The organism is Microcoleus sp. Pol7_B2 (assembly GCF_036701035.1).
Classification (GTDB): Bacteria; Cyanobacteriota; Cyanobacteriia; order Cyanobacteriales; family Microcoleaceae; genus Microcoleus.
The window spans coordinates 1-103421 of the sequence record NZ_JAUBQB010000001.1; the positions used below are offsets into that span (position 1 = coordinate 1).

Consider the following 103421-nt stretch of genomic DNA (forward strand, 5'->3'; position numbering starts at 1 on the left):
TTGGTTAATCCACAGCACTTTAAAAACTGGTTTACAAGCTGCTGCTACTGTACTTCATAAACCTGGAATCGGCTGTATTTGCAGCACAAAGGCGAGCCAATGTCAATACGCTGGCTGCTGTGGCCGCCGTTAAAAATTAAATTTTTTTGAACTTGTTTAAGATTAGCAATTAACCGGGATTTCCCCTCTCGACAATGTGTTTGAGAGCGTTTAATCACTCTCTTCCAAAAAGGTTTGTACTCGACCGTTCGGTCGCAAAACAACTCGAATTTTCGGGTTTTTGCCATTAGAAACGGCAGAAACAAACGGCTCGCCGGCTAATGGCATATTAATTTGCTCGATATAATCTGCTGCTGCTTTTCCCATCGGCACAATACTTTGAACTGACCCATTTTCATCGATCAGCACGCTGTATTCCAAAGTTTGTTCCATTCCTTCTGGAGGCTTCCAGCGTTCCTCAAAGTAAGTTCTAGCTTCTGAAACTTGAGGAATTGTATCAAATAAAGTGCGGTTTTTTTGACTCGCTGCCGCCTGGTTGTTGTCCTCGGGCTCGGCTGGGGGTTGAGCATCCTCAAGAGGTGGGAGTTCGGTACTGGCGGGGGGGACAATCGGCTCGATGGGGCGGGGGGATGGCTGCGGCGGGGGAACGGGAAATCTGGAAGCAGACAGGGAGGGCGGCAGGGGGGGCGGTACGGCGGGAGCTAGTCTCGGCGGTAGGGGGGGCAGCACGTAGGGTACTGGTGCGGGTGCTTGGGGGGCGGAAATGGGCGGTTCTTCGGGGGCGGGAATTGTGATTGTTTGCCCTTGAGGGAAAGCTGGGGCGCTCTGTGGGGCGCTGGCTGCGCTGCCGTTGGGGGGAAATAGCAGGGGTGGCTGCTGGATGGGGCTGGGTCTGTTGCTGGGGGTATTCGGGGCGAGGGCGATGGGGGGTAAGCTGGGGCTGGGGGAGGCGGCGGTGTTGATGGGCGGGGGCGGCAGGGGCGGTAAACCGGGTGTGGCTGAGGGTTTTGGTGCTGGGGGTGTCGGTACGGCGGGAACTGGACTGGGGGAGACGCCGGCAGCTAACTGGGGATTTCCTGGAGCGGTGCTCAATTGTGGATTGGCGGGGGCGGGGGCGGGGGCTGAGGCGGTTTGCGGAGAGGTGGCGGCCCGATCGAGCATTTTGATAATTCCTGTCGTCAGACCCGCGCTGGCGACCATCATTGCTGCCACCTTAAGCCAGGGTGAGGACAGCGGCCCTCGGGGTTCGCGGTTGAGGTTGGGAAGCGCCATCACTTCGGCGGCGCAGTCATCTAGTGCTGTGGCCAAGTCAAACAGTTGCAGGGTGCTCAAGGGAACTACTGGCCCGGATTCTGCGGCGCTCAAAGAGCCTAAAAACAAGTTGTGGGCGAGCAAGCCGCGGGGTTCTAAGCGGGGGGGAACCGGAAGGTAGGAAGGGTTCGGGGCGGAGCTTGGGATAGAGTAGGGGTTGGAAGTTGCTAGTTCGGAAGTGTTGACGGCTCGATCGAATAGGACGGCGTTAGGCGCGGCTTGTGGCGAGTCTGGCTCTGCTGCGGTACGAGCGGTTTGAGAGTTAAGGTTGCTTTCCCAATCGCGGGATTCGCCGAGGAAGTTTTGGACGTAGGTGCTAACAGCTTCGTGGAGGGTTTCGAGTTGAATTCGATCGCCCCTGAGGGTAACGTGTTCGGTATCTGGCAGCCTGGGGTCGTCGAGTCGCAGCTCGAAACTTAAAGATTTAAACACCGGTTGGCCCGCCCAGCGAGATAGAGGCGAACTTTTGGCTGTAATTTCCAGCGTGCAAGTGGGGGGCGTGTACCGTTTGAGAACCATAGCAGAAAGTCTGTTGACTGTTGACAGTTGACCGTTGACTGTTGGCTGTTGACTGTTGGCTGTTGGCTGTTGTTTAATTTTTAGCGCGATCTAGAAGAGCCAGCCAGAGGCGGCGGTGGCCGCCGGGACTGCTGTAAAACAGCAAATCGATCAGGAGTTTGAGGGCTAAATCAGTTAGTTCTCGCGCCGATAAATTTTCTGCATCTTCCATGCGCGAGCCATAAGTGTTGCTGAACCTGTCAATATAATCTCCCAGCAAAGCGATGGTGTGAGGTTCGCGGTTTTGCTCTGCCATTTGTTCCAGCAAAGCAACAGCGCGGCGGATTAAAGCTTGGTGCTGTTTTGCCAAATGACAGCTTATCAAAACGAGCGATCGAGCTTCCTCCACATCGAGTTTTTTGCGCCCTCCGTGGCCTTTCCGCAGCGGGTTAGATTGGCGCAGCCGCCACAAAGCTACCCGATCGGCTACCATTGGCTCTAAATTCAGTTCGGCTGCTACCTTGAGCATCGCCTCTGAGCCAATTTCTGCCAGTGCTTCTAGGGCTAACAGCACTAAATCCAGTTGGGCTTTAATGTTGTCCAACTGGGTAGGTTCTGGTGCTTTTTGGGTCAATTCTTCCCAGTTGGGAGATTGGCCAGTTTCGTTTGTGGGAGCGGAGGACTTTACGGTCGAGCGCATGGCTTCAGCACGGGAAATTAAGACTGGTTGAGGCAGGAGATCAAACAGTATGCAGTGATTAAAGCTTAGCGGCCTGTGGGCAACAGCACATCTGTTTATTTGTCTCCATAGCTCGTTGCTTTGATTCCGGCAATCCTAACTGCTGGACGGAGTTGCGGGTTAAAAGTTGCGGTTTCAAGTTCGATCGATCGCAATCCGCAAAACCCATAGATTTTCACCCCTAACCATCCTACGCCACACAGTGACCGAAATCAAATCAGTGCTTTGAAACTATTGGGACTTATATCAATGCAAAGATCCTAGCGCTCTCGAATGCTACTTATAGTCTGTCGCTACTTATAGTCTGTCAGATTATAGTTGTCATTGCTTCATCTGGCGCGATCTATGGATATTACGGAGCAATTTGGTAAAAAAGTTAGACATTTCAGAAAGCTCAGAAATCTTTCCCAAGATCAGCTTGCAGAACTATCTGCATTACATCGCACCTATATTGGTTCAGTTGAACGAGGTGAAAGGAATATAACGCTACTTAATGCAAGCAAAATAGCCAAGGCATTATCCGTTAGTCTAGCCGATCTGGTAGTTGATGATGACTGAAAGAAGACTAGAGCAAATTTTAGCAAGATACCAAAACTCATTTACCAAAAAAATTTATGCAGAAGAGAATGAAGAACACGATATTTTAATGGATGTGTTTGGTATTTCTCCAATTATAAAAAAAGAAAATAGGCAATATTGGGGACGTGAGTTAGGTATGTGTTGGCAATTGTTAGTTACTGAAACGTGTAAAACATATTGCAGTAGCTTTCAGCCAGCATTTAAAGTTGGAAGCGATGAGCCGTGCGATCTGATTGTTGATGGGTACGCAATAGATACAAAATATCGTATTGGCTCAGGAGACTCTGGAACACTGAAAAAGTTCAAATCTTATGGCCCACTACTTCGTACTTATAATTACGAACCTGTATTCTTAATTCTTAGACAAGATAATTTGCCCGCAGCTATTACAGCGTGCCAAGTAGGGACTTGGAAAGTTTACACTGGGGACGATTCGTTTCAGTTCATAAAAACAATAAGCGGGTTTGATTTAAAGTCATTTCTTATTGAAAAAGTGGGAGAATTCCCTGTATACCGCTGAAACTATCAAGGCGCTTGTTGATAATCTCTATGTAGTCAGGTACTATTTCAATGCCAACATACCTAATGCCAAATTCTTGCGCCGCCAGCAATGTGGTTCCCGATCCTGCGAAAGGATCGATTAGAATAGAATTTTCCAAACGCGGTACAAATATTTCGACCAGCTTTCTCATGAGAGCGATTGGTTTAACGGTGCAATGGACGTTAAACTCCTCGGTTTTCTCACGCTGTATACCTTCTAAAATATTTGACTGAAAACCACCAAACTGATCTTTAGTATAAAATACACCAGTACCATACTCCTGTAAAGTTTCCAAGTAATTATTTACCAGTGGTTTTTGAAGTACGCAGATTGCTTCCCATTCATTCCTCAGACAACTGTGCCAACCATCCCATTTTTCAGGATTTTCATATCCTTTCTTCTCTAACTGTTGTTTAATATTGACACCTTTAGGGATACCACTCGATCTTTTATAAACAAGAATATCTCTCGCATAGAAACCAGCACTTTCAAGTGCAACTTGTACGTGAGCAACAGTCCGCGTGCTGTTGAAAACTAAAACTGTCGCACCCGGTTTGCAGATCCGAAAAAGCTGCTCGCCCCACTCAAAGCACCACTTTTCATAATCCAGAGTGTTGTTACGATTCCTTTGATACCATTTTTCGTTTCTGACTCCACCTGCTAAACCACTGCCATAGGGAATGTTTTTAACCAGGGTTTTATTTCCCTTGCTATTGACTCTTTCCATACGCCTTTGAATTTCTGAGTCATCCCATCTATGACCAATAAATTCATAATTATAAGGTGGGTCAGTGATACAGGCAGAAATATAATTTTCTGGCAAGGTCTTCATCACTTCACGACAGTCGCCAACCAAAACTTCATTTGAGGGAGTTTTTTTCATTAATCAGGCAGTTACTAAAGTGGGAAATCAACTCTTAATTATGCCACATTTGCAGTATAGTATCCATTCCGGTTGTATCACTACGATCTGTTCGTTGCAACTTGTTTTTCTGCCGAAAAATATATATAGCAATCCTAAAGGACTCGTAAATTTTTTACCCCACCCCAACCCTCCCCGAACCCGCGGTTCGGGAGTAAGAAAATTACAAATGATTTAGGATTGCTATAATTACGAGTCAACCGGAAATGCGTAACTCCTGACTATTTCAAATAAACCACCGTCACACCTGCACCTCCTTCTTTTTGACTGGCGAGTTCAAAGCGGGAAACCTGGGGGTGATTGGCGAGGAACTCGTGAACGCCGCGCCGCAACTGTCCCGTACCTTTACCGTGAATTATCCACAGCACTCCGTATTCCACGGCTTTGGAAAGAGCTCTGTCTATTTCGATTTCTGCGTCTGAGACTCTCGCACCCCGTAGGTCGATCGAATTATTAGCAGTGCGAATGGCGATTTCGGGATTGGGTTTTGCAGGTTCCGCCGCTGCTTGCTTAGCTTTAGCCGTAGCGAGTGCTTGTGCTTGGGCGGCCGCCTTGGCTAATTGAGCTTTAGTTTCCGGTTTTTGACCGTCGAGGGATTCAATTTCTCCTAGTTTGACAGTCATTTTCATAATCCCAAACCGAACGCTCAACTCTTCGTTAGCATCGGGGCCGCTGAGGACTTCGGCGGTTTGGCCCAAGCTGGGAATGCGGATGCGATCGCCCACTTTCGGCATAAAACTCGGTTTGGGTTTAGCCGGTTGTTGGCGAGAAGGCAGGTGTTTTTCAGAAATTTGATTTAAGGTTTCTGTAGCTTGTTGGGCATTTTGAGCCGTCTGGTTGCCCGACTGCAAGCGACGAATGATTTGAGCAATTTCTGATTTTGCCGACCCTATCGCCTCATTTACTGCCACTTCCTGAGCTATTTTTAGTTCTCGCTCCCGCTCTTGCAAAGCGGCTGCTTTTTGAGAAACTTCTCTGTGCAGTTTTTCGGTTTGGTGTAGCAGTTGAGTTGCTTCTCTGGCCTTGGTTTCCTGTTTCCGGCGCTGTGCTTCGAGTCCAGCAATCACTTGATTGACATCTTGAGAGGCTCCCCCGACATAGGTTTGAGCTTCTTCGACTATGGATGCTAGCAAACCGAGTCTTTGGGCAATGGTGAGGGCGTTGGAACGTCCGGGAATTCCCCACAGCAAGCGATAGGTTGGCTGCATGGAATTGTCGTCAAATTCTACTGAGGCATTTTCAAAGCGGGAGTCTTGATATTTGAGGGCTTTGAGTTCGCCAAAGTGGGTAGTTGCAACTGTTAATAGGGAATGTTGGGCGAGGTATTTCAACAGGGCGATCGCCAATGCACTGCCTTCTGAGGGGTCTGTACCCGCTCCTACTTCGTCTAACAAAACTAAAGATTTGGGAATTGGTAATTGGGAATTGGTAATTGGGATTTGGGGTTGGGGAATTTGTAATTTAGGTTTGAGAATTAGCCGAGCAGAAACAGTGTTCTGTGTATCTGTGGCTTCTTGGTCTTGCTGTTGGGAATTAGTAATTGGAAGGTTTGAATTTTCTTCCCCTTGGGCCTGCGATTTATTGTGTAAAACTTCTAAAATGCGGCTGATGCGGCGGATATGGCCGGAGAAAGTAGACAAACTTTGCTGTAAAGATTGTTCGTCACCAATATCGGCCAAAATATTGTCGAACCAAGGCAATTCTACGGGTTCGCGGGCGGCAACAAACATTCCGGCTTTCGCCATTAAAGCTGCCAATCCCAAGGTTTTGAGAGTGACAGTTTTGCCGCCAGTGTTGGGGCCTGTGATGGCGACGACGCGGATGTGCGGCGCGATCGTTAAATCGACCGGCACGACTGGAAAGCCTTGCTCGTGATGTTGCTGCCAAACTAATAAAGGATGGCGCAACTGGCGCAGGGTAATTTGCGATCGCAGGTTGCGAATTAATAATTGACTGTTTTCTGAGTTTTCCTCATCTTCTTTTTCCTCATCTTCTGTTTCGGGATTTTTTGGTGCTAATTCGGGTTCTCCCAATTCGATAAATTTCGGCGGATTTGCTTGCAACCAAAAACTATAACGCGCTTTAGCGACCGCTAAATCTAAAGTTGTAACTACCACCACCAATCTGTCTAAATCGGGTTTTACTGCTGCGACTTGCTCCGTGAGGGCGCGGCGGACTGCTTCTTCTTCGGCTTGTTCTTGCCTGAGCAACTGCCGCATTTGGTTGTTAAGATTGACTGTGCTGTGGGGTTCTACGTACAGTGTCGCGCCGCTGGCCGAGGAGTCGTGAACGATGCCCGGTATGGCATCTTTTTGGGGAGCTTTGACTGGAATGACAAAGCGTCCGCTTCTTTGGGTAATTAGCTGTTCTTGTACGGCGTTGGATTGGCGCTGCAAAATCCCCTGCAATATTTGATAAATGCGATCGCGCAACTGTCGCATTTGAACTCTAATTCCTGCTAATTTAGGAGTGGCTCTGTCTGCTACTTGAGCGCGATCGTCTATACAGCGGTGGATTTCTTGCTCTAGTTCGGGATAAGTCCGCAATTGGGATGCCAGTTCTTGGAGCGTCGGCACATCTGCCTGAGAGTCAATTATCCGGCGCAATTGCCTTGCTCCGGCGAGGGTAGTAGCAATTGCCAGCAATTCTTCGCCGCTGAGCAAACCTTGCAGTTCGGCTCGCTGCAGCGAAGTGCCGATGTCTTGGATTCCTTCAAAACTCAAAGCACCGCCAGCGCGGCTCTCTAACTGATAAGCTTCCTGAGTTTGGGCTAGGAGTTCTGCTGTCTGAGCTTGACTTGCCGGGATTGGGAGGTCAAGGGCGGCGGCGACGCCGAGTTTGGTGGCCGCGAAGGTAGCCAAGTGCTGACACAGGCGCGGCCATTCTAATAGTTCTAGTGTTTCGGCTTGAATCAAAGTTGAGGTGGTGTTGGTAATTGGCATTCTCAGGCGCTGACCGAGAAGGTGAATTTGACGATACTATTAATTGATTTTAAAGTTTTTTATTGTTTCCTGGCGCAACTTGAGAAAGTATCTGCGATCGCCCTCAGCAGTCTTTCGGCAGAAAGCTCTGATGTACCATTAATTACGAAGGAGAAAATTTGCATTTTTGCATTGCCCGTCTAAAATTATACCTTCTAGTGATACCAGTCCCCAAAAAATATGCAACTGTAGGCAAGCTCCCAACTATTATTATACAGTAAGTCATTCCCCATTTTTTACTCTAAAATATAAAATCTAAAATGGTATGGGCTATTTTTGGTTTTGAGGGAGCGGGCATCGGTTGTTTTTTGATGTAATTGAACTATTTTGGAATTTTAAATCTGTCAGCGCAATTCTGGCGGTTGTATCCTAAAAAGTAATTTGTGGAGTTGGTAGAAGTATGGCAAAGATTCTGGCGATCGTCGCGGATACTGTGAGTTTTCAAGTGGTGCAAGAGTTACTCGGCCAAGAGGGACATCAGGTGAGAGTCGTTTCCGACGATCAAGAGGGTTTAGACTTGGCGAGGGAATTGTCCCCCGATGCGATAATTTGCGACGGCACTTCGCCTCAAATCAACTTTTTGGAGGTGTGCCGACTGGTGAAAGCCGATTCCCTACGGGATAGCTTCGCTTCACGAGAATTGGCGGCAACCTATTTTATTCTGCTGACAACACCCGAGCAATTTGATGAAGTTCAAGAATTGGATGTGCCCTTTGACGATTTTCTGTTTAAACCGATAGTTAAGCAGGAATTATTGGCGCGGGTGCGCTCGTCTAAGCGATCGCGCGAGTTGAGGGCGCAGTTGGATCTCACCCAGCAAGAATTGCAACTGTCGCGCGATCGAATGCTGCAAACAGAAAAAATGTCAAGTTTAGGCGAATTGGTATCAGGTATCGCCCACGAAATTAACAACCCAATTACTTTTATTTACAGCAATCTAACTCACGTCCAAAGCTACGCTACCGATTTAATTGACCTGCTGCGATTGTATCAAAAAGAGCTAGTCGCTCCAGGAGCGGAAATTATGCAAAAACAACAAGATATGGATGTGGAATTCGTACTCGACGATTTATTAAAAATTGTGAGTTCCATGCGTACCGGGAGCGATCGCATCCGCCAAATAATTTTGTCGCTACAGGATTTTTCCCGCAGCGATCGATCGGGCTGGCAGTTATTTGATGTTTCCGACGGTTTAGAAAATACTCTGTTGTTGTTGCAGCACCGCTTGCCGGCTCGCGAGGGAAGGCGAGACATCAAGGTGATGAAACACTTCGGCAATTTGCCACAGATTGAGTGTTACGCAGGGCTACTCAATCAAGCTTTTCTGAATATCATCAATCATGCGATCGATGGTTTGGAAGAGTCGGCTCAAGAGTTAGAGGAGTTGGAATCCATCAAATTTAAGCCTGTCATTTTGATTACCACTCAGGTGGTCGATGCTCAACGAATTTCTATTGAGATTGCTGATAACGACATCGCACATAGCAAAGATACCACAGCCCAAATTTCTGAGCCATTTTTGGGAGCAAAACCTGCGGAACAACCCATATCATCGGGACTTGCTCTCAGCTATCGGATAATTGTAGAGCAGCACAAAGGAGAGTTCAAGTGTTTTTCCGAACCGGGTAAAGGCACTAAAATTCAGATAGAGATTCCGCTGCGTCACAGTTAATTAACAGTATTTACCGTTGGTGGGGGCGGGTTTTTGAGATTGTTTGTTTTAGCCTGAGATGATGGTGAATCCGCCCCTACAATGACTGCATTTTTTTTTAAAGGTAAAATTTTGTAGAGGGCTTGGCAGAAGTTATCGAAAAGAGACTTGAGTTGATATTCAAGAGATTTGAAGGAGAGAGGAAGAGAATAGAAATATGAATAATTCCATGGAGAGGGGCAACCACGGGAGATTGCCCCTACAAAACACGGTTATCTAGATGTTGTGTGTCTAGGAGTGGAATAACTAAAGGGAGACTTGCGCGCCTTGAGTATCGAGGCCGATCGCCCTTACATCTGCCTTTACCTCAAATTCCACCCAAGCAGTCGCCATTTCCCTCACAACCGCATCAGCATTAGTAGCATCCGTTAAAGCCAAAAGCGTTGGGCCGGCACCGCTAATTACCATTCCACAAGCCCCTGCATTCACGGCGGCTTGTTGCACCGCTTCATATCCCTTAATAAGAGATTGCCGGTAAGGCTGGTGAATTTTGTCTTGGAGGGCGCAGCGCAGCCAGTTTTCATTCCCAGTTTCCAAAGCCCGCACTAGGAAACCGAGGTGTGCAGCATTAAAAATCGCGTCAGCCTTACTGTAATCTGCTGGCAAAACTTTGCGGGCTTCGGCTGTAGACAGTTCAAAATCGGGGATGGCTACCACGGCCACAATATTTGGATGCCAGGGAATATCGCAAATCTCCCAAGCACCCCCCTTAGTCAAGGGGGGTTGGGGGGGTGGATTGCTAGCAGCGAGGCGACAACCTCCGAGTAAAGCGGGGACAACGTTGTCGGGATGGCCTTCAAGTTCGATCGCCAATTGCATCACTTCCACTTGACTCAAAGGCGCACCGGCTAACTCATTTGCACCGACTAATCCACCGACAATAGCTGTGGCGGAACTCCCCAAACCTCTAGCCAGCGGCACTTGCATATCTATATGTATCGCTACAGGGGGCGGCGATTGGTTGAGGCGATCGTATAACTTGAGAAAAGCTTGATAAGCGAGATTGCTGTCGTCTGTCTTGACTTTGGCGGCTTCTTGGCCCCTAACAGTAATTTTTAGTTTCTCTGTTGCTGATGGTTCGAGTCGGGAGAATTGGAAGCGGTTGTAGAGGCTTAAAGCGGCGCCGATGCAGTCAAAGCCGGGGCCTAGGTTGGCGGTTGTGGCGGGTACGGTGACGGTGACGGTGGAAGTTTCGGGCATTTTTTGAATGGTGGATTTGGAATGTTTAACCGCAGATGAATGCGGATGAACACAGATGGTTTTTTGGTGTTTGTGCAATCGACTATTTTAACTGATTCCTAGAACATCTTCGTAAATTTGTGCGATCGGGCATTGAAAGTCTACGCTAGCCAAGCGAACTTCTTCGCCCTCCGCGTAAGGGTAAAGTTCCCAGCGCCCTTCTGCATTGCGCTGGTAAGATTCTACACTGATTCTTTCTTGGTTAATCAGTACGTATTCTTGTAAAGTTTCTAAGGTGCGGTAGTCGGCAAATTTATTTCCGCGATCGAATGCTGCTGTTGTTGGAGATAAAACTTCTACGATTAAGCGCGGGTAGCGTTTGAAATATTCCAGGCTTCTATCTCTTTCATCGCAAGTCACCATGATGTCTGGATAGTAAAACACGTCTGCTTGCTCAATTCTGGCTTTCATATTTCCTATGTAAATTCGGCATCCTCTACCCCGAACGTGGTTTCTAAGCAGTGCAAATAAGTTGCCTGCAATTGTCTCGTGAGCATCACTTGCTCCTGCCATTGCATAAATTTCGCCTTGTTTGTATTCGTGTTTGATCGGGCTGATCTTTTCGCCTTCTAAATAGTCTTCTGGGGATGCGTAGTTGTGACTTTTGTTGGCAATCATAGTTGGTATTTGTAAAAGACTAACCCTATTATATTTTTTTCCCAAACCATTTATTATTGCAGCATTTCAATGTGCTTGATGGCATCTTGATAATCGTTGGTATTGCCATCTTTTTGATAGAGCTCCGCTGCTTTTTGATAATCGGCGATCGCCCCCGGTTTGTCTTCTAAGAATTCGCGGGCTCTGGCGCGGTTGTAGTAGGCATCGCCGTAGTTGGGGTTAATTTCAATTGCGCGATCGAAATCTGCTTTAGCTGCTGGATAGTCTTTGAGATTGCGGCCGTGGATGATGCCGCGTTTGTTGTAGGCTTTGGCGTAGTTGGGGTTGAGGCGGATGGCTTCGGTGTAATCGGCGATCGCCCCTTGAATATCTCCTGCTTCTGATTTGGCTAAAGCGCTGTTAAATAAGTCTTCAGCAGTATTTTGAACGATGAGTATTGGTGAGGGTTGGGTACAAATGGCAGGGGATATGCCGCCCAAAACGGTAACAAATCCCAAAAGGGCGATCGTCCGGTAAAAGTGTTTCATAAATCTAAGCAAAAATTCGAGCGACAGAGCAACTAAAACCAGGTAACAAAGGCGAGGTCAATTCATCAGCGCTCAACAGCGTAGCAATGAGCCTTAAACTTGCTTGTTCCCTGCGATAAACTTCTATTTGCTGCAACCGCCAATTCACAATCCAGTATTCCTGTACTCCTCGTACCGAATAGAGTCGGAGTTTCAAATCTCTATCCCGTCTTTCATTGTCTGCACCGGGGGACAATACTTCAACAATTAACTCGGGTGCGGCGGTTAAATGGCCGGCTTCGTCTAGCAAGATAGCCAAGCGTTCATTGCTCGCCCAAACTACATCAGGAATAACGTTATCAGCATCCGTGAAAATGATACCCGGATTGATTCCTGCTCGTCCTAAATTAGTCTCTCGCGACCAAGTATTAAGTTCTTGGTAGAGGTTGCCTATAGCCTGTTGATGACCCCAATGCGGTGCTCTAGTCACAAATAACTCCCCATCAATAATTTCGTAACGATGGCCGTTATCGGGCAATAGTTCTAAATCGGCGGTAGTCCAGCGTACTTTATCAGATATTGTCTGGTTCATACAAGCACTCTTGATAGGTGATAGAAACATTCTAAACGATCGAGCTTCTACACGATCCACAGCTTGAAACAATCGGGCTACACTGACTTTCGCTTTCTGCAGGCGAGACTCACAATATTGAAACCCGCCTGGGTGCGGGTTTCGTTTTTGTAGAGGCGATTTCGCATCGCCGAATTGTCCGATCGCCCAATTTAAAATTATTTAAAATTTCAAATCGCGCGATTACTTCAAAATAGTTTTAGAAGCAATCCGAGTTTTCTTGCGATCGGCTTCACTCAATTGTTCACCAGATTGCAAGCGAGTAGCAGAGGTTTGCAGCACAGTGGCGGCACTTTTATCGCCCATTTGCAAAGCAGTTTTAGCAGCAGTTTGCAGCATTGTCGCCGCGCCGGCGCGATCGCCCTGTTGCAATCTAGTTTCTGCGAGTTGAGTTTGGCGGTATTTAGCCAAAGCTAAAATGTGCTGCTGCACAGTCGGGTTAAGTGCCGGCTGATAAACTTTCAAGACATTAGCAGAAACTGCAACGGGATCGGAAAGCAAACTTTGACCGACAGTCGGATCGTCGTAGCGAATTTGCAATTGCCCGATCGCCTGTGTACCTTCGGGCAACTGTCCAATATAAATATTAGCCAAAACTACTCGCTCTATATCCTTCATTAAATCTCCTAGGCGCACCATAAAGCGATCGCCCTCTTGCTGTACTGGCAATTCGATCGTATCCGGGGCAACTTGGGCGATCGGTTTGAGTTCGGCTAACCGTACTTTTGGCATCAGTGAAAATAGCAAATAAGCATTAGTCAAACCTACACCTTGAATGCGAGTAAATAGTTTGCTAAACTCGTCAACCGCATCTTCGGGACGCTGAATGTGAGCCAGAGCACCGCCGCCAGCGTCAGCAATCTTTTCCAAAATATCCTGGTTCCAGTTATCGCCAAATCCCAGAGAATTTAAAGTCATGTTGTAGTCGGCAGCCAATTTAGCCAACTTCAAACAGCGGCTGTCGTCGCCGTGTTCGTTTTCGCCGTCAGTCAGCAGAAACGCCTGAGATATAGCTTCTTTTTTGCCTTTGCCCAACTCTTCAATACCTAACTTAATGCCCTCATCAATTGCTGTGCCGCCGGCCGAGCGCAATTGCTCAATTTGCCGTTTAATGCTGCTGGGATCTCCCACAATTTGATTGGGAACGAGGACTTTGGCTTTGTGGTCGAAAGCCACCGCGCAAAAGCGATCCCCGGGCTTCAACCTGTCGAGCAACCGTCCGGCGGCTTGTTTGACGGTTTCCAAGGGGCGTCCGCCCATCGAACCGCTGTGGTCGAGAATCAGGCACAGGTTTAAGGGTACGCTGGAGTCGATCGAGCTTGCCGTCGCAGACACCGAAATCGCTAGCTGGCGCTGCGTTGAGGGCGCAGCAGCGTCAAGGTTAGGGTCGTTTAAAACCGGGAGCAAACTAACTTTCATGCGGGATACCTAAAGATTGCGTTAGTATTTCTTTAAGAATAGCTCCATCAGTTCAGGCAACATTTCGGTTATATGAACACACCAATTAAAGCTGTGCAATCGCCATACTACGGGGAAGGGAACTCTCGGACGCCACCTCCCGATTTGCCATCCCTGTTGCTGAAGGAGCGGATCGTTTATCTGGGGATGCCTCTGGTGCCTGCGGTAACAGAACTGATTATCGCTGAACTGTTGTTCTTGCAGTACGAAGACCCGGATAAGCCGATCAAAATCTACATCAACTCGACCGGCACTTCTGGTTACAGTGGCGAACCCGTCGGCTTTGAAACAGAAGCCTTCGCTATCTGCGATACGATCAGGTACATTAAGCCGCCTGTGCACACTATTTGCCTCGGTTCGGCAATGGGGATGTCTGCGATGCTTTTAGCGGCTGGTACAAAAGGCTTTCGGGCGAGTTTGCCGCACGCCTCGATTGTGTTGCACCAACCCAAGGCTTACACGCGGGGTCAAGCAAGCGACATTCAAATTCGGGCTAAGGAAGTGCTGGCAAATAAAGCGACGATGCTTGAGATTTTTGCAAGCTGTACTGGCCAACCGATCGAAAAGATTACTAAAGATATGGATCGGTTGCTGTACATGACGCCCCAGGAAGCTAAAGAATACGGTTTGATCGATCGCGTTCTTGAAAGTTCGGAAGAATTGCCGAAACCGCTGCCTGCAGGAGTCATCTAATTCGGTTATTGCTTATTAGTTATTAGTTATTAGTTATTGGTTATGGTTTAGTGGTCATTATAGCCAAAAACTAAAAAACCTGAAATAACAAGTAACAAATAACTAATAAACCACAACCAATAGCCCGCTCACCAATTACCAACTAAACGGAGTTCCGAATTATGCCTATAGGTGTGCCAAAAGTTCCCTACAAAATGCCGGGTGGTTATGATACTCAGTGGATTAATATCTACGATCGCCTCTACCGGGAACGGATTATTTTCTTGGGCAGGGACGTTGACGATGAAATTGCTAATCAAATCATCGCTGTGATGCTCTATCTCGATTCGGAAGATTCAGGTAAGGATATTATTTTGTACATCAATTCCCCAGGTGGGATGGTGTCGGCAGGCATGGCTATTTTTGATACCATGCAGCACATTAAATCGGACGTGGTGACGATTTGTGTGGGCTTGGCTGCTTCGATGGGTTCTTTCCTGTTAGCTGCCGGTGCGAAGGGGAAACGGTTAGCTTTGCCTCACTCGCGAATCATGATTCACCAGCCTTCTGGGGGGACGCGGGGACAAGCAACGGATATTCAGATTGAGGCGAAAGAGATTCTGCGGTTGCGCCACGAACTCAATAATATCTATGCTAAGAATACTGGCAAGCCGATCGAGAAAATCGAGAAGGACATGGATCGCGACTATTTCATGTCCGCTGAGGAAGCCAAGGAATACGGCTTGATTGACAGAGTGATCGAAGAGCGTCCGTAATTTGTTTGTTCGCTTCAGTAGTGCGGGCAACCCTCGCACTACAATCTAGTTCGCAGTAAATTGTGGCAGAATCTTTACATTTAAGGATTCTGCCATATTTAATGGTATTATCAACGCTCATTCATGCTAGATGGATATTGCAGATTATTACCGACAGTTAGGACTCAGGTCTGGTGCGAGTTTATCGCAAGTTAAGGCCTCTTATCGGCAGTTAGCCAGACAGTATCACCCCGATGTGAATCCGGGAAACGAACAGGCTAAGAATAAGTTTATTGCTATTACTGAGGCTTATAAGTTCTTGGTTAATGTTGCCCCCCACCATGTTGCGGGGTCGAAAGTTGCCAATTCAACTGTGCCGCCTACTTCGACACCGCCGGATCGGGGGGTTAAAGCTCAACCGCAGGCAGTTAAAGTGACTCGAAAAGAGGCCGGGGTTCAATCTAATGCGGATCTGTCGGCGGTGGAACAAAAGTTAAAGCAAGATGCTTATTTTGAGCTGCAGCAGTTGCTGAAATATCAGAGGTTCCCGCGGGCGATCGCCTTGATTGAGGGTTTGGCGCAGCGGGTTCCCGAAGATTTGGAGGTGCGTCAGTGGCAGGCGATCGCCTATCAGCGCTGGGGACGGCATTTGATCGGAGAAAAGCAGGTTGATAAGGCGAGAATTTATTTGAAAAAGGCTGTGAAAACTGACCCTCACAATCGGGCTTTGTGGGCGGAAGTTGAGCGGGATTTTCGCCGGCTGGAAGAGATTTATTGAAGCGATGTTGCGTCCCCCTTTTTCAGGGGGTCTGCGTCGTGAATTTTTAATTTTTCTAATTTTTCTAAAATAACTTGGGTATTTTCAGGTCGATTTTCTGGTAGCGGTTCGATCAATTCGTCGATCGAGTCTAGGAGTAACGGGTCAATATCTACAGCCTGGTTCCTCCAATTAATTTTACCAGTTTTTTCATTAACGGGAAAGTGACTTGGCTGTATGCCTGTTAATAAATGTACAAAAGTACGCCCTAGGGCAAAAAAGTCCGATCGCACGCCTGCTTTACCTAGAATTTGTTCCGGTGCGGCGTATCCGGCAGAACCTATGGGTGCGGTATCTATATCTGCTTCTGTGGCGGCGCCGAAGTCAATTAATCTCAATTTCCCATTGGCTTCAACCATCAGGTTGGATGGCTTAATATCCCGATGTACTACACGATATTTGTGGATTTCCTGCAAAATATGAAGCATTTGTTGCAGCCAATCTAGAGCGAGCTGTTGAGAAACGTACTGTTTTTTAGTTAATAATTCTGTCAAGTTTTCGCCGCTAAATTTTTCCATCACCAAACAAGACAATTTCTGGAAGTTATGGGGGAGTTTAATTGGGAAATAACCGTCAGGCTCGACTTGTGGAACTGTGCCATTTCCGGCCAGCCAAATCAAAACTCGCGCTTCTTGCTTGAACAACCGAACTAAATCGGGATTGTGGGTGTGTTTCAAGACTTTTAAAATTTTGACAGTTCCCCATTCGTTTTCCCCGGTTCCCAAATCTTCAACTTCAAAGATGTCTGTGGGGCGTGCGGGATTGGGCGATCGCACTGATTTAAGGATACGATAGCGATCGCCAATTAACAAATCTGTGCCACAAGCCTGACATTTTTGAGCAGCAGCAGGATTTTCGCGTTGTTCGCATTGAGGATTGATGCAATAAATCATCTGTCTTGATACGTCCAGGACTGACGGATTTAACGAATTGAATCAATTATTAGCATAAAACCCAGCAGTTCTGACCTTACTACTGGGTTTATATTTACCGCCCATTTGGGCACGCTATCACATTTAAGTCAAGGATTTAAGATTAATAGCATCGCGCTCTACCGATTGAGCTACCCCCCTGCGTTTGGTAGAGGGGGCTGGATATGAGCCAGCAACCTCGATGATGTGATTTTCCTGACATTCGTTTTAGCGATCGGCGGTGAATGCTGAGTTTAGAGTAATAGCTTGCTGTTGAATTTGTACGCAATGCTGCCTCTGCCAATTGGGCTACCCCCCTATTTTGGGTAGAAGGGACAGGAGTCGAACCTGCACTATCACATTTGTACGGTTTAAGTTGAAGTTTGAGTTTGAACTTGTACTCTGTTTATATCTTAAACCATAACTATCAAAAAAACCAGCACTTAGCGAAAAATAAACTGAAAAATTCGCTCTCCCACTCTCTGTTCCTCCACTTCAGAATTGTTAGCTTCTTCGCGGGCGAACATAACAGCTTGCTGCAAGATTTCCACCCTTTGCAGCAACTCATTTATCCGCCGCGCTGGTAAAGCACCCGAAAACTTGACAGTCCGCCAATAGCCGATCGTAATATCTTCGTAATAAACATCGACTTGAGCCGGATGGTGTTCGGTAGCTTCAGCTTTAACGTGATTGCGCGGAGTTTTAAAAGTCTTGAGAGTTTGCACCGGTTCTGTTGCCCAACAGTCTGCCGAAGCATCGAAGTTCCACGTCTCGGAAGCATCTAAGACTGGAAGTTTTTTGATAAATGCTTGCAAATCTGCTAACTGCTTTTCAATGAATAGCAAATAGCTGACGGGAACTTGGCTCAAAAGCACGTTTCCGTCTACAGTTACGTCAGCACGAGCCCGACAATTTGTCCAATCTTTGGTTGCGGTTACGTCGAAGAGTTTGGTCAAAACTTCAGTCGTTTTGCGGATAATCTCTTCTGCTTTGACTTCAACTTTTTTGGACTCTGGCGGCAGTTGTTCGCCTTCTTCGTCTTTGGGGCGGTAAGTACGGGAGATTCCAGAAAGCACAGCGGGCTTCTGGAGTGCTTTTTGAGCTTCTGCGAGTTCTTGGACGGATCGGCTTTTGATGCCTTTTTCGATCGCAATAATCTGATTTAAGCGTGCCATTGTTCGATTTTATTGACGCTGAACTCATATCAAGCCGGGTTGATACTGATCATCAAATTGTTTGTCCTGTGGCTTTTGGAGCTTTGATAACTCTCCCTCCTCAGTACAAACCTCACGATCGTTCTTTAACCAAACTTGCTCATTATTATGTAATATGACACACTTCACAATAAATTACAAGCTTTCTTTTCTAGGCGCGGTGCCAAGAGATCCCGCCACTACCGTGCCCAGCAATTTATCCCTCAAAAACTCGGCAAAATCTCTAGCGTCGCTGCGGATCAAGTGAACGCCGTCATTGGTACGCCATTCTCGCTCTTTCGGGGGTGGCAGCCACTCAAAACGATCGGATGGAAACAGCTTTTTAGCCAATTCTTGGACTTGTTTTCTCCTGATTGCAGCGTTAACTCGTGACTCTTGCGGTATGTCAAATAAAACTACTTTCGCCCCGCTATTTTTTTTGATTTCTGCGATTTGACTTTTAATAAACTCAGCTTCTTTTTTTATAGCTTCTGCATCTTTTTCAGACAAAGGTTGACTTTGAATATCAACTATCGTTTGGATAGTTTTTTGCGATAAGTCGGGAGTAAGATATCGACCTTCTAATCTGTCTAGAGCCTCTCGCGTCACTTTGTGATTCGGCTTCGATCGACTTTTGAAAAAATCCACAAAAATGCTAATCGGACGGTATTCCTCTCTCATCATCGGTAGATACTGGCGTAACCAATAAAAAAGAGGATGATACAAAGAATCCATTAATTCTGTATCTATTTTGCGAACAATTGTATCGTTAATTTCTACCAAAACAATAGGAGGCTTGCTTTTACTTCTTTTAACTATTTCTAAACCTGTTTGGCTCGCTCCTCCCCCCAAAGCTATGCTCTTTACGCCCTCTCCAATGTCTTTAATATTAAGGTTGGCAGCTAGAGAACTACCTACCATTACCATTTTTAGATCGGAATTATTCTGATATACATACCTTTGAGTTTTAACAATATTATTTTGAAGCAGGCTAACTCCGTCGGAAGCAGGCAAAACTCCGCCGGTGACGAGCACTTGATAAAAGCTCATTATAAACAGAAAAATTAGTATCGGCCGTAAAATCGGTCGCAACTGGAATTTGACAAACATAGAACACCTTCTAGAATTGGAAATAAATAAATTGTTTCGAGCTGCCACTGTTGAGGAATATCATTGCTAGCATAATTCCTAAAGCTAAATCTTGATAAAGGCTCCAGACTTTTTGACCGTTTTTATTTGAATCCTGTTTCATCCGATTTTGCCAAGTGGGAAAATGGGGAATGTGATAAATCACTACTGGTAGCGAAAAAATTAGCGTCGGAATAATGTGACTCCAACCGGGCTTGACTTTATAGTTGCGAACTAAAGTAACTGCGAAGTCAACCGCTTCTTCAAATCGAGGCAGTTTGAAAAGCAGCCATCCCACGGAAACAAAAGAGAAAATTCCTAAAACGCTAAGGCTGTCCAATAATAATTGCTGCCAGATGGGTTTGGTTTTTACTTGATTTGATTCTTGTAATTTGTTTTTGGATTTGTCGAACCCAAAAAAGCGTTCTACTGCTAAACCTAATCCGTGATAAATTCCCCAAACTGCATAACTCCAAGCAGCCCCATGCCATAATCCTCCTAAAGTCATTACTATCATTAAGTTAACATAAGTTCTGATTTTTCCTTTGCGGTTTCCGCCGAGGGGAAAGTATAGGTAATCTCGGAGCCAAGTTGAGAGGGAAATGTGCCACCTTCTCCAGAATTCGGAGAGGGAACGCGAGATGTAGGGAAAGTCGAAATTGTCGGGAATTTTGTAACCCAAAGCACCCGCAAAACCGATCGCAATTAAGGAGTAACCGGCAAAATCGGCGAAAATTTGTATTGAGTAGCCAAACAGCAGTGTCAGGTTGGTAATAGTTCCAAATCCTCGGTAGTAGGGAAAGCTAATCCAGAAGGTATAGTCTTTTAAGTTGTCGGCGATGACCATTTTTAGGAAGTAGCCGACAACGAGCGAGCGAAAAATGAAATTCCAAGGAATATCTTTAAAATATTTAGGAGCAATCTGGGGATAAAATGTCTGAGATTTTAAAATCGGGCCTGACAGCAAATTGGGAAAAAAGCCAATAAAAAATGAAGTATTTAGCAGGTGTTGGCTAAAGTTGGGCGAGACGTAAGTGTTGGCTGCGGTTTCGCTTTTATTTTTTTGAGTCAGTACGTCTACGATTAAACTTATGCCTTCAAATGTGTAGAAAGAAATGCCGATAGGCAGAGGTAATTTTAAGAATAAATAAGCAATGCTGCCTTCGGAGCGAGCAATATTAAAAACCTCGGCAACAAAGTTAGTTAGCAAACCGGCGTATTTAAACAAGCTCAAAATTAATACATTGAGAACGACTCCCGATAAAGCCCAAAAAAATCGCTGTTTCTTGTCAGAATTTCGGGCAACTTGAAAGCTGACTGTAGCGTTGATAATAATGGAGAGTAGCAGGATCAGCAATAGTGCGGGGGCGCTCCAACTGTAAAAAATAAAGCTGGCAATGATCAGGATGGGAACCTGCACTTTTTGCAACGGAGGGAAATAATATATGGCGAAAACAATCGCAAAAAATACTAAAAATTCAATACTGTTAAATAACATAATTTATGATTTCGCTCTTTTACGTAGCCTGTGACCCACTATATCAAGCGCCTGGGACTAATGGCAAGAGTGACCCAGAACCCGATCGCGATCGCGCATCCTACCAAAGTGTAGCAAATATCACTGTTTGTTAGCGCTGCGACTACCTCTTGAGATAGATGCGGAAATCCCTCCCAGGGTGCGTTGTCATATCGGGAAACATTTCTTAACATATAGATAACAAAGGGAATCCGAGGAGACACCAAAAATCCTTAAGCCCTTGGGGTGCCCCGGTTAATCAGACTTTTCGCAAACAAGGGCTAAATCAATGAACAAGCAGCAAAACTCCGAAGTTTCAGCATTTTTGCCCATGCTCCAAAAAGGCATTTGGCTGTTTGGGATTCTCTCTTGGATATTCGGGCTGACAGATAGAACTATTGCACTATTATCTGACGGATATTTGTCGGCGATCGATATTGTCCAGCTATTTACAGCATCATTTTTCTTCATTAGCTGGCTGTTTTTAAGCCCGTTTTTGGGTCTTAACTCCCAGAGTCAGCCGAAGGAAGAAGCATCTCCCTAGTTTTTAAGTTGTAATGTTAGTTTCTCGATCGCTCTTTGTTTCTTCTGGGGCAAAGCGGGCCGGCCAAATGCGATCGCAAAAAAACAAAGTTCCCGCCGTCACGCACAGCGGAATCGCCAACAGATTCAACAGCGGAATGCTCACCAAACCCAAACAAACCAAACCAAAACTCCCGCTGGCCGGCAAACTAGCCCAAATGATCTCCAACTTCTCCTGAAAAGGTCGCCTCCGCCTCTCCAAAGGTGCATCTAAAAAGTCCAAACAGACAATAGTCGCGCCCAAAGCTACGCCACCCAAGCTGCTAAGAATAGAGCCGATGCCAGGGATAAAATGCAGCAGCAGCAGGGGTATGCCGAGGCTAAACAAAATTTGTAGTTTTCGCAGTTCAAAGGCGATCGCCCTTTGAATATCCCCAAAACTACTCGCCAAACTCATTGGTGCTTCTGCGGGCAATTGACCGTTCCGCAGGAGTTCCAATTGTTCGGAAAGTTTGCCGTACCAGGGCGAACCTAAAATCACGCCAAACTGCACTAACAAAAATCCAATTATCAGCAAAAGTCCTGACACTAGGATTACGCGCAGCAGCCAGCCAAAAGCGACTGTTAACCCGCCGAGAAAGCTCAGCCAAGTGGGAAAACTAGCAATTAGAGCATTAAATCGGACGGATAAATCGGCAACTAAAACGTCTATCCCTGCCAAACTGGGAAATAGCAAGCTTAAATAAAGAGCAATACCAATTATAAAATTTAGCACCACGGGAACTAATACATAAGTCCACAGCTTGGGAGTTTGCAAAATCAGCGTGAAAGCTCGCAAAGGATAGGTGAAACCTGCCAGGAGTCGAATTGGTGCGGTAATGGCGGCGTGGGCGGGGTTTGAATTTAGCTGTTTTGACATATTTTCTGCTTTTGAGGACTCGACTCTATTTTCTATTATCCACTTTCCATTATTATTGCTGATGAGGATTTATCGCAGGTAGCCCAACAGTGAAGCTTTTTATTTACCATACCCCGGAACTTACGCCAGCCGACAAAATGCCGGCTTGCGCGATCGCAGTTGATGTGCTGCGGGCGACTACGACAATGGCAACGGCCCTGAATAATGGGGCGGAAGCTGTCCAGGTTTTCAGCGACTTAGAGAAGCTAATGGCCGAGAGCGAAAACTGGCCTGCAGATAAGCGGATTCGCGCTGGAGAGCGCGGCGGCGGCAAAGTTGACGGATTTGACATGGGGAATTCTCCACTGGACTGCACGCCAGAAAAGGTGACTGGGAAGCGAATTTTTATCAGCACAACTAACGGTACTCGCGCTCTGGAACGAGTGCAAGCGGCTGCAACTGTGTTAACGGCGGCTTTGATTAACCGCAAATCTGTGGTGCAGTTTTTGTTAAATAAACAGCCGGAAACTATTTGGATTGTGGGTTCTGGTTGGGAAGGCAGTTATTCGTTGGAAGATACGGTTTGTGCTGGTGCGATCGCCCAAAGTCTCCTAGCAGAAAGCGGTATTCCTGCGAGCGATTTTGCTGGTAACGATGAAGTATTTGGGGCTATTGCTCTTTATTTGCACTGGCAAGATCGGTTACACGAATTGTTGGAAAGGGCCAGCCACGGTCAGCGCCTCCTCGGTTTAGGTGTTATTGAAGATTTAAAATATTGCGCGCAAACGGATACTTTAGATGTGCTGCCTGTGCAGCGAGAACCGGGAGTGTTGGTTAAGTCGGATTTTAAAATCCCTCAAGCTAATTTCTGGGTTCCATCATCCGAAAAAACGGCGAATTGAAATTTTCTGCAAATGCAGTATTAGTAAGGTGCGCCTAGGCGCACCCTACGAAAATTAGTAGGTAGTTAATGAACAATATTTTTTTAAAGCAAGTAGAATTAAACATACTTGGTAGGGACAAAACATTGTTTTGTTCCTAGTCTATTGCAGGCAATTGAGAATTGCTGTCTTCACCGCCGAAGCGCTGAATTAAACACTCGGCAATTCTGGCTGCTGCACCGGGTTCTCCCATGCGCCGCCAGCCATTTTCAGCGATTAGCTGCAACCTATCGGGGTCGCGGAGCAAAGACTGGACGGCGCCGGCAACTTCAGCGGGATGTTTGACTAAAATTAATGACGGGCCTAACAGGCGACTTTGAGCTTCTGCAAAAGCGAAAGTAAATTGCGGGCCGCTTCCGGGAATGGCGATCGCCGGTTTTCCTAAACCTACAAATTGTTCTGTAGCCGTTCCTGCCATTGCTATTGCTAAATCTGCTTCGTACAAACAATCGTTAAAACTTTGCTGAGTCAAAATCATCGTGGCGTTTCTCTGCACAAATGTCAGGGGCAATAGTAAATTAGGAGATTCTTGCTGAATTTCTTGAGCGCTAGAAACAGGAGGTCGCAAAATACTTCCTTCACGCCGCTGCGTTCTAATTTCGCCGTCTTGTCGCCAGCCGAAAAATTCTAAACTAGGTCGCAAAGCTTCTAAGTTTAACTCTGGAGAAATGGCTCCGAAAAATAACAATTTGCGATCAGCAAACAGCGACAAAATTCCGGCTACAGCCTCTACTATTAGCAGCCAATTAGCATAGGCTTCCGGCGCTCTAGAACCGGGGAGTAAGGTGATGATGAGCGATCGCTCAATTTCCCGAAACTCTGCATCAGGGCCGTAAAAACCGGCTGGGTTTTCCGGTTCGAGTCCGTCCATCATCGGATTTCCGAGATTGTAAGCGGGAATTCCCAGTTTTTGTAAAGTCTCGGCGGTCAGCGCGTCCCTGGCAAAAACGGCTCTACAGCGCGATCGAGTCATCAACCAGCGCTCCCAAGGCAAATAAACCGATCGCGACCAACTCCACCCACTAAAGACCCTGGATTTGCGACCCAGAGGCCCGTCCTCGTCCCGCAAATAATACTCGGACTTAGCAGTACCGACAAAGGCATAGGGCGCGCCGCTGAGCCAAGCAAACAGCAGCGGTACAATATCACCGCAGGCTAAAATAACGCCGTCTTGATTCCCAGACTGTTGTTGGGTCCGCACCCAAGCGCGGATGGCTTTAAACTGAGCGATGGTCAACTGAAGCAGGCCGCCTTTGACATCGCGCAAAAATTCCCTCCCGTCCATGTAAATAAAGCCGCCCGAAGGCATCCGCTGCACCGGGCCGATGATGCGGGCGTTTTCTAGTTGAGCGAAAGCTTGCCCTTCACCCACTAGCGGAAACACGGCTAATTCTGGCGGATGCGGGTGCTGTTGCAGTTCCTGCAAGATGCGAAGGGCGATCGCGTCTTCTCCGTGGCCGTTACTGAGGCAAAGTAATTTCAATCCCAACTCTCTCAAAAACTCTATTGTCAAAAAATAGCCTGCAAACCCTGGGACTTCAGTCTAGGGATGGAAAGCAACTTTCCACTTTAGTTTACCAGAAAATTGTTGTTTGAAATAGTACAAAACACGGTAAGAGCGAACCCTATCCGGCGCCTATCAAAATCTCTGCTGTACCCAAAAAAATCTGGCATTTAACAGCAGTTGATCGGACTCTGCGAGGGCAACTTCTGAAGCTGGAAAACAACTTGTTTAATCTTGGGAGTTACGGTTGCATGCACTGACAATTGCGCGATCGACAATTGCCAGATATCCGGCTAAATAACGCGGCGGTAAGTTGCTGCACATCTAAATTATCTGTATGCAGCCAATCTCTCAATCCTGAAAGTCATACTATTTTCCCTCGATATATTGCTTTAAAGTATTCCGAATTTGTTTGAGCTGAAATCCCTTAGCAAGTTGGCGCAGCTTCGAGACAAACGGCACTAAGTTAGGCTCTAAACTCTCCAGCTTAGAACTCTCCTCAAAAAATTCTTCAATGTCGCCCATAGCTGCGAGTCTCAAAAGTTTTGCTACTGACTCAGAAGCCGCAGGTAACAGAGAAGAATAAGCAGGAAAATCAGAGGCGGGTGACAAACTGGGAGTTTTGCGCTTTTTGTTTTCCGAAGATTCCCCATAAATCCATTCTAGTCCCAAATGCACGCGCAACTGTTCCAAAAAGTGATTTGCTTCGATCGGTTTGGGAAGAAAATCATCGTACCCTGCGAGGATGCTATCTTGCTGCGTAGCCTCGAAAACGCTAGCTGACATAGCGATTAACACGACATCTTTTACTGGCAACTCCCGCAGTTTTTTTGCAGTTTCTAAGCCATCCATTACAGGCATCCGCAAGTCCATTAAAATCACATCCGGTTGAAATTCAACAGTTTTGCAGAGGCATTCTTGCCCGTTTTGGGCCTCTGCAACCTCAAATCCCAAACGCAGCAGCAGCCTGCACAACAAATCGCGATCCAGTTGATTGTCATCCACGATTAGCACTTTCCGCTTGTTGCCAACAAAACCGACAAGCCAGCGTTTTTCCTGCAAAGGAGACACTTCCAAGTACCGTTTAGCTGCTGGCACTTCTAAATCTACCCAAAAAGTGCTGCCTTTTCCCAAAGTGCTGTGGACTCGAATTTCGGTACCCATTAGTTTCGCTAATTTCTGGCTAATCGAGAGTCCGAGACCTGTACCTTCAACAAACGTATTGCCTCCAACTTGGTGGAAAGGCAAAAATATTTCTTCTAACTTGCTTCTCTCTATTCCCGTACCGGTATCCTCAACTTGAAAGCGGATTTTTAAAGCGTGTTTGGCTGCGATCGGATTGTGGGCGAAGCGCATATAATTTTGTTTCAGTTCCGAACTCAAAGTCGAGAACTCATAATTTTCTCCTTGGCCTCGACTCCAGGCCCCTGTGCCGACATAGCCGACTTTGAAAGTCACACCGCCACTGTTAGTAAATTTCACGGCATTGCTGAGTAAATTTATGAGAATTTGGCGCAATCTTTTTGGATCGACACGAACGCAGCTAGGTAGGGGAGAGACTTGTTCGTAATGGAATAAAATTTCTTTTTGAGATGCCCGCATCTGAAAGAGATCAGCAATGTTTTTCGTGAAATTTAGAAAGTTTAACTCTTCCGGGTAGAGTTCCATTTTTCTAGCTTCAATTTTGGAAAGATCTAAAACATCGTCGATTAACATCAGCAGGTGTTGACCGCACTGTTGAATATTGCTGAGACTTTCTTGGTGATCTGAGTTTAAGTCTTTGTCGGTTTTGAGGATTTGAGCGTAACCTAAAACGCCGTTTAAAGGCGTGCGTAGTTCGTGGCTCATATTGGCAAGAAATTCGCTTTTGGCGCGGTTAGCACTTTCTGCTGCTAATGCAGCTTGTTGGAGGGCAGATTCTGCCAGTTTGCGATCGACAATTTCCGTTTGTGCTTGTTGAAATAGCGTCGATTGCTGGATCGCGATCGCCAATTGCACGCACAATTGCCGGAGGGATTCTATTTCTGAGGAATCCCAGGGACGGGGGCCGCTGCAATCCTGGGCGATCAGCAGTCCCCAGAGCTGATTGTCTGCAGTCGGTTGGGTCGGTGAAATGCTTTCTCGTGCTTTTAAAATCGGCACTATTAAGTTAGCTTTTACTTCAAATCCTTCGAGAAATTTCATGTGGCATTCCGTCAAATTTTCCCGGTAAATATCTTCCATAGATCTAATACCGCCTTGCTGATAAATATCAACAAATTTTTCTCTAAAACAGCCATCAATATTGTTAAAATTTAGCAGCGAAATTCTATCTTTTGCCACGGATTCCACAACAACAAAGCCGCTCCAGTCGGGATTAAAACGGTAAATAACTGTGCGGTCTGTTTGCAAAAATTGCCGCACTTGTTCGACAGCAGTTGTCAGGACTTCTTCTAAATTTAGGGAGGAGCGAATGCGATCGAGCATGGCCACTACCAGCCGTTCTCGCCTTAATTGCTGCTCCAGTGCCATCTCCGCTTGTTTACGTTCGGTGATGTCGGTAATTACTCCCACTAACCCGATTAAATGACCAGTTTCATCTTTAATGCCGTCGGCGCGAAATAAAGTTGTTACCAGTTCGTTGTTTTTAGTGTTGATTTTGAGTTCGCCTTGCCAAGATTTGCCTTTACGGATCGTTTTAAACATTTCTAGCAGCACTTTAGTTTGGGAGTAAATTGCTGTTAATCCGCCTGCTGTGTTTAGTTCTTCTGCTGTGTAGCCGTACTGTTGAACAAAGGCTTGATTGTGGTAGAGCGATCGCCCTGTCAAGTCAGCAATGCCGATCGCATCGCTGGTGCTTTCCACCGCTTGAGTAACTCGCAGCAAATCTAGTTCTGCTTGTTTGCGATCGCTAATATCAGTAATAGTGCCGATATAGCCTTTAATTTCCTGCTTGTCTCCGATTTCTGCAATTGCCTGACCGATCACCCAGATTACCCGACCATCTGGACGCTGAAAGCGGTATTCTGATTTAAAAGGAATTTTCTCAATAATTGCTCGATGCCATTCATTTTTTACCCGAGCAACATCGTCGGGATGTATGGCATTCATCCAGCCAATTTCTGCTGCTAATTCTGCATTTAATCCCGTAATTTCGCTCCACCGTTGATTCACATAAAGGCAATTTCCCAAGGTGTCGGTATGGAATATGCAAACTGGCGATGCTTCTGCTAAAGTTTGGTAGCGTCGCTGACTCGATCGTAGGGCTGATTCTACCTGTTTTCTATTAGTTATATCGCGGACTATAGAAATGATTTCGCCACCGACAAGCATTGTCAGCGACAATTCTTGAGGGAACTTAGTACCGTCCCGGCGCTGACCGGTAGCTTCTATATTGCAGTACCCTTTTTGCAAGAGCATCGGCATTATTTGTAATTCAAAAAATATATTTTCTGCTTTGCTGTAGAGCATTTTCCATTTCTTCCCATACAGTTCGCTAGGGCTAGCCAAGCCGTACATCTTGAGATAAGCGTCGTTGGAATAAATACATTCTTTATTATTATTAAAAATGGCGATGCCATCATAAGCAGCGGCCATTGCTACTGCTTGTCGCTGGAGTTGGGACTCTGCTTGTTTACGAGAGGTAATGTCGTGACCGACTGAGTAGATTAAACCTTCTTCGCTAAATGGCGATGCCGTCCACAGGAAGTATTTGTAAGAACCGTCTTTGCAGATGTAGCGGTTTTCAAAGGAGATACTGGACGTACCGGCGATTAGTTTTGCTCCTTCGGCTGCGGTGGCTTTTCGATCGTCTGGATGAACAAATTCGATCATTGGCTTGGCAAACAATTCACTAATACTGTAGCCTAAAGCTGTTGACCAAGCTGGGTTTAAACGTTTAAAATGACCGTCAAAACCTACAATACAAAGCAAGTCTAAGGAGATGGTAAAAAAACGATCGCGCTCTGTTTGTGCCTGCTTTAATTCAGTGATATCCATCACTAAACCATCCCAGAGAATATCGCCTTCGCTGCCAGATTTGCTCTCAGTAGTGAGCCTTTCTGGTCTCGCCGCTCCTTGCAGCCACTTAACTTTTCCAGATGGTAAAGTCTGCCGCCACTGCTGCTGCCAAGGTTCCAGCGTTGTGGCTGAAATGGCGATCGAGGTTTTTAAATCTAAGAGATCGTCTGGGTGAATTCCCTTGGAAATCAGTTCCGCATTTTGCTCTATTGCTTCTGCCTCTAATTCGTAGAGTTGGCGGCTGCCTGAAGAGATGTAGGGGAAAGACAATTTTCCCGTTGCTGACATTCGTAATTGATAAATTATTCCCGGCAGGTTAGCTACCAATTTTTGAAAGCGAGCTTCGCTTTGTTCCAGGGCTTTTTGTTGCTGTCTGTATTCGGTAAAATCTCTAATTGTACCCACTATTACTTTAGTGCCGTCTGCTATTTGGAAGACGCTTTTTTTGGTAGAAATTATGTGTTCTCTCCCTGCTGAGTCTGTGAATTTTTCTTCGGTTTCCAAGCAGATCCCCGTTGTCAATACTTCTTCATCTTTAGTCCAAAAAACAGCAGCTTCTGATTGGGGGAAAAAGTCATAATCTGATTTGCCGATCAATTCTTGCCGCGATTTGCCGACCAACTGACAAAAAGCATCATTTAATATCATCCAGCGGTGTTGCTCGTCTTTGACAAAAATTGGGTCTGGCGTAGAATTTATGGTGTGGTTTAAAAATTCTTCTGACGCTTTCAATTTTGCTTCGTAGCGGTAGCGATCGCTCACGTCCAACACTACTTCGATTATCCGGTCTATAGACCCGTCCAGGCGGCGGAGGCAACGAAGGGAAACTCGCGTGTGAACTATTTCGCCATTTTTTCTGAGCCACCTTTTGTCTAAGATGTAACCGTCGAGCCTACCTGCTAACATCTGAGAAAATTTTTCACAATTACCCTCCAAATCCTCTGAATGAGTCAACTCTAGCCAATTCTTTTGCACGAGTTCGTAGCGCTCATAGCCCAGCAAATTGCACAGGGCATCGTTAACTTCTATCCAGTGGCAATTTAAAGGAATTTCGCTGTCAATAATTGGAGCGATGATTGCAATGCCGATCAGGGAATTTTCCACCACCGAGCGATATTTTTCTTCACTTTTTCGCAAAGCATCTTGACTGTTCTGGCGTTCTATGGCGTAACGGAGCGATCTAATTAACAGTTCGCTGTCGATTTTTCTTTTTACCAAGTAATCCTGTACGCCGACCGAAATCAACCGCAGGGCAAGTTCTTCGTCGTTTTGGGCGGTCAGAACTACGATCGGCACATTTACCCCGTACTCTTGTACCCGAGCCACCGTCTCGATTCCCAGACTATCTGGCAGTGAAAGGTCTAATAAAATTATGTCAAAAGTTTCTTGATTCAATCGCTGCTGCGCTTCGCTGAGACGCTCTACTTTCGTCAGCACTATACGCTGCGAGCCACCTATTTCTGACAGTAAATCTTCAATCAGCTCAGCTTCCTGAGGGTTGTCTTCTACTAACAGAACTTTAAAGCAGATAGGAGGCAAAGCTAAGTTAAAAACTGCTTTCATAATATTTGTCAATCAAAAAATCTTAAACTAACTTGAATTTTAGCTTTTATTTTCAGGGCAATTATTCAATTGCCCATACATATATATCGACCGTAATATTGCGGGTGAGCAAGCGCTACAAAAATTGTGTCTAATTATTATTCTATCACGCACTAACTAGACTGTCAACGGGAAAGCTTTTTTATTCTAAATTGCAATTTATACCAGTTAATAAATAATCCAAATGTAGCCTAGATGCCAAGCTAAAGAGTCACAATAATGGCCCATTATTTACTTATTATATTTGCCATATAAAATGGGGTTAACTTGTGGAGCCTATTTTATATTTATGAATTAAAATATAGAAATTAATTCAGTTTGCCTACCTTATAGCTTATACCTTTTGACGACAGGATCTCTCAATTAAGCGAGAGTAAAGTAAAAAGTTGAACCTTGCTCCGGTTCCGATTCCACCCAGATACATCCGCCGTGAAGTTCCACAATTTTTTGACAAATTGCTAAACCAATACCTGTCCCCGAATATTCTCTTTGAGTGTGCAAGCGCTGGAAAATTTGAAAGATACGTTTTTGATGCTGGGGAGCAATCCCTATTCCATTATCTGAGACAGAAATTAACCAGTTTTCCTCCTGTTTACAAGCGGTAATATGAACCACAGGCGGTGCATCGTGGCGATATTTAATCGCATTGCTGACTAAATTTTGAAATAGCTGTACGAGTTGAGAAATATCCCCCATTACCGCTGGTAATTCGCTGTAAGTGACAACGGCTTTATTCTCGCGGATCGCCCCTTGCAGGTTCGCCAGTGCTTGCTCGACTGCATGATTGCAATCTGTCAGTTGAAAAGGTTTCCGACTCCGGCCAACGCGGGAATATTCGAGTAAATCGTCAATTAAAGTTTGCATTCTGGTACAGCCCTGAACGATATTGCCGATAAACTTACTACCTTGGCTGTCAAGTTGGTCTTTGTAGCGTTTTTCTAAAAGTTGAGCGTAACTGGCAATGGTTGCTAAAGGCGCTTGCAAGTCATGAGAAGCCACATAAGCAAATTGTTCTAGTTCTGCATTTGAACGCGCTAATTCTTGGTTAGATTTTAATAGAGCAGATTCGGCGCGCTGGCGGTGGGATATCTCTTGTTGAAGTACCAAATTTTGCTCTTGCAGAGCTTTTTCAACAGCGCGGCGGGTGCTGATTTCTTGTTGCAAAATTTGGTTTTTTTCCTGAAGAGTTTTTTCGACGGCTAAGCGGCTCGTGATTTCTTCTTGCAGCAGCATATTTTGTTCTTTTAGCTGCTTTTGTAAATTCCGCAGGCTGAGGTGACTTTCGATGCGGGCGAGCACTTCTTCAAACTGAAATGGCTTGCTGATATAGTCAACAGCTCCCACAGCAAATGCGTTTACTTTGTCAAATACTTCATCTTTAGCGCTGATAAAAATTACCGGGATTTCGCGAGTTTTTGCTTCTAGTTTCAAGTGCTGACAGACTTCGTAGCCGTTCATTTCCGGCATCATTATGTCGAGCAAAATCAAATCTGGTGGATTAGAATTGCAGGCTCTCAAAGCCATTTTTCCGTTAATCACGCAGCGAGGGGTGTACCCCCTCTGAGTCAACATCGTAGACAACAGACGCAGGTTTTCTGGTGTATCGTCTACTACTAAAATGTTTCCTAACGGCGTCCCTGGTTGCTGATTGTTCATTGATTATTTCCCAGTTACTATTTTCTTCACAAAAAATGTTGGCAGCTATTTTATTTAGGACTTACGGAAAACACCCGGTTTCTAGTAGGAATATTGGGGAAAGAAAATGAAGAATTCGCTCATAAACCGGGTGTTTAGCCGTTTATGCACAAGCAAGTCCTGTTATTATTCGTTTACCAATCCTCAAATCCCCAGCAGCAGAGTCAGAGCATTATTGTTCCAAGTCAATCCTTTATCTAAAACTTTAAATCCCGCGACTTCGCACATAGCTTCTAAAGCAGTAGCTGTAGGCAGCCACCAGCACGGCGCAAAATCGTTCATGTCAAAAACTGCTTTCTCAGTTATCCCTATAAGTTGGTTGTTGTTGATGTATGGCCGCCAATAAGCTGTTAAGATAGCTCGTTCAGCGTCGTCCAAAGCGGGAATAAACATTACTCCCGAAGCGGGAATTTCATAGTGACCAAACTCATTTTCTATTACTTCTTGGGTAATAACTGAAGTGAAGATTAAATGCTCGCGAGTTATCTGACGCAAGGCAACTAAAATCTGCAACGGATGGGGGTGATGGTACAAAACTCCTGCACAGTGAGTTACATCGTAAGGCTCGCCAATGTCTGCAAGCTGAATCTGAGTGATATCTTGATTGATACAGTGATAATTAGCAATATTTAAACTTGTCATGCGATCGTGAAAATCTGGCCACCACTGGAGGGATGCCGGCATGGCATCAATCATTGTCAGAGAAACTGCACCGTATTTGCTAGCTACAGATACTTTTTCGTTGACAGTTCCCCACAAGCCGCCGACTTCTGCAAAAGTCTTGCCTTTGACTACTCGGGCGATATAGCGATCGCGAATATCCTTAGCCTCTAACTCTAATAATAGAGTAGATTCCCCTGTTTGACGCTGTTTTTCTAAAATCTCCTTTAATTTTGGGGATATTTCTGGATCTTTTGGTCTAATTTCTAATGCCATCAAGTACAACATTATGGCTTCGTTAAGCCGATCGCTCTCAGCAAACTTTTGGGCTATTTCGCAGTAAAATTCAGGAGCGTGCAGCGGCTGCATTTGGTGGTGATAGTAGCTAGTTGCTACATCTGAATCTACCGGAGTTCTTTTAATTAGAGCCTCACCTAACTTTATGTAAATTTTCGGTAGAGACGGGTCGATTTGAAGCGCACAAAGGTAGGCGGAAACAGCATCGTTCCATGCGTGACTTTCACTCAAAGCATCGCCTAAATTGTAATAAGACCAAGAAATAGTGGGATTAAGTTCAATAGCACGTTGGTAAGCGGTAGCTGCGGCTTTCCACTGTTCGGCTTTTAACAGCGCTGCTCCTAAATTGTGGTAAGTCCAAGAGAATTCTGGATTGAGTGCGATCGCCCGCCGATAAGCGAGTGCTGCTGCTTCAAACTTGTGAAGTTTAACTAAAGTCAAAGCTAAGTTATAATAAGACCAAAATAAATCCGCGTTTAGTGCGATCGCCCGTTCGTAGGCAGCCTCAGCTTCTGACCACTTTTCTAGCTTAAAAAGAGCATCTCCTAACTTGTGAAAAGCTGCGAAAAAATTCTGGTCTACTTCAGTAGCGCGCTGGTAAGCTGCGGCGGATTCAGACCATTGTTCTAATCGCTCGCAAGCTGCACCGATGCTGTAGTAAGACCAAGAATAATTGGGGTTAATTTCAACAGCCGTGCGGTAGGCTATCGCAGCTTCTTGCCATTTTTCTAAATTGAGCAGCACGCTGCCTAAGTTGTAGTATGATAAAAAAGAATTGGGATTTAAATCAATACTTTTTCGGTAGGCAGCCTCCGCTTCGCGCCAGAGTTCCTTAGCTTGCAAAACATTGCCTAATTTGTAATAAAAATCCGAAATCTCCGGCTGGAGTTGAATAGCTTTGCGGTAGTGAACAATAGCTTCGTCCCACTGTTTCAGATCGCTAGCAGCTTCGGCTATTTTGCAATAAGCTTCGCAACAACTCGGGTTTAAAAAAATGGTGCGGTGGTAACAAACTAGCGCTTTTTCGGGCTTATTTTGGGCAAGCAATGTATTACCCAAATCTAGATATTCTTCCGATATTTCTATTGGCTCCAAGATGAGTGCTTGATACCAACAGTCTGTCGCTTCCTCAGCTTGACCGACTTGGGTAAATATCCGGCTCAAATTTCGGTAAAATCCTGCAAAGTCCGGTTGGATGGAGATGGCTTTTTGGTAACAGGCGATCGCCTCTTGCCACTGTTCCAATGTAGCGCAGAGAGTGCCGAGGTTAGCAAAAGCTTCGGCAAAATCGGGTTGCAGGGCGATCGCAACTTTATACCAATACCTTGCGTCTTCTAGTTTACCCTGAGCTTGCAGCGCCTTTCCTAGGGTTTTGCAAGTCTCTGCAGAGTTGGGTTCAGATGCCAAAACTTGTTGGCAAAGTGCGATCGCCCGATCGAAGTTGCCTGTAGCTAAATAAAGTTCTGCCTGTTGCTGAAAATTCACCTGCGCTGTTTCCGAATTCATTTTTTATTTTCCTTTTGAGTAATCATTCCATGTAAAATTATATGCTACACTTTGCCAAAATTCAAGTTTTTCTAAGTAAATCTACCGAACACAAAATAATGCTGAATGTCCGCCACACTAATCTAAACTAGATAATCATAGGTTAACAGCGAGCTAAATAATGTCAACAGTCAATCAAACACCGCTAATCAGCGTAATTATACCTGTATACAATGGCGATCGCTACATCGTACAAGCGGTAGAAAGCGCCCTATGTCAAACTTTTACTAACTTGGAGATTATAGTTGTAGACGATGGTTCGACCGATCGCACGCAGCAAGTATTGCAGCCTTATTTTGACAAAATTCGCTATATATACCAGGAAAATCAAGGAGTAGCAGTCGCCAGAAATATTGCTTCCCAACTAGCGCAAGGCGAGTTTTTGGCATTTCTAGATGCCGATGACTATTTCCTACCATCCAAGCTAGAGAAACAACTAGCTTGCTTTGACGCTGACCCCACCTTAGATATGGTGCAAACAGGTTGGTCGATCGTCGATGAAAGCGGGCGAGAGATTTCTGCTGTCAAGCCTTGGCAGCAAGCGTCTAAATTAGATTTAGAAAGCTTTATTTTATATAAATGCGTGCGGCCGAGTGCGATAATGCTGCGCCGAAAGTGGTGGGTAAAATTGGGCGGTTTTGATTCTCAGTTTCCACTAGCAGAAGATTTAGACTTTGCCTTGCGTTTAGCTTTAAAGGGGTGCAAAGCAGTTTGGTTAGAAGAAACACTTACCTGTTATCGCCAGCACAATTCTAATCTCATGTCAATCGGTTTTCGCGTAATGAAGAATATAGAAATAGTGATGAAAAAATTCTTCGCTCGACCCGATTTGCCTCAGTCAATCCGGAAGTTAAAAAACCCAGAACGCTATCAATGCTTAAAGTGGCTGGCATGGCGGATGTATCGCGACGGTCATCTAGCAGAGATGGCACAGTGTTTAGAAGAGTCATTACAATATACGCCTTTTTCGCCAACAAAAACAGTTTTGAATTGGCTAGAAAGTTTTCAGATGGCTTCGGAAGAATATGGTGAAAATTTTGACGCTTATTCGCTGAGCAAGTTAGCGGAATGGCAAGAGATAATTCTGATGGTGATGACTAATCCACCCCAATCTCAACAGAGTTCTATTCCCACAGCTTCACCAGCGCGTGAAGCGAAGCTATCCCGTAGGGAAACGCACATTCTACTCTACAACACCGACGATCCGGGCGTGGGAGGATTAGCGCAGTATAATCATGCCATTCTTTGTCAGTTAGCCTTGTTAGGCTATCGAGTCACTTGCGTGCAAACCAAACATTCTAGCCCCTTGCTGGAGCGAGAACGAGAGTTAGGTATAGAGCATTTGTGGCTGGATTTTAGCGGCCATAAAGATTTACAGCGTGTGTTAAGAAATACTCAGGATGCACGAGAGCTTTTTGCTAGCAATCAACCAGATATGATTATTTTTAGCGATGGTTGGTCCTTTTCCAATTTTGCAGCTAAACAGGTAGTTATTGAAATGGGAATACCATACATGATGGTGATTGGGTTAGTTATGCCAGAACACGCAACTTTTGCCTGCGGGGATGTAGTGCCTTATGTAGAAGGAGTGCTCTACCACTGCCTGCAAGCTAGAGCCTTGATTGTTGGCGCTTACGAACATTTGAATTTATTATGCCAAGATTTCAAGTTGCCAAAAGAGCGAGGACAAGTGATTTACTTGGGGCGTTCTCCCAAATATTTTGCACATCCTAATGCTGCGGCTCGTCAACGCCTGCGACAAGAAATAGACATTCCTGAAGATGCGATTGTCTGTTTCACATCGGCTCGATTGGCATCGATTAAAGGGCATCGATATCAAATCGAAGCAATCAAGCAGTTGCAGCAGTCTCCTGTGTGGTCTAAACTGTATTTTGTGTGGGCAGGAACTGGTGATGGAAGCGCTGACAATGTAGAAATAGAATTGAGGGAAACTATTAAAGAGTTAGAGGTGAGCGATCGCGTAAAGTTGATCGGACAGCGCTGGGATATCCTAGATTGGCTGGATGCTAGCGACATATTCATTTTGACTTCTCTGGCAGATGCAGCGCCTTCTCTTGCCGTCATGGAAGCGATGGCTAAGGGATTGCCGGTAGTTGCAACGGCTGTGGGCGGTATTCCTGAAGGGCTTGGCGATACTGGGAAATTGTTGCCCGATCCGAATACCGATCCAGAAGGAACCGCTAGGGAATTGGCGAAAACTGTAGAAGCTTGGGCGATGAATCCAGAATTACGGCATCAAATCGGTCAAGCTTGCAAGCAGCGGGCCGAAAAACTATTCAAAGAGGAACGGATGTTGGCAGAGTCGATGGAGGCGATCGAAAAAGCTTTAGTTTGCGATGATAATCAAACAGATCAATTTGTTACTCAAAAAGAGGTTCAGAGGTCAATAACGAAGATAGAAAGCCGGGTGCATTACAGCTCTTTAGTGTGGAATGCTTGGCAGGCTTACTGTCAAGAAGATCTAAGCAGAATGCAGAAGTCGCTTCAAGAATCTTTGAAGTACACACCTTTTTTGACGACAGAAACGCTATTAAACTGGGTCGAATATTTTGGCAATTTCTCGTCAGCTAAAGGGCATAATTTAGATACATATTCTCTAATTAATTCAGCAGAATGGCAACAATTAGTCGAGCAAGTACAGGGTATTGAATCTGTATTTTATGCACGCTAAAACACCAGATTTACCTTGAAAATTCGGATGGTTGTCAGCAGTAAAATTGCATCTGCCTTCTGCCTGACATCCGTTACATCCGTTATATCCCTTACAGAACCCGTTGCCGAACCCTTCCTTATCACCGATAAAACTCATGTCAATGCCTAATTCGACACCGCGAGTAAGTGTAATTATTCCAGCATATAATGGCGATCGCTACATCGCGCAAGCGGTAGAAAGCGTTATCAGCCAAACCTATAAAAACTGGGAAATTATCATCGTAGACGACGGCTCAACCGACGACACCCGCCAAGCGTTGCAGCCTTATGTTGAAAAAATTCGCTATGTTTATCAGGAAAACCAAGGAGTAGCTGCCGCCCGCAACCGAGGAATTCAGGAATCCCGAGGTGAATTAATTGCTTTTTTAGATCAAGATGACTTTTTATTGTCCGATAAGTTAGCTGGACAAGTTGCGTTATTTGACGCTCAGCCATCATTAGGAATTGTTAATAGTGGCTGGCGAATGGTTAAAGAGCAAGGCGAAAGTATTTTCGATGTCAAACCCTGGGAATACTTGCCTCAGCTAGACTTAAAAACCTGGATTGTTTATCTGCCACTACTTCCCAGTGCGATGATGTTTTCCCGGCAGTGGCTGGAACGAGTCGGTGGCTTTGATTCTCAGTATGATTCAGTAGATGATGCCGACTTAATCTTGCGTTTAGCACTATCTGGCTGCGAAGCTGCTTGGTTGCCTGAAGTGACAGTATGCTACCGCCAGCACGGGCAAAATGTGTCCATCCAGAGAGCGCTAAAACAGGCTAACCTTTGTATTAAATTAAAGCAAAATTTCTTCATTAGAGCCGACTTGCCAGAGGACATCCGCCAATTAGAAAAGCAGGCGTTGTATGAAGCTCTGACATGGATGGCGTGGCAACTTTACTACAGCGGCTATCCGGCAGAAATGACTGAGTATTTGCAAAAATCTTTAGATTATACCCCGTACTCCCTGACAGCAACTATAGCAGATTGGGTAAAGCGCATCACTGAAATTGCTAAGACCTACGGCTGCAATATCGATGCTATTTTTCTCAGAAAATTACAAGAATGGAAACAGTTAATGGCTAGTATTATTACTCCAAAAAAAGTGCGCGTCAGTGTCATCATCCCGGCTTACAACTGCGAGCGCTACATTGTCAGAGCCGTAGAGAGTGTTCTGGGCCAGACTTATCAAAACTGGGAAATTATCGTCGTAGACGACGGCTCAACTGACAACACTCGCCAAGTTTTGTCACCTTACCTCGATTTAATTCAATACATCTATCAAGATAACCAAGGAGCAGCCATTGCTCGAAATCATGCTTGCAAATTAGCAAAAGGGGAATTTTTAGCTTTTCTAGATGCTGACGACTTCTTCTTACCTGAAAAACTAGAAAAACAAGTAGCTTGTTTTGACGCTGACCCCACATTAGATATGGTGCAAACAGGTTGGGTTATCGTTGGCAAAAACGACGAAGGCATCTATGGAGTCAAGCCTTGGGAAGAAGAACCAAAATTAGATTTAGAAGCCTTTGTTTTCTACAAATCAGTGCGTCCCAGCGCCATGATGCTGCGGCGAGAGTGGTGGGAACGCTTGGGCGGTTTCGATCATCGCTTGCCACCAACCGAAGATTTAGATTTTGCGCTACGTTTAGCTTTAAAAGGCTGCAAGTCAGTTTGGTTAAAAGAGATATTAACCTGCTATCGTCAGCACGACAGCAATATCATGTCTAACGGCTCCAAATTAATGAAAAATACGGAAATTTTGATGGAGCAATTTTTCGCGCGGCCAGATTTGCCTCAGCACATCCGCGACTTGAAACGCGCGGAACGTTACAAGTGTTTCGTATGGATAGCATGGCGGATGTATCGCGACGGATATTTGGCAGAAATGGTCGAATGTCTGGAAAAATCTCTGCATTACACTAATCTGACAGGTACTGAAACTGTTTTTAATTGGTTGGAAACTTTTAAGGGAGTTTCGGAACAGTACGGCTACCACTTTGATGCCTATGCTTTAACCAATTTACAGGAATGGCAAGACATAGTGGCGATCGCAGCGAACAATCCTTATCAGTTCCAATCGGCTCCCAGTTCGACTTCTCGGCAGCCAAGAAAGCACGTACTCCTGTACACAGAAGACTCAGGAGTCGGCGGTTTGGCTCAGTTTAACCACTCGCTGATGTGTAAATTAGCTGCGGATGGCTACCGAGTAACCAGCGTTCAAAGTCAAGCTTCTAATCCTTTAATTACCGAACAAAAACAGCTAGGTATCGAACATCTTTGGCTAGAGTTCGACACGATGAAAGAGTTTTTGCGAATAGCTTACAATTTGGATGATGCTCAAAAGATTTACGCCCAGGCTCGACCGGATTTAATTATATTTAGTGACGGGTGGCCGATGGCTAACTTTGCAGCAAAACAAGTTGCGATCGAGCAAAATATACCGTACATAATCAGTCTGGGTTATATCAATCGCAATTATGAAACTTTCGATCGCGGCGATCAAATTCCCTATTTCGATGCAGTTGCCTACCAGTACATGGTAGCCAAAGCAGCAGTAGCAGTTTCCCACGAGAATTTAAACTTGTTCCAAAATCTATTTAAAGCGCATCTAGAACGGGGAAAAGTAATCTATTATGGCAGACCAAATAGTTATTTTGAGCCGCCGAATCTTTCCACTCGCCAACGCCTGCGTCAAGAACAAAGAATTCCCGAAAATGCTGTTGTTTGTTTTACGGCGGCGAGATTGACTCCCATTAAAGGATATCAGTATCAATTGCAGGCGATCGCCCAATTGAAAAATCGTCCAATTTGGTCCCAAATTTACTTTGTTTGGGCCGGACCTGGGTCTACTACTCACGACAATCTGGAACCTGAATTAAGAGCAACTGTGAGCCAATTGGGAGTAGAAGAACAGGTTAAATTCTTAGGACAGCGCTGGGATATTGCCGATTGGCTAGACGCCAGCGATATCTTTATTTTATCTTCCGAAGCTGAGGGAATGCCACTAGCAATTATGGAAGCAATGGCGAAAGGATTGCCCGTAATTGCCACAGCAGTCAGCGGTATTCCCGAAGAATTGGGAGACACGGGAAAGCTACTGCCCGATCCTACAATCGATCCAGCAGGAACAGTAAAAGAGTTAATAGAAACGGTCGAAATATGGGCCGAAAATCCCGAAGCGCGCAGGCTTGCAGGACAAGCTTGCAAAGCGCGAGCTCAAGAACTATTCAAAGAAGAACGAATGCTTCGGGAATATGGAGAAATAATTGAACAGGCCTTTGTAAGTGATGAGAGCGACAGTTTCTCTATAAGTCCGAAACTCCAAAAGCAGGTACAGCAAGTGGATAGCCTGCTGAAATACTATTATTTAGTGTGGAAAGCTTGGGAGGCTTACGAGCGGGGAGATATGTCCGAGATGGTGAATAATTTGCAATCTGCTTGGGCTTGCACACCTTATTTTACCACAGAAACTATCTTTGATTGGGTGAAAAATTTTGGTATTTTAGCTGCGGAAAAAGGAGTTCCGTTCGATACCAACGAGCTGATTAACTCCCGCTCCTGGCAACAAGTGATAGAATCAATACAGGGTTTTGAAGTGTTGTCATCTGTTCGTTAAAACTCAGATCTAGCAGCATTCTCAGGAACGGGCAAGATGCCCATTCCACCAAACACCAACCAAAGAAAAATATGCAACTTAAATTCAAGTTCCCACGTATTCATAGACTGCTGCCAATTGGTTTAGCTATTGTCACTGTTCTGTTAATAGCCTATTTGGGACAGCCAAGAGCGATAGCCCAACTGCGATCGAACGTTACAGTAGATTTTGGACAGCCAGCCACCGGTACAATTTCCATGAGTGGCATCCTGCACGGAATCGACACTGCCAAACCGCCGGATAGCTCGATAAAACCCTTGCAGCCGAAACTTTGGCGGGCGGGGAGACTCGATATTTACGATCGAGTAATCGCCAGCGGAGCCGAGTTTCAGTTAGTAGTTAGCGACTTGTGGGGCTACGGTAGCAATCCCAATGGCTGGCCATATCAAAATTACCCCGCGTGGGAAGCATTCATCCGACAGTTAGCCCAGCAAAATAAAGGCAAGAAAATTATTTGGGATGTATGGAATGAACCAGATTGGAAAGATCCATTTTGGAAGGGAAGCAGAGAACAATTCTTTGAAACTTACAAAAGAGCTTACAAAATCTTGCGGGAAGAATTGGGGCCGTCAGCAATGATTGGCGGGCCAAGCCTCGGCCGCTACAGCAAAGAATATCTCGCCGCTTTTTTGGATTACTGCAAGGCTAACAAACTTGAAGTAAACTTCCTCTCATGGCACGAACTTAACGACGCGATGATCTTATTTGTTGACGACCATGTAATTGAGGCTAAACGTAATTTTCAGCAAAGTCCCTCTTACAAGGAACTGAACTTGCAAAAAATTTACGTCAACGAAATTGTGGGGAACTTAGCGCAGTACCAGCCGGGGGAAATCTTAGGTTATTTGTATAACTTAGAGTATGCAAAAGCTGACGGTGCTTGCAGAGCTTGTTGGGAGAGCAAAGGGCCAAATAAAGTTAGCAATTGCTTCAACAATACGCTGAGTGGGATGGTCACGCCTAATACTTTTGAGCCGAGAGCAGCTTGGTGGACATACAAAGCTTATGCTGAGGGAGTTAATTCGCGGGTGCGGAGCTGGTCAAATAACAATCGCCTTGTCGCTTTAGCCAGCAAGTCAAATCCTGAAGGTAAAGCACAGATACTTTTAGGTTATTTCGATCCCAATTTTTCCTCAGCAACAACGGTAACATTAACCCTCGGCAATTTGGAGCAGCTAGGTATTCAAAGGGGTCAGAAAATCAATCTAAAATTAGAAAAAATTCCCAACAATCAAGAAGGAGCCGTGCCACAGCTTGTCACCGTTAAAGAAGAAAGTTTTTCGGTGGGTAGTGGCAGCTTGGCTTATGTTATCCCTAATTTCAACGTCCACGAAGGCTACTTATTGACAGTTACTAAGTGAGCTAGCTATCCTATTTAATTGCGGACAAGTTGTAGGGACACGGCACGGCCGTGTCCTTATAAATATATAGCCGTGTTCTTACAAATATATAGATTTTAGCTGGGATTATTCAAAGATTTTTGCACCGATTCCAACCACCCTCGGACTGTTTGATTTTCGGATTGGGGGTCGTAGTAACACCCTAATTCATCGAGGATGAATGCTTCTAAATCGGCTGGGGCGATCGGCATTTCTAGCAGTTTGCTGAGTTCTTGCGATGCAGCTTCAACACTTTCGGGTGGTTCGCTGCTGCGGTAGTTGTTCACTACCTCGCTGGGAGTGTCAGCTTCTAATGGCCAGTCTTGGTGAAAGTAGGAACTGAAAAATTGGGTTAAATGAGGAAATTGATTGATCATTGGGGATAAGCTGTGAGAATAAAGTATCCGGGAGGTAATTTGGCGCTGCGCTGGAGGACGATTCTCAGGCTAGTTGTCGAAGTTGCTTTGGATGCGCGGCGACGCAGAGTAATGCCAATGATTCTGTTGGCATTGTAGTCGATCGTATAACGATTTCCTCGACTTTTCACCCAGGAGCCGATCGCACTTTGATTTCGGTTCATTGCTTCTGCAATAGCCGCTTCGGCGACAGAACGATCAGTAAAAGAAGATGCTGCAGAAATTCTCGTTTCGCTTGCGAGTCGCTGTGCTAGTTGTGCTTCTGTTTTACCAACGTGTCTCTCTAAAGTGTGCCCTCCTGCTGATTCGTGAAAGTCTAATCCGCCGCCCGGTATGTTGGGTACAAAAGCTACGGTGGTTGGTGGTATGGTTGAGATTTTCGCTGCAACAACCGTGGCGTAAACACCAGGTATAGCCGCTTGGAATAATATAATTATTGAGGCGATCGCACCCAGGATACCTAAAAACTTTTTTAGGCTATCGAGTTGATTTTTCATTTCTGTTGAATCTCTTCCTTCTATTTAGTATAGGTATTGGCTTTTTTTGTCTATTTCCTAATCTACCATTCCTAAGTTAGAAATTGCGCTGTATTCAAATATACTGTCCGCAGTACCCACCCTACTGTTCGTTAGAAATTGCGCGCAGCATTCAAATACACGGTGCGGTCGCGCGCACCCTAGAATTATTTATAAGAGTTCGTGATTTCTGCGGTTTACAAAGCTTCACTCACTATGAGAAAATGTTAATAATTCTTTGACAAAATCCCTGATGATTGATGATAAATTAATTTATCATCTTTAAAAATGTGACAAAATGCAAGTAGTTATCCTAGCTGGCGGTCTCGGTACTCGTCTCAGAGAAGAAACAGAATTTCGTCCCAAACCCTTAGTTGAGGTGGGGGGGCATCCAATTATTTGGCACATCATGAAGATCTATGCACACTACGGTTTCCAAAACTTTATTGTGTGCTTGGGCTATCGCGGCAACATGATTAAAGAATATTTCCTAAATTATGAAGCCATGAACAATGACTTTACTATCTGTCTGGGACGCCAACATACCATCACTTATCACGAGGAACATCTCGAACAAGATTTTAAAGTGACACTAGCTGAAACTGGCGCCGCAAGTATGACAGGAGGGCGGGTAAAACGGATAGAAAAATATATCGATCGCGAGAATTTCATGGTGACATACGGCGATGGAGTAGCTGATGTCGATATTGAAGCCTTGATGGATTTTCACAAATCTCACGGGAAGCTGGCAACTGTCACTACATTTCGCCCGATTTCTCGCTTTGGAATTTTGGAGGTAGACAGCGATAGCCGCGTAGTTCAATTTACTGAAAAACCTCAAATCGACGGCTGGATCAGTGTTGGATATATGATATTTAACCGCCGGGTATTTGAGTATTTGGGGGGAGATGATTGTATTTTAGAACAAGAGCCGATGCAGCGTTTGGCGGCAGACGGACAGTTGATGGCTTACCGTCATGATGGCTTCTTCTTTGCGATGGATACTTTTCGAGAGTACAAGTATTTAAACGAACTTTGGGATGAAGGGAAGGCTCCTTGGAAAGTGTGGAAATAAATTAGCTTGGGGGCGAGATTTAATTTCCGCCCCACACAAGTTTGACTAAAAATTACTATAAAATTACCTCCTAAATCCGGTTGCTTCGTAGATCTTTCGTGAGTGGTCGCAAAAATCGTAGTAACTGGGTTTTTATAGATACCTATCCGTGGGAAGTGAAACTTTTCCAAATAAAATAAAACTCACTATAAAATAATTATAAAAAATGAATTCGCAAGAAATTCTCAACAGCACAAAAACTTACCTACAAAAGTGCGTTGCACCCCACGCGGAAATTATCGACAGCGACTCAGAAGCGCTGAAAACAGCAGTTGCGGGATTGGAAGATCGATCGCTCTTAGCATTGCGAGTTCCCCAACAATGGGGCGGTGTCGAAGTTGCACCGGAGATTTTTTACAAATATCAGGAATTGACGGCTCGATATTCCGGCGCTTTGTCTTTCCTGCAAACTCAGCACCACAGCGCAACTGCGATGATTGCCAACAGCGACAATGAAATGCTAAAAAGTAGATACTTGCCCGCGATCGCCCAAAAAGAGCTACGCTTGGGTATTGGGTTTTCGCATTTGAGGCGATCGGGCAATCCTGCCGTCACCGCAACTCCCACTAAATCCGGCTATTTACTGTCAGGAAAAGTTCCTTGGGTAACAGGTTTTGGCTTGTTTCAAAAGTTTATTGTAGCGGCGGTACTTCCTGACGAACGCTCTGTTTTCGGTTTAGTGCCTTTTGCCAATATTGAATGCGAATCGGGGAAAATAGCTTTTAGCGAAATCATGCAGTTAATCGCCATGACTTCGACTAATACTGTGACAGCCACTCTCGATAATTGGTTGCTACATGAATCGGAAATAATTTCAGTTAAACCTGTCGGCTGGATTTCGGAAAACGACAGCAAAAATATACTGAATTTTGTCCCCGGTACTTTTGGCTGTATTCGAGCGGGATTGGATGTAATTGCAGCAGCGGCTGCTGCTAAGAATTCACCTTTTATAACGACAGCTTACCAAAAACTAGAGCAAAAACTCGATCGGCTAAAACAGAATTTTCAACAATCTCAACATAGCTCGAAAGCAGAACAATTAGCGCTGCGAGCTCAAGCCATTGATTTAGCGGTGCGTTGCGGGCACGCTGCGGTTGCAGTTTCTAGCGGTGCTGCTAACGGTGTGCTACACCCAGGCGGGAGAATTTATCGAGAAGCTTTGGTGTATACTGTTTCCGGGCAAACAAAGGATGTTATGGAAGCAACGCTCGATCGACTAATCGAATTTTAGATTTTATATTTTATATTTTATATTGAGCTCGCCGAAGGTCAAAAACTCAACTGTGTTTAATAAATAATAGATATATTTAACCTGATGACAAACAACTTCAACTCAAATAACTTAAAAACTATCGCCTACAGCCAAATTATAGACTTAACCCATGCAATTCATCCCAACATTCCCATCTGGCCCGGAGATCCAGCGACAGAAATTGCCCCAGTAGCTCAAATAGAAACAGACGGGTATTTCCTGCGAAAATTCTCAATGGGAGAACACAGCGGCACTCACATCAACGCACCCAACAGCTTTTATGCAGGAGGTGCCAGCATTGATAATTATTCCCCGCAGTCGCTCGTTGTGTCGGCAATTGCGATCGACATCCGAGAGCAAAGTCTTGCCAATCCCGACTACACTTTAACAATTGATGATATATTGACTTGGGAACGGCAGCACAAACTTATAGAACCGGGAAATCTAGTTTTATTGTATACTGGCTGGCAAGAAAAATGGGATAATCAGGGAGCATTTTTTAACCGAGACGAGCGCGGAATTTGCCACTTTCCCGGATTTGGCAAAGCAGCAACTCAATTTTTGCTAGAAGAACGCTCTATCGCGGGCATTGGAACCGACACCCACGGAGTCGATACTGGGCGAGATGAAAGTTTTGTGGTGAATAAATTGGTATTGGAAAAGCAGCGAATAGTGCTGGAAAATCTAGCAAATCTCGACTTGTTACCTGCGGCTGACATCACTTTAGTTATCGGAATATTGCGTCTTTTGGGAGGTTCCGGCTCGCCTGTGTCGGTGTTAGCTTTTGTCGCTTAGTGCGGTAAAACTTACATCTTGTACTATTCTCAAGAACAGGCAAGATGCCTGTTCCACAAAAAGTGAATTTTATTGTGGAACAGACATCTTGCCTGTTCCTAAATAGGTAATTGAGAATGGTGCAATATCTCAGGTAAAATTAGATTGAGAGAAGTCGAGTAAAAACAATAAGATTAATGACAGAACTGCCCAAGGATCTCAACGAGGCGATCGCCCAATCCCGCATTGCCACCGCCGCTGCCCTCTCGGACGGCAAAAATCTACTGCAAGTCGAATTAGTATTTCCAGAAATCGCCCTGCAAGCACAGTCTATCACCTTACAATTCCTCCCAGAATTTGAGGAAATCTACCCCGGAGTAAAAGTCTTTTTTCCCGACACCGGTGCGGCAGCCCTCGCGCGCCGTGACTGGGGAGAAACACCCTTTAAAGTCACTGATTTGGGTAGCAGTCGCACCCCTGTTGAAGATAAAATAGCACCGGAAGATCAACTTTTCCTTTTGATCAATCCAGCAGCCGTAGAAGTGGCCCAAGTCGAAAAAATTTACATAGCTGCGGCCGGTCGCCCAGTAATTCTACTCAACCCCCGCCTGGAAGATGTTGCCACCATAGGTATAGGCTATGCCGGCCGCCAATTACGCGATCGATTCCTCAGCAAAATTGAATCCTGCTACTATATCAGACCCCTAGACACTGCTGCTTTATTCCGCTGCTACCCCCAATCGTGGCAAGTGTGGCTGGAAACAAACGACGAATACGAACTAATTTCTGAAACCGCCCAAAAACCAGTCGGAGACGATTTAGAGCGGATTTTAGCCGCTTCTCTCCCAAGCGCAGATCCTGACTCCACCACACCTGCCAAACCTGTAAAAAAGAAAGGTTTTTTGGCAGAACTCCAGACATTCCTCAAAGCTTTGACTCAGTGACAATCGTTAAGGCTCGATCGTATTTTAGGGTGTGTCAGCTAGGATTATTTTCGACTTAATCCGTCGGCTAATCGCTGATGCACCCTAAAGCGTCAAATAATTCAAAGCTTTGCCTCAGTAACAGCAGTTGCAGAAGCACAATTAACAGGTTGCCTGTGTTTCTATCAGTAGGTACGCAAACAGCTACTGGTGAGCTTTACAGAATCTTTATAAAAAGCAGTATAATGGGTGACACCCCTCCACCGTAAAAGAGTGGAGGCAAATAACAGCAAAATCAGATGCTATAAGCTAGAGATGGGGCTTTTGAGTCAGGGAAGCGGATAAACACAATGGAGCACCGGCGCATTGTTATCGGGGACGTACACGGGCATTATGACGGGTTAATGACCCTGCTAGAGGCACTTGCCCCCGGCTTGGACGATCGCGTCTATTTTTTGGGAGACTTAATTGATCGTGGCCCCAAAAGCGCTCAGGTATTAGATTTTGTGCAGCAAAGCCCCTACCAAACTCTGTTGGGCAACCATGAACAACTGATGCTGGAGGCTTTGTCGGGGACGCCGATGGATATGCGAGCGTGGCAATCTTGGCTCTACAGTGGCGGCGATGCGACAGTAGCGAGCTACAGAGATACAGGGATGATGCCGTACAAACACTTAGAGTGGCTGCGCTCGCTCCCCACGCACCTGGACTTAGGGGACATCTGGCTGGTTCACGCCGGCGTTGACCCCCATCTGTCCCTCGATGAACAGTCCATCGAACAACTGTGTTGGATTCGCAGGGAATTTCACACCATGTCGAAACCCTATTTTCCCAATAAATTAATTATCACCGGTCACACGATCACCTTTACCTTTCATGGGGTCAGACCGGGCGAATTAGTCAGGGGCGAAGGGTGGTTGGATATTGACACGGGTGCTTATCATCCCAAAAGCGGCTGGCTGACAGGATTTGACCTCAGCTACCGCAGAGTTTATCAAGTAAATGTATTTAACCATCAAGTCCGAATTTTGCCGTTTGACGAAGTTGTCAGGCAATTGAAGCCGCAGCCGATTGCACCCCCGGAACCTGCGATCGATTCTGTTGTTCAACAGCAGTGTTAAATCAAGTTTTAGTTGTAGGGTACGTCAGTTTAAGTTCGATCTATTAAATCGAAATTAACTTGCTGCTGACTTACCCTAGTAACTGGATTTGTTTTTTAAGGAACCGCGAAGACGCGAAGCTCGCGAAGTAAGAAAAGAGAAGAGAAAAGAAGAGAGTGCCTGACTGATTTACGTTTACTACGAACCTAAAAGCCTGCGGATTTCTAGCCTGTAATCCTCATTATTCAAACCTTCACCGCTAGCAAGATCCGGATCTATAGCCTGCGAAATAGCAGCAATACGATCGCCAGTTGCCGGGTGAGTGCTCAAAATGCTAGGAGGAGAAGGCTTGTTGAGCAACTTTTTCATAAAATCAACCATCCCAGATTGAGCGTAGCCTGCTCGCCCCATAGTTTGCAATCCCAACTGATCGGCTTCATACTCAGCTTGGCGGCTGTGGGGACGGCGCAAAGCCAGTTCCACCCCAATCTGAACCGCCTGAGATCGATCGAGCCCTGTCGCCGAAGCTACGCCTGAAGCTATGGCCATTTGACGCATTTGTTTAAGCGCGTGGCGAGCATTAATGTGAGCGATTTCGTGGGCGATCACACTTGCCAATTCTGCCTCATTGTCCGCCGCTGCCATCAAACCTTTATTCACATAAACAAAACCGCCCATTGTCGCAAAAGCATTAATATTGTCGTCGTCAATCACTTGAAAAGTATAAGGAATATCGGGGCGAGTGCTTTCTTGAGCGAGCCGCTGACCGATGCGGTTGATATATTCTGTAGTATCCCGATCGCGGTCAATCTTAAACTCGCTGTTCGTTAACTGCTGATTAATTTGTTGGCCAATAGCCACCTCTTGTCGATCGGACATATTGGACAATTGAATAACTTGAATGCCTCGAAAAATCAGTTCAGGCAAAGAAAATGCTTGAGTTGGTTCCGGGGAAACCATCCCAATACCCGCAGCCACAATCAGGGACATAAACAGATAAATCCCCCGGCCACAAGTACGCCGGCAAGTCAACCAAAAACTTTTTAACATGAGTGATAGGTGCCAGAAGTTAGATAAAATTGTAGGAAAAACTCGAAAAGTCACTAAATAGGCAGACGTAATTTGAGGCTGCTTAGTTGCTATTCTAGCTTTTTGTCAATTTTTAACGTTGCCACCAGCTTCTGGGCGATCGAGCCAAGGCTAACCAACCGCCGTCAACTGCCTTCGGGGTTAAGTGCCCCAATCATGCGGATTTTGGGCGATCGTTGTGGTAATATCTTTTAGCTTCAGGACTTACGCATCAATAAAGTATGTCATTGCCAGCGGTAGCTCAGCAATAGCAGCATCTGTTTTTCATCGATGTCTGTGTAAGTCCTGAGCTGTAAACATACTCCTGTCGCTATCAGTATAATAGGCGATTATGAAAATTTTGGATTCTCAAGGCCGACTGTTCGGCAAACTCAGCATTCTAGACGTAGCTGCCGCTCTGATCGTACTGCTAGTTGCAGTCGGAATCTTTTTCTTTCCCGGCACTTCTGGCGGTTCCGTCGCCCAAGTCGGCACCAGTGTCAAACCTGTAGAGATTGATGCAATTGCGATCGGTCTCAAAGGAACAAACGTTCAAGATTTGTTCAAACCAGGTGATAAAATCAATGTGGTGATCCGCAATCAACCCTCCGGTCAGATTACCATCAAATCTGTCAAAACCCTCACCAGAACCCTAGCAGTTCCTCAGCCCAACGGCACTCTGAAAGCTCTCCCAGATCCCAGAGAAGAAGAAGCCTTTAGCAAAAATATGATGTTTACCCTAGAGGGAAAAGGTCAACTTACTGAAAATGGCCCGGTTTTAGGTAATACGAAAGTCAAAATTGGCACTACGCTAGAGCTTGAAGGCAACAAGTACATTTTCAACGCCAGCGTTATCGACGTGCGAGTAAAAGAATAATTAGTAGTCAGTAGTCATTGCTAATGGGGAAGAGGGAATTCATATTCCTTCTTCCTTCTTCCTTCTTCACCCTTCCGAAAGCAATTTTAAGTATTGCCTAATTAAGCCAATCGTGACAGCGGGAATTTCTAACTGCGGAGTCAAACCTACGTTTTCCAGAGGTTGAAAAACTTTGATTGCTTCGGGGTTGAGATTTGCCAACCGCTGGCCGATATCGGGCCCGGTAAACTGCGATTTTTCTCCCCAAATAATCGCTGTCGGCGTTGTTAGCTGAGTGATGTACAGCGACAAATCAAAGCACAAATCTCCCCGCACAAAAGACAGGGCTGCATATTCTGCATTTGGTTCCAAAGCAGATTCGAGGTAAGCATCAACAATTTCTTGGTAAACGCGACGCGAATCGGCAAATTGTCGTTGTTCTAGGAAGCTACGGATGCCGCCGTCTGTGGCGATGCCGGTGCTGTAGAGCAATTTGTCTAAAATCGGCGTGTTGACTAGCTTAGCGAAGAAACTGCTGCCGTAATCTTGTCCGAAGTCCGACAAACCGCTGGGTATGGTCAAAATTAGGGATTTGAAGAGATCCGGCCGTGCGATCGCAGCTCGAATCGCGATCGCCCCTGTCAGCGAAGAAGCAATCACCTCTGTCGGACTGCCGCAAGTTTTTTCTAGAAATTCGATCAACGTTGTGATATAATCTTCAACCTGATAATTTCTTGCCGGATGTTCCGATCGCCCCCAACCGATTAAATCAGGTGCTAAAATTCGATATTCTGCCGCAAAAGCCGGATAAACTTTCGACCATTCGTAGGCACTCGACCCGCCGCCAAAACCGTGAAAAAATACTAAGTTCGGCTTATTTTCCGAAGTTGAGGTCGGCAACCCCATCCAAGGCATTTTTTCAGCAGTGTAGTAGACCATTCTGCCGAGAGAAGTAACTATTGATCGCTGACCGAAGCCGAGGGGTACAAGCATAAACTAACCTCAATCGCTGTTATATTTTAGATTCTTTTCCGTCGCCCCGTCTCTGTTTAAAAAACTTGCAAAGCTGGTGGCGTTTTTGTAAAGATTGAGTAATGATTTAAATCTATTTTAGTACAGGTGAAGCGTGAAACTACAGACAGCAAGTAAGTTTTGCGATTTGGGCAATTCGGCTGTGTAGTTATCCTTACCCTTGCAAACTACCGCCGATCGGAGATAATAGCAAAATGATGGGTAAGACCCCTCAACAAAATAGAGTCTGTTCGCCAACCCCGAAAGCAGGCGCTCGGAAAGGAGGACTATTAGAACTCGCTTTCAGGCAGGCGGCAGGTTTGCCGACGCTCGCCAATCACAAATCATTAATCACGATATTTTGCGGAGCAGTGGCTTTTGAGGTCGAAAGTCTTTGTTGGAGGGCGGGCGATGGGGTTTCAATTCCTAATTGCAGGTTTGGCAATCACGGGCCTCGCCGTTATCAATTCCAAAACAGAAGAAACAACTAATCTCAGGGAGGTCTACTAAAATGCAACTGCTCAGAAAACGGGATCGCGAGGGTTTTATGGTTGATGCGAAAAGTCTTCAATCTGACGGGTTAGCAGAATTTGACACAGCCTGTCGAAGCATGGATTTAAACGGCAAAAAGTCTGTTGTCGCCACTCCAGAACGCTCAGGCGCAGGGTCAGAGGTGCGATCGCGCGCCACGGTACCTGCAATCGTCCGCGTAGCTTTAGAAGACTTGAAATGCTTTGAAGTAGTAGAACACCAGTTTGCACATTGGGGGGTGACTTTTAGCAATGCAGTCGCCATCCAACCTTCAAACCCAGCCTTTTTCACGGGTTCTGGAGCAACAGTGTTAATGGGGGCACCCAAAAGCGGACTGATAGAAGTAACTTTTAAGTATCCAGTTCGCTGGGTGTCAGGACTTGTCACCAGTTCGCGACGAACTGTTTTATCTGCTTGTGACATTGACGGCAACCCAATTGTTCAGGATGAAATGCCGGCGCCCAATCTGGTGGGGTCTAATTCTCCGATCGCCCCTAGGGTTCCCCTGCGCGTAAAAGCTCCGAATATTCATAAAATTACTTTTTACGCTTTTGACGGTCAGCTAATAGTCGATGACTTGATTTTTGGATTTTAAAGCCATGCCATAAGTAGCGTCCCAAGTCTGCAAACCTTCGAGAAGGGCATTGCGGACTAAAGCTTCTGGTTCCCGACTCAGCATCAGGCGAAAGCACTCGGCAGCGCGGGAACGGGCGATCGAACTTTTGACAGAGCTCACAGGGCCAAACCCACCCTGATTAACCAAATCGGTCATTTGTCGCACTGCAATCAAACGCTTCACGGGGTCAGCATCAGTCAAATCCGCCAAGATGCGATCGAGCGCCACTTCATCTTTTGCTGCCCCCACACTCAACCCTTGCCGCAGCAACAGCCAGGGAATCGCGATCGTACCCAAATTCTGCAAAATTAGGCTCAAAGCCATCCAGGGGCTCTCGGAGTCCGCCCAAATTGCCAAACTCATGTAAGCGCACAAGGTAGCAATGCCGCCGGTGCCGACGGCTAAAACGAACCGACGGTTCGGGCCCTCCCAAAATTGCTCGCCTTTTGCCCGCAGCAATTGCCAGTCCCACGACTGCCCTCGGTAAACCAGCATCATCGCTGCTATCCCCAGGCCCGTGGAAAACAGTAATTCACTGTTCCACCACCCCCAAACTGCTGCCAGGGTGACAACTGCCAGCCAACCTTTTGATCGTCGAGTCCAACTCTCTAGCAGCCACTTGAGAAATGCAGTAGAAACCACAGGCGATCGGGCCCACTCGCTCTTGCCATCTAGCCTCCAGCGTCTTGTTGCGGCAGTCCGGCCTGTGGCTGTTGCGGTTCCCAGCGGGCGATCGTCCGAACTAAATTCTCTCAAAGCTTGACCATCAGTTATTTCTAAAGACAGGTCGCTCAAGGGGAGATTACCGAGTTCCAAAGTGCGATCGGACACTTTTACAGGCGATCTATTCAGCTTGGTTGTAGTTTTTTTAACTTGATTCATACTGACTTTTTTGAAAAATAACTTAAAGTTATCCAGGCTTTTTTAGCACTGCTTTAGATTCTTGGCAAATAAGACTCTAAGCTTCTATGATACCGGAAATTCAACCCCGTGGCGATTACCGCAAATGCGCTGAATTCCTAGAAATCCTTACAAAAAATAGAGCAATTGAAGATGGTTGAGAAAATCACGATAGGTTAACAGCGAATATTTCTGCATCACTCTTGAGACAGAATGGCGATCGGAGTTGGCATGATGGCCAAAAATCGAAATTTTTTTATTTCCAAAAATAGGGGAATTTTGAGTGATTCAATTCGTCCGCCAAGAAATGCACAACGAAAATTTAGCCTTTTGCCCGCAGGCCCGGACTCTCGCTGCTACCCCGGTGTCAGATGAGGCTGGGCTGGGCTTGACCAGCGGGACGAACCGCAGCCTCCGGGCGGGCCGAGAATCCAGACACAGACAGTATTGTTGGATAATTAGCAGGAGCATTCCTAAACTGCTAAGATTTTTGAATTAATGGGAGTTGAGGAAGCCCATCATCCGGGTTCAAACCGGTCAAGCAGCAAGGCAAACAACCGATAGATCGTGTTCGGCAATTGCGGAGGCTGGAAAAACAGCGGCTTTTGACCAAACTCAGACAGAACTGCTGCCCCAAAGTGTGTCTGCGGAGGTTAGGCTAGTGAAGAGAGGAAAAGAATAGTTACGATCGAGACTTCATTAGTCTACCTTGTAATTTATTGCTCAGTTGTCAAGCCCAACAGTTTTGCATTCTCGCGATGAGCGAGACTCTTGGCACTTCCAACAAGTGGGGAACTCGACCGTCAAAGAGCTTGGGTTTGATGGTAAAGCCCTTAGTCATATGTAAACACCTTATCGATAACTCGCCGGAACAATCTTGCAAGAAAACCCATGTCTAGTATGCACAACCAATTCACGGTTCACTTCTGGGGCGTTAGAGGTAGCATAGCGTCTCCCGGGGCAGAAACAGTACGTTACGGGGGCAACACGCCCTGTGTAGAAATGCGAGTGGGTGACAGTCGCCTAATTTTCGATGGTGGTACTGGATTGCGGGTTTTGGGACAAACTCTCCTGTCCCAGATGCCCGTAAAAGCTCATATGTTTTTTACTCACTCTCACTGGGATCACATTCAGGGATTCCCATTTTTTGTCCCAGCTTTTATTCCTGGGAACTGCTTTCACATCTATGGCGCTATTGCTCCTAATAAGGCTACTATCCAGCAGCGCCTGCACGACCAGATGCTGCACCCCAATTTTCCGGTACCCCTGCAAATTATGGGGGCAGACCTGAAATTTAACGATATAGAAGTGGGCAAACCGCTGGAAATCGGAGAGATTAAGGTGGAAACTGCTTTGCTGAACCATCCTGGGGAAGCTATAGGCTACCGCGTCAACTGGCGGGGGTATGCGGCTGCTTACGTGACTGATACCGAACATTTTCCCGATCGTTTAGACGAAAATGTGCTGTCTTTGGCTCAGGATGCTGAGGTGCTGATCTACGACGCTACTTATACCGATGAGGAGTATTATGCGGAGAAGAGCAGCAAGGTCGGCTGGGGACATTCGACTTGGCAGGAAGCGGTGAAGGTGGCAAAGGCTGCTAATGTCAAAAAGTTGGTGATTTTTCACCACGACCCCCTGCACAATGACGAGTTTTTAGACAGGGTGGGAGAACAAGTGGCTCAAAGGTTCCCGAACAGTTTGATGGCGCGGGAAGGTTTGTCGTTACAATTGTTGCCTCCTGATAACGATTTGTCTGAAGCGTCGGTGCAAGCGCCTCAAGTTCATGTCTGATGGATTTGAGATTGCCCGATGGTTCTGAAATCTTGAGGTGGGAAATCTCAAATTTAAGTTAGGGCTGACCTCAAAGGCGGATACAAGCCCCCGACTCCTGTCGTGGAAAACCAAAAAGTTTAGACCAAAGTTCAATCTCCCAGATTGCATCTGTGGAGTCAATCAAAAATCTAATATCTAACATCTAACATCGACGGGCGATCGCAATCTGGCTAAGTATGTCAAAATTTTAAGCGTGTGGGTAACTTCTTCTTGTACCGCTGCTCTGACTCCAACTTCTGTTGCCTTGGGAAACTTTGATGGTTTGCACCTAGGGCATCAACAAGTCGTGCAGCCAATTTTAAATCGATCGCCGGGGCCAAATTCTGCGACGGTTTTTGCGTCGGCAGAAAACTTGCGTTCAAACGCTGGCACAGATCAAAATTGGGAAAGCGAACCTCCGGCGACCTGCTACAACGACTCAGCAGCACCACCCGATGGAGCCGACAGCGGCCGTAATTATGATGGTTTGAGAGGCCAGACGAAGGCAGAGGGGAACAGCCTCTCGGGTCGCGATTCTGATGGAGTTGATCGGCTTTACGGCACTGTGGTGACATTCGATCCCCACCCGCAAGAATTTTTTACGGGTCAACCGAAAAAACTGCTGACGCCTCTGGCAGAAAAGGTAGAATTGCTCGCAGCAATGGGCGTCGAGCAACTTGTGCTGCTGCCGTTCGATCGAGAATTGGCGGCCTTGACTGCTTCTGAGTTTGTCGAGGAAATTCTGGTGCGACAACTGCAAGCGAGTCGAATTAGTGTGGGGGTGGATTTTCGGTTTGGACGGGGACGCGCTGGGACGGCTGTGGATTTGCAGTCGATCGCCTCGGGTTACGGTATTGATGTTGCTCTTGTACCCCTCCACAATTGCGGTGAGGGCGATCGGATCAGCAGTTCTGCAATCCGCGAAGGTCTGGCATCCGGCGACCTCCCAAGAGCGAATCAGTTGCTGGGGCGACCCTACAGTTTAGTTGGGACTGTGGTTGGGGGACAGCGGCTGGGCAGGACGATCGGATTTCCTACTGCTAATATCGAACTGCCGCCGGAAAAATTTTTGCCACGTTTTGGCGTGTATGCGGTGCGAGTCTCGCTGAAGCATGGATGGGAAAAGATGAAAGAGGAAAGTTCTTCCTATCAGCGGGAAAATCCCAAATCTCTAATTCCGGGTACAGCATCCAATTTATCTTTTGTCAATGGGGTGATGAATGTTGGCTGCCGCCCGACAGTAGACGGGCTGCAACCCACTGTGGAAGTTCACCTGTTAGATTGGTCTGGGGATTTGTACGGTCAAACCTTGAGCGCGAGTTTGGTAGAGTTTTTGCGACCCGAACAAAAATTCGCTTCTCTGGATGCTCTCAAAACTCAAATTCAGGCAGATTGCGATATTGCTAGAAGCCTCTTAACTGCTAAAGTCTAATAATTATGTGATCTAGAACGGGCGATCGGTTTAAAAAATGGTGCAAGATCAGTCAGACTAAATTCTAGTTGTACAAATCCGCAGTCCGCAAGGCAAAGACTCAAGATTTTGGCAATTTGATGTTTGATCCACAATTAGCAATTAGCAATTAGCAATCAGGGATATGAGACAACATATTGAGCGGCTCAAACAAAATCTAAGCAAAACTATGGTCGGCAAAGCGGATGCTATTCGCTTGGTGCTGGTAGCGGTGCTTTCGGGCGGCCACACGCTGCTGGAAGACGTGCCGGGTGTGGGAAAAACACTGCTGGCGAAGTCTTTGGCGCGATCGATCGATGGGAAGTTTCAGCGGATTCAGTGCACTCCCGATTTGTTGCCGACGGATATCACGGGTACTAATATTTGGAATCCGCGTAGCGGAGAGTTTGAGTTTTTGCCCGGACCAGTTTTTGCTAATGTTTTGCTTGCCGATGAAATCAATCGGGCGACGCCACGAACTCAGTCAGCTTTGCTGGAAGTGATGGAAGAAAAGCAGGTGACAGTAGATGGAGTTTCTCGGAATGTTCCGGCGCCGTTTTTTGTGATTGCGACTCAGAACCCGATCGAATATCAAGGCACTTTTCCGCTACCGGAAGCCCAGATGGATCGGTTTACTTTGTCTCTGACTTTGGGCTATCCCGCTGCGTTGGAAGAGTTGCAAATGTTGGAACGGCTTTCTGATAGTTTTGCAGTGGAAGATTTGCAGCCTTGTATTTCTTTGGAAGAAGTGCAGGAATTGCGCCGTTTGTGCGCTGCGGTGAAGGTGGAAGGCTCTTTGAAACAGTATATTGTAGATTTGGTGCGATCGACGCGGGAGGATGAGGAGATTACTTTGGGGGTGAGTCCCCGGGGTGCGGTGGCTTTGCACCGGGCGTCCCAGGCATTGGCGTTTATTTCGGGGCGGGATTTTGCGACCCCGGATGATGTGAAGGATTTGGCGCCGCACGTACTTTCTCATCGGTTGATTCCGGCGGGGGGAAGGAGCGCTAAGACAATTGTTGACAAGTTGTTGCGATCAGTTCCTATTCCTTAAAAAGTTTGTAAATAGGTTGCTCTAATTAAAGAAACAGGCATCTTGCCTGTTCCACAAAGAATTACAGCTTAATTAAAGGAACAGGCAAGATACCTGTTCCACAAACAATTAATTTTCCTGTGGGGTGGGCATCCTGCCCGCCCTTGAAAGACTTATTAATAATGGTGCAAGATGTCAGTTAATAAATAGGTTTTGCACCATTCTCAAACAGCGCCACTAATTTTTTTGCCTCTAAATCTACATTGTGTTGTTGAGCCACCCGTTCTGCTCCTGTTTTCCCCATTTGTTCTAGCTTTTCTAAAGGTGCTTCCAATACCGCGCGCATCGCTACCGCTAATGCTTCTGCGGAACCGGGAGGTACTAACCAACCGCAAACACCGGGTTCTACCAACTCCGGGATGCCAGCAACATAAGTGCTAATTACAGGCCGATTGAGAGCGAGGGCTTCCATAATTACGACGGGCAAACCTTCAGCAAAACTCGGCAATACCATTGCCCGTGAAGCTAAAATCTCTTGCTGAACTCGATCGCCACTGGCCCAGCCAGTAATTTCTATATGATTTTGCAGGCCGAGTTGCAGAATCTGCTGTTCAATATCCGATCGCAGCGGCCCGTCTCCTACGAGTACCAACTTAAACTCTAAGCCTTGAACTGCTAGCAAGTTAGCAGCTTCTAGCAACAACAAATGACCTTTTTGTTCGCTGAGCCTCCCAATGCAAGCTAAGCGGGGTGCTGCGGGTATGGGGACGTAGGGTGCAGCTAAAAATGCAGCATCTACGCCGCAGTGTATGACGTGAATTTTTGACCAAAAAGTGCGATCGCACCACCGAAAAAGCTGACTTTTACCGAAGGAACTAACTGCTGCTACAAAGGTCGATCGTTTAATTTTTTCGTCTAACGAAAGAATTGTGGCTTTATCAAATTCTTCAGGGCCGTGAACGGTGAAACTGTAAGTGGGGCCGCCAAGCACGCGGCACAGCATTGCGACTGTTGTGGAATTTGTCCCGAAGTGAGCGTGAAGGTGTGCCGTACCGGATTCTGCAAACCAATTTAAAAGAATGCAAGCTTCTGCTAAATAAGCTAGATGCAGCAAAATCCCCCGTTCCGAGTGCCAGCCAACTTTGAACATTAACCGCACAGCTTCGATGAATCGAATGGGTCTAGTTGCCACAACCCGAAGCAAACCCCACGCTAACCCCTTTACACCTACTCCTAAGATTACTTTAGTCAATTGTTGCTCTAGTTTGTCGGCCCCATCAACGAGTTCTGACTCGCACGATCGGATGGAAAAACGTGCGACTTTCATGCCGCAATTTTCAACGGCTAGCACTTCTCTGCGGACAAAGCTGTGGCTGACTTTGGGATATTGGTTGACTAAATAAGCGATGTTCATGAAGGGGAGAAAATTTTATGGTAAAGCTTAGATTAGTTTAGCCTTTAGCAGCAGTACGTGGGCAACAAATTTAGCTGATTTGTTGAGCTTATTGGAGTATGGGTGGAGGGCGATCGCTTTTGGTGGGATGGGGGAAGTGACAGCGGGGCGATGGCTATTCCGGCGAGAGGAAATCAATCCACACATTTTACATTTTTAATACAATAGTTAGGACTGTTTTTAGGTAGTAGTCACAAACCCTTGATTTTCCCGCGAGCACATCGATCACCATGAAAGCCTTTTTTTAGGGTTCCCAATCAAAAACTGTCTGAAGTATTTTCATATGCAAACCACTCACAATCAAGTTTAATAGCCCCCAAATTGCCTCAATAATTAGTAATTATTCAACGTGCAATTCCATCTAATTTCCTATTGTCACCTAAATTCTCCCGAAAATCAGCAGCCCGAAAAATAATCGCCCAAATCCCCAAAAAACAAGCAACTCTCGCAACTCTCACAACTCCCCCAACTCTCACCACCAAAGATTTTTCTGAGGCGACTTGCTCTGCATCTACCCAAGATGACAACAAATAAGGTAAAGTAAACGGCACAAGAGTCTAGCACTCTCGAACTGCCGCACCTCGGCAAACCCGCCCTTGACCAGCAAAACTGACTGGTACAGGCGACATTAACCGCTAACCATCAACCCCTAACAAGCGACAAAAATGCAAACCTACTACTACGTTTTAGCCAGCCAACGCTTTTTACTAGAAGAAGAACCCCTAGATGAAGTGTTTAAAGAAAGAACTCGCAACTACAACGAACAAGAAAAACAAATAGACTTCTGGTTGGTCAAACAGCCGGCTTTCCTAGAAGCACCGACAATGGCAGAAGTTAAAGCAAAATGCCCTCAGCCAGCCGCCGCTATTATTTCTACCGATCCAGTCTTCATCACTTGGTTGAAACTGCGATTAGAGTATGTACTGACAGGTGAATTTCAAGCACCATCACCAACTATTCCCGATGCCCTTGCCTCTTTACAGACAGCATGAATAAACTTGCCAAAAATCCGACAAAACAACTCACAGAAATTAGAAGTCAATTGTACAAATTTATTTTGTCTATACCCCTATTTTCTGCTACTTCGATCGCCATTTTTGCCTTGACAATTTTATCTAGTTCTGTTAAAGCTCAGTCGAGCTGCCAACCGCCTCAGCCCGATGAATATCTACTGTTAATTGTTACCCCAACACCCGAACAGCAAGAAAGAGCAAAACGCTCTTTCCCTGGAAATACTAACAACACAGTTTGTCGGTACATCAATGACACAGTGACGCGAGTTGGTGGCTTTCGCGACTCGCAAATCGCCAGCGATTGGGTTAAATACATCGAGGATGTTGTCGGATTGCAAGCTTACGTAGTACGATCGCCCGCAGCGGCGCTACCCCAAAATTTGCCAGTCTACAACCCTCAGCCAGCACCAGGTTCTGAACCAATCACCAATTCTCCCAGCGGCAATCTTGGCTTCAATCCCCAACCCCTAGGTCCTGGTTATGCAGTGTTAGTAGATTACTTCAACCAACCGGAATTAGCCGCCCAAGTCAGGCAAGCATTAGGCACGCAAGTAGGGTTAGCTTCCTACGGCCAGCGTCCCTTTTTATTCGTCGCTTATACAACGGATCAAAACGCCGCTACTGCTGCAGTAAAAACATTGAGCGATCGAGGTTTTTGGCCGATGTTAGTAGACAGCCGCCGAGTTACCGTAATTGCTCCCGCTGTTCGCTAAAAGATAACCTACCCACGATCGTTCGGATCGTGAAATCGCTACTACACTTGCCTCTCGTCCTAGCAGAGGGGGACTAATAACAATTATTGTTGTGGTTGGGATTCTAGCGGGCTGCTTCCTAGCTGACTTTCTGCCCGCTTTTTTGCTTCTATGGCTGCTCCGTAATCCGGTTTGTAGCGAATTGCTTTGTCATAGGAGGCGATCGCATCTTCGTATCTTTTTACCGCCACAAGTGCATTGCCGCGGCTGTACCAAGCTTCCGAGTAGTCAGGCTGGACATAGACGGCTTCATTGTAAGAGACTAGCGCATCTTCGTACCGCTTTAAATTGTACTCGGCATTGCCTCTATTGTACCACGCTTGATGTTCTTTCGGGTTTAAATCTAAGGCTCTGCTGTAACACTCAATTGCTTGTTCGTACTTGCGTAATTCGTGGTACGACCAACCTAAATTGTACCATGCTTGATAATAATCCGGTTTTAATTTAACAGCTTTTTCGTAAGCTTCTACCGCTTCTTCATGTCGGCGCATTCTCAGCAACGCGATGCCTTTACTGTACCACCATTGATAAAAATTGGGCTGAAACCGCACGGCTTTTTCGTAGGCTTCAAAAGCTTCTTGGTTTTTGTTTAATTCTAGGAAAACATTGCCTAAATTGTACCAAGCTTCAGAATTATCGAATTTGATTTCAACTGCTTTTTGATAGGATTCTACGGCTCGATCGTACTGTTTTAATTTTTGGTGAGCTTGTCCCCGATTGTACCAGGCACGGTACAAATTGGGCTGAAATTTTACAGCTTTTTCGTAGGAGACGATCGCCTCTTCGTACCGCTGCGAATCTAACAGAGTATCGCCTCTGCCTTCCCAGGCGGCGGCATAGTCGGGCTGGATTTTCAAAGCGTTATCAAAAGATGCGATCGCCTCTTGAGACTGTTGCAACTTATCCAAAGCATAACCGCGTCCCGTCCAAGCTTCCAAGTATTCCGGCTTTAATTCTATGGCTTTATCATAAGCTGACTGCGATTCTCGATATTTTTTCAATTCATATAAAGTTTTGGCTTTTTCCTGCCAAACTTCCGCGTAGTCCGGTCTGAGAGTTATTGCTCGCTCGTAAGCTGCCAGAGCTTCTTCAAAGCGGCTTAAATTGTAAAGAGTATTGCCTCGGTTGTACAGGTCAGTTGCATTTGCCGAATTAAAAGTATTTACACCATAAATAGATGCTAAGATAGTGACGCCTATTAAACTGGCGATCGACAATATTTTTAAATACAGTTTTTTTCGGGGTTTTACAGGCTTATTCGCAGCAGCAACCGGAGGCAATACAGGAACTGTACCGCTGAAAGAATCTTCCAATTGTTTAATAGCTTGCAGCGTTTCGCCGGCACTAGAATAACGCTGGCGAAAATCGTACTTTACCATCTTATCTAAAATCTTCGCAAATTCAGGACTGACTGAGGTTTTGTCCTGCCAAATAATTTCCTCTGTATCGGGGTTTCTTGGCATTTGGTGAGGATTTATGCCCGTGAGGAACTGAATTGCGATCGCACCGACGGCATAGATATCGCTGCTGAGTTTCGGATTGCCGTGAGCTTGTTCGCTGGGCATATAACCGGGAGTACCGATGCTGACACTCAAGCTATTTTTGGGCTGAGGAGTGGTGATTTGAGTAGTAATTTCTTTAACTGCGCCGAAGTCAATTAAAACTAATTTTCCGTCTCTATCTCTGCGAAGGATATTGCGGGGATTGACATCGCGGTGAATCACATTTTGCTGGTGTACAAAGTCTAAAATTTCGAGAAGTTCCTGCAATATACAAATGACTTGATCTTCCTGCATGACTCCCGCAGTCCCCCCTTGGTAAGGGGAACCTGCCGCAGTTCCTCCTTGGTAAGGGGGGGTTTGGGGGGGTATAATTTCTTGACTTAAATCGTGACCTTCTATAAATTCTTGAACTAGATAAAACTCTTGATTCTCTTCAAAAAAAGCAAAAAGTCGGGGAATGCGATCGTGATTTCCCAACTTGTACAAAACTTGTGCTTCGGTATCGAATAAACGTCTTGCTACCTTTAGAGTTTCCGGATCGGTTGCGTGAGGTTTAAGCTGCTTGACGACGCAGAGGTGATTGCCTGGTAGCTGCTTATCTTCAGCTAAGTAAGTTTGAGCAAATCCGCCGCCTCCCAAGTGACGGATAATACTGTAGCGATTGCCGAGTGTTATTCCAAGCATGAAATTCACCTAATATTTCCTAGTCGTTTGGAGAATTAGCTTCCAACCAAGCTGTCACATCTTCCGCATTTGAAAATTCTAACATGGCCTCTCTAATTTTTTTAATTCGTCGAACCGCAACTGGGAAATTTGAATTTTAATAAAATCAATTTTAGGGTAAAATCCCTTGTGCAGCTATTCAATCATTAATTTAGTTCCATCCGTTTTTGCTGTATTGTACAAAGCTAGCTTGTCTAATGCCTGCCGATTTAGAACTTGAATTTCAATAATTACAAGAGAGGTATCGTTGTTGAGTTTTGCGAGCGCCTCTAAGTAGCTATCTTTGGTTTTGATGTAAGGTGCGCGGTGCGAACTTTACTGTGACAGTCTGTTTGCTTTCTTTCTTGTTCCCTCCCCTTAGTAAGGGGAGGGTTAGGGTGGGGTTCTAGATTTTTGCTGGCATGGGGATGCTCCCACTCTAACTTAACTTTGAACTGATTTCAAAATTTCATCATCGACTGAAAAATCTATCTCAGCTTTGTCCCGCCCCGAAACTACATAATCATTCTGAAAAGAATCTTTCAATCCAGAAAGTAAGTCGAATTCTGGCTGCCAGTTAAGATCGGTGACAGCTTTATTAACTGAAGCAAAAAAGTGCTGCAATCGCATAGGAAAAGCTTTCTTTTTGCCGAAGTCAAATTGTTTCGGATCGTAGTGTACAATCTTAATAGCATCAGGGGATTTGCCTGCTGCTTGAATGCAGGCGCGTGCTAAACCGTCAAAGGTGACAAATCGATCGCCCGAAACGTTGTAAATTTGCCCGATCGCCCTAGAGTTGCCCAAAACCGCCGCCATTGCTTTAGCCAAATCCTGACAGTGCCCCAACTGCGTGAAGTGCATTCCGTTACCGGGAATCGGAATCGGTCGATCGCGCACAATGCGATCGAAAAACCAAGCCTCTAAATCGTTATAATTTTGGGGGCCGTAAATGTAAGTCGGGCGAATCGAAGTCCAAGGCAAACCCGATTCGGCCAAGTAATTTTCGGTTTCGCATTTACCCAAGTGCCGGCTTTTAGGATCGGTAGCGTCCCCTTCGATATGAGGCATTTGATCCGACTTCAAATAAACCCCCGCAGAGCTCATGTAAACAAAGTGCTGCACCCGCCCTTTAAATATTTCAGCTAAAGGCTTGGTATCGCTGAGTTCGCGACCGTTGTTGTCAAAAACAGCGTCAAACTCGACCGTCGATAACTTTTCTTGCAGTTGTTCAACATTTGTGCGATCGCCCTGAATCTGTTTTACGCCCGCAACCGGTACAGGCTTGTTACCCCGGTTAAACAACACCACTTCATGTCCTTGTGCTGCTAAAATCTTAGTAAGATAAACCCCGATAAACCGAGTACCGCCCATCATTAAAATTCGCATTATTTTCGATGCTCCTTACAGTTAGTGTAAATATCTTACAATAAAGTTATGCCTTACGGAGAAACCAATTTTTTTAATAAAACACATATTAACAGCGATCAGCCCTGGTACGAAAAACCGGAACGCTTGAGTTTTTATGTGCAAGTCCTGAAAGTCAGTTTTGTGCTTTACTAAAGTGCGATCGCTCAAAATAAACATAATTTTAATTTGCCTAAAATAGCCTTATGCAAGTTCCCCGGCTGCATCCAGAAACAATCGAAGAAGTTAAACAAAGAGCCGACATAGTAGACGTTATTTCCGGTCGCGTCGTGTTGCGAAAACGCGGCAAAGAATTTGTAGGTTTGTGTCCTTTTCACGATGAAAAATCTCCCAGCTTTACCGTCAGTCCCGGCAAACAAATGTATTATTGTTTTGGCTGCGGTGCAGGCGGCAATGCTTTTAAGTTTCTCATGGAATTGGAGAAACGCCCTTTCAGCGAAGTAGTATTAGAATTAGCTAAAAATTATCAAGTCTCCGTTAAAACTGTAGAACCGGAACACCGACAAGAATTGCAGCGCCAAATTTCTCTGAGGGAACAACTCTATGAAATCTCAGCGCTAACAGCCAACTTTTACGAGCACGCTTTGCGACAAACCCAAGGAGAAGAACCCTTAGCATATCTCAAATCAGAGCGCCAGCTCAGCGAAGAAACTATCCAACAATTTCAATTAGGTTATGCACCCCAAGGTTGGGAAGCACTTTACAGTTATTTAGTAGAACAGAAAAACTATCCGGCGCAATTAGTCGAACAAGCGGGATTAATTGTACCCCGAAAAAATGGCGGCAGCGGTTATTACGATCGCTTCCGCAATCGCATTATGATTCCCATTCGCGACACCCAAGGCAGAGTCATCGGTTTCGGCGGCAGAGCCCTCGGCGACGAACAGCCGAAATACCTCAATTCTCCCGAAACAGAACTGTTCGACAAAGGCAAAACTTTATTCGCCTTAGATACAGCGAAAACAGCCATTAGCAAAGCCGATCGCGCAGTGGTGGTAGAAGGGTACTTTGATGCGATCGCACTTCACGCCGCCGGCATCTCTAACGCCGTCGCTTCCCTCGGCACCGCCTTAAGTTTAAACCAGGTGCGGCAGTTATTGCGGTACACTGACTCCAAACAAATTATCCTCAACTTCGACGCCGACAAAGCAGGAACTCAAGCAGCAGAACGCGCTATTGGAGAAATAGAAAAACTCGCTTATCAAGGAGAAGTGCAACTGCGGGTACTCAACATTCCCGACGGCAAAGATGCCGACGAATACCTTAAAACGTACTCCCCAGAACAATATCGAGAATTGCTCGAAAATGCTCCGTTGTGGATCGACTGGCAACTGCAACAAATGCTCCTCAATCAAGATTTGAAGCAAGCCGATACTTCCCAGCAAGTCACCAAAAAAATCATTAATTTATTAACCAATATCACTGACGACAATCAGCTAGCACATTACCTGCAAAAATCTGCCGAAATTCTCAGTAAAGGAGATTTTAGACTCACAAAAATGATCGCTGAAAACTTGCTAAATCAAGTAGTCAGCGATTGGGCAAAGCGGCAGAGTCAAGACGAATCTTTAACAATGCCCCTGTTAATTAGGAACAAGCTGAAGCCGAACAAACAATATAAAAAACAGCGTGCAAGCGGCGAAAACAAAAACTCAAAATCCAGCTTATCTGCCGTAGCCCGCAGTCTTTTAGAAGAAGCAGAAGCGCAATTATTGCAGATTTATTTGCACTGTCCCGAATATCGCCAAGATGTCAGAGAAGCAATAGAAGCTAGAGACGTGCAGTTTAGCCTTTCTCACCACAGATTTTTGTGGCACCAGATTGTGAATGCAGAAATATTGCACAAAATGTCTTTACAAGTAGCGCCTTCAGAGTTAATATTGAAATTGCAAGATAGCTTTATTGAATATCCGAATCAACTCAATCAAATCTCGCATTTATTTCACTTAAACGAGTTCTCAGAAAGAAACGTTTATCGCGCACCTCTAGTCATTAGATCTGCCCTCGCCTGTATCGAGCAAATTATCAGCATGAAGCGCCGCCGAATTGCACTCAATATGTGGGAAAAAGCCAAGGCTGCTAGCAGTGGCGAAGAGGCTATAGAATATCACCAACTCTTCTGTGCCGAACAAGAATGGCTCAAGGAATTAGAGCGGCTGCGTCAAGTTAATTTTTACGATTTAACATCTGTGCCTTGGGGCTAATACCCTTTTAGATTTTAGATTTTAGATGGGGGATGACTCGTTCGATAGAGGTTGAAAGCTTGCCTGCACTTACATTGTTTTAACTGAGATAAGAAATAAAGTCCTTAGTACAAACCTGTTTGTACTAAGGACTTTATTTCTTTATTCAACAAACGTTTTAATAATCGCAAAAAAGAGTTTCGCGAGTATCTCTACCCGTCACGGGATTAGTACCTTTTGCCACTTTACAAAGTTTTTCTATCATATCGTCTCGCAGCAGTGTCTCAGTAAAATCTGCACCGTCAATGATAGCTCCTTCCAGCCTGGTATTGTAAGCGAAAGCACCCTCAAGGATAGCATTAGTTAAATTTGCTTTCATCATGCGAGCCAAATCTAAAGTCGCACCCGTGAAATTCGCGCCTTCTAAATTTGCTTCTTCCATATTTGCAGCAAAAAAGCTGACACCTCGCAAATCTGCATTAGTAAAATTGCTGTTGCGAAGATTGGCTTTATTAAAGCTGTCGTCAGTCAGAACTTGCCCAGTAAAATCAGCGCCGACTAGGATTTCTTTGTCGTGATCCAAAGCGAAAGCAGGTGCGGGATTAATACCGATCGCCCCAGCGGCAATTACTGCTAAAATAACAAAACTCAGCAAGAAAGTATAAATATGTTGGCGAATTCGAGAAATCATCATACAAGTTCAAGCTAATGGGCAGTCGTGAAAGTTCAGAATTGAATTCTACCAGAAAGAGCGATCGCCCGCTCGCGACGGCTGACTCCAATTCCCCCCAATCCCCAAACTCTAGGGATATCGGCACATTGGGAGAAAACTTAGTCGCCGACTGGTTGCAGCAGCAAGGTTGGGAAATCCTGCACCGGCAGTGGCACTGTCGCTGGGGAGAGATTGACATCATCGCACTCGGAAGAGATGAAGAAAGCGAAATCAACAGAGGTAACGAAAATTCCCCATTCCCCATTCCCCATTCCCCATTCCCCATTCCCCATTCCCAAACATTAGCATTTGTAGAGGTAAAAACTCGCCGCCGGGGAAATTGGGATGCTGGTGGAATGCTGGCTGTTACCACCACAAAACAAGCCAAACTTTGGCAAACAGCCGAAATATTTTTAAGCACTCATCCAGATTTAGCCAATAATTATTGTCGCTTTGATGTCGCCTTAGTCAGGTGCGAACCTTCACAACAAAACAGTAAGCGAATATTACCAGCATTCACAGCAGCGAACTCTCAATCCGCCGTTACAGGAAACTACCGACTCACCCTGGAAGAATACATTCGCTCGGCTTTTAGCAATTAAAAATATATAATTAAAATTTAGAGGGTAAAATCTCAAAGCAATGCCACTAGGTAATTTTTAATGGTTAACTTGCCTAGGCTGTCGCCCATTTCTCTCTTGAGCTTTAACGGAGCTGAAAAAAGCGTTAAATCTTCTCCCGCTTTCCCCTTCTCTCCCTCTCCTGTTCTGTCATCACAGTTAATTTATATGCGTAGCAATCTAGGCCAGAGTTTCCGGGCAATATCCCAGACCCTTGACAAACTGCTGGCGAAACGCTTCAATTTCTTTGCGGTCAGGGCTGCCGTGACAAACCACTGCCACCTGGTATCGGCGCATCACGCTCAGCGGGGACTGTCCGGTTTCCAAACTCCACAGCGCCATTTGCAAGCGAATTTCAGGATCGTAAGGAATCCCGAGTTCGTTCATAAAAGCCCGAAAATCCCCGTGCATTTCGGGTGTTAAATATTGGCTCATTTTCACCTTTACCACCCAGCCGTCAATTTGGTGAATAACAGTGATAAATTGCAAGGGAAGATGATGAGCCGTGCGTAGGTAATCCACGACTCTCAGAGTAAGGCTAGTATTGGCGATGTAGTAGAGGTATTCCATAACGATCCTTATGAGCAAAGCTGATGCTACACCTCTATCCTCGCGGGCTATACCCGCGACCACAAGGGGAAAAGCACCCGACTTTGGATGGGGGTTTTTACCCAATTTGTTACCCAGTTGACAGATCGATCGCACAGGAATTCACTCGATGACAGAGATGGACTGGTCTTTGGACGGCTACGACTACGAACTTCCGCCCTCACGCATTGCCCAAAATCCCGTAGTGCCGAGGGACAGTTCTCGCTTGCTGGCTGTAGATTCTCCCAGCAGCCACCAACACCGGATTTTTAGGGATTTACCCGATTTGCTGCAACCAGGCGACTTGCTGGTACTGAACAACACCCGCGTGCTGCCAGCGAGGCTCTACGGGCACAAACCCAACGGCCCGGCTGTGGAGATATTGTTGATGGAAGAACGGCAGCACAACTGTTGGCTGGCTTTGGTCAAACCGGGGAAACGATTAAAGTTGGGAGCAAAAATTGAGTTTGATCCCATCGCCCCTGGCTGTGAGGACTCGAGCACAGCTCCTTGCTGTTGCCTTCCCGATGCCACGATGCCCCCCCATCGTCGTCGATTGACTGCAACAGTTATAGAGAGGGACGACGCAACAGGGGGACGGCTGTTAGAGTTTGACATCCCCACAGATGAGAATCTGGCGAAGTTTTTGGACGAATACGGCCACATACCCCTGCCGCCCTACATCGAAAATTCCCAAGCTTCAGCGGAACAGTACCAGACTGTTTATGCCGAGAGGCTTGGGGCCGTGGCTGCTCCCACAGCAGGCCTGCACTTCACCGAAGAATTGTTCAGCCGCTTGGAACAGCGGGGAATAGAAAAAACTTTTGTCACCTTACACGTCGGAGTAGGGACGTTTCGCCCGGTGGAGGTGACAGACGTGACGGCTCACAAAATGCACGGTGAATGGGTAGAAGTACCCCCCGCCACCGTAGAGAAAATCCGGGAAACTCAAGCCCGAGGCGGGCGGATTATTGCTGTGGGTACAACAGCAGTCCGAGCTTTAGAGGGAGCCGCCGCCGCGAGTGGCGATTTTTCCTTGCAACCTTTTTGCGGCCCGACCAATTTGTTTATCTACCCTGGTTACAAGTGGCGGGTTGTAGAGGGGATGATTACCAATTTTCACTTGCCCCGCTCTACTTTGATGATGATGGTAAGTGCGATGATTGGAAGGCCTCGGCTGTTGGATTTGTACCGAGAAGCGATCGAGCAACAGTACCGCTTTTATTCCTTTGGCGATGCCATGCTGATTTTACCAACAGCAAAAAAGGATTGATCGATCGGGCATCGGGTTCGCCCCATGCCCGGTATTCCGTTTCTATTCTTCCTCCTCTTCTTCATTGCCGGGATACACGAAGCTGTTGGAACGCCCAGTCAGAACAGATTTGCCCAGAGACAAAGCTTTCTGAGCTGCCACTACAGCTTTGCGCTTCCATGTGGCCTTACGCATATTCTTCTTGGATTTGGAGGTTTTCTTCTTAGGGACTGCCATGACGCTAAATACTTTCTGCTTATATAGACAAACAAACATTCTAGCCGATTTTGTCGGCAATGCTTACTCAAAAAACGGCAATAACTGCTCACCAACCAATATCAAGTAGTAGGGTGCGTCAGCGATTAGCTTCTGGAAAAATAGACAAAATCCCCTAGAGCACGCACCCGCAGCAGCTAAAGTTCGTGAAAGTGGTAGATCACGACGCCCGTTACGGCATCGTTCTCGATACTCACATAACCCGTTTTGAGCATTGCCGTGAAAGCCTCTTCCACTTCGGCAAAAGTAGCGCCGGTTGCCATCACCCCTTGGGTGACAGATAATCTTCCGTTCTTGGTATAAGCTGCCTTCAGGAGTTTAACCCCTAACTGGTCTGGAGTTGGCTTGGGATATGTCGCGGCGATCGCCCCGCTGACTGGATATAGCGGTATACCTTCGCGAGATACGCCGAGTTTGCCCCTGAGACTGGCATTGCGTTCGTCCACCATGTTCGGCAGCAGCAGCAAGTCAAACAATTGCCCAAACCCAAACAAACCAAAGGTAAACAGCCACAGCAAACCACTACCAATCTTGCCGTTGTAGAGGCGGTGGAGTCCGAAGGGGCCGAAAAAACAAGCTGCCCATAAAAGGTAACTAACACCTAAATTGCTCATTTTCTGACCGTCCTGCCTGATTATTCTAGAATTGGAGTCCCTCTATACATTTTGTACTTTCTATGCGGTGTTTAAACAGCTTGACAGGGGAATTTATTTGTGTGGTAGCCTAATAAACTGACAAAAGGCAGAATTTGGTTTCCCAATAGCTTATGTCTGGAAGCCCATGAGTAATTTTGCGTAGCAATTCTTAACGCCAGCAACATATTTGCGCGGGCGAGAGCTTGGTAAACTGGAGGGCGTGGAAATTACAGCAGCTTAGACCTGGATTCCACTATGGTTTCTTTACGGAGCGCCAAAGCAAGCGCGCCGCCAGCGCTGGCAGGACATACACGAGCGCGATCGCCCGCAGTACCCGACAATGGAAACAAGCGAGTAGTTATAAGCAGAAATCCAATAAACATATGGTAGATTCCCTCAAAAAACCCACTTTTGAAGAACTGCGGCCGGGAGTGAAAGCCCCAGCCAAAGAAACTATTCTCACGCCGAGATTTTACACAACAGATTTTGACGAGATGGCCAAAATGGACATCTCGGTAAATGAAGCCGAACTAAAAGCAATTATTGAAGAGTTCCGCGTTGACTACAACCGCAACCACTTCGTGCGTGATGCCGAGTTCGATCAATCTTGGGAACACATCGACGGCGAAAAGCGCCAGTTGTTCATTGAATTCCTGGAACGCTCTTGCACCGCAGAGTTTTCTGGCTTCTTGCTTTACAAAGAATTGGCACGCAAGCTCAAGGACAAAAATCCAGTGCTGGCCGAAGGTTTCTTGCTGATGTCGCGGGACGAAGCGCGGCACGCCGGATTCCTCAACAAAGCTCTCTCGGACTTTAATTTGTCCTTGGATTTGGGTTTCTTGACAAAGAGCCGCAGTTACACATTCTTTAAGCCGAAGTTTATTTTCTACGCGACTTACTTGTCTGAAAAGATCGGTTATTGGCGCTACATCACCATTTATCAGCACTTAAAAGCCCATCCTGAAGATCAGATTTATCCGATTTTCCGATTCTTTGAAAATTGGTGCCAGGATGAAAACCGCCACGGAGATTTCTTTGATGCGGTAATGAGAGCTCAGCCTCAGATGTTGAACGATTGGCGCGCTAAGCTTTGGTGCCGTTTCTTCTTGCTGTCAGTGTTCGCGACGATGTATCTCAATGATATCCAACGCGCTGGTTTTTATCGATCGCTCGGACTCGATGCTCGCGAATACGACATTGAAGTCATTAAAAAGACCAACGAAACAGCAGGTCGCGTATTCCCCGTCATGCTGGATGTGAACAATCCCGAGTTTTATGAACGGCTGGATGTTTGCCTCAAGAACAATCAGAAGTTGACCGCAATTGTTGCTTCTAATACTCCGAAATTCTTGCAGTTCTTCCAAAAATTGCCTTTGTATCTGTCGAACGGCTGGCAGTTGTTGAAGCTGTACTTCATGAAGACAATTGAATCACCTTCAGTTGAGGGTGCAGTCCGTTAAGTTTTGATTTTTCATCCTCTGTGACGGCGGTTCTGCGACAAGCGGAGCCGCTTTTTTTTGGTATCCAGATTCACCGCAAAAACTTCTCGTCAGACTTACACTCGCCCGGAATTGGAATTAATGCTGGTTTTTTTCATAAAATTTATCGCCATTCCCCCTGAAGCGTAAAAGCCGCCCAATAATAAGGAGAACGCCACTCTTCCTGCTTCAACATTTCCAGTTGCGCCGCCCTTAAAGCCGCCGCTGGCGTTAATCCTTTTTGCAGCATTCCCTGATAGAAACTCGACATTAACGTAGCCGTTCCTTCATCGTCCACACTCCACAAACTCACCACCACTCGCTGAGCCCCTGCATACATAAATCCCCGTGTTAATCCTACCATGCCCTCGCCTTGAATGTTCTGCCCCATTCCGGTTTGACAGGCGCTTAACACTACTAAATCTGCTGCTAATTTGAGATTGAAAATATCCGTAAGTCTCAGGAATCCGTTTAAAGGGTTGCCCTTTTCATCTATCAGTGACAAGATGAGTCCCGATAGTTCCGGGTTAGTGCTATTCGCTAAACCGTGAGTGGCAAAATGAATGATTTTATATTGGCTTAAGTTCTGACTGGTTGCTGCGGCGCGGCTGGCTTCAAAATCCAAAGATTCGGTGCGAGAATTAGCTGGTACTAACGCTTGAATGATTTGAGCTTCTTGGCGAGTGAATTTTAAACGGCTCAACATTAAGTTATTGTCGCGACCAGAGCGGCTTAAACCCAGATTTACTGATTCTATTGCTTGCAGATTGGTGGCGGTTGACTGGTTTTTGACTCGTTCATCTTCCGGGCTAAAAACTGGATCGGCGATAATCGCTAAACTCCGAGTAGGAGGTTGTCTGTCACTGTAGTTTTGTCTTAATATTCCCAAGGTGGAAGCTGAAGGCAGCAGCACGATTTCATGGTCTACTATTAAAGGCGGATTCCCATTTTCACCTGATTTTCCGGGGAGGGAAAGGGCAGCAAAGGGGAGGTAATTGAGAATGCCATCGCCAACAATTAGCAGGCGCTTTTGACCGAGTTGGGCAGCAACCGGCTGTAAGATAATTTGACTGATAGCATCGTTGGCTTGGGCGATTTGATTGGGGCTGTTTCGGGAACTTGGAGCTGTGACAGCATCGCGGAATTTTCTGGCATTTGTCTCGATGTCGGCAGCTTTTGGTAATTCATAAGTGGTGATGCTGGTTTTGGTGACAGCCCAGAGATAGCTGCGCTCTTTCCCTAGAGAATACTGGAGTAAAATTGTCTGATCATCGAGGATTTGTTGTTGAATTTGTGCAAGCGTTAGAGGTTGCGGTTGGGTGAGGGCTGCGTACCGGGGGCTAGTAGCGCGGATTTGTGTTTGAATGTCCTGATATTGTGCGATTAAAGTTTGCCGTTGTTGTTCTAATTCTGCTTCTTGGGTGGGAGTGTAGTTGGGGCGATTGAAAACTTCGACGCGCCGTTTTTCTAGGGCATCGAGTTGCTGTTGCACACTGCGTTCTCGCTGCAATAATTCAGGGGCGACACTTTGGCGAATATCGGCATTTGCTTCTTGCAGAAGTTCGAGGAGACTGCGGGCGCGGGAACGTTCGCTGGCTTCAAAGGCTTTGGTATCATAACCAGATTTGGGTTGCGTTTTGTGCAGTTGCATTAACAGATCAATGTAGAACTGGTAATAGTTTTGTACGGTGGCAAAGTATGAGGTGCGGAGTTCTGGGCTGGCAATTTTGGTGCGGAGGCTTTCAATAATTTTGAGGGAGGCTTCAATCTCAGTGAGAGCTTGGTTAAGATTACCATAGTCACGTTTGATAGTAGCAATACTATAGAGGGTAAGAGCTTCTAAGGAGCGATCGAGGGTGGCTTGAGTCAAAGGAAGGGATTGATTGAAATACTCTAATGCTTTCTCTTTGTTTCCTAATTCTGCGTAGCTCCTGCCGATACCTATTAGGCTGTAGGCTTCTCTTTGGCGATCGCTTGCTTCCCGGCTCAAAGAAAGAGACTGATTGTAATAGTTTAGGGCTTTTTGTTGGTCTTCTAATTCTGCGTATATGTTACCAATGCCAGTGAGGGTGCGAGCTTCTCCAGAGCGATCGCCTACTATGCGCTTGAGGATAAGGGATTGGTTAAAATATTCTAAGGCTTTCTCTTTGTCTCCTAATTCTGAGTAGGCAATGCCAATGCTGGTGAGAGTGGTTGCTGCTGAGGAGCGATCGCCTAGAGTCTGGAAAATTGGAAGGGACTGGCTGTAATACTCTAAAGCTTTCTGTTGGTCTCCCAATTCTGAGTAGACATGGCCAATGCTGATTAGAGTAACAGCTTGCCCAGAGCGATCGCCCACAGCTTGGTTGATGGGAAGAGACTGGCCGTAATGCTCTAGGGCTTTCTGTTTTTCTCCCACTTCTGAATAGACAATACCTATGTAGTTAAGGGTACGAGCTTCTTGTTCGCGTTCACCTATAGCCCGGAACAATTTAAGGGACTGGTTGTAAGAGTCTAAGGCTGTTTGTTTCTCTCCCAATTCTGAGTAGACTCTACCAGCAGAAATCAGGGCGAAGGCTTCAACAGAGCGCTCGCCTATTTCTCGACTGAGGGGAAGAGATTGGTTGTAATAATCTAGGGCTTTCTGTTTTTCTCCCAAACCTGAATAGACATTGCCAACGACGATCAAGGTGAAAGCTTGCCAACGGCGATCGCCTATTTCCTGGCTCAAAAAAAAGGACTGATTGTAATACTCTAGCGCTTTCTGCTGTTCTCCAAATTCTGCGTAGATCATGCCAATACCTAGAAGGTTGTAGGCTTCTTTTTGGCGATCACCTATTACCCGGCTCAAAGAAAGGGACTGATTGTAATAGTCCAGGGCTTTCTGTTTTTCTCCTAAAACTGAGTAGACTCTGCCGATGTTGGTGAGGGTGACAGCTTCCCCTGAACGATCGCCTATTGCCCGACTCAGGGGAAGGGACTGGCTGTAATACTCTAGCGCTTTCTGTTTTTCTCCCAAATCTGAGTATACTTTGCCGATGCTGTGGAGGGTGGTAGCCTCCCCAGCGCGACCGCCCCCGGCCCGAAACAGCTTTAACGCTTCTTCATATTTGGCGAGTGCTTTTCTTAAAGATTCCGCCGTCCCCTCCTGGTAAACTTGATCCGCTTCTTTCAAAGCTCTTTCAGCAGCAGCCGCCGCAGGATTGCCCTCGGACTGCTGCGATACCCCTTGACTAATTTTTATCGCACTGGGTGCAGCTACCGCCGGGACTCCTAGCAAAATCAGAGCACTTACAGCGAGTCCGTAACGCCCCCAAACCCAAAGTGTGATATTCATAAATACCTGCTCAAAGAAGACCTTGTTAACCGGTATCATAGTCGATCGCAGCTTATCAGGTGCGATTTCCCGGACTGCGTGCCGGTTACATCGGGAGCATATTGTGAAATTCCGCCGCTGCACGTAGTGCCACACCCTCCAAGGGCGATCGACCGCATCGGATTTGCCTCCGCGAAGATTAAAAGTCATAATTGTAATTTTTACGCTATTCTCTACTCAGTATTTTTAAATTAGCGATCGCTCCCAAACCTAGCATCTACTATTTTTTGATTTTTTATGAACGCCAACAAAAAACAATCCCACAAATCAATGTTTGTTTTTGCCCTGGGAATGCTCGGTGTGTTCCTCCTATCCTTAACTCTCCGCTTTGGGGAACTAGATCGATTTAACACTTTAGTAGAAGAAGGAAGAAGGAAGACAGTTGACTGTTGACTGTTGGCTGTTGTTCATGGCCAGCCCGATGCCCGATGCCCGTATAGGTTTTATCAGCAATTAATCGGACTTGATATCATAACGGTTTTTAAAATTTATCGCCATTCCCCCTGAAGCGTAAAAGCCGCCCAATAATAAGGAGAACGCCACTCTTCCTGCTTCAACATTTCCAGTTGCGCCGCCCTCAATGCTGCCGCTGGCGTTAACCCTTTTTGGAGCATTCCCTGATAGAAACTCGACATTAAATTAGCCGTTCCTTCATCATCCACATTCCACAAACTCACCACCACTCGCTGAGTCCCTGCATACATAAATCCCCGTGTCAATCCTACCATGCCCTCGCCTTGAACGATCGGCCCCATTCCGGTTTGACAGGCACTTAACACTACTAAATCTGCTGCTAATTTGAGATTGAAAATATCAGTAAGTCGTAGGAATCCGTTTAAAGGATTGCCCTTTTCATCTACCAGTGACAAGATGATTCCCGATAGTTCCGGGTTAGTGCTATTCGCTAAACCGTGAGTGGCAAAATGAATGATTTTATATTGGCTTAAGTTCTGACTGGTTGCTGCGGCGCGGCTGGCTTCAAAATCCAAAGATTCGGTGCGAGAATTAGCTGGTACTAACGCTTGAATGATTTGAGCTTCTTGGCGAGTAAATTTTAAACGGCTCAACTGTAAGTTATTGGCGCGGCTAGAGCGGCTTAAACCGAGATTTACTGATTCTATTGCTTGGGGATTGCCGCTATTAGACTGGGTTCTGACTCGTTCATCGTCACCGCTAAAAACTGGATCGGCGAGCATTGCTAAAGTCCGAGTTGGGGGTTGTCTGTCATTGTAGTTTTGTCTTAAGATTCCCAAGGTGGAAGCTGAATGCAGCAGCACAATTTCATGGTCTACAATTAAAGGCGGATTCCGATTTTTACCGGGTGTTTCGGGGAGCGAGAGGGCCGCAAAGGGAAGGTAATTGAGAATGCCATCGCCAACAATCAGCAGGCGTTTTTGAGCGAGTTGTGCTGCTACGGGCTGTAAAATAATTTGACTGAGCGTGTTGTTAGCTTCAGCAACTCGATCGGGAATGTTTCGGTAGCGCGGGTTAGTCACAGCATCGCGGAAATTGCGGGCCACTTTTTCGATGTCGGCACGTTTAGGCAATTCATAACTGGTGATACTGGTTTTAGTCACAGCCCAGAGATAGCTACGTTCTTTCCCTAGAGAATACTGGAGTAAAATTGTCTGATCATCGAGGATTTGTTGTTGAATCTGGGCCAGGGTTAAAGGTTGCGGTTGGGTGAGGGCGGCGTACCGGGGACTGGTGGAGCGGATTTGGGCTTGAATGTCCTGATATTGTCCTAGTAAAGTTTGTCGTTTTTGGTCTAATTCTACTTTTTCTGCGGGGGTATGATTGGGGCGGCTTAGAGTTTCGATTCGGCGTGTTTCTAAGGCATCGAGTTGCTGTTGTAAATTGCGTTCTTGCTGCAACAATTCCGGGGCAACACCTTGGCGAATATCGGCGTTTGCTTCTTGAAGAAGTTCGAGGAGGCTGCGGGCGCGGGAACGTTCGCTAGCTTGAAAGGCTTTGCGATCGTAACCAGAGTTGGGATTGGTTTTGTGCAGTTCCATTAACAGGTGAATGTAGAACTGGTAATAGTCTTGTACCGTGGCAAAGTATGATATGCGGAGCTCGTGGTTGGTAATTTTGGTGCGGAGGTTTTCGATTATTTTGATGGAGGTTTCAATGTCAGTGAGGGCTGCGATTAAATTGCCTCGATCGCCTTTGATATTAGCCATATTGTAGAGGGTGAGAGCTTCCCCAGGACGATCGCCCACAGCGCGAAACAGCGGCAGGGCTTGGTTAAAATATTCTTCTGCTTTCTGCTGTTTTCCCAATTCTGAGTAAGTAGTACCTGTATTGTTGAGGGTGAGGGCTTCTCCACGCCGATCGCCCGCTTTTTGTCTCAAATCGAGGGCTTGTTTGTAGTAGTCGAGGGCTGTTTGTTTTTCTCCCAAATCTGAATAGACTAAGCCAATATTGGTAAGGGTAGTTGCTTCCTTAACCCGATCGCCCATAGCGCGGAATAAGGGAAGGGCTTGGTTGAAATACTCTTTTGCTTTCTGTTTTTCTCCCAAATCGTTGTAGGCTAAGCCGATGTTGTTGAGTGTGGTGGCTTCCGCAGTGCGCTCGCCCAAAGATGTGTCGCTGTTTGCGGGTAGGTTCGAGATGTTGCTGAGGTTGATACTTGCTTCAGGGCGATCGCCCATTTCCCGAATTAGGGAAAGGACTTGGTTATAGTAGTCGATGGCTTGCTGTTTCTCTCCCAAAGCATAGTAGACGGCGCCAATGTTGTTGAGGATGACGGCTTGTTTAGGGCGATCGGCTACAGTCTGATTCCAAGAAAGGGCTTGCTTGTAGTAGTTCAGGGCTTGCTGTCTGTCTCCTAATCTATTAGTAATGAAGCCCATTTGATGAAGCGTGTAAGCTTCCTTCTCCCTATTTCTAAGCATTTGATAAAGCGAACGCGCTGCATCAAATTTTTGCAATGCCTCCTGATAAGATGCTGCTGTTTCGCGATCGAATAGTCGCCTAGCTTCCTGAACCAATCGCTCGGCTTCATCTGTTTTTTGATTTAATAGTTGTTTGTTTTTCTGAATTAATCGCTCGGCTTCCCCATCCGGGATTTGATTTCTACTGATATCGAGGGTTGTCAGATTTACCAATCCCGCTAAAGGTTTGGCATCTGCGATTTGATTTGTACTGAGGTCTAGGGCGGTCAGATTTGTCAATCCCGCTAAAGGTTTGACATCTGCGATTTGATTTGATGCGAGAAAAAGCAGTATCAGATTTGTCAATCCCGATAATGGTTTTACATCTGCGATTTTATTCCCACTCAAATAAAGAAAATTTAACTCAGTCATTCTCGATAAAGGTGTCACATCTACAATTTGATTTGATGCGAGGGACAGCCCTGTTATATTAGTCAATCCAGCTAAAGGTTTTACATCTACGATTTGATTGGCTTCGAGGAAAAGCTCTGTCAAATTAGTCAGTCCCGATAATGGCTTCACGTCTGAGATTTGATTGAAATTGAGGACGAGAAATCTCAGATTAGTCAGTCCCGATAAGGGTTGCACATCTGTTATATTATTTAAACTGAGGTTGAGCTTTCTCAGATTCGTGAATTTTGATAAGGGTTTGATATCGACTATTTGATTGCGAATTAGGGAAAGTTCTGTGAGATTAGTCAGGGTTTTTTGAGCGCGCTCGCACTCTTGTGTTTTTGCTTTTGATAGCAACACCTCCACCGTATGTCTGGTTTCAGGGGGCAAATTCTCTTTGTTGGTACAGAAATCAGCAAAACTTTCAAATGTCTGGGGATTTGGCGCGGCGGCAGATCCCATCAGGATAGTCGCACCTACAGCTAAGCCCCAACGCCCCCAAATCGAAAGTATGGGATTCATAAGCACTCGCTAAAAAAAGACATGATTAGCTGCTATCATAATCTATCGCACCTTGTGATGCACCCTTTTCCTTCCTGCTTGCCAATTAGATCGGGAGCATTTGGTGAAACAATAGTCCCTCCTCGTTCTCGCTGCACTCTCCAAGGATTATTAGAAACCGGGTTGTTCCAAAAAACCTGGTTTATCCTAAAAAATTAGGTTTCGGCACAAGTCCTATTTTACGTTAGTCTCAACTCAGGAATTTTAAATTAGCGATCGCCCTCAAATCTAGCATTTACTATTTGCTGCTGTTTTATGAAAATCAACAAAAAACAATTCAACAGATATACTTTAGTTTTTTGCTTAGGAATGTTCGCTGTGTTCCTATTTTCCTTAATTCTGCGATTTTGGGAACTGGAGCGATTTAATACCTTAGTATTTGACGAAGTTTACTACGCTAAATTTGCCAACAATTATCTCACAAAAACTCCCTTTTTCAACGCTCACCCGCCTCTGAGCCAGTACATAATTGCGATCGGCATTTGGATCGGTACTCATCTTCCTTTCGGCAAAACAGCCGTCAACAGTATGGCTGGCTCCCTGCTTTCCCCTTGGGATTACCGCTGGCTGAATGCTCTCACGGGTTCCTTTATTCCGCTAGTTGTGGGAGTCCTGGCTTATCAGCTAGTTCCGCGCCGCACATTTGCTTTTATTGCTGCTTTATTTATCGCCTGCGACGGTATGTTTTTAGTTGAGTCTCGCTACGCGCTGAACAACATTTATCTGGTTTTATTTGGAATTTTAGGTCAGTTATTTATTTTAAAAGCCGTAGAAGCAGAAGGCAAAAAGCGCTGGCTTTGGCTGGTACTCGCCGGAATAGGTTTCGGCGCATCTGCGGCTATCAAATGGAACGGATTGTGGTTTCTTTTCGGTACTTATCTGATTTTAATCTGTGCTTGGGCAGTTCGTTTTATCCAGGGGAACAGAGGAAATGAAGAACAAAGCCGCGAGGTAGATTCACCTCTAATTCCTGCCGAAAGTCCCGTACAAAAACTGACTAAACTCAATTTTATAGAACTCTGCTTGAGTCTAGCTATTATTCCTATTCTAGTTTACAGCATCTCTTGGATTCCTCACCTGTACTTTAATCCAACTCCCAATTTCTGGCAGATGCAAACGGAGATTTTGACTTATCACCAGCGGATTAAAAGCGGCCCTGATGTACATCCTTATTGTTCCACGTGGTACAGTTGGCCTTTGATGCTGCGCCCCATAGTTTACTTCTACAAAACTGCTAGCAGCAATGCCCAACCAGATCCGGAGTTGCCGCCTTTACCTGAAGGTGCAACTCAGGCAATTTTTGACGTTCACGCAATGGGAAACCCATTGCTTTGGTGGCTGTCAACCTTAGCTTTACTGCTAGTAATAGGAGTTTTAGTTCACCGGATTTTGGTGTGGCTGCGAACGCGCAGCGAGGCTTCTTTTGACACGATAGAACAGCAGCGGCCGATTTTGTTTCCGCCGACTGCTGAAATGTGGCTGGGGTTATATTTAATAGTTAATTGGGCCGCTAATTTGCTGCCTTGGGTGAAGGTCACTCGCTGCATATTTTTGTACCATTATATGGGCTGTTCTGTGTTTGCAGCCTTAGCACTTGCTTGGTGGGTTGACAGGTGGCTGCACAGCCCTCAAACTCGACTCCGAGGCATGGGGGTAACAATTATTTTTCTGATTTTGGGTGCTTTTATTTTCTGGATGCCTATATATTTGGGACTGCCTTTGTCGCAAATGGAATGGAAAATTCGGATGTGGCTGCCGTCTTGGGTTTAAGTTAGAAATAATTCCTTTATTAACGGGCAAAATGCCCGTTCCACAAGAAAATTAAGTTTTGTGGAACAGGCAAGATGCCTGTTCCTAACCAAGGTGCAAGATGTAAGTTATAACATTTATGACAAAGGTGAGTTTGAAAAAGCGAGAATTATTTTTGATAGAGAGCTCGATAAACTGGTTCGCCCCGTTTCAGAGTAGCAATTTCTCTTTCAGTAGCCACAGGTAGGGGATTTTCTGCTAGCCAGTTGTCGCCGTTTTGACGTTTAAAACTAGGGTGAGATGAAAAGCGATCGCACATTTCCCTTTCTACTTCTTCAATATCTGACTGAATAAACACTTCGCCGCCAATTGCCAGATAAGTTGCCAATTCATTAACTAATTCCTGCTGCACCACCCGGCGTTTGTGGTGCTTTTTCTTGAACCACGGATCTGGAAATTGAATGCTAACTCGCTGCAAAATACCTGCGGGTAAAGTTTCTAAAATTGGTTTCAGGGAACTATTCGCATTGCAAAACAAATAGTGCAAATTTGTCAAGCCTTTTTCGTCCCGCCAAAGATTCGCCTCCTCTACCAGAGGTTCCCGAATTTCTAATCCTAGAAAATTCCAGTCTGTTTGGATTTGGGCCATGTGCCACAAAAACCGTCCTCTGCCGCAGCCGATATCTAAATGCAGCGGTAAATTTAAGTCGGCATAGATTTTAGTCCAATCCGGGGGACTTGCAGATGCTTGATATCTAATTGATAGGGGATTTACGTGTTCCCGCACTCTTACTCTTGCCAATTTTGCTGTCTCCTGAATGTATTTTTTAACCGCTGATGAGGGCAGATAAACGTGGATTTACGCCGATAAATATTGATTTTTGCGATGTTGTCTAAGACTTTTTAGTTAATGAGCAATTAAAAAATGTCCCTCTGCAATTTTTAGTTGCTCATTATTGCATTAGGCTTCTGGTTCAATGCCTGCTGCTCTTAATTGGGCGGCTAATCTTTCGGATCGTTCTCGTTCTTGTTCGGCTTGCTGTTGAACGATATCCCTTTGCTGCCGTTCCCTTTCTACCATCTCTGCTCCCCACAATAACATCTCTCCGCTCTCATCCCACCACCGCAACCAATATCCGGTTCTTTCAGCTTTTGTTCCCTGCCAAACCCCCAGAAATAACCCCACTCCTGCAATCCAATAATGACCATTTAAATCTGGTTGTTGTACTTGATACTTTCCTGATGAATCCAACTGGTACATTTCTAGAAATCCACTGGCTGGTTCAAAAAGAGCATATATTGGTACTCGCAATACTTGCTCGTAAAAAAACCATTTGCCGGGGGGATAAGTTTGTTTACTAGAATATTCATCGTTGGGACTAGCTGATAAAAATTCCATCACGATCGCCGGAATTTCCCCTTCTAAGTTGGGAGTGTAACTGCGGCGAATTTCTTGACTAGAAAGCGGCTGGACGTTGCGGGCATAAAACCAATCTGGAGCTTTGATAACTAGCTTGCTATCTACTGTGGCACAAATGCCCATATTTGGGGCAATTAATATTCCTGCTTCTATTAGCCCCGCGATTTCTAAGATTTCTCGCAAGGCGGCAGCGAGCAAGGGCTGGTCAATATTTTCCACAGGTTCCTCGTCTAAAATGAAATCGTCTGGCAATTTTTCCCAGGTAATGTTTAAGTCGGCTGTACTGACTGTCATTGTATTTCACCTCTGAATGAGATTACTGGAGCGCTGCTCGCAATACTTCGCGATGAAAGAGCGATCGCTCTACTATAAATTTTATCCTGTCTGGAGATAAGGCGTCGCCGTTAGCATAGTGTTCCATCCAGGTTTTGCTAATTAAATAAGGATCGTCTGGCAATTCTGATAACAAGTATCCTGGCATTTCTAGCTCTTCCATTAACTGGCTTACTTTCGGATCGTAGCTGAGGGCAAAACAGCGGCATTCTTCGGATGCTGCCATAATTAAACTGTGGTAGCGCATCCCGATCGCCATTTCGACTCCCCGGAACACTCCTTTTAATTTTCTCGGATCGTCTAAACTGAGAATGCGGCTCGTTTTGGGCAAGGCTTCGTGTAAATGTTTCGCAATTTCTAAGTCGTGAGACGCTTGAAAAGGCAGCAGCAAAATTAAGGTGCGAGTTGCTTTTTGAAAGTCAACTAAAGCTTGAGTTAAGATTGACAAACGGGCAGGAGTTAGTGTAGAATGAGAACGCAAACAAACAGCAACTCTGGGTGCTGGTAAATCCCACAAACCCGACACGGGAGAATTCTCCAAAGCCCACACGGGATCGGGCGCTAAAGTAAAGGGAATTTTCCAATCTGCAAGTAAAGTAGCTGAACCTTTATCGCGCACGCTGACGGCGGTGCATCCAGCAAAACAGCGCTGAGATAACTTGCGAGTGATTTCGCGCTTTAAAGGGCCAATTCCCTGGGCCCAGGCAACAGTTTTTAAGCCCATCCGCTGCGCTAATCCCATCAAACCCCCATAATAGAAAGGGCTCGCAATGCTAGTAGTGTCTTGGATTAAACTACCACCGCCCCAGATTAGGGCCTCGGAGGTGCGGAGTGCTTCGAGAACTTGGAACGCATTCATGCGATCGCGCGCAGCTACCCCGTACCGCTGATTTGTCTCGACAGGATTGCCAGACAGGACGATCGGCGTCACCCCATCTGGTAACATTTGCAGTAGCGATGCCAACAGCGCCTCGTCGCCGCCGTTGCCTTTACCGTAATAGCCGCACAAAATTGCTCGCATTTCTACTCTTTTCTTTGTTTGTGATGGGGAATCTAACTATTTTAGATTTTAGATTTTAGATTTTTTTGATATTTGAGATTTGATCCTACTACCAAAAAAATGCTACTGTCAGCAAGCTTCAAGGCTTTACGTCATCAGTCAGCTCAAATCGCAAATCTAATAAAATCTCAAATCGTTAATCTAAAATTGTATGACGCATCATACTTTATATGACAGTTGCGTAAGTCCCGATAGATAAATCTTTCATGTTCGTTCACAATACAAAAAATGCACGCTTTGTCAATTCCCACCTGGATTATTCACGTCTCTAGCGTCGTCGAGTGGATTGCCGCCATCTGGTTAATTTGGACTTACGGCGAAGTCACTCAAAACCGAGCTTGGTGGGCCCTTTCCGCCGCAATGCTGCCCGCTCTTGTCAGCGCTATGTGTGCCTGTACATGGCACTATTTTGACAACTCTCCCGCCCTAGAATGGATCGTTACCCTGCAAGCGGCGATGACTCTCATTGGCAATTTTACTCTATGGGCGGCGGCTTGGTGGATTTGGCGATCGGCTCAGCCAGCAGAGAAAATTTAAAGATTTAAAAAAGGGAGAAACTAATTGAAAAATAGCACTATTTGGGTAAAATTTGCGGCGAGTTTGCTTTTGTTGACAGCCGGATTTTTGCTTCCCAGCAAAGCCAGCAACACTTCCTTGCAACTCGCCCAACAGCCTAACTGCAAAAGTCCTCAAACTACACAGGAGCAGAATACCTGTTCCAGTCAAGAGTTTCAGGCAGCAGACAGAAAACTCAATCAAGTATATCAGCAACTTCAGCCGAAACTCAACAGCAAACAAAAGCAAAGATTGATAGTAGCACAGCGTAGTTGGCTCAAGTTTAGAGATGAATCTTGCAATTATGAAATGGGACAGTTTGAAGGTGGAACTTTGGCTGCTTCTACCTACGGTTATTGCAGAGCGAGGGTGACACAAGAACGGGTTAAAGACTTGGAGCGTTATTTGCAACAAGCAAGTTTGTAAAAGTTCGATCCCTATTTAGGGAGGTACACACTGCTAACCCTACGATATAGAACTATTGTTTTGTAGCACGTACCTAGTTAGCGAGAGAATTAGTAGCAATTAAACCTGCCTCAGTCAACAAGTGATCGAGACTGTCAACCAGTCCATCAAGACAATGTAAAATTTGGCGGTCGCCCGCAGGTAACGAAACATAATTAGTTAGACTGTGAATCTGGCTGTCCACATCTTCCGGCAATTTTGAACACAAAGCTGTGGCCCTTTCTACGAGACGTTTTTCGCCCGAATGAGGGATAAAATTAATAGCAAAAACAATATCAAAATAACTGCTTAAAAAAGCTGCTGTTCGATGGATAATACTTACTAAATCGCGGCGCAAAACAGCGGATTCTAGCTGGTGGCGAAATGAAAAAATCTGGTGGCGCAAAATCGGATAATTTTTGGCAATTATAGCTTGACGGAGTTGTTCGGGATAAGGTCGATCGACATTGGCTTGAAATTGCTGAAGCCAACCGTCTCTGTCATACAATGATACTGAGGTGAGAACGTTCCACCAAAAACAGGTTGAATAACCTACGGATGCTTGATGTTTGACCAGGACGCGCTCGAGTTCTTCTTCGATCCATTCGGGCTTGGGGTACATAATATCTATACCGCAGCCAGTGTTAATATCTATCCACTCGTCCCCGGGTTCCCAAAATTGATTGTTGATGGCGATGCGATCGGAAAATTGTCTCGCTATCGCCTCCCGTATGTCAACAGGAATATCCTCTTCAACATACACGTAAAAATCAAAATCCGACGACTCATCCGTAACTATAGTTGTTCGAGAACCTGCTAAAACCACCGCTACAACTTGAGGCAAACTGCTAAAATGCTCGCCAATAGTTTGAGCCAGCGGGGGAATTTCTTCGAGAGCTAGTTGATAATTGTGCAGCATTTAATTACCTGGTTAGCTACTTAAAAAATAACAGCAAATGCTTAACTGTAGCACTCAATATTTTAATCCATAACCTTGCACTCGTAACTCAACAATTGATAATTGTTAACAAATATGGCAGAGGCGAACTGATGCGCTGCTACAACATCAGACCCCCAACCTAAACCAGCTCAAAAGTGATATAAAATTTTGTTTTTTATTTTACGCTTTGACACGGCAATGGTGTAAAATCTAAATTCTCAAATCTTATATTTTAAATCCCTATGTCCTTCGTTGGTTTGCACATTCACAGCGATTATAGCTTACTAGATGGGGCTTCTCAGCTACAACAGCTCGCAGAACGGGCGGTGGAATTGGGGATGCCCGCGATCGCCCTTACAGACCACGGGGTGATGTACGGCGCCATCGAGCTAATCAAAGTTTGCCGAAATAAAAATATTAAGCCGATTATTGGCAACGAAATGTATGTCGTCAACGGCGACATTGAAGTAAAAGTTCGAGGTAGAAGAAAATACCATCAAGTTGTTTTAGCTAAAAATACCCAAGGTTATAAAAACCTCGTCAAACTAACCACAATTTCCCACTTAAAGGGAATGCCTGAAAGAGGTATTTTTGCCAGACCTTGCATCAACAAGGAACTGCTAAAACAATACTCCGAAGGTTTAATTGTCACCAGTGCTTGTTTGGGCGGCGAAGTTCCGCAAATGATTCTGCAAAACAAACTAGATACTGCCCGCGAAGTAGCCACATGGTATAAAGAAGTATTTGGAGAAGATTACTATTTAGAAATTCAAGACCACGGTTCTCCGGAAGACCGGATTGTTAATGTTGAAATCGTCAAAATTGCCCGCGAACTCAAGATTAAAATAATTGCCACCAATGATTCTCACTATATTTCCTGCAACGATGTAGAAGCACACGATGCTTTACTCTGCATTAACACCAACAAACTGATTGAAGAAGACAAGCGGATGCGCTACAGCGGCACTGAGTATTTGAAGTCCGCAGACGAGATGGCGCAACTGTTTCGAGACCATTTGGACGATGAAACAATCAAAGAGGCGATCGAAAATACCCTAGAAGTCGCAAATAAAGTATCGAGATACGAGCTCACAGGAGAAGCTCGAATTCCCACAATTCCAATTCCCCCAGAACATACAGCCGATACTTATGTAGAAGAAATATCCTGGCTGGGACTCTTGGAACGCCTCAAAGCCCGCACCAGAAATGAAATCCCCCCCGTCTACAAACAAAGACTAGAATACGAACTGAAAATGCTTCAGCAGATGGGCTTTTCGGAATACTTTTTAGTAGTTTGGGACTACATAAAATATGCTAGAGACAATGATATTCCAGTAGGGCCAGGACGCGGTTCTGCCGCAGGTTCTCTAGTTGCCTACGTCCTCAAAATCACCAATATAGACCCCGTACACCACGGACTACTATTCGAGCGATTTCTCAATCCTGAACGAAAATCCATGCCAGATATTGATAGCGATTTCTGCATAGAAAGGCGGGATGACATGATTAAATACGTTACTGAAAAATATGGTAGCGACCGCGTAGCGCAAATTATTACTTTCAACAGAATGACATCAAAAGCTGTCTTGAAAGATGTTGGCAGGGTGTTAGGTATTCCCTACAAAAAAGCCGACGAAATGGCAAAATTAATTCCCGTGTCCCGGGGAAAACCGGAGAAACTTAAAGTGATGATTTCCGATGACACACCTGCACAGGAATTTAAAGACAACTATGAAAATACAATTTGCATCAATGAAGAAACAGGGACCGAAGTCCCAGTTCGTCAGTGGATTGACATGGCAATTCGCATTGAAGGAACGAACAAAACCTATGGCGTTCACGCAGCAGGTGTGGTAATTTCTTCAGAGCCGTTGGATGAACTTGTACCGCTGCAAAAGAATAATGAGGGTGCTGTAATTACCCAATATTTCATGGAAGATTTGGAATTTTTGGGGCTGCTGAAAATGGACTTTTTGGGATTGAAAAATTTAACAACGCTCCAGAAAACTGTTGATTATATTAAGCAAACCCAAAATCTAATTGTAGATCCAGAAATGCTACCTTCTGATATAGAGCGCAGAGCTCAAGAGACTTTTGCCCGAATCAAAAAGTTACCAAATGATGTAGATAAAACTTATAGACTTTTAGAAAGAGGAGATTTAGAAGGTATTTTTCAGTTAGAATCCTCTGGAATGCTGGATGTAGTGAAAAAACTCAAACCTTCCTGTCTGGATGATATTTCTTCTATTTTGGCACTTTACCGACCTGGGCCGCTGGATGCAGGTTTGATTCCTCAGTTTATTGACTGCAAGCACGGTAAAACAGTTGAGTACGATCATCCGCTATTAGAACCGATTTTAAAAGAGACTTACGGAACGCTTTGCTTTCAAGAGCAAATTATGCGGATGGCTCAAGATTTGGCAGGCTATTCTTTGGGGCAAGCTGACTTGCTGCGGCGTGCAATGGGCAAGAAGAAAGCTGATGAAATGCAGAAGCAAAAAGAAACGTTTATCGACGGCGCAACTAAGAATGGAGTCAGTCAAAGAATTGCTGATAAACTGTTCGCGCAGATGCTGCAATTTGCGGAATACTGTTTTAATAAATCCCATTCAATGGCTTATGCCTATATCACGTATCAAACTGCCTATTTAAAGGCGAATTATCCTCTAGAATACATGGCTGCACTGCTGACTGCTAACAGAGGCGATCAGGATAAAGTACAGAAATATATTGCCAATTGTCTCAAGCTGGGTATTGAGGTTGAGCCGCCAGATGTTAATAGCTCTGAACTTACTTTTACACCGCTTCCCAAACAGATGACTGGTTCTGCAAAAGATAAAATATTGTTTGGAATTTCTGCTGTTAAAAATGTGGGAGAAGCGGCGATTGAAAATATTTTGGCAGCGAGGCACGAAGGGGGTAAGTTTAAATCGCTGCCGGATTTGTGCGATCGCGTAAATCTCCATTCTGTCAACCGCCGCGCTTTAGAAGCATTAATTCAATGCGGTGCTTTTGATAAAATTGAAAACAACCGCAAGCAATTAGTAAACGACCTCGAAGGAGTGATGAAATGGGCGCAAGAGCGCAAAAGAGACCGAGAAAGCGGGCAAGGTAATCTCTTTGACTTGTTAGGTACGAATAGCTTTGGTAAGTCGGTTAATACCTATGAGTCTGCACCTAAATCTAAATTGGTACCAGATTATGACAAACAGGAGAAATTGCGTTTAGAAAAAGAATTGCTGGGCTTTTATGTATCAGAACATCCCCTAAAGTTTCTCATGCAAGTAAACCAAGACCCCGATGTAGTGACTCTCGAACAGTTAGCAGAGAAAAAGGGGAAAGTATCAGTTATTGTCATGCTCAGCGCTATCAAAATGGTAGTGACCAAAAAAGGCGATGCGATGGCTATTTTGCAGTTAGAAGATTTGACACATCAAATAAAAGCTGTTGTGTTCCCCAAGGCTTACGAACAAGTGAAGCCTTACATTGTAGAGAATGCTATCTTACAGATTAGTGGAAAAATTGAGAAAGATGGGGAGGAAATTCAGATAATTGTAGACACGGCCAAGCCGGTGGAAACAGTACAGGTTACAGAGGAAATCGAGAGGGTTCAACCGGAAACACCAAACTCTTGGGCGACGGAACCGGAAACACAAAACTCTTGGGCGGCGCAACCGGAAACACAAAATTATTGGCCGGCGGAACCAGTCAACATTGTACGATCGACAAAACCTGTCGAAGTTGTAGAAATGGTGATTGTCAAGCTGACACCGCAGCAAATACAAGACGGCAAAAAACTCAATTCCCTCAAAGCTATTTTGCAAGAACTTTCCAATCGGGGAGAAGGTGCTAGCGTTTCTGTGGGAGGAATTGTTGTCGGTGAATATTCCTGTCAACCCGTTCGCATTAACTCTCAATTGTGGGTGCAAGATGGCGAGGGAACTGTTAGCCGTCTTAAGTCGGCTGGATTTGATGCTTGGGTTTTTCCTCTAGGCAATCGCGGGGATGCTGCGGTGTTTCGAGAAATGCGATCGCAACTTAATGTACATTCTTGGGCCAGTCGTTTACTTGACACTGACACCGATCACCTTCACAAGTATGTCAATTATCTCGCCCAACTAAACAAACGCGCGCCAAATTAACACTTCGCCGCCATCCCCACCGGTGACTAAAGTTTGACCGTCAGGACTAAAAGCCACCGGATTGCACCCAGCAAGAGAGCACAAACATTCTCCTGTTTCCAGGTTCCAGAGTTTAACCGTGCCGTCTCGACTGCCGCTAGCCATAGTTTCGCGATCTGGACTAATCGCCACCGAAATCACCGCATCAGAATGCCCGCTCAAAGTATTAATCAATTCCCCTGTATCGGCATTCCACAATTTAACAGTAGTGTCGGCACTTCCACTGACAATCGTCTTTCCATCTTGACTAAATGCGATCGCATAAACCCAATCTGAATGACCGACAAAAGTCCGTATACTCTCCCCAATACCTACAAGCCACATCTTGATAGTTGTGTCAGCACTGCCGCTGGCAAGCATCATACTTTGAGGGCGAAAACTAACAGATAAAACCTTGTCAGAATGTCCCGAAAGTTTTTGAACCAATTCTCCATTGCGCTGGTTCCACAATTTAATACTCTGGTCGCCGCTGCCACTCGCAATCGCTCCCGAGTCGCAACTAAAAGCCACCGAGTACACGGAGCCGTAGCGGTGGCTGTACGGCGAACCAAAATCGCTATAAAATTCGCGAATCATCGCCTTTTTATCCAGCTTCCACTCAATAACTTTTCTGTCAAAACTGCCGCTAACCAGCATTCTCCCGTCGGGGCTAATTGCCACAGCATCAACCGTTGCGGAATGGCCGAAAAAAGTATGGATGAATTCACCTGTTTGCAGGTTCCACAGCTTAATTGTTTTATCGTCGCTGGCGCTCGCGAGAATATTGCCTTGAGGATTAATAACCACAGCATTAACCGGGGCTGAATGGCCTTGGAGAATGCGCTCGCACCGCCAGTTATTAGACGACAATAACCTCGGATTGCCAGCGGATGGCACAACATGAATCTTCTGGGGCGGCGCGGCCGAGACTGCGGTTGCTGTATTTGGCTGCGAGTTAGTTACTGGCGAATTAATAGCGATTTTGGTGGGCGAATTATAACTAATTTGAGAGCGGGGATATTGCCCAAAATTTACCAAGTCTTGCAATACTTCAGCAGCGGATTGATATCGCTCTCGTACCGAATCTTTGAGCAATTTATTCAAAATAGTTGCTAATTTTTGGCTGACTTTTATGCCTTTTTGCGCCAAGTGCGATCGCCAAATCCATTTGCATTCCAAAGCATCGAACAAATCCTTCAATACCGCCCCAGTTAGCAGGTGAATGCAGGTAACGCCCAAACTATAAAGGTCGCTCGCCGGATACGCCTTGCCACTGCGAATTTGTTCGATCGGCGCATAGCCAGCAGTTCCAGTTATCGTCCCAGTTTGCGCCTCAGAAAGGCCGGTAATGTGCTTAGCAACTCCAAAATCTACTAGCACAAACTGACCCCCCCTGGCCTTCCCCTGTACAGCAGGAGATTCAGCGACAATTAGCCCTTTCATACCAGCAGAAGATTGAGGTAAATTTGCCCCTCCTTTTCGTTTACCAGGAGTCGAGCTGGGATATCCCGCCGCCCACAAGGTTTGGGGAGTTCTCCGCACAATATTTTCCGGCTTAATATCCCGATGAATCACCTGCTGCTCGTGAACAAATTGCAAAACAGGCAACAAATTGATCAACAATTCCCAAATCTGTTCCTCGCTAAAAGCTCCCTGCTGCTGCAACTCCTGAAACAAATTATTTCCCTCGATTAACTCTTCCACAAGATAGAGACGTTTGGCTTGTTCAAAAGAAGCCAGCAAACTTGGAATCTGCGGGTGTTCTCCGAGTTCGTGCAACCGGTGAGCTTCTTGTTTGAACAGTGCAGTTGCCTTTTCTAATTCCGCTTTTTCTTGAACTTGGGGGAAAAATTGTTTGATGGCGCAGGGAGTTTTCAACCTATCTTCATCGACAGCTAAAAAAGTTCTGCCAAATGTTCCTTCACCGATAGGTTGAATGGCGCGGTAACGCTCTTTCAGTAGCAATTTAGAGCCGCACGCCAGACAAAAATTGGTTGAGTCAGCATTCTGCGGCTTTTGGCAATGGGGATTGAGGCAATAGCTCATCTTTTTTCCGGCCTGGAGATTCCCACCACAGCTAAACTTAGCAACATGGTAGTCTGTTTCCACTCACGCCCAGAGCACCATTCTCGATAATACCTGAGAAACTCGCTTTCTTAACCCAAAATCTCGGCTCTCAGGTTGAGCCCGTGGCAAGAAACCAAGGTGAGGACACTAGAAGTGCTTGATGTGAGTTTCCATATATTCTAATGCTTTCTTAAAATTTGGCAGGTTGGCGGCTCACAAACTGGTATGTCAACAGTTAACGGGTAATTGCAGCTATTCGGGAGCATTTCTGCCCAGAACAAATACAAGGCTGAGACGATCCCGGCTATTCTCCCCCGTCTAAAAGACCCTCTGGCTCCTCGCCGCCCTTCTGTGAGGATTCTTTGGCTTTAATCACCGCTTCTCTAAACCCTAAAACTAATAAAATATTGGCAAGTGTTAAGAAAAATTCCGCAGAACCGTGCAGCCAATCGACATTTGCTAAGGATTCGTTGTAGGCCACTTTTGCGTAAATTGCGGCGGGAATCGTCACAGCCACAAAAACGAGAGTGCCGTAAAATCCCATCAGAGCTAAACGGGGTGTTTTTCCCGAGCGAGTCAAAAACCAGAGAAATCCCAAGTAGGGAAATAGAGACAGAACAAATAAAGTTTCTTTGGAAATCATTAGTAATTGGCGAGCGACCAGATACTATGATAAATTAAAAGCTCAAAAATTAGTGTGAATATTTTTTAACTTTTAATGTTTAGTTTTTAATATTTAATTAGACAGATGCACCCGTTTCTATCGAACCGCTATAGAATCACCCAAGACCATAGCTCTTAACCCAAGCCGCAGCAGGTTGGCGTTATTCAAAAACCCTCACCCACGCGGAGACAAAACCCGTAACTTTTCCCCTAACACCGTTTTTACCATAACACATTTTTCACCGTGCCAGTCTGTTAATTGTCCCTCACTCCAAAGCTACCCAGCAATTAGAAATAGAGACTGTTCCAAAGTTTTTTGTCTGCTAGGCATCAAGCAAGCATCGTTCAAAAGCTCTAAATCCAAGCCGTTATTTCTATCTTCTGCCAGAATTTCTTTCAGCTTAGCATCAAAATCAAAACACGGGCCGCAATCCCAAACTTTGAGTTCCAACCGTCGGTTAAACACCCTAATTTCCAGTTGAACAGGAGTTTCTACTGGCAGATTTTTGTGAGCGTGGCGAACTGCATTAGTGAAACCTTCAGCCAACGCCAACTGAAAGTTCCACCAAACTTCCTTGGGGAGCGATATATCTTTCAACTGTTCAAACCACAACAAAACTTGAGTTAAAGCATTGACATCTGTGTTGACTTGCAGGCTAATATGTTGAATACAAGTTTCATGCAGCTCTTCTTCCTGCTCTGTTTCAGTCTGCCAATCCCAGGTGTTTAATAAATTCATTAACCCATCTAAAACGCTAGCTTTTTTTATATTTTGGGAGCGATTGCGACCTTCTACTTCGTAACTTTTGCTCAGGGACAAACAATTTCGATTGTCGAGAGTCCGGGTGTAACTGATCTCGTCTGCAATCTGCCACATGAGTTTGATCCCCCTGCCGCCTTCTGCAAGTTGATCTATGCTGTTCGACATCTATTTTCCTCGTTTGAAAGTATTAGCTGTACCCTATTTTCCCACCCGCCGAGACATTTGGTACTTTTTTTATACTTACTTGCTCGGTATTATTTCGGGGATCATACAAAAATGCTATCTTTTTGAGAGAAGGCAGCGCATCAGCAATATGTCTTAAGAGTCTAAGCCAATTGGCTTATTTACCTATCGCCTGTACGGAGAACGATCGCCCTCGGCAGCAAAATCCAACTGCATCGCTTACAAATACTTATCCGTTGTCGGAGTCGGCAACTTGTCGCAGCCGTCGCCAGCTCCAGAATCCCTGGTATTTAGCGCCTCCGGCCGTTCGCCGCTCGCTGCCACGGAGCCTTGATTTGCTGGCTTTCATCCCCAACGCCTAAGTAATATCCGTGAGCGCGATCGAACCTTACACCGTCGATTCACGTCAATCCACTAGACTAGGACTTACGCAAACAACCCAGTTTCTGCTTAGAATACTGGGTTTGACAGCGAGGAATTAACGAGGAAACCGGGTTTTTGGTCTCCCGCACGTAAGTCCAGCAGACAAATCGGTGATGAAAGGCAGTTACAGGACTTACCCAGACTATGACCAAAATCAAACTGAAAATTCTGACTGCAGCGATAATGCTACTCCCATTTTGCGCCGCACTTCCCTTACCAGCTCAAAATGTGTCTCTAGTCAAGCGGCTGCTAGAAACCAGAGGATGTCCCGGATGCGACTTATTTGGCGCTTCCTTGAGCCGTGCAGATTTGTTTGGGGCTTCCTTGAGCCGCGCCACTCTCAGCAGGGCCGACTTAGTTGATGCTGACTTGACTGCGGCTGACTTAATGGAAGCTAATTTAAACAACGCCAACATGAGAAACGCCTTTTTGGCCGACGCCGACCTCAGCAAAGCCGACATGAGCAGGGCCGACATCAGGGGAGCTAACTTAGAAAATGCTAACCTCAGCGAGAGTTTTCTGCGAGACGCATCCCTCCAGTTGGCTAACTTAAAATGCAGTAATTTGAGCGCCGCTAAACTAAGTAGAATCGACCTGAGAAATGCCGATTTAAGCGGTGCAAATCTCAGCGGTGCAGACCTCCAAGAAGCCGATTTAAGCGGTGCAAATCTCAGCGGTGCAGACCTTAGATCTGCCGACTTGAGGGATGCAAGATTGAACAAAGCTAATCTCACAGATGCCAATCTCTGCGGGGCCCGGATGCCGAACAGAAAAATATCTCGGCGAGGCTGCGAAGTTAAGAAAGAACAAGCGATAAGCACGAACAATTACTGCAATTACTGCTATGCCTTGAATGACTGGTGGCTGAATGTATTAAGGTTGCAGTAAGCGGTATCATCGGGATAACTGCTCCGCTTTAGATATGTACTGTTAGAAATGCGAGCAGGCGGTACAGATATCAAACTTAACCTGTTACCGCCAGTAGCTTTTATCTACTTTGAAGAACCTAAAAATTGGCTCAGTATTTGCAGATATTCTGCGCCCCCGATCTGTGCCACATTAGTGTGACCTCCCTCAGGGACTATGTAAAGCTGTTTGGGCTCAGGTGCTGCATCAAACAGTTTTTTGCTCATTTCTACAGGAACTACATTGTCAGCAGTCCCGTGAATAAAGAGCACCGGCATTTGCAGGCGATCGACTTTTGAAAGAGAATCAAACCGCTGTGTCAGCAAAAGATCGATCGGAAACATCCAAAACAGCCCTTTTTGGAAATTAACCATCGCCCGCGTTGAAGTAAAAGAGCCTTCTACGATTAACCCCGCAGCCTCCGGGTGACGCACCGCTAGATCGATCGCGATCGCCCCTCCCAAAGAATGACCGTAGAGATAAATTTGATTCGGGTTAATCCCCCGCTGTTTCACCAAATAATCCCAAGCAAGTTGAGCATCCTCATAAACCTGAGATTCACTCGGAAAATCGCCCTGGCTTTTTCCATAACCACGATAATCCATCACAAATACCGACAAACCTAATCGATGAAATCGATAAGCGTGTTCGACATTTGCTCCCACATTTGAAGCATTGCCGTGCAGGTACAAAACTACCCCCCCTAACCCCCCCTTGTTAAGGGGGGGAACCGGAGCGACTGCCGGTCTCTCACTTTGCGGGGACGTTCCGACTCCTCTAGCTCCCCCCCTTGCCAAGGGGGGGCTGGGGGGGGTATCCGAGTCTCCGGTGTTAACAGAGGGAACAGCCTCCCCCTTTCTTGCTCCACCCCTTGCGAAGGGGGGGCTGGGGGGATTTTCCGAGGCAGGAATCCACCACCCGTGCACGCTGTCCACCGCGCCTGTTTTAGTTGGAATTGGCAGCCAGACATCTTGATATTTCAACTGAAAATCATCTGGCGTAGTTTCGATCGCCCGCGCAGGAAAAAAGATAAACTTACCTTGCGCTACAAATAGGAATACACAAGCAGCAGAATAAGCAACAGCAAAAACTATCCCAAAAGCTATTAGCGATTTAGACAAAAGGAATACTAGCAAATTGTTCATAGATAGAGCACGCGGGAAAGTAGAGATCGCTCAAAAGCTAATGGCAAATGATTAATTCAGACAATTAGCCAAGATCGATTACTAACTTCCGCCGCAGCATTCCGCCGATTTTCAAAAATTAATGCAATTCCGGGTGGTGTAAGTGCCAATTCGTAGACTGTTCGTAAGCGTGAGCCACTTGAAACAACCGAGATTCTTGCAAAACATTACTAATCAGTTGTATACCCACCGGCAGTCCTTTATCATCAAATCCGCAGGGCAAATTCAAAGCTGGCAAACCAGCAAGATTCACGGGAATAGTCATCAAATCTGACAAATACATACTCAGGGGGTCATTGAATTTTTCGCCTGCCTTAAATGCGGTAGTAGGAGCAGTGGGACAGACTAAAACATCAACTTGAGAAAAAGCTTTTTCAAAGTCTTCTTTAATCAAAGTCCGAACTTTTTGAGCTTTTAGATAATAGGCATCGTAATATCCAGCCGACAATACGTAAGTGCCGATCGCAATCCGGCGTTTAACTTCCGCACCGAACCCTTGAGAGCGGGTTTTGGCATACATATCCAAAAGATTATCGGGATCTGGAGATCGGAAACCGTACTTGACTCCATCATATCGCGCCAAATTTGCCGAAGCTTCCGAGGGAGCAATGATGTAGTAAGTGGGCAAACCGTAGCGGAACCGGGGACAAGAAATGACTTGAATTTCTGCGCCCAATTGTTGAAATTGCTCGATCGCCTTAGTAACAGCGTCTTTAACCCCCGAGTCCAGCCCTACACCAAAAGTTTCTTTAATTACACCAATTCTAATCTGACCCTTCGGTCGCAAACTGGGTCTTAAAGCTTGAGCGTAGTCAGGAATTGGGACATTAAGACTCGTGGAATCTCTCGGATCGTAACCGGCGATCGCCCCCAACAAAATCGCCGTATCCTCAACAGTCCGGCCAAAGGGCCCGATTTGATCGAGAGAAGAAGCATAGGCCACCAAACCGTACCGAGAAACCAAACCATAAGTCGGTTTCAGCCCCACCAGCCCGCAAAAAGCAGCAGGTTGGCGGATCGATCCACCAGTATCCGAACCCAAACTCACGACGCATTCTCCAGCGGCCACTGCTGCGGCAGAACCGCCAGAAGACCCTCCGGGCACGCGCTCCAAGTCCCAAGGATTCGCGGTAACTTGATAGGCAGAAGTTTCTGTCGAGCTCCCCATTGCAAACTCGTCCATATTCGCCTTACCCACAATCACCGCACCGGCTGCTTGCAGTTTGGAGACGACGGTTGCATCGTAGGGAGGCACAAAATTCTCCAAAATCCGAGAGGCGCAGGTTGTGGGAACGCCCTCGGTACACATATTATCTTTAACGGCGATCGGGATGCCGGCCAACAGGCCAATTTGCTCTCCGGCTGCGATTTGGGCATCCACTTTATGGGCCTGCGCCAGTGCGCTGTCTGCTGTCACGCACAGAAAGCTTTTCAACTTCGGCTCTAGCTGGGTAATTCGGTCTAATGCTTCTTGAGTAATTTCCACAGCAGAGCGTTCTTTATTGACCAGTTGTCGGTGCAACTCGCGGATGGATGCCATGCTCGTACCTTTATTATTTCTACTTTGAGACAATACAGTTAATATAACTGGCAATTGTACCTGCTTACAGCCCGAAGGCAAAGTCAGCTATTTTTGTGGGGAAAGTTCGATCGCGCGATCGGTCATTTTATATACAATAGATTAAATTACCAAAATCGCACCCGACACAAAATAGCGAGCAAGTTTTTTACCTAATCTTTTAACAAACCAAGAAGGCAAGTGTATCAGGACTGATGCAAAAAGTGGTTTGATGCGAGATTTATATAAGTAAGGGGTAATGTGTGCAGTGCGACCCTACATAATTAGGTTCTGCCTCCAAGAATGTGTATGCAAGATCACAATCATTAGGAAATCAGTCATTCCCAATTCTGTAATCTAAATTTTAAAATATTAGAACCCAGCTTATCTTTGACGAAACTTAGTATTTATGGGATAAAAAGATGTATATAAAATACACTACTTCTATATTCTTACTGCTTTATTCCGGCTAACCTATTCAGATAAAATTAAATATGTACTAATAATATAGTACCAGTTTTGTGAGAAATAATTTATTTTTAAAGACATATATTGAAGCATCTGTAGCTGAGTTGGGACGAGATTACTCCCCTCCTGGCTATCCAGAAAAAATCAACTAAAAATAAAAAGTTACGACAAATATAATATTAGATTATGACAGCACATCCCCTAATAATTATAACCAGATTATGAAGGGCAATTTTTAGTCAAAAATTACTGAAAGTTATCAGTCAGCCGAGTTAATTAATGGCGGCTGCGCGATCGAAGAAAATAGCGATCGACCTTTTCCCATACAGGCCCATTGTGCCAGGGGTTAAAAAGCCTGTCAGAAATCTGGGGCTCACAAAAAAGCTCGAAACGCTCACCGCCACGCCGAGGTATCCTGTTGCGCGCACCTGCAAAAAAACAGCAGTCCTTCCTCAAGTGCGACTAGCTGCGTGCATCTGGGGTAAAAAAAGCTACTTATTTGTCCGAACGATCCCCAGGAAAATAATTTCATCCGGAATTATCCCCAAAACCAAAGATATATGGTAAGAAGTTCCCGATGCCCCGTTGGAGGAATGCCACCTAAAGCTCACTTAGAATCCCACCTGACGGCAGAGGAACTCAAAATTCGCTACCGGCAGGCACAAAACACCACAGAGTCGCGCCGCTGGCACTTGCTGCTCTTAGTTTCCAGAAATTGGACTATCAAACAAGCAGCCCAAGTCGTAGGCCTCAACTACGACTACGCCAAAGAAATTGTCCAGCGCTACAACCGAGAAGGGCCTAACTCTGTGAGAAACCGCAGCGGAGACCGCCAGCCCCCTCCTGCGAAATCCTTGCTGAATCCTGAACAGCAAGAAGAACTGCGACAAGCGCTGCAAGGCCCTGCCCCCGACGGCGGAGACTGGACAGGCCCCAAAGTAGCTCGCTGGATTGCCGAAAAAATCGGTAGCGATCATGTCTGGCCCCAACGCGGCTGGGATTACCTCAAGCGGTTGGGTGCTGACTGGCGACGGCGGCGCAAAAAGTAGATAGTTCCCAATATTTAAAGGGGGTTGATTGCTTTGGTGCGATCGCTCCCTTTATTTTGGTTATTTTGCCACATTGGGGCGATCAAAACCATTTTAGATTTTAGATTTTAGATTTTAGATTTGTTCTTCAATCTAAAATCTAAAATCTAAAACCCTTTGACTGATGTAACAATAGCTGCTTATATTGAATGTGGTGGTGTTGAGGATGTTAAATATGCGAGATATTAGGTGTTTTTTGTCGATCGCCAACAAGATGGCGGCAGTAGTAGCCGGCATTGGACTGGTTCAGATGTTAACCATCGCAAGTTCATTCTCTCAATCATCTAACCCGCGTTCCCTAGACGAACTCTACAAAATTCGCGATCGGCTGATCACCGAATTAGAACAACCCTCCTCTCCCTCCCCAGAACCAACCATCCTCTCCGGCTTAGTTCCCTTCGCCGCCAATCCTCAAGAACAACTGCTACAGCAGTTGCAATCGGTAGAAGCTCAAATATTAGTAGAACAGAGGGCTAACGACAACTTACAGCAAGCAGTCCGTTTAGCCAACAGAGCCGTAGAAACTAAACGGCAGCCAAATCAGTTGATCGCATCTTCGCAGCAAACTCAATTTTTCTGGCATCAGGCGCTCAACAACTTGCAGGAAGTTCCTCAAAATTCATTTTTAGCTTCCCTCACTGCCTCAAAAACTCAAGAATACCGGGAAAATTTAACAGCAGCAACCTTTCAAGTGCAGCAAGCAAAATCAGATTTTTTGGGTGCGCTTGCCCGGGAAAGCGGTTTGTCGGCTCAAGCTTCGATCGGTGTTTGTAACCTTTCTAGAGAATGCGTAAACCTCCGGGGCGATGTGCCGCCTGCCAGTCCGGCCAGCTTAATTAAATTGCCGATTGCTGTCGCCCTGATGCAAAAAGTCGAAAAAGAAAAAATTAGTTTGAATCAGGAAGTATTAGTCAGTCGCGGTAATTTCACCGAAGACGCATCGGCAAAGATTAGGTCCAATCGCAATTACCCGCTACAGCTACTCTTAGAAGAAATGATCTATCGCAGCAGCAATATCGCCACCAATCAACTAATCGATTATTTGGGATCGGATTACATCAATCAATATTTAGATAATAGTGGCTACGAAGTCACCCGCGTCAACTTCAAGTTGATGGGGGAAAGAATTATGCCCTCCAACCCCGGTTCTGGTCGCAACCGCCTGACTGCTAACGAACTCACCGAAATGATGGTGCAAATTTACAACGGCGAAACACCCGGTGCTAAACTATTAATAGAAACTCTCAACCGCCAGTACGATCACGCTCTGGGATTTGCTGCGTTACAAGGAACTAAAGCTCAGTGGTTGGGCGAAAAAACAGGCCAAAATTCGCGGGTGCTCGGCACAACTTTAGCGATGAGCATTGACGACGAAGCCTATGTGATTACTGTGATTGACAGCCGCAGCGGCGAGCTACAAATGCGCCAGTCTATTTCTAAAATTGCAGATTACATTGTCCGAAACCCCAGCTTTTAACCGCTGGAATATAAAATTTATAGCGGGGACAACGCACCGCCCAAACAGTTAAAAAATGCCGCATCAAAAACTCAGTGTTTCCGTCAAAGGCAAAGGGTTTCCGATTCTCTGCTTGCACGGCCATCCAGGTTCCGGCGATTGTATGTCGGTATTCACAGAACACCTATCAAAACGCTTCCAAACGATCGCCCCCGACTTGCGCGGCTACGGCAACAGCCGCACCTCAACTTTCTTTGAAATGACCGATCATCTGGTCGATTTAGAAGCACTATTAGACAGATTAGGAGTCGATCGGTGTTTGGTGATTGGATGGTCTTTGGGAGGAATTTTAGCGCTGGAATTAGCCATGAAATATCCCCAGCGAGTCACCGGTTTGATTCTCCTTGCATCTGCAGCAAAACCGCGAGGAAGTCACCCTCCCATCTCTTGGCAAGATAACCTTTACACCGGTTTAGCGGGAATTATCAATTGGGCGATACCCGGCTGGCAGTGGAATATTGATACTTTTGCGAGGCGATCGCTCTTTCGCTACTTGATACAGCAGCATACAGCCACCCCTTACCGCTACTTAGCACAGGCAGGTACCCCCGCTTACCTCAAGACTTCCAACACGGCTACCAAGGCGTTAAATACCGCTCTGAGGGCTGGATACGATCGACTGATCCACCTGGCCGACATTCAATGTCCCAGCTTGGTGTTGGCCGGAGACGGCGATCGGCACATCACCTCAGCATCCAGTTTAGAAACCGCCCGCCACCTCCACGATTGTCAGTGGCAGTGCTATCCCAATACAGCCCACTTGTTCCCTTGGGAAATTCCCGATCGGGTACTCGCAGACATCGATCGCTGGATTGAGAGTCACCCCGAAGCAGTTGGCAATTGCGAGTGTTGAGTTTTGAGTTTTTCACAAGCAATTTATCACGCAACACTCAAGAGTTTTGAAGTTATAACTCACACCTCAAAACCGCACAGCGTTGCGAGGGAAGCGTAACCCTCTCCAAACTCAAAATTCCCCCTGCTTCTACTGACTGCTCAAAACCGGCCACAGCCCTCCATCACCAAGCTTTCCCAAATCTTCTGCAACAGTTAAAGTAATTGGTTTGCAGCGCTGAATCGACACACTAACACCTTCTGCCCCTTCATTTTCTATGTCTTCTACATATCCTGCTTTTGCAGCTTCCGCGTCTCCATCGGTTAAGAACGGGCCAAAATAGTAAATGCACCGCGGCGCTGAAGTTTTAACTTCAACCCACCAAGCCAATCCGAAAAAGTTGAGCAAGCTAATCAAGAATTCTTTCATCTGCTTTTCTAATGTATTTGACGGTGTTTTCAGGGTGCTGCGAACACGCCTAGGCTTTTGTTATTTACACGTGGCTGACTGCTGCCAAGAACCGCTCCAAACCTATTTAAATATATCTAAATAGATTGGTGTCGAATTCCTGTTTAAACGTAGGGGCCAGGCCCCTTCTACTTTCGCCTGAACAAGTAACGACAGTCGATCGGCTATCCTTACTTGTTCCGGGTGTGGTGCTGCTCAATTCTGGGCAGCATTGACAATAAACTACTCTGTTGTGCTCTTTTTTTCAAGCACCTTTACGATCCGTGTACGTGAAACTTTTTGGGCCCGCGCTGGCGGTAAATTTCGTATAAAGCCATCCCCGTTGCTACCGAGACATTCAGGCTAGGAGTATGGCCCCTTAAAGGAATTGAAACTAATCCGTCACATCCGCGCTGTATCAAAAGGCTCAAACCGTCAGCTTCACCACCTACCACTAAAACAGTGGGTCCGGAGAACTTGACTGTCTCTATAGATTGACCGACGCCTGCTGCAGTGCCATAAATCCAGAATCCAGCCTCTTTGAGTTCTTCCAGCGCCCGGTTAAGATTGACAACCCTCGCCACGGGCAGGCTTTCCAATGCCCCTGCTGCCACTTTTCTTACTGCCGAGGTAATCCCAACAGCCCGCCGCTGCGGAATCACCATGCCCTGAGATCCCAATGCTTCTGCGGTGCGAATGATCGCCCCTAGATTGTGCGGGTCGTTGAGTCCTTCTGCTACCACAATTACTGGATCTTCGCAAGCCGACTTAGCCTTTGCGATCAGTTCGCTCAAATCCAGGTATTCGTAGGCTGATACTTGAGCGGCTACGCCTTGGTGGTTTGCTTTGCGCGTGATGTAGTCGAGGCGCAAATCGTCAACTTCGTCAATGATGCTGCCGTTGGCCTTGGCTTCGGTTAACAAGCTATGAAAGCGGGGATCGTAGCGCAGGTGGGGAACAACCCAGATCCGGTTGAGGACTTGGTTTGTTTCTAAAGCTGCTTGCACCGCATGGCGGCCGTAAATCATGTCGTCTGTGTCTGCGTCTGGTTGCACGACAGTATTTGAGGCACTGTCAACAGGGCGAGTGTCTCTGTCTTTGTCTCTGTCTCTGAAATGGTTGCCCCGGAATTCCTGCGGGCTATTGTCTTTGTCTCTGTCTTTGTAATAATTGCCCCTGGATTCCTGGGGGCTGCTGTCTCTGTCTCTGTCTCGGAAATTGTTGCGGGCCGGCTGCGGGCTGCTGTCTCTGTCTCTGTCTCGGAAATTGTTGCGGGCCGGCTGCGGGCTGCTGTCTCTGTCTCTGTCTCGGAA

85 protein-coding genes are annotated in these 103421 nt (G+C 45.8%); 40 read left to right on the plus strand and 45 right to left on the minus strand.

Annotated elements, in window-relative coordinates:
* Positions 1 to 210: 210 nt before the first annotated feature.
* The 3 genes from QUA57_RS00005 to QUA57_RS00015 form a co-directional block, all read right to left on the minus strand.
* The gene (locus QUA57_RS00005; protein WP_333058780.1) at positions 211 to 1830 is read right to left on the minus strand and encodes a DUF4335 domain-containing protein; all 1620 of its coding nucleotides are present in this window, start codon (positions 1828 to 1830) and stop codon (positions 211 to 213) included.
* 73 nt (positions 1831 to 1903) lie between these two features.
* Positions 1904 to 2509, minus strand: coding sequence for a DUF3038 domain-containing protein (locus tag QUA57_RS00010; protein WP_333038252.1), 606 nt, complete (start codon positions 2507 to 2509; stop codon positions 1904 to 1906).
* 95 nt (positions 2510 to 2604) lie between these two features.
* Positions 2605 to 2727: a hypothetical protein gene (locus QUA57_RS00015; RefSeq protein ID WP_333038249.1), complete on the minus strand. Its 123-nt coding sequence runs from the start codon at positions 2725 to 2727 to the stop codon at positions 2605 to 2607.
* Positions 2728 to 2893: 166 nt separating this feature from the next.
* Here QUA57_RS00015 and QUA57_RS00020 point away from each other — a divergent pair, with 166 nt between their 5' ends.
* Positions 2894 to 3106 (plus strand): helix-turn-helix transcriptional regulator, encoded by a 213-nt coding sequence (locus QUA57_RS00020; RefSeq protein WP_333038246.1) that lies wholly within the window; start codon positions 2894 to 2896, stop codon positions 3104 to 3106.
* On the plus strand, positions 3096 to 3647 hold the full coding sequence (locus QUA57_RS00025) for a hypothetical protein (RefSeq protein ID WP_333058781.1): 552 nt from the start codon (positions 3096 to 3098) through the stop codon (positions 3645 to 3647). The genes QUA57_RS00020 and QUA57_RS00025 overlap by 11 nt, the downstream gene beginning before the upstream one ends.
* On the opposite strand, the gene QUA57_RS00030 is transcribed toward QUA57_RS00025, so the two are convergent.
* Positions 3610 to 4551 (minus strand): site-specific DNA-methyltransferase, encoded by a 942-nt coding sequence (locus QUA57_RS00030; RefSeq protein ID WP_333058782.1) that lies wholly within the window; start codon positions 4549 to 4551, stop codon positions 3610 to 3612. The two genes, QUA57_RS00025 and QUA57_RS00030, sit on opposite strands and share 38 nt — an antisense overlap.
* A gap of 260 nt (positions 4552 to 4811) precedes the next feature.
* Positions 4812 to 7505, minus strand: a complete 2694-nt coding sequence (locus QUA57_RS00035; RefSeq protein WP_333058951.1) for an endonuclease MutS2 — start codon at positions 7503 to 7505, stop codon at positions 4812 to 4814.
* A 466-nt stretch (positions 7506 to 7971) separates the two neighbouring features.
* Here QUA57_RS00035 and QUA57_RS00040 point away from each other — a divergent pair, with 466 nt between their 5' ends.
* Positions 7972 to 9243 carry an ATP-binding protein gene (locus QUA57_RS00040; protein ID WP_333058784.1) on the plus strand — a complete coding sequence of 424 codons (1272 nt, stop codon included), beginning with the start codon at positions 7972 to 7974 and terminating at the stop codon, positions 9241 to 9243.
* A gap of 285 nt (positions 9244 to 9528) precedes the next feature.
* Here the strand turns inward: QUA57_RS00040 and thrB are convergent, their stop codons facing one another.
* The 5 genes from thrB to QUA57_RS00065 all read right to left on the minus strand — a co-directional run bounded on the left by thrB (position 9529) and on the right by QUA57_RS00065 (position 13695).
* Positions 9529 to 10482 (minus strand): homoserine kinase, encoded by a 954-nt coding sequence (thrB, locus tag QUA57_RS00045; protein ID WP_333058785.1) that lies wholly within the window; start codon positions 10480 to 10482, stop codon positions 9529 to 9531.
* 87 nt (positions 10483 to 10569) lie between these two features.
* Positions 10570 to 11139, minus strand: a complete 570-nt coding sequence (locus tag QUA57_RS00050; RefSeq protein ID WP_333058786.1) for a Uma2 family endonuclease — start codon at positions 11137 to 11139, stop codon at positions 10570 to 10572.
* A 53-nt stretch (positions 11140 to 11192) separates the two neighbouring features.
* Positions 11193 to 11666 carry a tetratricopeptide repeat protein gene (locus tag QUA57_RS00055; protein WP_333058787.1) on the minus strand — a complete coding sequence of 158 codons (474 nt, stop codon included), beginning with the start codon at positions 11664 to 11666 and terminating at the stop codon, positions 11193 to 11195.
* Between the two features lie 4 nt (positions 11667 to 11670).
* Positions 11671 to 12237 carry a Uma2 family endonuclease gene (locus QUA57_RS00060; RefSeq protein WP_333058788.1) on the minus strand — a complete coding sequence of 189 codons (567 nt, stop codon included), beginning with the start codon at positions 12235 to 12237 and terminating at the stop codon, positions 11671 to 11673.
* 222 nt (positions 12238 to 12459) lie between these two features.
* Positions 12460 to 13695, minus strand: a complete 1236-nt coding sequence (locus QUA57_RS00065; protein ID WP_333058789.1) for a VWA domain-containing protein — start codon at positions 13693 to 13695, stop codon at positions 12460 to 12462.
* 72 nt (positions 13696 to 13767) lie between these two features.
* Here QUA57_RS00065 and QUA57_RS00070 point away from each other — a divergent pair, with 72 nt between their 5' ends.
* The 3 genes from QUA57_RS00070 to QUA57_RS00080 all read left to right on the plus strand — a co-directional run bounded on the left by QUA57_RS00070 (position 13768) and on the right by QUA57_RS00080 (position 15939).
* Complete coding sequence (locus QUA57_RS00070) at positions 13768 to 14427, plus strand: ATP-dependent Clp protease proteolytic subunit (protein WP_333038231.1); 660 nt, start codon at positions 13768 to 13770, stop codon at positions 14425 to 14427.
* Positions 14428 to 14588: 161 nt separating this feature from the next.
* Complete coding sequence (locus tag QUA57_RS00075) at positions 14589 to 15182, plus strand: ATP-dependent Clp protease proteolytic subunit (protein WP_190741966.1); 594 nt, start codon at positions 14589 to 14591, stop codon at positions 15180 to 15182.
* A gap of 130 nt (positions 15183 to 15312) precedes the next feature.
* Positions 15313 to 15939 (plus strand): J domain-containing protein, encoded by a 627-nt coding sequence (locus QUA57_RS00080; RefSeq protein WP_333058791.1) that lies wholly within the window; start codon positions 15313 to 15315, stop codon positions 15937 to 15939.
* Here the strand turns inward: QUA57_RS00080 and QUA57_RS00085 are convergent.
* The 4 genes from QUA57_RS00085 to QUA57_RS00100 all read right to left on the minus strand — a co-directional run bounded on the left by QUA57_RS00085 (position 15933) and on the right by QUA57_RS00100 (position 20708).
* The gene (locus QUA57_RS00085) at positions 15933 to 16871 is read right to left on the minus strand and encodes a serine/threonine-protein kinase (RefSeq protein ID WP_333058792.1); all 939 of its coding nucleotides are present in this window, start codon (positions 16869 to 16871) and stop codon (positions 15933 to 15935) included. The genes QUA57_RS00080 and QUA57_RS00085 overlap by 7 nt on opposite strands.
* A 461-nt stretch (positions 16872 to 17332) precedes the next feature.
* Positions 17333 to 18064: a DUF7873 family protein gene (locus tag QUA57_RS00090; protein ID WP_333058793.1), complete on the minus strand. Its 732-nt coding sequence runs from the start codon at positions 18062 to 18064 to the stop codon at positions 17333 to 17335.
* Between the two features lie 174 nt (positions 18065 to 18238).
* Positions 18239 to 19132, minus strand: coding sequence for a hypothetical protein (locus tag QUA57_RS00095; protein ID WP_333058794.1), 894 nt, complete (start codon positions 19130 to 19132; stop codon positions 18239 to 18241).
* Between the two features lie 70 nt (positions 19133 to 19202).
* Positions 19203 to 20708: an MBOAT family O-acyltransferase gene (locus QUA57_RS00100; protein ID WP_333058796.1), complete on the minus strand. Its 1506-nt coding sequence runs from the start codon at positions 20706 to 20708 to the stop codon at positions 19203 to 19205.
* 5 nt (positions 20709 to 20713) lie between these two features.
* Between QUA57_RS00100 and QUA57_RS00105 the strand changes: the two genes are divergently transcribed.
* Both QUA57_RS00105 and QUA57_RS00110 read left to right on the plus strand, forming a co-directional pair.
* Positions 20714 to 20842, plus strand: coding sequence for a hypothetical protein (locus QUA57_RS00105; protein WP_333038217.1), 129 nt, complete (start codon positions 20714 to 20716; stop codon positions 20840 to 20842).
* 173 nt (positions 20843 to 21015) lie between these two features.
* Positions 21016 to 21270, plus strand: coding sequence for a hypothetical protein (locus tag QUA57_RS00110; protein WP_333058797.1), 255 nt, complete (start codon positions 21016 to 21018; stop codon positions 21268 to 21270).
* 3 nt (positions 21271 to 21273) lie between these two features.
* On the opposite strand, the gene QUA57_RS00115 is transcribed toward QUA57_RS00110, so the two are convergent.
* Positions 21274 to 22167: an EI24 domain-containing protein gene (locus QUA57_RS00115; RefSeq protein WP_333038212.1), complete on the minus strand. Its 894-nt coding sequence runs from the start codon at positions 22165 to 22167 to the stop codon at positions 21274 to 21276.
* Positions 22168 to 22256: 89 nt separating this feature from the next.
* On the opposite strand from QUA57_RS00115, the gene QUA57_RS00120 reads away from it, so the two are divergent.
* A complete protein-coding gene (locus QUA57_RS00120) occupies positions 22257 to 23048 on the plus strand; it encodes a 2-phosphosulfolactate phosphatase family protein (protein WP_333058798.1) in 792 nt (263 codons plus the stop codon).
* Between the two features lie 136 nt (positions 23049 to 23184).
* On the opposite strand, the gene QUA57_RS00125 is transcribed toward QUA57_RS00120, so the two are convergent.
* From QUA57_RS00125 to QUA57_RS00140, 4 genes are all read right to left on the minus strand, one after another.
* A complete protein-coding gene (locus QUA57_RS00125) occupies positions 23185 to 24600 on the minus strand; it encodes a lipid-A-disaccharide synthase-related protein (protein ID WP_333250879.1) in 1416 nt (471 codons plus the stop codon).
* A 360-nt stretch (positions 24601 to 24960) separates the two neighbouring features.
* Positions 24961 to 30153, minus strand: coding sequence for a PAS domain S-box protein (locus tag QUA57_RS00130; RefSeq protein ID WP_333058800.1), 5193 nt, complete (start codon positions 30151 to 30153; stop codon positions 24961 to 24963).
* 402 nt (positions 30154 to 30555) lie between these two features.
* A complete protein-coding gene (locus QUA57_RS00135; protein ID WP_333058801.1) occupies positions 30556 to 31848 on the minus strand; it encodes an ATP-binding protein in 1293 nt (430 codons plus the stop codon).
* Positions 31849 to 32031: 183 nt separating this feature from the next.
* A complete protein-coding gene (locus QUA57_RS00140) occupies positions 32032 to 34350 on the minus strand; it encodes a tetratricopeptide repeat protein (RefSeq protein ID WP_333058803.1) in 2319 nt (772 codons plus the stop codon).
* A 160-nt stretch (positions 34351 to 34510) separates the two neighbouring features.
* Here QUA57_RS00140 and QUA57_RS00145 point away from each other — a divergent pair, with 160 nt between their 5' ends.
* The 3 genes from QUA57_RS00145 (at position 34511) to QUA57_RS00155 (ending at position 42121) form a co-directional block, all read left to right on the plus strand.
* Entirely contained in the window at positions 34511 to 37081 is a 2571-nt protein-coding gene (locus tag QUA57_RS00145) for a glycosyltransferase (protein WP_333058805.1), read from the plus strand.
* Positions 37082 to 37217: 136 nt separating this feature from the next.
* The gene (locus tag QUA57_RS00150; RefSeq protein ID WP_333058807.1) at positions 37218 to 40721 is read left to right on the plus strand and encodes a glycosyltransferase; all 3504 of its coding nucleotides are present in this window, start codon (positions 37218 to 37220) and stop codon (positions 40719 to 40721) included.
* Between the two features lie 71 nt (positions 40722 to 40792).
* Complete coding sequence (locus QUA57_RS00155; protein WP_333058809.1) at positions 40793 to 42121, plus strand: GH39 family glycosyl hydrolase; 1329 nt, start codon at positions 40793 to 40795, stop codon at positions 42119 to 42121.
* Positions 42122 to 42216: 95 nt separating this feature from the next.
* Here QUA57_RS00155 and QUA57_RS00160 read toward each other — a convergent pair whose 3' ends face one another.
* Together QUA57_RS00160 and QUA57_RS00165 are read right to left on the minus strand one after the other, a co-directional pair.
* A complete protein-coding gene (locus tag QUA57_RS00160; protein ID WP_333058810.1) occupies positions 42217 to 42516 on the minus strand; it encodes a contact-dependent growth inhibition system immunity protein in 300 nt (99 codons plus the stop codon).
* Positions 42513 to 43052 (minus strand): RNase A-like domain-containing protein, encoded by a 540-nt coding sequence (locus QUA57_RS00165; RefSeq protein ID WP_333058811.1) that lies wholly within the window; start codon positions 43050 to 43052, stop codon positions 42513 to 42515. Before QUA57_RS00165 ends, QUA57_RS00160 begins: the two co-directional genes overlap by 4 nt.
* A 316-nt stretch (positions 43053 to 43368) precedes the next feature.
* Here QUA57_RS00165 and rfbF point away from each other — a divergent pair, with 316 nt between their 5' ends.
* The 5 genes from rfbF to QUA57_RS00190 all read left to right on the plus strand — a co-directional run bounded on the left by rfbF (position 43369) and on the right by QUA57_RS00190 (position 48254).
* Entirely contained in the window at positions 43369 to 44145 is a 777-nt protein-coding gene (gene rfbF, locus QUA57_RS00170) for a glucose-1-phosphate cytidylyltransferase (RefSeq protein ID WP_333058812.1), read from the plus strand.
* 205 nt (positions 44146 to 44350) lie between these two features.
* Positions 44351 to 45415 (plus strand): acyl-CoA dehydrogenase family protein, encoded by a 1065-nt coding sequence (locus tag QUA57_RS00175; RefSeq protein WP_333058813.1) that lies wholly within the window; start codon positions 44351 to 44353, stop codon positions 45413 to 45415.
* 84 nt (positions 45416 to 45499) lie between these two features.
* Positions 45500 to 46231 (plus strand): cyclase family protein, encoded by a 732-nt coding sequence (locus tag QUA57_RS00180; protein WP_333058814.1) that lies wholly within the window; start codon positions 45500 to 45502, stop codon positions 46229 to 46231.
* Between the two features lie 176 nt (positions 46232 to 46407).
* Entirely contained in the window at positions 46408 to 47154 is a 747-nt protein-coding gene (locus QUA57_RS00185) for a DUF1995 family protein (protein WP_333058815.1), read from the plus strand.
* Between the two features lie 329 nt (positions 47155 to 47483).
* On the plus strand, positions 47484 to 48254 hold the full coding sequence (locus QUA57_RS00190) for a metallophosphoesterase family protein (protein ID WP_333058816.1): 771 nt from the start codon (positions 47484 to 47486) through the stop codon (positions 48252 to 48254).
* A 177-nt stretch (positions 48255 to 48431) separates the two neighbouring features.
* Here QUA57_RS00190 and QUA57_RS00195 read toward each other — a convergent pair whose 3' ends face one another.
* Entirely contained in the window at positions 48432 to 49283 is an 852-nt protein-coding gene (locus QUA57_RS00195; RefSeq protein WP_333058817.1) for a M48 family metallopeptidase, read from the minus strand.
* Between the two features lie 102 nt (positions 49284 to 49385).
* Between QUA57_RS00195 and QUA57_RS00200 the strand changes: the two genes are divergently transcribed.
* Together QUA57_RS00200 and QUA57_RS00205 are read left to right on the plus strand one after the other, a co-directional pair.
* Entirely contained in the window at positions 49386 to 49517 is a 132-nt protein-coding gene (locus QUA57_RS00200) for a hypothetical protein (RefSeq protein ID WP_333058818.1), read from the plus strand.
* 136 nt (positions 49518 to 49653) lie between these two features.
* Positions 49654 to 50178, plus strand: coding sequence for a DUF4330 domain-containing protein (locus QUA57_RS00205; protein WP_333042459.1), 525 nt, complete (start codon positions 49654 to 49656; stop codon positions 50176 to 50178).
* 66 nt (positions 50179 to 50244) lie between these two features.
* On the opposite strand, the gene QUA57_RS00210 is transcribed toward QUA57_RS00205, so the two are convergent.
* Positions 50245 to 51150: an alpha/beta hydrolase gene (locus tag QUA57_RS00210; RefSeq protein ID WP_333058820.1), complete on the minus strand. Its 906-nt coding sequence runs from the start codon at positions 51148 to 51150 to the stop codon at positions 50245 to 50247.
* Positions 51151 to 51679: 529 nt separating this feature from the next.
* Between QUA57_RS00210 and QUA57_RS00215 the strand changes: the two genes are divergently transcribed.
* Positions 51680 to 52294 carry a hypothetical protein gene (locus QUA57_RS00215; protein WP_333058821.1) on the plus strand — a complete coding sequence of 205 codons (615 nt, stop codon included), beginning with the start codon at positions 51680 to 51682 and terminating at the stop codon, positions 52292 to 52294.
* On the opposite strand, the gene QUA57_RS00220 is transcribed toward QUA57_RS00215, so the two are convergent.
* A complete protein-coding gene (locus tag QUA57_RS00220) occupies positions 52262 to 53197 on the minus strand; it encodes a hypothetical protein (protein ID WP_333058822.1) in 936 nt (311 codons plus the stop codon). The genes QUA57_RS00215 and QUA57_RS00220 overlap by 33 nt on opposite strands.
* 909 nt (positions 53198 to 54106) lie before the next feature.
* On the opposite strand from QUA57_RS00220, the gene QUA57_RS00225 reads away from it, so the two are divergent.
* The 3 genes from QUA57_RS00225 to QUA57_RS00235 all read left to right on the plus strand — a co-directional run bounded on the left by QUA57_RS00225 (position 54107) and on the right by QUA57_RS00235 (position 57534).
* Entirely contained in the window at positions 54107 to 55009 is a 903-nt protein-coding gene (locus QUA57_RS00225; RefSeq protein WP_333058823.1) for an MBL fold metallo-hydrolase, read from the plus strand.
* A 235-nt stretch (positions 55010 to 55244) separates the two neighbouring features.
* A complete protein-coding gene (locus tag QUA57_RS00230; RefSeq protein ID WP_333058825.1) occupies positions 55245 to 56462 on the plus strand; it encodes a bifunctional riboflavin kinase/FAD synthetase in 1218 nt (405 codons plus the stop codon).
* 163 nt (positions 56463 to 56625) lie between these two features.
* A complete protein-coding gene (locus QUA57_RS00235) occupies positions 56626 to 57534 on the plus strand; it encodes a MoxR family ATPase (protein WP_333058826.1) in 909 nt (302 codons plus the stop codon).
* 178 nt (positions 57535 to 57712) lie between these two features.
* Here the strand turns inward: QUA57_RS00235 and QUA57_RS00240 are convergent, their stop codons facing one another.
* Both QUA57_RS00240 and QUA57_RS00245 read right to left on the minus strand, forming a co-directional pair.
* Positions 57713 to 58927 (minus strand): glycosyltransferase, encoded by a 1215-nt coding sequence (locus QUA57_RS00240; RefSeq protein WP_333058827.1) that lies wholly within the window; start codon positions 58925 to 58927, stop codon positions 57713 to 57715.
* A 383-nt stretch (positions 58928 to 59310) separates the two neighbouring features.
* Complete coding sequence (locus QUA57_RS00245; protein ID WP_333058828.1) at positions 59311 to 59517, minus strand: hypothetical protein; 207 nt, start codon at positions 59515 to 59517, stop codon at positions 59311 to 59313.
* A gap of 114 nt (positions 59518 to 59631) precedes the next feature.
* Here QUA57_RS00245 and QUA57_RS00250 point away from each other — a divergent pair, with 114 nt between their 5' ends.
* Positions 59632 to 59958, plus strand: coding sequence for an MgPME-cyclase complex family protein (locus QUA57_RS00250; RefSeq protein ID WP_333058829.1), 327 nt, complete (start codon positions 59632 to 59634; stop codon positions 59956 to 59958).
* On the plus strand, positions 59955 to 60692 hold the full coding sequence (locus tag QUA57_RS00255) for a hypothetical protein (protein ID WP_333058830.1): 738 nt from the start codon (positions 59955 to 59957) through the stop codon (positions 60690 to 60692). Before QUA57_RS00250 ends, QUA57_RS00255 begins: the two co-directional genes overlap by 4 nt.
* A gap of 83 nt (positions 60693 to 60775) precedes the next feature.
* Here QUA57_RS00255 and QUA57_RS00260 read toward each other — a convergent pair whose 3' ends face one another.
* Together QUA57_RS00260 and QUA57_RS00265 are read right to left on the minus strand one after the other, a co-directional pair.
* A complete protein-coding gene (locus QUA57_RS00260; protein WP_333058831.1) occupies positions 60776 to 62917 on the minus strand; it encodes a tetratricopeptide repeat protein in 2142 nt (713 codons plus the stop codon).
* Between the two features lie 462 nt (positions 62918 to 63379).
* The gene (locus tag QUA57_RS00265) at positions 63380 to 64321 is read right to left on the minus strand and encodes an NAD-dependent epimerase/dehydratase family protein (protein ID WP_333058832.1); all 942 of its coding nucleotides are present in this window, start codon (positions 64319 to 64321) and stop codon (positions 63380 to 63382) included.
* 48 nt (positions 64322 to 64369) lie between these two features.
* Here QUA57_RS00265 and QUA57_RS00270 point away from each other — a divergent pair, with 48 nt between their 5' ends.
* Complete coding sequence (locus QUA57_RS00270) at positions 64370 to 64495, plus strand: hypothetical protein (protein ID WP_333058833.1); 126 nt, start codon at positions 64370 to 64372, stop codon at positions 64493 to 64495.
* A 50-nt stretch (positions 64496 to 64545) separates the two neighbouring features.
* Entirely contained in the window at positions 64546 to 66564 is a 2019-nt protein-coding gene (gene dnaG, locus QUA57_RS00275; RefSeq protein ID WP_333058834.1) for a DNA primase, read from the plus strand.
* 157 nt (positions 66565 to 66721) lie between these two features.
* Here dnaG and QUA57_RS00280 read toward each other — a convergent pair whose 3' ends face one another.
* Positions 66722 to 67237, minus strand: a complete 516-nt coding sequence (locus QUA57_RS00280; RefSeq protein WP_333042425.1) for a pentapeptide repeat-containing protein — start codon at positions 67235 to 67237, stop codon at positions 66722 to 66724.
* A gap of 14 nt (positions 67238 to 67251) precedes the next feature.
* On the opposite strand from QUA57_RS00280, the gene QUA57_RS00285 reads away from it, so the two are divergent.
* Positions 67252 to 67857, plus strand: coding sequence for a YraN family protein (locus QUA57_RS00285; RefSeq protein WP_333058835.1), 606 nt, complete (start codon positions 67252 to 67254; stop codon positions 67855 to 67857).
* A gap of 198 nt (positions 67858 to 68055) precedes the next feature.
* Here the strand turns inward: QUA57_RS00285 and QUA57_RS00290 are convergent, their stop codons facing one another.
* Positions 68056 to 68445, minus strand: coding sequence for a hypothetical protein (locus QUA57_RS00290; RefSeq protein ID WP_006632408.1), 390 nt, complete (start codon positions 68443 to 68445; stop codon positions 68056 to 68058).
* Positions 68446 to 68593: 148 nt separating this feature from the next.
* Between QUA57_RS00290 and queA the strand changes: the two genes are divergently transcribed.
* A complete protein-coding gene (gene queA, locus QUA57_RS00295; RefSeq protein WP_333058836.1) occupies positions 68594 to 69736 on the plus strand; it encodes a tRNA preQ1(34) S-adenosylmethionine ribosyltransferase-isomerase QueA in 1143 nt (380 codons plus the stop codon).
* Between the two features lie 42 nt (positions 69737 to 69778).
* Here queA and rpmF read toward each other — a convergent pair whose 3' ends face one another.
* Both rpmF and QUA57_RS00305 read right to left on the minus strand, forming a co-directional pair.
* Complete coding sequence (rpmF, locus tag QUA57_RS00300) at positions 69779 to 69952, minus strand: 50S ribosomal protein L32 (protein ID WP_006632406.1); 174 nt, start codon at positions 69950 to 69952, stop codon at positions 69779 to 69781.
* 176 nt (positions 69953 to 70128) lie between these two features.
* The gene (locus QUA57_RS00305) at positions 70129 to 70605 is read right to left on the minus strand and encodes a TM2 domain-containing protein (protein ID WP_333042421.1); all 477 of its coding nucleotides are present in this window, start codon (positions 70603 to 70605) and stop codon (positions 70129 to 70131) included.
* A gap of 404 nt (positions 70606 to 71009) precedes the next feature.
* Between QUA57_RS00305 and acsF the strand changes: the two genes are divergently transcribed.
* Positions 71010 to 72086, plus strand: a complete 1077-nt coding sequence (gene acsF / locus QUA57_RS00310) for a magnesium-protoporphyrin IX monomethyl ester (oxidative) cyclase (RefSeq protein WP_333058837.1) — start codon at positions 71010 to 71012, stop codon at positions 72084 to 72086.
* A gap of 142 nt (positions 72087 to 72228) precedes the next feature.
* Here acsF and QUA57_RS00315 read toward each other — a convergent pair whose 3' ends face one another.
* Positions 72229 to 75609, minus strand: a complete 3381-nt coding sequence (locus tag QUA57_RS00315; protein ID WP_333058838.1) for a tetratricopeptide repeat protein — start codon at positions 75607 to 75609, stop codon at positions 72229 to 72231.
* Positions 75610 to 75696: 87 nt separating this feature from the next.
* Here QUA57_RS00315 and QUA57_RS00320 point away from each other — a divergent pair, with 87 nt between their 5' ends.
* On the plus strand, positions 75697 to 75852 hold the full coding sequence (locus QUA57_RS00320; protein ID WP_333058839.1) for a hypothetical protein: 156 nt from the start codon (positions 75697 to 75699) through the stop codon (positions 75850 to 75852).
* 95 nt (positions 75853 to 75947) lie between these two features.
* On the opposite strand, the gene QUA57_RS00325 is transcribed toward QUA57_RS00320, so the two are convergent.
* Positions 75948 to 79310 (minus strand): CHAT domain-containing protein, encoded by a 3363-nt coding sequence (locus QUA57_RS00325; protein ID WP_333058840.1) that lies wholly within the window; start codon positions 79308 to 79310, stop codon positions 75948 to 75950.
* A gap of 294 nt (positions 79311 to 79604) precedes the next feature.
* On the opposite strand from QUA57_RS00325, the gene QUA57_RS00330 reads away from it, so the two are divergent.
* Positions 79605 to 81119: a phospholipid carrier-dependent glycosyltransferase gene (locus tag QUA57_RS00330; RefSeq protein WP_333058841.1), complete on the plus strand. Its 1515-nt coding sequence runs from the start codon at positions 79605 to 79607 to the stop codon at positions 81117 to 81119.
* A 148-nt stretch (positions 81120 to 81267) separates the two neighbouring features.
* On the opposite strand, the gene trmB is transcribed toward QUA57_RS00330, so the two are convergent.
* The 3 genes from trmB to csaB all read right to left on the minus strand — a co-directional run bounded on the left by trmB (position 81268) and on the right by csaB (position 83872).
* Complete coding sequence (trmB, locus tag QUA57_RS00335) at positions 81268 to 81900, minus strand: tRNA (guanosine(46)-N7)-methyltransferase TrmB (protein WP_333058842.1); 633 nt, start codon at positions 81898 to 81900, stop codon at positions 81268 to 81270.
* 159 nt (positions 81901 to 82059) lie between these two features.
* Positions 82060 to 82812: a Uma2 family endonuclease gene (locus tag QUA57_RS00340; RefSeq protein ID WP_333058844.1), complete on the minus strand. Its 753-nt coding sequence runs from the start codon at positions 82810 to 82812 to the stop codon at positions 82060 to 82062.
* Between the two features lie 22 nt (positions 82813 to 82834).
* Positions 82835 to 83872, minus strand: a complete 1038-nt coding sequence (gene csaB, locus QUA57_RS00345; RefSeq protein ID WP_333058845.1) for a polysaccharide pyruvyl transferase CsaB — start codon at positions 83870 to 83872, stop codon at positions 82835 to 82837.
* A gap of 267 nt (positions 83873 to 84139) precedes the next feature.
* Between csaB and QUA57_RS00350 the strand changes: the two genes are divergently transcribed.
* Together QUA57_RS00350 and QUA57_RS00355 are read left to right on the plus strand one after the other, a co-directional pair.
* Positions 84140 to 84448 (plus strand): DUF2499 domain-containing protein, encoded by a 309-nt coding sequence (locus tag QUA57_RS00350; protein ID WP_333058846.1) that lies wholly within the window; start codon positions 84140 to 84142, stop codon positions 84446 to 84448.
* Between the two features lie 24 nt (positions 84449 to 84472).
* A complete protein-coding gene (locus QUA57_RS00355) occupies positions 84473 to 84892 on the plus strand; it encodes a lysozyme inhibitor LprI family protein (RefSeq protein WP_333058847.1) in 420 nt (139 codons plus the stop codon).
* 73 nt (positions 84893 to 84965) lie between these two features.
* On the opposite strand, the gene QUA57_RS00360 is transcribed toward QUA57_RS00355, so the two are convergent.
* Positions 84966 to 85829 (minus strand): DUF4037 domain-containing protein, encoded by an 864-nt coding sequence (locus QUA57_RS00360; protein ID WP_333058848.1) that lies wholly within the window; start codon positions 85827 to 85829, stop codon positions 84966 to 84968.
* 263 nt (positions 85830 to 86092) lie between these two features.
* On the opposite strand from QUA57_RS00360, the gene QUA57_RS00365 reads away from it, so the two are divergent.
* Positions 86093 to 89992 carry a DNA polymerase III subunit alpha gene (locus tag QUA57_RS00365; RefSeq protein ID WP_333058849.1) on the plus strand — a complete coding sequence of 1300 codons (3900 nt, stop codon included), beginning with the start codon at positions 86093 to 86095 and terminating at the stop codon, positions 89990 to 89992.
* Here QUA57_RS00365 and QUA57_RS00370 read toward each other — a convergent pair.
* From QUA57_RS00370 to QUA57_RS00380, 3 genes are all read right to left on the minus strand, one after another.
* Entirely contained in the window at positions 89969 to 92056 is a 2088-nt protein-coding gene (locus QUA57_RS00370; RefSeq protein WP_333058851.1) for a serine/threonine-protein kinase, read from the minus strand. The two genes, QUA57_RS00365 and QUA57_RS00370, sit on opposite strands and share 24 nt — an antisense overlap.
* A gap of 325 nt (positions 92057 to 92381) precedes the next feature.
* The gene (locus QUA57_RS00375) at positions 92382 to 92720 is read right to left on the minus strand and encodes a DUF3593 domain-containing protein (RefSeq protein WP_333058852.1); all 339 of its coding nucleotides are present in this window, start codon (positions 92718 to 92720) and stop codon (positions 92382 to 92384) included.
* 297 nt (positions 92721 to 93017) lie between these two features.
* On the minus strand, positions 93018 to 93668 hold the full coding sequence (locus QUA57_RS00380; RefSeq protein WP_333058853.1) for an ATP-binding protein: 651 nt from the start codon (positions 93666 to 93668) through the stop codon (positions 93018 to 93020).
* 170 nt (positions 93669 to 93838) lie between these two features.
* Here QUA57_RS00380 and QUA57_RS00385 point away from each other — a divergent pair, with 170 nt between their 5' ends.
* Positions 93839 to 94048 carry a hypothetical protein gene (locus QUA57_RS00385; protein WP_333058854.1) on the plus strand — a complete coding sequence of 70 codons (210 nt, stop codon included), beginning with the start codon at positions 93839 to 93841 and terminating at the stop codon, positions 94046 to 94048.
* A 205-nt stretch (positions 94049 to 94253) separates the two neighbouring features.
* Positions 94254 to 94997 carry a pentapeptide repeat-containing protein gene (locus QUA57_RS00390; RefSeq protein WP_333058856.1) on the plus strand — a complete coding sequence of 248 codons (744 nt, stop codon included), beginning with the start codon at positions 94254 to 94256 and terminating at the stop codon, positions 94995 to 94997.
* A gap of 104 nt (positions 94998 to 95101) precedes the next feature.
* On the opposite strand, the gene QUA57_RS00395 is transcribed toward QUA57_RS00390, so the two are convergent.
* The gene (locus QUA57_RS00395) at positions 95102 to 96160 is read right to left on the minus strand and encodes an alpha/beta fold hydrolase (RefSeq protein ID WP_333058858.1); all 1059 of its coding nucleotides are present in this window, start codon (positions 96158 to 96160) and stop codon (positions 95102 to 95104) included.
* Between the two features lie 118 nt (positions 96161 to 96278).
* A complete protein-coding gene (gene gatA, locus QUA57_RS00400) occupies positions 96279 to 97739 on the minus strand; it encodes an Asp-tRNA(Asn)/Glu-tRNA(Gln) amidotransferase subunit GatA (RefSeq protein ID WP_333058859.1) in 1461 nt (486 codons plus the stop codon).
* Positions 97740 to 98818: 1079 nt separating this feature from the next.
* Between gatA and QUA57_RS00405 the strand changes: the two genes are divergently transcribed.
* The 3 genes from QUA57_RS00405 to QUA57_RS00415 all read left to right on the plus strand — a co-directional run bounded on the left by QUA57_RS00405 (position 98819) and on the right by QUA57_RS00415 (position 101682).
* The gene (locus QUA57_RS00405) at positions 98819 to 99274 is read left to right on the plus strand and encodes a helix-turn-helix domain-containing protein (protein ID WP_039886916.1); all 456 of its coding nucleotides are present in this window, start codon (positions 98819 to 98821) and stop codon (positions 99272 to 99274) included.
* A gap of 214 nt (positions 99275 to 99488) precedes the next feature.
* Positions 99489 to 100790 carry a serine hydrolase gene (locus QUA57_RS00410; RefSeq protein ID WP_333058860.1) on the plus strand — a complete coding sequence of 434 codons (1302 nt, stop codon included), beginning with the start codon at positions 99489 to 99491 and terminating at the stop codon, positions 100788 to 100790.
* A 55-nt stretch (positions 100791 to 100845) separates the two neighbouring features.
* The gene (locus QUA57_RS00415) at positions 100846 to 101682 is read left to right on the plus strand and encodes an alpha/beta hydrolase (RefSeq protein WP_333058861.1); all 837 of its coding nucleotides are present in this window, start codon (positions 100846 to 100848) and stop codon (positions 101680 to 101682) included.
* A 129-nt stretch (positions 101683 to 101811) separates the two neighbouring features.
* Here the strand turns inward: QUA57_RS00415 and QUA57_RS00420 are convergent, their stop codons facing one another.
* Together QUA57_RS00420 and rlmB are read right to left on the minus strand one after the other, a co-directional pair.
* Positions 101812 to 102090 (minus strand): DUF1816 domain-containing protein, encoded by a 279-nt coding sequence (locus QUA57_RS00420; protein WP_333058862.1) that lies wholly within the window; start codon positions 102088 to 102090, stop codon positions 101812 to 101814.
* A 293-nt stretch (positions 102091 to 102383) separates the two neighbouring features.
* Positions 102384 to 103421: 23S rRNA (guanosine(2251)-2'-O)-methyltransferase RlmB (gene rlmB, locus QUA57_RS00425; protein WP_333250884.1), on the minus strand; the 1038-nt coding region annotated here is incomplete at its 5' end.

Excerpts from the sequence above, each read along its gene's own strand:
- QUA57_RS00005 (WP_333058780.1), bottom strand. The coding sequence starts at position 1,830 with ATGGTTCTCAAACGGTACACGCCCCCCACTTGCACGCTGGAAATTACA.
- QUA57_RS00010 (WP_333038252.1), bottom strand. The coding sequence starts at position 2,509 with ATGCGCTCGACCGTAAAGTCCTCCGCTCCCACAAACGAAACTGGCCAA.
- QUA57_RS00020 (WP_333038246.1), top strand. The coding sequence starts at position 2,894 with ATGGATATTACGGAGCAATTTGGTAAAAAAGTTAGACATTTCAGAAAG.
- QUA57_RS00025 (WP_333058781.1), top strand. The coding sequence starts at position 3,096 with ATGATGACTGAAAGAAGACTAGAGCAAATTTTAGCAAGATACCAAAAC.
- QUA57_RS00030 (WP_333058782.1), bottom strand. The coding sequence starts at position 4,551 with ATGAAAAAAACTCCCTCAAATGAAGTTTTGGTTGGCGACTGTCGTGAA.
- QUA57_RS00040 (WP_333058784.1), top strand. The coding sequence starts at position 7,972 with ATGGCAAAGATTCTGGCGATCGTCGCGGATACTGTGAGTTTTCAAGTG.
- thrB (WP_333058785.1), bottom strand. The coding sequence starts at position 10,482 with ATGCCCGAAACTTCCACCGTCACCGTCACCGTACCCGCCACAACCGCC.
- QUA57_RS00050 (WP_333058786.1), bottom strand. The coding sequence starts at position 11,139 with ATGATTGCCAACAAAAGTCACAACTACGCATCCCCAGAAGACTATTTA.
- QUA57_RS00055 (WP_333058787.1), bottom strand. The coding sequence starts at position 11,666 with ATGAAACACTTTTACCGGACGATCGCCCTTTTGGGATTTGTTACCGTT.
- QUA57_RS00060 (WP_333058788.1), bottom strand. The coding sequence starts at position 12,237 with ATGAACCAGACAATATCTGATAAAGTACGCTGGACTACCGCCGATTTA.
- QUA57_RS00065 (WP_333058789.1), bottom strand. The coding sequence starts at position 13,695 with ATGAAAGTTAGTTTGCTCCCGGTTTTAAACGACCCTAACCTTGACGCT.
- QUA57_RS00070 (WP_333038231.1), top strand. The coding sequence starts at position 13,768 with ATGAACACACCAATTAAAGCTGTGCAATCGCCATACTACGGGGAAGGG.
- QUA57_RS00075 (WP_190741966.1), top strand. The coding sequence starts at position 14,589 with ATGCCTATAGGTGTGCCAAAAGTTCCCTACAAAATGCCGGGTGGTTAT.
- QUA57_RS00080 (WP_333058791.1), top strand. The coding sequence starts at position 15,313 with ATGGATATTGCAGATTATTACCGACAGTTAGGACTCAGGTCTGGTGCG.
- QUA57_RS00085 (WP_333058792.1), bottom strand. The coding sequence starts at position 16,871 with ATGATTTATTGCATCAATCCTCAATGCGAACAACGCGAAAATCCTGCT.
- QUA57_RS00090 (WP_333058793.1), bottom strand. The coding sequence starts at position 18,064 with ATGGCACGCTTAAATCAGATTATTGCGATCGAAAAAGGCATCAAAAGC.
- QUA57_RS00095 (WP_333058794.1), bottom strand. The coding sequence starts at position 19,132 with ATGAGCTTTTATCAAGTGCTCGTCACCGGCGGAGTTTTGCCTGCTTCC.
- QUA57_RS00100 (WP_333058796.1), bottom strand. The coding sequence starts at position 20,708 with ATGTTATTTAACAGTATTGAATTTTTAGTATTTTTTGCGATTGTTTTC.
- QUA57_RS00105 (WP_333038217.1), top strand. The coding sequence starts at position 20,714 with ATGATTTCGCTCTTTTACGTAGCCTGTGACCCACTATATCAAGCGCCT.
- QUA57_RS00110 (WP_333058797.1), top strand. The coding sequence starts at position 21,016 with ATGAACAAGCAGCAAAACTCCGAAGTTTCAGCATTTTTGCCCATGCTC.
- QUA57_RS00115 (WP_333038212.1), bottom strand. The coding sequence starts at position 22,167 with ATGTCAAAACAGCTAAATTCAAACCCCGCCCACGCCGCCATTACCGCA.
- QUA57_RS00130 (WP_333058800.1), bottom strand. The coding sequence starts at position 30,153 with ATGAAAGCAGTTTTTAACTTAGCTTTGCCTCCTATCTGCTTTAAAGTT.
- QUA57_RS00135 (WP_333058801.1), bottom strand. The coding sequence starts at position 31,848 with ATGAACAATCAGCAACCAGGGACGCCGTTAGGAAACATTTTAGTAGTA.
- QUA57_RS00140 (WP_333058803.1), bottom strand. The coding sequence starts at position 34,350 with ATGAATTCGGAAACAGCGCAGGTGAATTTTCAGCAACAGGCAGAACTT.
- QUA57_RS00145 (WP_333058805.1), top strand. The coding sequence starts at position 34,511 with ATGTCAACAGTCAATCAAACACCGCTAATCAGCGTAATTATACCTGTA.
- QUA57_RS00150 (WP_333058807.1), top strand. The coding sequence starts at position 37,218 with ATGTCAATGCCTAATTCGACACCGCGAGTAAGTGTAATTATTCCAGCA.
- QUA57_RS00155 (WP_333058809.1), top strand. The coding sequence starts at position 40,793 with ATGCAACTTAAATTCAAGTTCCCACGTATTCATAGACTGCTGCCAATT.
- QUA57_RS00160 (WP_333058810.1), bottom strand. The coding sequence starts at position 42,516 with ATGATCAATCAATTTCCTCATTTAACCCAATTTTTCAGTTCCTACTTT.
- QUA57_RS00165 (WP_333058811.1), bottom strand. The coding sequence starts at position 43,052 with ATGAAAAATCAACTCGATAGCCTAAAAAAGTTTTTAGGTATCCTGGGT.
- rfbF (WP_333058812.1), top strand. The coding sequence starts at position 43,369 with ATGCAAGTAGTTATCCTAGCTGGCGGTCTCGGTACTCGTCTCAGAGAA.
- QUA57_RS00175 (WP_333058813.1), top strand. The coding sequence starts at position 44,351 with ATGAATTCGCAAGAAATTCTCAACAGCACAAAAACTTACCTACAAAAG.
- QUA57_RS00180 (WP_333058814.1), top strand. The coding sequence starts at position 45,500 with ATGACAAACAACTTCAACTCAAATAACTTAAAAACTATCGCCTACAGC.
- QUA57_RS00185 (WP_333058815.1), top strand. The coding sequence starts at position 46,408 with ATGACAGAACTGCCCAAGGATCTCAACGAGGCGATCGCCCAATCCCGC.
- QUA57_RS00190 (WP_333058816.1), top strand. The coding sequence starts at position 47,484 with ATGGAGCACCGGCGCATTGTTATCGGGGACGTACACGGGCATTATGAC.
- QUA57_RS00195 (WP_333058817.1), bottom strand. The coding sequence starts at position 49,283 with ATGTTAAAAAGTTTTTGGTTGACTTGCCGGCGTACTTGTGGCCGGGGG.
- QUA57_RS00205 (WP_333042459.1), top strand. The coding sequence starts at position 49,654 with ATGAAAATTTTGGATTCTCAAGGCCGACTGTTCGGCAAACTCAGCATT.
- QUA57_RS00210 (WP_333058820.1), bottom strand. The coding sequence starts at position 51,150 with ATGCTTGTACCCCTCGGCTTCGGTCAGCGATCAATAGTTACTTCTCTC.
- QUA57_RS00215 (WP_333058821.1), top strand. The coding sequence starts at position 51,680 with ATGCAACTGCTCAGAAAACGGGATCGCGAGGGTTTTATGGTTGATGCG.
- QUA57_RS00220 (WP_333058822.1), bottom strand. The coding sequence starts at position 53,197 with ATGAATCAAGTTAAAAAAACTACAACCAAGCTGAATAGATCGCCTGTA.
- QUA57_RS00225 (WP_333058823.1), top strand. The coding sequence starts at position 54,107 with ATGTCTAGTATGCACAACCAATTCACGGTTCACTTCTGGGGCGTTAGA.
- QUA57_RS00235 (WP_333058826.1), top strand. The coding sequence starts at position 56,626 with ATGAGACAACATATTGAGCGGCTCAAACAAAATCTAAGCAAAACTATG.
- QUA57_RS00240 (WP_333058827.1), bottom strand. The coding sequence starts at position 58,927 with ATGAACATCGCTTATTTAGTCAACCAATATCCCAAAGTCAGCCACAGC.
- QUA57_RS00250 (WP_333058829.1), top strand. The coding sequence starts at position 59,632 with ATGCAAACCTACTACTACGTTTTAGCCAGCCAACGCTTTTTACTAGAA.
- QUA57_RS00255 (WP_333058830.1), top strand. The coding sequence starts at position 59,955 with ATGAATAAACTTGCCAAAAATCCGACAAAACAACTCACAGAAATTAGA.
- QUA57_RS00260 (WP_333058831.1), bottom strand. The coding sequence starts at position 62,917 with ATGCTTGGAATAACACTCGGCAATCGCTACAGTATTATCCGTCACTTG.
- QUA57_RS00265 (WP_333058832.1), bottom strand. The coding sequence starts at position 64,321 with ATGCGAATTTTAATGATGGGCGGTACTCGGTTTATCGGGGTTTATCTT.
- QUA57_RS00270 (WP_333058833.1), top strand. The coding sequence starts at position 64,370 with ATGCCTTACGGAGAAACCAATTTTTTTAATAAAACACATATTAACAGC.
- dnaG (WP_333058834.1), top strand. The coding sequence starts at position 64,546 with ATGCAAGTTCCCCGGCTGCATCCAGAAACAATCGAAGAAGTTAAACAA.
- QUA57_RS00280 (WP_333042425.1), bottom strand. The coding sequence starts at position 67,237 with ATGATGATTTCTCGAATTCGCCAACATATTTATACTTTCTTGCTGAGT.
- QUA57_RS00285 (WP_333058835.1), top strand. The coding sequence starts at position 67,252 with ATGGGCAGTCGTGAAAGTTCAGAATTGAATTCTACCAGAAAGAGCGAT.
- QUA57_RS00290 (WP_006632408.1), bottom strand. The coding sequence starts at position 68,445 with ATGGAATACCTCTACTACATCGCCAATACTAGCCTTACTCTGAGAGTC.
- queA (WP_333058836.1), top strand. The coding sequence starts at position 68,594 with ATGACAGAGATGGACTGGTCTTTGGACGGCTACGACTACGAACTTCCG.
- rpmF (WP_006632406.1), bottom strand. The coding sequence starts at position 69,952 with ATGGCAGTCCCTAAGAAGAAAACCTCCAAATCCAAGAAGAATATGCGT.
- QUA57_RS00305 (WP_333042421.1), bottom strand. The coding sequence starts at position 70,605 with ATGAGCAATTTAGGTGTTAGTTACCTTTTATGGGCAGCTTGTTTTTTC.
- acsF (WP_333058837.1), top strand. The coding sequence starts at position 71,010 with ATGGTAGATTCCCTCAAAAAACCCACTTTTGAAGAACTGCGGCCGGGA.
- QUA57_RS00315 (WP_333058838.1), bottom strand. The coding sequence starts at position 75,609 with ATGACTTTTAATCTTCGCGGAGGCAAATCCGATGCGGTCGATCGCCCT.
- QUA57_RS00320 (WP_333058839.1), top strand. The coding sequence starts at position 75,697 with ATGAACGCCAACAAAAAACAATCCCACAAATCAATGTTTGTTTTTGCC.
- QUA57_RS00325 (WP_333058840.1), bottom strand. The coding sequence starts at position 79,310 with ATGAATCCCATACTTTCGATTTGGGGGCGTTGGGGCTTAGCTGTAGGT.
- QUA57_RS00330 (WP_333058841.1), top strand. The coding sequence starts at position 79,605 with ATGAAAATCAACAAAAAACAATTCAACAGATATACTTTAGTTTTTTGC.
- QUA57_RS00340 (WP_333058844.1), bottom strand. The coding sequence starts at position 82,812 with ATGACAGTCAGTACAGCCGACTTAAACATTACCTGGGAAAAATTGCCA.
- csaB (WP_333058845.1), bottom strand. The coding sequence starts at position 83,872 with ATGCGAGCAATTTTGTGCGGCTATTACGGTAAAGGCAACGGCGGCGAC.
- QUA57_RS00350 (WP_333058846.1), top strand. The coding sequence starts at position 84,140 with ATGCACGCTTTGTCAATTCCCACCTGGATTATTCACGTCTCTAGCGTC.
- QUA57_RS00360 (WP_333058848.1), bottom strand. The coding sequence starts at position 85,829 with ATGCTGCACAATTATCAACTAGCTCTCGAAGAAATTCCCCCGCTGGCT.
- QUA57_RS00365 (WP_333058849.1), top strand. The coding sequence starts at position 86,093 with ATGTCCTTCGTTGGTTTGCACATTCACAGCGATTATAGCTTACTAGAT.
- QUA57_RS00370 (WP_333058851.1), bottom strand. The coding sequence starts at position 92,056 with ATGAGCTATTGCCTCAATCCCCATTGCCAAAAGCCGCAGAATGCTGAC.
- QUA57_RS00375 (WP_333058852.1), bottom strand. The coding sequence starts at position 92,720 with ATGATTTCCAAAGAAACTTTATTTGTTCTGTCTCTATTTCCCTACTTG.
- QUA57_RS00380 (WP_333058853.1), bottom strand. The coding sequence starts at position 93,668 with ATGTCGAACAGCATAGATCAACTTGCAGAAGGCGGCAGGGGGATCAAA.
- QUA57_RS00390 (WP_333058856.1), top strand. The coding sequence starts at position 94,254 with ATGACCAAAATCAAACTGAAAATTCTGACTGCAGCGATAATGCTACTC.
- QUA57_RS00395 (WP_333058858.1), bottom strand. The coding sequence starts at position 96,160 with ATGAACAATTTGCTAGTATTCCTTTTGTCTAAATCGCTAATAGCTTTT.
- gatA (WP_333058859.1), bottom strand. The coding sequence starts at position 97,739 with ATGGCATCCATCCGCGAGTTGCACCGACAACTGGTCAATAAAGAACGC.
- QUA57_RS00405 (WP_039886916.1), top strand. The coding sequence starts at position 98,819 with ATGCCACCTAAAGCTCACTTAGAATCCCACCTGACGGCAGAGGAACTC.
- QUA57_RS00410 (WP_333058860.1), top strand. The coding sequence starts at position 99,489 with ATGCGAGATATTAGGTGTTTTTTGTCGATCGCCAACAAGATGGCGGCA.
- QUA57_RS00415 (WP_333058861.1), top strand. The coding sequence starts at position 100,846 with ATGCCGCATCAAAAACTCAGTGTTTCCGTCAAAGGCAAAGGGTTTCCG.
- QUA57_RS00420 (WP_333058862.1), bottom strand. The coding sequence starts at position 102,090 with ATGAAAGAATTCTTGATTAGCTTGCTCAACTTTTTCGGATTGGCTTGG.